Raw genomic sequence first — 115,343 nt, 5'->3', positions numbered from 1 at the left:
TTTTACACCAGGTGAACTAAATTTTGACTGCGCATGAATTATGGCAATTTTTTCTTCGGTTGTCATTCTTGAAAGCGCATCTTCTACACGCTCGCTAATTGGCTTTTTATCATCAAGATAAACCGGAACCTTATTTTGTGCATTCAATCCGAATGAACTCAACAAAACTAAAACAAGGATTGTTTTAACGTTTTTAAACATAACTAGTAATTTATTTAAGCATTCAATTTTTGGTATAGATACAAGTGGTCAATTGTACCTTTTAATAATATTGTAAAGCTAAAACGTTATAGTTCGTTTTGAATTTTTAAACGAAAAAAAGTAGTGAATTAAAAAATTAAAATATTGATTATCAGTTTTTTAACAAAAAATAAGGATCAAAAAAAGTAGTGATTTTAAAATAAATCTTTAGATTTTCAACGTAATTAAACCTATTTTCATGACCATTTCTTCAAAATCATTTCTCGAAACTGCCGCTTTATTTCGGGCTCTTGTTCGATAATTGTAAATTGTACTTAAAGAGTAACGAAGAAAGGCCGCAATTTTTACACTGTCGTTAATTCCTAAACGAATCAAAGCAAAAATTCTAAGCTCAGTATTTAGCAATTCTCCCTGTTTTAAAACGATTTGTTCTTCTTTAATTAAAAGGGCATTAAAGTCTTTTACGAAAGTGGGATATAAATTCAGGAAAATAATATCGAAGTTTTTATACAATTCTTCTAATTCTGTATCAACCAAAGTCGTTGACTTTAGCATTTTGTAGATTTCGTCAAATTGTTTTGCCGTTGCTTTTTTATTTAAAATAATGCGGTAATTCTCCAGTTTATTAATGTAAGTTGAACAAAGGCTGAAAAAATGTGCAATATATTCTTCCTTGATATGATTCGATTCAGATAATTGTGCGTTACGTTCCTGCAGCTGATTATTGGTTTCAGTAATATCCTGATTTAATTCGGCTAATTTTTGACTGGTTTCATAGAGTTCTCCCCGAATTCTAGAAACCTTTTTCATTTGTTTGTAAACGTAAATAATTGCAATAATTAAAAATACAGAAAGTAAACTGATGCAGATTAAATAAAGCTGTAATTCTGTTTTTCGTTTGGCTTCTTTTTCTAAATAAACGGTATTAATGATCGAATAAACTTCAGACATTAAAAGCGTTCGAAACTGTACATTACAATAAAGCGCATCTTCAATTGCCGATTGCGTTAGTTTATACGCCATATCGACATCTTCGATTTCGTAAAAAACCAAAGCCAGTTCCTGTAGCGAAGCATTGTCTTTATTAGCATTTTTAATATCAGCGGTTGCGGAAAGTGCATAATATTTTTTTCGCAATTCAAGCTGATGTGTATGCTCATAAATGTTTCCAAGCAAATAGGTAATCATGGCATATTGCGGATCATCTTCGCTGGTATTTTTAAGCAGGTTCATTAATTGCTTTTGGGCACTAACTATTTTTTTATGATATACATCGTGCTGAATTTTATTGATTTGGTAATTAATAGATTTTGGATCTAAAACCATCAATAACGAATCACGGTATTTTTGAATTTGCTGTAAATATTCTTTACTGTAACTATTTGCCGCGTAATGCTCAAAAAATTCACGATACGAAACAAAGTAGTTGGGAAGCAGGGATTTTGACAATTTGTTTTTGTCAATACTTTTTAAAATTGCTTCAGATTCCCTGTATTTTCCTGAAGAAGAATAAAGTGTAACCAATTGCAGATTGGCTAAATCGGCCAAATCTTTATCGTGAAGTTCATCGGCAATTTTTAAATTCTTTTTTACGTACAAAATAGCCGAATCTGAATTGAATTTTTGATATTCAGTATATAAGGTTTTATTGTAATTGTACTCTTGTTCTTTCGTTAAATCCTCTGATTTGATTTTCTTGAAGTTTAGAATCCTTTCTTCCTTTAACCGAACATAATGCTGTTTGTTTTTTAGCGCCAGATTTAACTTGTCTATAATATCATCTGTACTTTCCGAAGCGAAAGCCGAAAAGTTAGTCAAGACAATTAAAAGTAACAAAAATGGATTTTTCAAACTGAATAAAAATAAATGTAACGTACAAATATAATAAAGTGTAAATAGAAAAATGAATTATTTATATATCTCGCAAAATAACCTAAAACTAATGATGATTTTTATAATTTTGATTGAAGTGAATTTCTAACCTAAACTATTATCAAATGCCAAATTTTATCATCGAATGTTCTGAAAATGTATTAAGATTAAAATCTGCAGATGACATCATGCAGGAAGTTTTTAATTCAGCTTTATCAACAGATCTTTTTACTGCTCCAGAAATTAAAGTTCGCATAAACCCTTTCTCACATTATAATAATGGCAATACTTTGAGTGATTTCATCCATGTTTTTGGCTACATAATGGAAGGCCGAAATGAGGAACAAAAAAACAATTTATCAAAAGCAATTGTAACGAAACTTAATACTATTTTGCCCGAAGTTAAATCGATTTCTATGAATATTGATGATTTTCAAAAGGCAGGTTATTTTAATAGTAAAATGATTTGATTGGTTTTGTGATATAAATAATTTTATTACAAATAATAAATGTTATAATATTTTCCATGATATTGTCATTCCGAGGAACGAGGAATCGCACTAGAGAATCGACAAAGATTGGCGATCTGCTGTACGGAATTTCTAGTGCGATTCCTCGTTCCTCGGAATGACAAACTTTGCGTTAAACCTTATCGAAAGAAAAAAAAACTTTGTCAAAGTTTAAAACTTTGACAAAGTTCCTCTAAAAACTTATAAACCTTATATCACTTATATGGTTTAAAAAAAATATTTAAAAACTACACCGCAATAGGCGCAGCCAAACAACTCTCTGGAATATCAAAAGCATTTACTAACGCCACAGCATCCGGACGAATATCCCAGCAAAGCTGATTCACTATTTTACGAACCGCTTTGGTTTTCACCGCTTCCATATATCCATCTTCAAGATACCAGGCTTTGTTTTTTTCTATCTGCGAAAGCGCGTATAACTGATATAATTTTGTCAATATTTGTTTTGAATTTTGATCTTCAATAGCTTTGATTGCTTCCTGAAATTGTTCTAAAACAATACGTTCCAAATAAGCCTGAGCGACATCAATCATTTGATGCTGCACAACATTAAAAGCATCATAAGCTTCTAATCCGCCGTCGACCAATTTCTTGATACGTCTCGCTGCCGAAGCCAGAATTGTTTTTTCTCTGTGTACAAATGCCTGTAAATGAAATTCGCCGTCAAGTAAATGTTCATCATCTGATCTTCTGGTTGCGATTGGATTTTTCTCTGTAATGGCTATTTTGGCATTTTCATATACATAATTGATAATTCCCAAAGAGCCCATTTCTCCGAAAGATTTTCTGAATTCTGATAAACGGTTTTTAGCAACCAATTGCATTAAAACGGTATTATCACCTTCAAAAGTGGTGTAAATTTCAGTATCATTTTTTAATGCGTCAATTCGGTTTTCAGACAAATAACCTTTTCCGCCGCAAGCTTCACGACATTCTTGTAATATATCTCTTGTACTCCAGGTCGAGTAGGATTTCATTCCGGCTGCAAGCGCTTCGATTTCCTGCATTTCGGATTCTGTCCTGTTCAAAAATCTTTTAGTCAGATATTGAAGTGCAAAATGAACAGCATATGTTTTTGCTAAATGCGGTAACAATCTGCGTTGGTGCATTCTGTAATTTAAAATCGGAACTTCTGACCCGCCTTCTGGGCCAAATTGTCGACGCTGATCGCTGTAGCGAATGGCAATTGTCAATCCAGATTTGGCTGCAGCCAAAGCCGAACGCGGAATTCCGATTCTTCCTCCTACCAAAGTTCCTAACATGGTAAAAAATCTTCTGTTATCACTCGGAATCGGACTTTCAAATTCTCCTTTATCGTTTACAGAAGCAAAACGATCCAGCATATTTTCTTTCGAAATCACAACATTATCAAAACTAATTGTTCCGTTGTCTACGCCATTTAATCCCATTTTATGTCCGCAGTCACCAATTGTAACGCCTTTTAGAGTATTTCCGTTTTTATCTCTTAGCGGAACTACAAAAGCATTTACGCCATAATCGTGATTGTCGATAATTAATTTAGCGAAAACAGTTGCCATTTGCCCGTGGACTGCGGCGTTTCCGATATATTCTTTTTGAGCATTTTTATTTGGCGTATGAATCGTAAAAGTCTGATCGTTATGATTGTATGTTGCCGTAGTTTCTAAACCTTTTACGTTCGATCCGTGATGTGTTTCGGTCATGGCGAAACAACCCGGAAGTTTTAAGGAACCAATATCTTTTAGATATTTTGCATAATGTTTTTCGGTTCCGAGAGACTGGACGCTCATTCCCCAAAGTCCAAACTGAACACCAAATTTTATCACCAAACTTAAGTCGTGATAACTCAGCGTTTCCATAATGGCAAAATAATCTTCTACGTTTCCTCCTCCGCCATATTCCTTCGGATAAGCCATATTTCCTAAGTTTTCATCGGCTAGAATTTTACACCAATTGTAAACCGTTTGGCGAAAAACATTGATATCTGTCGAAGTTTCGTAAGCAAATTCAGGTCTTGAAATCACTGATTTTACTTTTTTTATGATGTGGGCTTCTTTTCCGTCCAGAAATTCGGTTATTTTTTGAATGTCAAAATTGCTTGTCGTTTGCGAATTTGCGGTAAAAGAATCGGCTTTTGTTTTGAAGTTTTGAAGTGCTTCTTCGCCTAAAATTCCAAGATCGTTTTCAAGTTTTGTAAAGTCTGATTCTAAGGATGAAATATCCAAATCTTTATCTGAAAGCGCTACGGCAATATCAAAAATAGATTTTATAGAAGATTTATCCTGAATGCTTTTTTCAATATCCAGTTTCCATTGTGCGAGTTCATTTCGCGAAGGCGGATTTGAAATATCAACTTTAGATAGAAGATATTCCTGTTCTTCGGCTGAAAGGGCTTTTTGAGATTTTATAAATTCTTTTAATGTGGCAAATTCCTTTTGAGTTAAAAGATCATCAGACCACACTAAATAAAACAATGGAGTAAAAGCTTGAAGTTTTGCTGGTTTCATATAATAGAGATTCGGTTTTTATTTTTTTTTGCCACAGATTGCACGGATTAAAAAGATTATTTTCTTTGTGTTGAAAATTTGCCACGAATTACACAAATTTTCACGAATTCAAATTAATTTAAAGAATTAGTATAAAAAATAAATTCGTGAAAATTCGTGTAATTCGTGGCGAAAAAAAATCCTTTTAATCTGTATAATCTGTGGCCGATATATTTCAATTTACTGCATAAAAAAACAGGAATGAAAAATACTCATTCCTGTTTTAAAACCCTGTTAAGATTCTCGTAATTTTACATTTTTTAACCAATAAAATATGAGAGATACATTACTGAGAATCTTTAGACGACAGGATATATTTCTGTTTTATGGCAAAAATATGATGTGAATTAAAAACTAACACTGCAATAAAAATAATGCCATATGCTATAATTTGTATAATGCCAAATGGTTCTTTATAAAAAAACATGGCCAGTAAAAAAGCAATCATTGGATTGATGTTTAAAAGCATCCCAACAGTTGATGAATTTATTCCTGAAAGTGCATACAGATTAAGAAACAACGGAAAAATGGTAAACAAAATGGCGATAGTTTCGATACAAAAATAAAACCTAAATTCTGTTGGAATTGGTCCGCTGTAGGCTGGAAAAAAAGGCACTAAAAATAAAGCGGCCAAAGTAATATGAAACGTTAGCACTATAAATTTATCAAAACCTTTGTTAACGCGCTGACTTACTAAATATGCGGCATAAGTAAAGCCAATTATGATGCTGAAAAACATATCCATTATATTGGCATAAGACAAAAGAATACAGCCTGAAATACTTAATCCAACTGCAATCCATTGTGTTTTACTTAGTTTTTCGTGCAAAATAAAATATGCCAGTAATGTGGTTAAAATTGGACAGACCAAATAGGCCAAAGAGGTTGCTTTTACGCTGACATGATTCATTACATAAATAAAGGTAAACCAATTAGCCATTAGAAAAACGCTTCCGCCAATATTTAATAAAGCCGATTTTCTCTTTTCAGCTTTTGGCATTGCTTTAAAAACTGCTATTGCTTCTTTAACCTTTTTTCGTCTAAATGTAAAAGAAATCAGGAGCATTAAAATGCTGCAGCTGAAAACACGATAGAATAATATATCCAATGAGGCATAATCATGTATTGGTTTTAAAACCAAACTAAAAAATCCCCAGATTACAAAACAAGTAATCGCCGCTATGTAGTATTTTGTTGTTTTCACGAAATTTTAGTTTGTTTAATTTTCTATGAAACAAATTTCTAAAAAATAAAACAGCAATACAGATACAGTTTTTGTAAATTGCAGCATAACAGTTTATTTTTATGAAGAGTTCAAATTACTTGTATCTGCAGTTTGCAGACGTTATTGAAAAGCAGATAAAATCAGGGCTTTTAAATGTTGGAGACAAACTGCCTTCGATCCGGGAAGTTTGTGCCGAAACGGGTTACAGCATGAGTACGGTAAGCAAAGCGTATTATGAAGTCGAAAGCAGGTCTTTAATCGAATCGCGCCCTCAGTCGGGTTATTATGTGAGTAATATCTCGGCCAGAACAATTCCGGAACCTTCTGCCAGCAGTCCCATATTAAAATGCGAAAACATAGATCGGGAAGATTTAATCGATCAGGTTTACGGTAATATGACCGATAAAAATATTACGATGCTGTCGCTGGGTTTTCCATCAAATGAGCTTCTTCCTATTGCAAAATTAAACAAAGGAATGGTTCAGGCGATGCGCCAGCTGCCAAACAGCGGAACAAGCTATGAAGAAGTACAAGGTAATTTGAATTTAAGAAAAGAAATTGCGCGCTGGTCTTTTAGCTGGGGCGGTTCTTTAACAGAGCGGGATATTATAACGATGCCGGGCTGTACAAGCGCCATATCGCATTGTTTAATGACGTTGACAAAACCAGGAGATACTATTATTACCGAAAGTCCTGCTTATTTTGGAATTCTGCAATTGGCTAAATCTTTGGGTTTATATATTATGGAACTGCCTACCAATATGACAACGGGCATAGAATTAGAAGCGCTGAAAAAAGCTCTTGCGACTAAAAAAGTTACACTTTGTTTATTGATGAGTAATTTTAGTAATCCTTCTGGAAGCATGATGCCTGCTGAACACAAAAAAGAAGTGGTAAAATTGATGGAGTTTTACAACATTCCATTAATTGAAGATGATATTCACGGCGATTTGTACTTTGGCGCAAGCCGCCCGACAAATTGCAAGACTTACGACGAAAGCGGTATTGTACTTTGCTGCAGTTCTGTTTCTAAAACACTGGCACCGGGTTATCGCGCCGGCTGGGTTTCACCTGGGAAATTTAAAAAAGAAATCCTTCGTAATAAAATTTACCACACGCTCTCCTCTCCTACAATTACACATGAAGTTGTGGGTGATTTCCTGAAAAACGGACGCTATGAAAATCATCTTAGAAAAATCCGCCAAATACTGAATCGCAATTGTAATAATTATATCAATACAGTTTTAGAATCTTTTCCCGCAGGAACAAAAGTGAGCCAGCCTCAGGGCGGCTTTTTCCTTTGGGTTGAATTAGATAAAAAAATTGATACTGCTGCGTTTTATCATCTGGCTATGAAACATAATATCAGTATCGCGCCCGGAAGGATTTTCTCTTTTCAAAATCAGTTTTCGAATTGTATGCGTTTGAGTTTTGGGCTTCCGTGGAGTAATGAATTGCGGGAATCTATTCGAACTTTGGGGAGATTGGCAGCGAAACAGTTGTAAAGTTTGTCTTTGCGATTAGTTTGTCATTTCGAGGAACGAGAAATCGCACTCGTAAATCGACAAAGATTGGCGAATATCTGTGCAGAGTTTCTAGTGCGATTTCTCCTTTCAGTCGCAATGACAAAACTGTGTGCTTTTGAAAATAAAAAAAACTTAGAATAGCATCTTCAATTAATATAGCCCGTGGTTTCAACCACGAGGACATGGAGTATGACATTGCATTGTGATTACATTGTGTTCCAGTGGTTGAAACCACTGGCTATGTTTAAAATGTTTGCGTTTATATTTTTGTCGATTTGTTAGTGCGGTTGCTTCGTTCTTCGCAATGACAAAAACTCAGAACCTTAGCAACTTAGCCTCTCAGCAACTTCAATAAAAAAAGCTGGACAGCGCTAACCAATACACTGTCCAGCCAACAATTAAAGAAGACCAAAATTAAAATCTTATAACACGAAATAAGCGTCTTTTTCGACTTTCTTAGGTTCGTCGTCTAGGTGGAATTCTTTTAGAATATCAAATTCGCTTTGATATTCGTTCAGCATTTGTTTGATATTTTTTTCAATTGTGTTTGCAATTGTTGTAACCGGCGTATCGGTTGGTCTGTTTTCAAACGGATCCTGCAAATGAATCGCCATTCTTTCAATCAAAAAGAAAGCAGCTGCAATTGCTGTAATCAACGGAATCGCAAACCAGCTCAATACACTTGTCAGCCCAAAAGGCAGTAACAAAATAAATAAACACAAGGTTAATCTAATGTACATGCTGTAGGTAGTTGGGAAAATCGTGTTCTTGATTCTCTCGCATTTACCCATTTCATCGCATAATCGCGATAATGTATTATCGATTTCAACTTGTTGGTACATGTTGATTTTTTTCTCATTTTTAGCATTTTTAAGATCGCGCGCATGAAGCATTAAAATAGCATTAGGAACGTTTTGATGATTCTTGATATACCTAATTTCGTCTTCGCTCATTAAACCTTTTAAAGGTTTTACAGCATCTTTATTTCGAAGCGCCTGACCTAAACTGTAACACCATGCAATTTGTCTTTTGGCAAAGTTCTCCTTGAATTCGCTTGCTTCAACAGAAAAATCGGGATCTTTATAAAATGTCAAAACCTGACGTATTAAGGTTCTGGAATCGTTTACAACTGCTCCCCAAACAATTCGTGCTTCCCACCAGCGATCGTAAGCCTGATTAGATTTAAAGGCTAATAATAAGGAAATAATGGTTCCAATCATCGTTGGAATTGCAATTGGAATATCTACAGGAAGGGTGACAAAATAGTGATGAAAAATTTCGAACAATACGGTATAGGCAATCACTAAAGCCATTTCTACTTTAATTTTCCCGAGAACGTACTTCATTGGTATTCTTTTCTTTAATAACATATTTTCGGTTTTAATTAAATTAATATTTGTTTAGAAGAATCGGGTTTTATACGGTTTCTTCATATAATGAAAGTACCGGAAGTCCCAGTTTTTCATTAATGTTTTGTTTTTTTACTTTTTTAAATTTGATTTTTTCGCCTTTACGGGTTTCTACCAAAAGGTCAATTTCGTATTTTGAAATGGCTTCGGTTAGATAAGGCGCTGCTGCGTCGTAATTATCATCAACTCTTGAAGTCTGACTTACGATTTCATAAGAGAAATTTTCATTTAAAAACTGCTGTACATCTTTTACATGAACATTTGCAGCGCTGTTTTCTATATAAAGCGCTTTTGTAAAATCTTCTTTAAAATCGTTTCCTAAATGCAGAATCGGGCATTTTTGATTGGCCGCTAATTGCACTAAATATTGATGAATACGTTTTGTTTCCTGTTTATAAGAGTGTGTTAAAACGACTAATTTTACAGCAAAATGCTCAATGATTCCTCTAAAAATTGGAGACGAAAGTCCGTATTGATTGTGAATTTTAATTTTGCAGTTTTTAGTATGATCAATCATATACCTGCAGGTTTCGAGAACTTCTTCCTGACTTTTGGTAAGTCCGGTTCTCATTTCACGTAAAAAATTAGAGGATGAAAAAGCATCTGGAGTCTCAGAAACCATCATTAGAACAATTTCGCAGTCTGATTCTTTTGCCTGACTAATAGCTGATTTTACAGCAGAAATTGTATCATCTTTTAAAGTAGTAGGTATTAGGAAATTTTTCATATGTATAATCTTTTAGTTTATACATACAAAATAACGGGCTGAAAATTAGAAGGGTCTTAATCTAAAATTAGAATTTTCTAAGATTCAACATTAGATTTTTTAATGTTGGTCTTTTTAGGATTTATCTTTTTAAAGATGATCGTTACGATTGTTCCTTTGTTTTGCTCTGACTGCACTTGTATTTCGCCATCGTGCATACGAATGATTTTGGAAGCCAGCGGCAATCCTAAACCGTAACCAATATATTTGGCCGCAATTTTTCCTCTAAAGAAAGGTTCGTACAAATGCGGAATATCTTCTGGCGGAATTCCAATTCCGATATCGTTAATCGAAATTTTAATTGCATCCTGATTAGCAGAAAGCGTTACAAATACTTCATTATTATCGGAATACTTTACACCATTGGTAATAATATTATTGATCGCCAGTTCTAAAAGCGGTTTATTACACGGAATTAAAAGCAGATTAGAATCTTTTGGCGCAAAATTCATTTTAATGCTGACACGATTATCAGGATAAATTTTATCTAAATCTGATTTTACGTCTAACAACAATTCATCAATTCTGGCAATATCTAAAACTTGTTTGTTTCCGTCGTAACCCGTTTGTGTCAACTTTAATAAACTCTCGGTCAGGTTTCCTAATCTTGATGCCTGACTGTAAATGTTTTGCAATGATTCGACATATTCTGAAACTTCACGCTCTTTTAGCAGCATAATTTCAGATTCGGCAATTATGGTTGTAATTGGCGTTTTTAATTCGTGTGAAGCATTATTGATGAAGTTGGCCTGAATTTCAAATGAAGTTTCAAGCCTGTCTAACATATCGTTAAAAGTTTCGGTCAAATCTGAAATTTCATCCGAGTTTTTTACTTCTGGAAGTCGGTTATGAAGATTTGAAGCACTAATTCGGTTTACTTCTTTGGTGATTCTTGCGACGGGATTTATGACTCTTTTTGCCAGAAAACGACCTAAAAAGAAAGCGAGAAGTATGAAACCTATGCCTCCAAAAAGTAATATTTTTATAATATATATAGACGTAGTTTTTCCGCGTCGGTCGCGCGCGCCTACAATTACAATGTATTTTTGATGACTTTCGGTAAAAACCTGTCCGAGATAATATTTGCTGTTAACTTCAAAATAGTCTTTTCCTGTTGACAGAATATTAGAATAAAACTTATTTGGAAGATTTAGATTTGTGTTGTAATCAAAACTATTGGCACTGTTGATTTTAAGAACATATTCTTCTTCTTCAATAAGTTCTTCCAGTCCGTTTTTCTTTAAATTACTATAATATTTACTTTTTTCAGGATCGTGCTGAAAGTGAATTGATGCTACAATTTTGGCACGGTCTTCTAACCTTTTCAAAAAATGGTAACGGTTATTTTCTCTAAATAAAACGAATACTATTATACTCAATAGCAATGTACTAAAGGTAGAAAGTGCTACATAAGTAAAAGTAATTTTTTTTCTGATATCCATTCTATGGCTTTATAACATAACCTAAACCTTTCATGGTATGAATAAGTTTGGTTTTAAAAGGTTTATCTACTTTTTTTCTTAAATACGTAATATACACATCGACAACATTGGTGTTCATATCAAAATTAATATCCCAAACGTTGTCTAAAATTTGATCGCGGGAAACGATTCTTCCGGCATTTTTTCCCAGATAATACAGTAATTTAAACTCTTTTGCGGTTAAAATTATCGATTCTCCTTCTCTTTTTACCGTTTTTGCACGTCCGTTTATTTCTAAATCGCCAATGGTAATTACATCGATTTTATCTGTTTCCTGATGTGCTCTTCGGTTTAAAGCATTTACTCTTGCATCGAGTTCTCCAAATTTAAAAGGTTTTACCAAATAATCATCGGCACCCGAATTAAGTCCGGTTACAATGTTTTCTGAAGTTCCCAAAGCGGTTAAAAGTAAAATAGGAACAAAATTTTTACTGGCACGAAGTCTGCGGCAAATCTCGATTCCGTTAATATCCGGTAACATAACGTCTAAAACGACAACATCAAAGTTATAATTGTGGATCATTTCGAGGGCAGTTTTGCCATCCATAGCCACACTTACTTCGTTGTTATTTTCGGCAAATCCTTTCCTTAAAATCGATAAAAGATTTGGTTCGTCTTCGACTATTAGTAACTTCATATTAATTTGTATATACAACAAAAATAAGGATTGACTTCAAAAATATTATTCATAATAGTTGTAAATTATGATTTAATTATGAACAACGGCTTTAAAAAGCATAAAAAAAGCAGCTTTATCTAGCTGCTAATTCTTACTTATAAATTTATACACGTTGAACTTAATTAATTAAACATATAGAAACATAGATTTTATTATTGATCAAAGGCGTTTCACTTGCATTAACAAACATAGCTATGTGTAAATGATATATCATTTATTTTAATCTTTATTCAATTAATACATAAATCTACGTTTCTATGTGTTAAATATTATTCTTTCTAATTTTTAAAATTAAAACTCAATACTGCTCCAAGTCCAAATTGAAAAGTCGAAATATAATCATCAACTGCAACCGGGCCATACCAATATGTCCAATAATAACTCTCACCAACTGCTGCCGACATCGATTGTAAATAAGCGTTAATATTTACAGAGACAGTCGAAGCTGTTTTAATTTTTACACCTCCCTTTACATCCCAGGCAAAATAAGTTCCGCTTCCTCCCTGAGGCGTTTCTAAAATACTAACTCCTGCTCCTGCACCCAAATAAGGCAATAAATTTGATCCTGTATCAAAATAATGGGTGAAATCTGCTAAAATAAAATTGAAGGCACCTTTATCGTTTCCGGCATTAACCTGATTTCCTAAAGGGCCATAAAAAGGTATTTTTACATCTGATCTTAAATACTTTAACTCAACTGAGTTATTTGTCGAAAAGAAATATTCAAATCCTGCTCCATATTGAAATCCATCTTCAATTGTTGCAGAATAACCGTCGTAATCCAGCTCATCTGAAAAATTATAACCGCCATACAAATTAAGCGAAAAAGACCTTGCATCCTGAGCCTGCATTCCTATCGCCGACAGGAATACAGCTAATAATAAACTGTACTGTTTCATAAATTATGTGTTTGAAAGTTAAATGGTTAGCCAAATTTAATATTTTTATTGTAATTTCTTACATTTTTAAATATAAATTTCACACAATCAAACACTTAACAAATAAAGCTATTAAAAAGTTTCTCCAGCATTTAAGTAAAATCCCTTCGAATTATTTCCCCACGCATTATCGACAATCAAATTGGTACGTGTTTTTTTGTCTATTAATATTCTAAGGCCAAGACCAACCGTTGGCTGGATTGCATGAAAAAGTGATACATCATTGTCTTTATTACTTGCGGTTACAAAATTGGTAAAAGCTACGCCGCTAAACATTTGATTACAGGTTATGGGAAACCGAAATTCTGTTGAAAGATAGACTAAACCATTTCCTCTAAATAATCCTTGTGTATAACCTTCTCCACTCCTGCTGCGTTGATCCCAGCCAATTGCGGGCAGATTTAAATACGGAACATCGCCTCTTGTAACAAATTGTCCGTAAGCCCAGATTCCGAGAATGTAACGCGGATTTTTCTGCGAAAGCGGAATAAAATTTCGATATTCGGCATACAAAACATTACTGTATTTTTGATTATCAAAAAACACCGGATTAAAACGATAATTGATATTCGCAAACCAGCCTCTGGAAGAATTCACCTGATTATCTCTAGAATCGTAAACCATATTAAAACTTACTCCGGTTAGAAAATATTCTAAATTATCAAAACCGTGTTCCTGATTGTAATTGTAATGATAGGTTAGATTTCCGTTTTCAACATCCAGTTCTTTGTCTTTTATATTGGTGTACCAATCGATATTGATTCCTGCACCAACGTAAAAATTCTTTCTTACTTCAAAAGAAGCGGTTTGGTGAAATTTGAAATAATTATAATCCATTTCCTGTGCTAAAGAATCAATACTAAAACCTGGTTCCTGATCGCGATGCGGTGGAATTATATCTGTTCCGAGTCCGTAGTTTGGCTGTGAAAATATGTAAAGCCTGTAATCGCCGCTTAAAAAGATTCGGTTATTTTTTAGCAGAATATTGTTTTTGACATTGATCAGCCATTGCTTTTTTACAGTATAGGTTATTCCCAAATTAGCGACTGAATATTTATCTGATTCTTGTTTTCCTTTGAAAGTATATTGCGCAACGGCGCCAAAAAAGAATCCTGTTGCGGGCTGTGAACCAATTGCGGGAATTACGAGGAAAAAATTGTTTTTTGTGGGTTTAACTACTAATGTGGAATCGGGTTTTTTAAAGATTTCTAAAATAGTTTTGGGTGGACATATTTCTTTTTTTTGAGAATCTGTTTCGGTTTGCGCCATTAGAAATAATGGAAATACAAAAAGCAGAACTGCGATTTTAATTTTATGCTGAAAACTTATTTTTCTTAAGAATTTCATTCGGCAAAAATTTTAATTTCTATTTAAAAAATCAAACCTCTTGTAAATATAACTCTTATTTTCAATATTTTACAGAACAAAACATCAAGAATACCTCTTTCAATAAAATCTTATTCTGCAATTTTTTAAACTTTTACAATCAAAACTACTTTACGGTTGAAATTAATTTTGCAAAATGTTTTAAGAAACTTAAACCTTTCTTTTAAAAACACTTACAAATAAAATAGATACCATAATGAAAAATACTTTTGAATTTAAACTTCCTCATTTCCCAACTGATATTTTTGAGTTTGAAAATAATATTTTCTCAGGAAAATCAACCTTAAAACAAAATGGAGTTATTGTTGAACAAAGTAAAGAAAGAGGAAAACCTTTTTTAATAAAAAGGGTGAATGACGAAATTGTAGAAGCTTTTCCTAAAATGAATATTCCGGATATCTCTGCGCAGGTTTTAAGCATAGACGGAAAAAGATGTGTTATGGCAGCGCAATTAAAATGGTATGAATATATAATTGGAGCGCTGTCTTTTCTTTCCTTTTTTAGTGTTGGAGGAATTGGCATTATTTTGGGGAGCACCGCAACTATTATTAATTATAATTTCTTCAGACAAAATACTTCACCAATCCATAAATATCTTAAAGTTTTTGGAGTAAACGTAATTTGTTTGGTTTTATATTTAATAGCAGTAAGCCTGAAAATGAATCAATAAATAGTGGAGAAATTTAAAGTTCTTTTAAAAAAAGCCGTCAATAAATTGACGGCTTGTTATTATAATTTTTATAGCAATTTTACTTTGTGATAAATTTTGGATGGATTAAATTTTGTAAAGAATAGATTTCATCCCACTTTTCCTGTGTAATCAGCTTTCTTTCTAAAACGGCAATTTGATGTACACTTTTGTTTGTTTTTAAAGCTTCGCCCGCAATACTTGCACTTTCTTCATAACCAATAATTGGGTTTAACTGCGTTACAATTCCTATGCTGTTCATTACCATATTATAGCAATGATCCACATTTGCCGTGATTCCGTTAATACATTTATCTATTAAGGTTTGAATGGCATTTGAAAGATAATCTAAAGAGGTAAACATCGCAAAAGCAATTACAGGTTCCATAACATTCAATTGTAATTGTCCAGCTTCTGCCGCCATAGTAACCGTTAAATCCTGACCAATTACATAAAAACAAGTCTGGTTAACGACTTCTGGAATTACCGGATTTACTTTGCCCGGCATAATGGACGAACCTGGCTGACGTGCCGGTAAATTGATTTCGTTTAATCCCGTTCTTGGTCCAGAACTCAACAATCGTAAATCGTTGCAGATTTTAGAAATTTTAACTGCCGAACGTTTTAAAGTTCCCATAATTTGGACATACGCTCCGGTATCAACTGTTGCTTCGATTAAATCTGGTGAAAGTGTCAACGGAATTCCAACTTCTTTGGCTAAATAAGCCACACAAATTTCAGGATAACCTTCCGGAGCGTTTACTTTTGTTCCAATGGCGGTTGCGCCCATATTGATTTCCAGCAATAATTCCTGAGCATTTTTTAAACGTTGAATATCTTCGCCAATTGTTGTTGCATAGGCTTTAAATTCTTGTCCTAAAGTCATTGGAACAGCGTCTTGTAATTGTGTTCTTCCCATTTTTAAAACTTCTTTGAACTCCTCTCCTTTTTTGGCAAAAGCAACTTCTAAGCCCGAAAGTGTTTTAATAAAGCTGTCATTTTTAAATACAACGCAATTCTAAATGCCGATGGATAAGCATCGTTTGTAGATTGTGAACAGTTTACATGATTATTTGGGTGCAGAAAGTTGTATTCGCCTTTTTTGTGTCCCAGATATTCAAGACCAATATTGGCGATTACTTCATTGGCATTCATGTTTACAGAAGTTCCCGCGCCACCCTGAATTAAATCACTTACAAATTCATCATTAAATTTTCCGGCAATAACCTGATCGCTTCCGTAGCAAATGGCTTCAGCAATTTTTGGATCGATTGCTTTGCAGTCTTTATTCGCAAGAGCTGCGGCTTTTTTCACATAACCTAAAGCTTTGATAAACAAAGGTTCTTTTGAAATGGGAATACCGGTAATATTGAAGTTTTCTACCGCTCTAAAAGTTTGGATTCCGTAGTACAGATGATTCGGAATTTTTAATTCTCCTAAAAAATCATGCTCCTTTCTTGTTGATTCCATATAATTAAAATTGATGTTTTTTAACTTAAAAAATAAGCGTAAAGCTACATCAAATTCTAAATTTTGTTCACAACTTTTACTTAATATTTTGGCTTAAATTAGTACCTTTTCAGCCTCAAAAATTTAAAAATAAACTTGAAAAAAGAAAGCGAATATTTTCTTGATAAAGAATATAATACAATTACTTATGCCAAAGACGATCTTAATTTTAAAGATTTCGAATGCTGCGTTTTTAATAATTGTAATTTTTCTGCCTGCACTTTTTTAGCGGTTACTTTTATCGATTGTGTTTTTAACAACTGCATTTTTACCGAAGCAAAAATTAATTATGTTGCTTTTAGAACGGTGGCTTTTAATGGATGTGAAATTAAAGAGGTAAATTTTGCCATGTGCGATAAACTGATTTTTGAAGTTCGTTTTAATGACTGCATTCTGGACTTTTCAAAGTTTTATACTTTAAAATTGAAAGCAACTCCGTTTACCAATTGCAGCTTAATTGCGGTTGATTTTATGGCCGCGGATCTAACGGGTGTTTTATTTGACAACTGTGATTTATACCGTTCCGAATTCGACAAAGCCATCGCCAACAAAACCGATTTTAAAACGAGTTATAATTATTCGATCGATCCGTCTAAAACTAAACTTAAGAAGGCTGTTTTTGCTTTGAAAGAATTGAAAGGGTTATTGTTTAAGCATGATATTGTTGTAACGTAGTTTCTAATAAACATAACGCGGATGACACCGATTTGCTTCGCAAAAGCGCAGATGAAACTGATTTTTTTATCATAATTTGAGAAAATAAATCCGTTTAAATCCGTGTCTTTGCGAAGCAAATCGGTGTCATCCGCGTTCTTTATATTATAGCTTTTTCTCAGAAGTTGTTTTGAGTTATTTTTAGTGCCATTTTTTATCAGTTCAACAAATATTTCATATGCTCTTTCTTTAAATATCCTTAAATTTTATCAGGAAACACTTTCTGAAGTTAATTCATCTGAATCTGGATGGCTTTCAAATCAAAAAAAACTGCAAACTTATTTAGATGAAAATCTAATTGATCCTGAAAGTACCACAGATAATTTTAGGGTTTTAACAACGCCAAAAGGTAAAAAGCTGGCAAAAAATCTTATTCCGTGGAATCAGATTTACGAGCGATATAATAATTTGATTAAATCTAGAGAAATTATTATTAAACAGATTGATGAAGAATATGATTTGAAATAAGATTGTAATAATTGAATAAAAAAATGCTAGTTAAAAAACTGGCATTTTTTATTTTCTTAATCAACAATAAAATGGCTCAACACACAGTTTGTCATTTCGACGAAGGAGAAATCTCCACAAGTAACTCCGCATAGAAAAGCTGTCCAATCTTTGTAGAGTTTCTTACGAAGATTTCTCCTTCGTCGAAATGACAAGACTACTTATAAATTTATTCTTGTATTTCCTTCCCCATCACATAATCCTCCATTAAATACCCATTTCCAATTTCTATATCAACTGTTTCCTTAACTTCGAAACCAAGCTTTTTATAGAAATTTAATGCGGTATTAAAACGGTTCACATTTAATAAAAGTGCTGCCGAATTGTTTTCTAAAGCTAATTTTTCAATTGATTCAAAGACTATTTTTCCGTAACCTTTCCCCTGTGTTTCCGGCAGAAGATAGATTTTATGGATTTTAGTCAGAGCTTCATTATTATAATTATGTTCAATTCCGATAAATCCAATTGTTGAATCTGAATCTGAAATTAGATAAAATAATTGTTCTTTATTCTCGATTTGCTTAGCTAAAGCTTCCTCAGAATAAAATAAATCTAACATATAATCTAACTGTTCTTTGGTCAAAATTTCACCGTAAGTAATTGGCCAGGTAATATTAGTGATTTCCTGAATTGTTTTGATATCATTTAAACCCGCTTCTGAAATGGTAATCATATTATATTCTAAAATATTTTAATTTGTAAAAACCTGATTTTCTTGTTCGCTTACGCGGATGAAAGTTGTTCGTTTTGTAAGCTCTTTCAATTTTGATGCACCAACATACGTACAAGTGCTTCGTAATCCGCCTAAAATGTCTAAAACTGTAGCGATAACATTTCCTTTAAACGGAACTTTTACTGTTTTTCCTTCGCTTGCTCTGTATTCTGCAACGCCTCCAACATGTTTTTCCATTGCCGTTGCCGAACTCATTCCGTAGAATTGTTTGAATTTTTCGCCGTTTATTTCGATTAGTTCTCCTCCGCTTTCGGTATGTCCGGCAAACATTCCGCCTAACATTACAAAATCAGAACCTGCACCGAAAGCTTTTGCAACGTCTCCCGGAGTTGAACAGCCGCCATCGCTTATAATATGACCGCCTAAACCGTGGGCTGCATCGGCACATTCGATAATGGCAGAAAGCTGCGGATAACCAACACCTGTTTTTACACGTGTGGTGCAGACAGAACCCGGTCCAATTCCAACTTTTACGATATCGGCGCCAGCTAAAAGTAATTCTTCGACCATTTCGCCTGTAACTACATTTCCGGCAATAATTACTTTATCAGGATATTGTTTTCGGGTTTGTTTTAAAAACTGAACAAAGTGTTCTGAATAACCATTGGCAACGTCAATACAAATAAATCTCAATAACGGATTTGCTATTATGACTTTTCCAATCTTATCAAAATCTTCTTTCCCGGTTCCGGTGCTTATGGCTATATAATTGTAAAAATCCGGCGTTACATTTTTCAAAAAACTATTCCATTCTTCTAAAGTGTAATGTTTATGAATGGCTGTAAAAAGTTTTTCTTTTGCCAAAACCTGAGCCATTTCAAAAGTACCAACTGTATCCATATTGGCGGCCATTATGGGAATTCCTGTCCAATCTGAAGTGCTGTGTAAAAACTTAAAATTTCGTTCTAATGAAACTTCAGATCTGCTTTTGAGCGTTGATCTTTTTGGGCGAATCATTACGTCTTTAAATCCTAATTTCAGATCGGTCTCTATTCTCATGGCTTTGAATTTTGGTTACTTTCAAAGATAAAGATTTTAGAGTTTAGATTGTTGATTTTAGATTGCTAAACTTTGCGTTTAATTGGCACACGGATGATACGGATTCGCTTTCGCGAAAGCGCGGATTTGACGCGGATTTTTAATTTGGTTTAATTTTAGTTTCAGGTTTCAGGTTTCAGGTTTCAGGTTTCTCATTGGAGCGCGTTTCGACTTCGCTCAACGTGACAAACTTGAAACTTGAAACTAAACTAAAACTATCCGTGTATCGTTTCGTTTTTCCCGTAATTTTTAATAATCGATTCTTCAAACTCCAGCCATTCTCTCCAGCGTTTTTCAACGTCGATTCCGGTTCCGTATTTTCTTGCGTAGGTGATGAATGTGGTGTAATGTCCCGCTTCGCTTTCCATTAATTCTCTGTAAAAAACAGCTAATTCTTCATCTTGAATATTTTCAGATAAAACTTTGAAACGTTCACAGCTTCTTGCTTCGATCATTGCTGAGAATAATAATCTTTCTACAAGACCAGAAACACGGCTTCCGTCGCCGCTTTTTTTCATGTATTGGTACAATTCGTTTACGTATTCGTCTTTACGTTCGCGTCCTAGTTTTAATCCTCTTTTGATAATGATATTATGAACCTGCTCAAAATGATCTATTTCTTCTTTGGCTAAAGCCAATAAATCTTTCACCAAATCCTGATGTTCGGAGTTATTGGTAATAATTGTAATTGCGTTTGTTGCTGCTTTTTGCTCGCACCAAGCGTGATCTGTTAAGATTTCTTCTATGTTTTTCTCAACGATATTTACCCATCTTGGGTCGGTTGGCAATTGTAATCTTAATACGCCCATGGTCTTTTTGTTTTTTTTGTTTGCTTCGCCAATTCGGCTAAAGCCTCGTGTCAGGTTTCAAGTTTCAGGTTCTTTTAGGAACGAAAAAAGTTTAAAGTCTTAAACTGTCTTTTGAACAGTGTAAAACTTTAAACTTGAAACTTTAAACTTGAAACTATTTTTTAATACGCAAAAATTGGTCTTTCGCTCATTAATTCGTTTACTTGTTCAGCAACTTCTTCGATAACATCTTCATTTGTATGATCAGTAAGAACTTTATCGATTAAAGCTACGATAGTTTCCATATCTTTTTCAACTAAACCACGAGTTGTGATTGCAGCTGTTCCAACACGAATTCCTGAAGTGATAAATGGTGATTTATCGTCAAATGGAACCATGTTTTTATTTACTGTAATTTCTGCTTTTACTAATGCGTTTTCAGCTTCTTTACCAGAAATGTTTTTATTTCTTAAATCGATAAGCATCATGTGGTTATCAGTTCCGCCAGAGATAATGTTGTAACCTCTTTTTACGAAAGCATCTGCCATTGCGTTTGCATTTTTTTGTAATTGCATTGCATAAGAGAAGAATTCATCTTTTAATGCTTCACCAAAAGCAACTGCTTTAGCAGCGATAATATGCATTAAAGGCCCACCTTGGTTTCCTGGAAAAACAGCTAAGTCTAATAATGAAGACATCATTCTGATTTCTCCTTTTGGAGTTTTTAATCCTTGTGGGTTTTCGAAATCTTTCCCCATTAAGATCAAACCTCCACGAGGTCCGCGTAATGTTTTGTGAGTCGTTGTAGAAACAATATGACAATGTGGAATTGGATCGTTTAATAATCCTTTTGCAATAAGACCTGCAGGATGAGAAATATCAGCAAATAAAATTGCTCCTACGCTGTCAGCGATTTGTCTGAAACGAGCAAAATCCATATCACGAGAATAAGCCGAAGCTCCTGCGATGATTAATTTTGGCTGTTCTTTTGTTGCAATTTCCTGAATTTTATCATAATCTAAACGACCAGTTTCAGCATCTACTCCGTAAAAAACCGGACGGTATAAACGTCCTGAAAAGTTTACAGGAGAACCGTGCGTTAAGTGACCACCGTGAGATAAATCGAAACCTAAAATAGTATCACCAGGATTTAAACATGCGTGATAAACTGCTGTATTTGCCTGAGAACCTGAGTGAGGCTGTACGTTTGCGTATTCAGCACCAAATAATTCTTTAGCTCTGTCAATAGCAATTTGCTCGATAACGTCAACTACTTCGCAACCGCCGTAGTATCTTTTGCCAGGATACCCCTCAGCATATTTATTAGTTAAAACAGACCCGGCTGCTTCCATTACCTGATCACTTACAAAATTTTCTGAAGCAATTAGTTCTAATCCGTGAATTTGTCTATCTTTTTCTTCTAGAATAAGATCAAAAATTTGTTCGTCGCGTTGCATTTCTTCGTTTTTCGTTAATTTCCTGCAAAAATACAAAAAAACGTTTGTGATACTGTTAGATTATGATATATTTGACATGTAATTTTTCAACAAATAATTAACATTCAACATGCCAATAACCGCCAACGATACCAAAAGAAAATCATGGTTAGAAGTACCTGAAAATAGCGACTTCCCTATTCAAAATATCCCTTTCGGTGTATTTCTTACCAAAGAAAATGTCGTTACAGTAGGAACTAGAATTGGCGATTACGCTATAGATTTAGGGGCTTTACAACAATTAAACTATTTTGAAGGAATAGATTTAACCGATGATATGTTTATGCAGGACACGCTTAATGATTTTATTTCTGATGGAAAAAAAACATGGCGTTTGGTGCGAAATCGTATCGCTGATATTTTCGACGAAACCAATCCACAGCTAAGAGATTCAACAAAAGACCGCGATATTGTTATTTTTAATATCGACGATGTCGAGATGCAACTGCCCGTTTTAATTGGTGATTATACTGATTTTTATTCAAGCAAAGAACACGCTACAAACGTAGGTAAAATGTTCCGCGATCCAGAGAATGCTCTTCTGCCAAACTGGTTGCATATTCCGGTTGGATATCACGGAAGAAGTTCGACAATTGTTCCATCTGGAATTCCGGTTCACAGACCAATGGGGCAAACAATGCCTGCAGGCGGAGATTATCCAGTTTTTGGCCCGTCTCGTTTAGTAGATTTTGAACTTGAAACTGCTTTTATTACTACTGATGTGAATATTATGGGAGAAAATATCCCAACATATGAAGCAGAAGATTATATTTTCGGAATGGTTTTATTGAATGACTGGAGCGCGCGCGATATCCAAAAATGGGAATATGTGCCTCTAGGACCATTCTTAGCAAAAAACTTTGCAACATCAATTTCTCCGTGGATTGTTACTATGGATGCCTTGGAGCCTTTTAGAACAAAAGGACCTAAACAAGATCCGTCGCCGCTTCCGTATTTGCAAACAAAAGGAAAAAAAGCTTTTGATATTCATTTAGAGGTTTCAATTAAGCCAGAAGAGGCTGAAGAAACTGTGGTTTCAAAATCAAACTTTAAATATTTATACTGGTCAATGAGTCAGCAGTTAGCGCATCATACTTCAAACGGATGTCGTGTAAATTCTGGTGATATGATGGGATCTGGAACTATTTCGGGACCAACTCCTGATAGTTTTGGTTCTATGTTAGAATTGACTTGGGGCGGGAAAAATCCGCTTACTTTAAAAGATGGAACTGAACGTAAATTCATTGAAGATAATGATACTGTAATTATTAGAGGTTTCTGTGAAAATGCAGAAGTTCGAATTGGTTTTGGAGAAGTTGCGAGTCAGCTTTTACCTCCATTTATCAGACAATGAAGAGCAGATAAATCATCTGAAGATATATAGAAAATAAAAAACCTTGGTTATCGCCAAGGTTTTTTTTTTATGTCTTTTTTTGCCACAGATTAAAAGAATTAAAATGATTTTTTTATCTGAATGTTTTTAATCTCTCAAAGTCGCGAAGGCGCAAAGTTTCCCCATTTTTGTCATTTCGACGAAGGAGAAATCTCCACGAGAAGCTCGACAAAGATTAATTGTTGCAGAGTTACTTGCGGAGATTTCTCCTTCGTCGAAATGACAAATATTACTTTTAACTTTTTCTACACTTTACGAGGCTTCGACTTCGCTCAGCCTGACAAAGCAGTTCAAAAAACTTTGTGTCTTTGTGCCTTCGTAGCAAAAATAAATTAAGCCGGAATCTGTTGGCTTAAGCAATGCAGTGTTCCGAATCCCCAGATAAAATCTATACAACTTATTCCGATTACTTCTCTGTCAGGGAAACATTCTGATAATATATTTAATGCAACACGATCGTTGCTGTCATTAAATGTCGGCACTAAAACGCAATTATTTAAAATTAAGAAATTAGCATAACTTGCCGGCAATCTTAAATCTTCAAAATCTACACGTTTTGGCATTGGTAATGCTACAATAACAGGAGATTTTCCGTTTTCTAGTTTTGCATTTTGCAAACGTTTCAAATTATCTTGTAAAGGTTTGTAGTTTGAATCGTTTTTATCCGTTTCAACAATCGTTACAATTGTATCTTCATTAACGAATCGGCATAAATCGTCGATGTGTCCGTGTGTATCATCACCTTCTATTCCATCTCCAAGCCAGATAACATTGGTAACTCCAAGATATTCTTTAAAAACAGCTTCGTAATCTTCTTTGGTAAAACCTTGATTTCTAACCTGAATTGTTGGATGCATTAAACATTCTTCAGAAGTCAATAAAGTTCCTTTTCCGTTTACATCAATTGCACCGCCTTCAACGATTACAAGTTTTCCTTTATATGTAACCTGAGTTAACGGCACATCAATAAAATCAGCAACTTTGCCTGGAACAAATTTATCCAATTGATAGTTTTTATATTTTGCCCAGCCATTGAAGTTGAAATTCAAAGCTTCTCTTTTTGAACCATTTTTTACAATAATCGGTCCGGAATCACGCATCCAGCTTCTGTTGGTTTTATGGATTATATAGGAAACATTTTTGATATTAACACGAGCTCTTTCAAGCATTTCGGCTACTTTTTCTTTTAGCTTTTCATCGGCTACCACCAAAAAAACAGTTTCAAAAGTGGCTACTTTTTTAATAAATTCTACAAAAGCCCATTGAACTGCTTCATATTTTCCCGGCCAGTCGTTACCGTTATGCGGAAAACATAATACAATTCCTTGTTGTTTTTCCCACTCTGCTGGAAATCTTCTATTATTTGCTGCCATAAAAAAGTTCTAATTTTTAAAAGTGTACAAAGATAAGCATTCGTTAGGATTTTAAAACATCTGAATACAAATCATGTGTTATTTCACAAAGAATATCTTCCAAAAATTAAGTTAAAGATTAAATAATGAAGGCTTAATATTCGACCGGGATTGGCTAATTACTTTTGGCAAAAACTAAAACACTAACAAATGAAAAAAGTAACCCTATCCTTATTAGCAGCTTTATTTTTAATGACTAGCTGTAATAACGATGAAAACGCTAACAACGAAGAACAAGAAGTTGTTGTAAATGAAAATCCTGCCACTTTTAAAGAAATTGGTTCAATTAAAATTGGAGATGCTGCTGCCGCTGAAATCTCTGCTTACTGCGAAAAAACAAAAAGACTTTTTACTGTAAATAACAGTGGAACGAATCAAATTGATGTTATTGATTTAGCTGATCCAACAAAACCGGTTAAAATTGGCAAAATTGATTTAGCTGCTTATGAAGGTGCTTCAAATAGTGTTTCTATTTATGATGGAAAACTGGCTGTTGCTTTAGAATCAACAGTAAACAAACAAGGAAACGGAAAAGTTGTTGTTTTTAATACAAGCGATTACAGTTTAATAAAACAAGTTACAGTTGGTGCATTGCCAGATATGATTACATTTTCTGCTGACGGAAAATATATTATGACTGCTAATGAAGGTGAGCCAAATACCGATTATTCTCAAGATCCAAACGGAACCATTTCTATTATCGAAACTAGTAATTATACTGTTACAACTCTTGATTTTGCTTCTTTCAGCAGTCAGGCTGCGGCATTAGCTAAAGACGGATTCAGAATTTCTAAGTTTGCTAAAAGCTTTGCTCAGGATATTGAACCAGAATACATTACAATTTCTGATGATTCAAAAACGGCTTGGGTAACTTTACAGGAAAACAATGGTGTTGCAAAAGTAGATTTGACTTCAAAAACTATTACTGCAATTTACCCTTTAGGATTAAAAGATTACAATACGGCAGAAAATGCTATTGATGTAAGTGATAGTGACGATAAAATTGCATTTAGCCCATGGAAAGTTAAAGGATTGTATATGCCGGATGCTATCAGTCATTTTTCATCTAATAATGTTCCTTATTTTGTTACTGCTAATGAAGGTGATGCAAGAGAATATGATGCTTATACGGATATTAAACGTATGAAAAGCTTAAAGCTTGATGCAACGGTTTTCCCTGATGCTGCTACTTTAAAGTTAGATGCTAATTTAGGAAGATTGAATCTTATTACTGATATGGGAGATACTGATGGTGATGGAGATTTAGATGAAATGGTGAGTTTTGGTGCAAGATCATTTTCTATCTGGAATGGAAACACTGGAAAAATTGTTTATGACAGTAAAAATGATGTTGACAAAAAAACGAATGAATTAGGAACTTACGATGACAAACGAAGCGATGATAAAGGTTCTGAACCAGAAGCTGTAGTTGTTGCCAAAATGGGAAATCAGAATATTTTGTTTGTTGGTCTTGAAAGATCTGATGCTTTTATGACTTATGATGTTACAAATCCTGCTTCACCTCAATATTTACAAACTGTAAAAACGGGTGATGCTCCAGAAGGTGTACTTTATATTCCTGCTTCAAAAAGTCCAACTAAAAGAAGTTTAGTTGTAGTGAGCAACGAAGGCGATGGAACTATAAAAATATATCAGCCAGATTTAAAATAACCAGTATTTTAAAATTCAAAAAAGGGTAAGATTTAGATTTTATCCTTTTTTTTTGCTAAAAACAAAAGTTTAATTAATGTATTTTCAGATTCTTAGACAAAACAATGGGAATTATGTAAGACGGGATACAACACATTCCAAAAATGCCAGCCCTACTTTTGCTAAGAGTTTAAATAAAAGCCGAATTAAATTTTTTGATATTATGAAAAAGAAATTAGCATCTGTATCTCTTTTACTATTAGCCTTCGCTGCAAATGCACAAATGACTACAACGTCTACAACACCAAGTATTGAAAAGCCAGAATATAACAAATGGTCTATCGAATTAAATGGTGGTGTTAATAAACCAACACGAGCCATGACTCCGGGATATGCCACTGAAAGCCTGAATTTGTTTCATGGTGATTTAGGTGTACGATATATGTTTAATCCAAAGTTTGGTGTAAAGTTAGATGTTGGATACGATCAATTTACAGAAAAAGACAATACTCCTGATTTTGAAAGCCGATATGTACGTGCAAGTTTACAAGGGGTTATTAATGTTGGACGCGCCTTAAATTTTGAAACATGGACAAATACTATTGGGATTTTGGCTCATGGAGGTTTTGGAGTTTCGCAAATTAGTACTGAAACCGGTTTTGGCGGTCAGGATTATATGGCGCACGGAATCGCGGGTTTGACAGGACAAATTAAATTAAGTAACCGAGTTGCTTTGACTGGTGATCTTACCGGAATTATTAACGGAAGACAAAACTGGAATTTTGACGGAATGGGAAATACTACAACCGATTCTTTTGATGGTATTTTACTAAATGCATCTGTTGGTTTGACTTTCTACTTAGGTAAAAATGAAAAACATGCTGACTGGTATTCTGAAGAAAATGAAAGGTTAAATAAATTAGAAGACAGAGTTACTACTATTGAAACTGGCCTTATTGACAGTGATAAAGATGGTGTCGCTGATCTATATGATTTAGAACCAAATACAATTGCCGGAGTGGCTGTAAATACAAAAGGGCAGTCTATTGACAATAATCAAAATGGTGTACCGGATGAACTGGAAAGCTATTTAGAGAAAACATATGGACAAAACGGTAAAGGTGCAACAAACAGCACTGTAGAAGAATTAATTAATGGAGGATATGTAAATGTTTATTTCGATTTTAATTCGTCTAAACCAACAAACGCTTCTTTATCTGGTGTTGATTTCTTAGTGAAATATCTAAAAAATAATCCTGGAAAATCTGCGGATATTGTGGGATATGCTGACGAAATTGGAAAAACAAGCTACAATACTGAGCTGTCAAGAAAAAGAGCTGAAGCTGTGAAGAAAGTTGCTGTTAATGCGGGAATTGATGCTTCAAGATTGAATGTAATTGCGAACGGAGAAGATACTTCGGTAAACAAAAATTCAAAAGAGGCACGTCAAATCGTGAGAAGAGTTACTTTTCAGGTAAAGTAAATTATATATTACATTAAAAAAGGCGGTTTCAAATTATTGAAACCGCCTTTTTATTTATATAAAGATAAATTATTTATCGATTGCTCTTTTTGTAATATCTCCAAACGCATCAATTCTTCTATCTCTGAAGAATGGCCAGTTTTGACGAACATTTTCCTGTAAATCTAAGTCAACCTCAGCAATTAATATTTCTTCTTTATCGTGAGATGCCTGAGCTAAAATTTCTCCCTGCGGGCCAGCGATAAATGATGCTCCCCAAAATTGGATTCCTTCTGTTCCTTCAAGATATTTTTCAAGACCAATTCGGTTTGCTGCCGCAACGAAAACACCATTTGCAACGGCGTGGCCTTTCATTACGTTCATCCATGCTCCGTATTGATTTTCTCCGTATTGTTCTTTTTCTTTTGGATGCCATCCAATTGCAGTTGGATAAAATAAAACCTCAGCACCTTTTAAAGCTGTAATACGAGCAGCTTCCGGATACCATTGATCCCAGCAGATTAATGTTCCAACTGTTCCTTTTTTAGTCTCTATTGCCTTGAAACCTAAATCCCCTGGCGTAAAATAGAATTTTTCATAAAAGTGCGGATCGTCTGGAATGTGCATTTTACGGTATAAACCAGCTTCTGTACCATCTGTATCGATGATATAAGCGCTATTATGGTAAATTCCTGCCATTCTTTTTTCGAAGAAAGGAACAATAATTACTACTCCTAATTCTTTTGCCAATTCGCTGAAAGCTATAAATGAAGTGCTATAAAGTGGTTCTGCTAATGCAAAATTATCTACATCTTCACTTTGGCAGAAATAATGGCTGCTATATAATTCAGGAAGTAAGATAACTTCTGCGCCTTGACTTGCCGCATCTCTTACCCAGCTGATACATTTTTTTAAATTGTTTTCGGCTACATCATTCAGGTTTAACTGAATTACCGATATTTTATATTTTCTTTTCGACATGACATAAAATTTAGAGTGCAAAAATAGTAAATTTTAAAGGAATGGCAAAAGCGCGGTATTTTATAATATAATTAAATGTGTAGATATCTTTAAATAAAAAACCATCTTACATCAACTTAAATTAAATTGCTGCAAGATGGTTTTTCAACCCAAAAATTCAGGTAAATTAATCGATAACTACTGACTTAGTTATGAATTCTGTTTCTGACTTTTTGAATTTGATAACATAAGTTCCTTTTGATGGTGCCAAAAAAGTATATGTTGTATGCAAAGCAGTAGGTGTTTGGTTTGGACAAGTTGTATTAGGATATTTTGCTTCTACCTGAAATCCTGTGTCCTTACCCAGTGATATATCAGCGATTCTATCAAATTGACCGCAAGCATTATCTACAATAAAAGATATTTCATAATTAATTTCGACATTTACTTTCCCTGTCGCAGGTCCGCTGATTGCCGTAACATTTGCTGCTCTAGAAGTAGTTTCGGTTGTTTCTTTACCATTATTATCGTCACTACTGCATGAAACCAAAGAAACAGATAAAAATAATACTGCTAAAACTGACTGTAATTTAAAAATCTTCATATAAAATTAATTAATTGTTTATTGTTATAAGATGAGGCTAAAGTACAAAGGTTGCTTGAAAAAATGCTAAATTTTTATAATTTCTTAAAAATAAAAACCATTTTACATCAGTTTAAAAATTAAACGTCTGCAAAATGGTTTTACCACCTAAAGTAATCAACTCAGAATTAGTCTATAACAACTGACTTAGTTATGAATTCTGTTTCTGATTTTTTGAATTTGATTTCAACAGTTCCTTTTGCAGTTGCTTTAAATTTATAAACTGTTTTTTTAGGATCTGGAACTTGCTGCGTGCAAACTCCTGTTGGATATTTCGCTATAACTTGTAATCCATTAACGGCTCCAATTTTTACTTCAGAAATTTTATCGAATTCTCCACAAGCATTATCAACAACGTAAGTTACTTCATAGCTTAATTCGTCATTCACTTTTCCTGTAGCTGGTCCACTAATTCCTGTAACTAATGCTGCTTTTGAGACTGAATCGTTTACTGGTTTCTCGTCGTCATCATTATTACATGAAACAAATGCAATTGACAAGAATAAAACTACTAAAACTGATTTTAATTTAAAACTTTTCATATAAAATAATAATTTAATGTTATAATAATGAAGATGTGGGATAAATAAAATGGTTGCTTTAGCCGAATGTTAATTTGGAGAATAAAAAGAGTAAACTTTTGTAATTGAGAAACTTATCCGATAAAAATATTTTTAAAAAGAAGCATAATTTCTTATGAAAAACAAAAAAATCTCGTTTAGCCCCGATAGAAACGACATCCTTTTATGGTCTCGTTTTTTTACGAGACCATAAAAGACATTGTAGATAGCGGGACAATAGGTATTTTGAAAATTGATAATTCTGCTTCAAAAAAAAACACCGGTCTTTCGACTGGTGTTTCATAAATTATATGATGTTATTTTTAGACTATTGTTTTTTCTTTTTAAAAATCTTTTTAAAGACATTCACAAATCCTAAAACTACAAGCCCTAAAGCCAATCCAATTACAAATTCTTTTATAATGGAAGGGATCTTAATTTCTTCGTCTAAATGATGGAAATATGGAATGTAATGCACAAAAATACCTCCGGCAACTAATATCAAAGCTATTGTACCAATTACGGTTAGGCTTTTAATAACCAATGGAAGTGCTTTAACCAAAATATTTCCTATGAATTTTGATATGCTTTTTTCTCTTTTACTAAATTTGATAAGCTTATACCCTGCTTCATCCATTCTAACAATTAGGGCTACAATACCATAAACTCCTATAGTTGCGATTACTGCAATGATTGATGTTACGATAATTTGTTGTGTAATAGGCTTGCCTATTACAGTTCCCAGTGCTATAATTACGATTTCGACAGATAAGATAAAATCGGTTACGATTGCTGATTTTATTTTGCCTTTTTCGGCTTCTAAAATTTGTTCTTCTGTTAGAACTTCTTCCGTAATTCCTTCTGATTCTTCGTGATCATGAGGAAAAATAAATTCGTAAATTTTTTCGGCTCCTTCATACGCCAGGAAAAGTCCTCCAAGAACCAAAATTACAATTATTGCAACAGGAAAAAATGCACTTAATAGAAAAGCGACAGGCAAAATAATAATTTTGTTAAGGAGGGAACCTTTACTAATTGCCCACAATACAGGAAGCTCCCTTGATGAAGCAAACCCAGAAGCTTTCTCAGCATTAACTGCCAAGTCATCGCCTAGAATACCTGCTGTTTTTTTTGCTGCAACTTTACTCATTACTGCAACGTCGTCCATAATTGCTGCGATATCGTCTAATAGTACGAAAAAACCTGATGCCATTATATTTTGTCTTTGTTTAAATTTAGTTGTGCGAATTTAAGACTTTTTATGCTGATGTTTTTAATGATTTGATGGATTTAAATTTTTAACTACACTGACCTAATAATAGCCAGATAATTACAAATACGAGTATAGTTCCAAAACATCCGCCGCCTAATTTTTTCGCTCCATATCCAGCGATTAATCCTCTAAATATATTGTTCATGATAATTAAATTTTATGTTATAGTAAATTTGAGAATTAAATCAGAATTTCTGTTTATATGACTTTTGAAAAAAGTTTCATTATTCACGGATATAAAAAAAACACCAGCCTTTCGACTGGTGTTTCCTCCTCAAAAAAATAATTAACGAAACAAATTATAGTACGGGTTGTGTTTGATTTCTAAAAACCAGCTTCCCGTCGAAAGCATCCAGTAAGATGATGCTGTCTGTTGTTATATTTCCTGCAAGGATTTCTTTTGACAACTGATTCAAAACTTCTCTCTGAACAATACGTTTTACAGGTCTTGCACCAAAATGCGGATCATAACCTTTGTCTGACAAGTAAGCTATTGCTTCTGGAGTTGCATCCATCGTAATACCTTGAAGTGCCAGCATTTTTGTAACGCTCTTTAATTGCAGACTTACAATTTTTGAAATATTATCTACTGTAAGCGGCGTAAACATTACGATTTCATCTATACGATTTATAAATTCAGGACGAACGGTTTGTTTTAATAATCCTAAAACTTCATTTTTAGCAGCTTCTGTGGCCGCTTCAACGCTTCCTTTTAGGTTTTCAAATTTTTCCTGAATAATATGACTTCCCATGTTAGATGTCATAATGATAATCGTGTTTTTGAAATCAGCAAGGCGGCCTTTATTATCAGTTAATCTACCTTCATCCAAAACCTGCAATAAAATATTGAAAGTATCCGGATGTGCTTTTTCGATCTCGTCTAACAAAATAACTGAATATGGTTTTCTACGAACAGCTTCGGTCAATTGACCACCTTCATCATAACCTACATATCCCGGAGGCGCACCAACTAAACGGCTCACACTATGGCGTTCCTGGTACTCGCTCATGTCAATACGAGTCATTGCATTTTCGTCATCAAAAAGATATTCTGCTAATGCTTTTGCCAGCTCTGTTTTACCAACTCCCGTTGTTCCTAGGAATAAGAATGTTCCAACTGGTTTTTTCATATCCTGCAAACCGGCACGGCTTCTGCGAACGGCATCACTCACGGCTTCAATTGCTTCTTCCTGACCAACAACTCGTTTGTGTAATTCATCTTCAAGATGCAATAGTTTTTCTCTTTCTGTCTGAAGCATTTTCATAACCGGAATTCCAGTCCATTTTGCTATAACTTCTGCAATATCTTCTCTGGTTACTTCTTCTTTAATTAAAGAATTACCAGATTGAAACTCCAATAATTGTTTTTGTAACGCTTCCTGACGTTCCTGTGCTTCTTTGATTTTTCCGTAGCGAATTTCAGCTACTTTACCATAATCACCGTCACGTTCTGCACGTTCTGCTTCGTATTTAAAATCTTCAATTTCTAATTTTACAGCCTGAATTCCGTCAACAATATCTTTTTCAGATTTCCATCTGGCGTAGATTTCGTTGCGTTCTTCTTTCAGGTTTGCCAAATCCATGTGCAGGATTTTCAGTTTGCTTTCTTCTTTTTCACGTTTAATGGCTTCTATCTCGATTTCCAACTGCATTATTCTACGATCCAAAACATCTAATTCCTCCGGTTTTGAATTGATTTCCATACGCAGTTTCGAAGCCGCTTCGTCCATTAAGTCAATCGCTTTATCCGGTAAAAAACGGTTTGTAATATAACGCTGCGAAAGTTCAACAGCGGCAATAATCGCCTCATCTTTAATTTGTACTTTATGGTGCGTTTCGTATTTCTCTTTAATTCCGCGTAAAATTGAAATCGCACTTTCCGTATCCGGTTCGTCGATTAGTACTTTTTGGAAACGTCTTTCAAGCGCTTTATCTTTTTCAAAATATTTTTGATATTCATCTAAAGTTGTAGCTCCAATTGCTCTCAACTCTCCACGGGCCAAAGCTGGTTTCAGGATATTAGCAGCATCCATTGCACCTTCACCTCCACCCGCGCCTACTAGCGTATGAATTTCATCAATAAACAAAACGATATCTCCTTCGGCAGCGGTAACTTCTTTTACAACTGATTTTAAACGTTCTTCAAATTCTCCTTTAAATTTTGCTCCGGCGATCAAAGCCCCCATATCTAATGAGAAAACGATTTTATCTTTTAAGTTTTCCGGAACATCTCCATCAACAATTCTGTGCGCTAAACCTTCTGCAATTGCGGTTTTACCAACTCCGGGCTCACCAATAAGCATTGGGTTATTTTTTGTTCTACGTGTCAAAATCTGCAATACACGACGAATTTCTTCATCACGGCCAATTACCGGATCCAGTTTTCCTGTACGCGCTAATTCATTTAAGTTTTTAGCGTACTTATTTAATGAATTATAGGTTTCTTCGGCAGAAGCAGAAGTTACTCTTTCGCCTTTACGTAATTCTTCGATTGCGGCTTTTAAACCTTTTCCGGTAACACCCTGATCTTTTAAAATTTGAGATACTTTGCTTTTTGAATCAAAAATTGCCAAAATTAAATGTTCGATCGAAACGTATTCGTCGTTCATTTTTTGTGCAATGATCTCTGCTTCATTCAAAGCTTTGTTTGCATCTCTGGAAAGTAAAATGTCACCTCCTGAAACTTTTGGAAAACTCTGAATTGTACTGTCTAAAATTTGTAAAAACAAAGGCACATTTACGTTTAATTTCTTTAAAATAAACGGCGCGACGTTTTCATCAACTTCAAAAATTGCTTTGAAAATGTGTTCATTTTCAATTTGCTGCTGGCCATTTCGCTGCGCTAATTGCTGCGACAATTGAATGGCTTCCTGCGATTTAATAGTAAATTTATTTATGTTCATATTTTTTAAGATTTGATTGATTTTTGTTTTTAAATATTCGATTACATTAAAGTTACAACTTATCGAGGTACATTTTTAACTCAAAAGATTTAACTTTGTTTTCTAATATTCAAATTATATTCCACAGTAAAAACAAAGACAAAATGACGTAAAAAATCTGATTTTAATCAGTTTTAGATGTCAAAAAGTCATAAAACAAGCCAAATATGAGTTTTTTAAATTCAATCTTCGGAAGTTCTGAGAATTCAGATGCTCCAAAAAGTAAAGTTAATTGGACTGAATTGACCGATATTCATCAATTAATGGAAATCGAAGCCATATCTAATGAAAAACCTGTTGTAATTTTTAAACACAGTACAAGATGCAGTATCAGCCGTATGGCATTGAAACAATTTGAGAGAGAGTTTGATCTTGAAGAAGTTGTTGATGCTTATTTTCTTGATCTAATTGCGCACAGAGATGTTTCTAATGAAATCGCAAGTAGATTTGGGGTTTACCATGAATCGCCTCAATTAATTTTAATCAAAAACGGAAAAGCAGTTTACAATGTTTCTCACAGTGATATCGATGCTGAAGCTTTGAAAAGTAAAGTATAGTTTTTTGCCACAGATTAAAAGGATTAAAATGATTCTTTTTTAGCCACGAATTACACAAATTTTCACGAATTGATTTGTGTAAATTTGTGTAATTCGTGACGACTTGACAAAGATTAGAAAATCATTTTAATCCTTTTAATCTGTCGCAAACCTAATTTAAAAGCTTTCTCCAGATCCGCCGCCGCTAAATCCTCCTCCTCCAAAATCCATTGGCGATTCTGTTTTAACTTCTGGTTTCATACCAAAAGTTGAAGCAACAATTAAAGTCTGAGCATTTAAAATTGCAGTTGAATGATTAATTCTGTCTGGTTTAAAAGTTAATCCGTATTCTTTATTTTTTAATTTTTGTATGGAGAAATAAGCAATTACAAACATTACTAATCCGCCAATCGTTAATGCCGCTTCAATTGGTAAAACCGAATAATAAAATCGGATGGTAAAAACAGTAAAAGCTATTGCTGCAAAACTTATCCAAAGCATGACTCTGTCTTTCGTTTTTAAAGCCTGAACCAGATATACAACTGGAACTACAAACGTAAATGCGTAAAAGAAATAAGCAAACGGAATATCGTGTCCGGCCTGAACATCAATTCCTAAAAGTTCTGCAGAAAGTTCTCTTACAACCAAATAATTACAGGAAAGATAAAACAGAATCAAACAGAAACTATTGGCTAACAATAATCCGTTGTAATAGTAAACTTCTTTTAAATTCTTGATCTTTTGTTTCGTGAAAAAATAAAATCCTGCCGAAGCTAACATTGCCACAAAAGGTAAAATTGTTTTACCAATATCTCCAATTTCAAACAGACCGAAAAATAAAACTGCTGAACCTGCCAAGCAAAAAACAAGCATAGAAAGTAGATGCAGATATCTTTTATAGGTTAAAAAAGAAGCAATGGCAACAAAAATAGCGGGAGTTAATCCAGTTTCAAAATCTTCTGTAAGTATAAAAACTGCTCCGCCTACATTTAAAAGTATTCCTAAAATAAAAGCATCGTCTAAGCCGTGCCTGTAATATTTGTTAGTCGCTAATAATTCAGCACCTGCAATACCAACACCTGCAAAAAGAAAACAGCAAATTTTGAAAAAAGATTCTGCGCCTGATAATGCTATTAAAGAAATAAAACTGCAAATCGATGAATATAAAAATGATCCCAGCAGAAAAAATCCTAAACGAACTAAAATGTTATTTTGAATTTTGAAAGATGGCAATTGATTTCTAATTATTTTCTTTTGCTCTTTACTTATGAACCCTCCGCTTTCAAGGGAATCTGCTTCTTCAGTTAAAAACAAATTGTTGAGTAAATTTTTATCGTGTACTATCATTCGGCTATTTCTTTATTGAAGTTTTTAATCAGTTTTATAAACAATACTATCGAGCCAATGAAATAAACTGGTAATATCATTATAAATAATACCCATATATCGCCAAAATCAATATGTTCGAAAATTCTAAATATGAAAATATTAATGCCAATGTAGGCGTAAACAATCATAAAAATGTATAGTGAAATGGCTTTGAGCTGATGACTTATTTTATAAAAATAAACAGATGAACCTGCTAAAATTAAAGAGAAAAGAAGCCATATAATATCTTCACTAACCATATTGCTTATTGATGCAATACTTATAATATGCAAAGCAAATGTGAGATAGACAAGCGCAAAATGTGTTTTTAAATTAATTCTAAAACTATAAACTGTCCATAGAATCAATAAAAATCCAAGCATAATGGCAGAATAACTCAAACTTTGATTGTCATAAAAGTTATTATTGCTGTTAAAAATATCCTGAGGCGTTACCGAAAGTCCAACGTAAGCTGCCAAACCTGTAACGGCAATCGTAAGAACACTTTTATTATCAAAATAATAAGCACAAAAGAAACTGACAATTGTGGGAACTAAAGTCGCTAAACCATAATGTGTTCCAAATACTTCATATTGAACCTGGAGATATCCTATAAAAATACAGGTGAGAACATTTGCTGTTAAAACTATATATTCCAGAAAATGACTTTCTGTTGTGGTTTCTGTTTTTTGAAAACCTTTGGAATTTTTAAAACAGTAATAAAAACAACCACAAATGAGAACAAACAAAATCGCCAGAAATGCAATATGTCCAATGCTGTCAATATTGTCATAAATAAGAATCCCAATTCCGGATGTGAACATTAAAACCGAAATCGAAAGTAACAGTTTTAATTCGACATTAAGCGAGAAAATATTGAGGCTTCGATATTCTTTTATTTCCTGAAACTGATTTTCGGTAATTAAGTTTTTCTCAAAAAGACCTTGAGATGCCGGTTCGTCAAATTGCGTCATGTTTTTATTTTAAAAATGATCAATTCTCAAATTTAGAGAATTAGGTCGAATTTTCTTAAGTTTCAAAAATATATTTGAAGAAATAAAAAAACCGATTTGTATTAGCTGCAAATCGGTTTCATATTATTCTGGAAATAAGCTTTTAAAAAGCGGCTTTCATTTTATCTTTAATTGCATCAAGGCATAAGTTATTGATACTTCCTTCGTGTGTGTGTTTTGTTTCTTTTGGAGATTTGTATGTTCCAGCTTCCAATTGTTCTGCAACAGCTTTGTATGCATCTCTAAAAGGCATTCCTTCTACAACCATTTCGTTTAATGTATCAACTGTAAACAAATAATCGTATTTTTTATCTTCTAAAATATGATCTTTAACAGTAATATCTTTAATCGAAAATATAGCAATATCCAGACAAGATTTTAAAGTTTGAATTGCTGGAAACAAACCTTCTTTTAAAAGCTGTAAATCTCTGTGATATCCGCTTGGAAGATTATTGGTGATTAAAGTGATTTCGTATGGAAGCGCCTGAATCTTATTACATTTCCCTCTGATTAATTCAAAAACATCAGGATTCTTTTTATGAGGCATAATGCTTGAACCTGTTGTAAGATGTGCCGGAAGACCAATAAAATCAAAATTCTGGCTCATGTACAAACAAACATCCATTGCGAATTTTGATAACGTTCCTGCAACGCTTGTCATCGCAAAAGCAACCGTTTTCTCTGCTTTTCCACGGCTCATTTGTGCTGCAACGGCATTGTATTTTAAGGTTTCAAAACCTAATTCTTGTGTTGTAAATGTTCTGTTGATTGGAAATGAACTTCCATAACCTGCCGCAGAACCTAACGGATTTTGATCTACAATTTTAGAAGCGGCGTTCAACATTGTAATATCATCAATCAGACTTTCAGCATAAGCAGAAAACCACATTCCAAATGATGATGGCATTGCGATTTGTAAATGCGTATAACCCGGCAATAATACATTTTGATGCTTTTCTGCTGATTCCATCAACAAGTCAAACAAAGTTTTTACCTGCTCTTTTATTGCTTTTAATTCATCTTTTAAATACAAATGAACATCAACTAAAACCTGATCGTTACGAGAACGTGCTGTGTGGATTTTTTTTCCTGCATCGCCAAGTTTTACTGTTAGAAGATATTCTATTTTAGAATGTACATCTTCAAAACTGTCTTCGATTTCAAAATTTCCAACTACGATATCAGCGATGATTTCATTTAAGGCATCAACCAAAGAAGTTGTTTCTTCTGCAGTCAATAAACCAATCTGACCCAACATTTTAGCATGTGCGATTGAACCTAAAGCATCGTATTTTGCCAAAACTAAATCCAGTTCACGGTCGTTTCCAACGGTAAATTGTTCGATTTGTTTATCTGTTGGTATTCCTTTTTCCCAAAGTTTCATAAGATGTATGTTTTTTGTTTCACAGAGATACTCAAAGTAAGCTCAGAGATTCACAAAGTTTTTTTTACGTAATGTTTCTCAATTCCTGAGAGTCCTAGCCCCGATAGTAGTGGAAATCCTTTTTCTGGCTTCTTTAGCCAGGAAAAGATTGGAACGGATAGCGGGATTAGCTCCTAAATCCTTCGACTACGCTCAGGATGACAATTATAATTTAAAAAAATCAGTTAGTATTTTGATATACAAATCGACTCCTTCTTCAATTTCATTTACAAAAATAAATTCGTCTGCTGAATGTGACCGCAAAGTTTCTCCAGGCCCTAGTTTTAAAGACTGACAACTCAAAACCGACTGATCGGAAAGTGTCGGCGAACCATAAGTTGTTCTTCCCAAAGCAATTCCCGCCTGAACCAAACCGTGTGAAACTGGAATTGACGATGCGTTTAAATGCATGGATCTTGGTGTTACTTCGGCATTTACATTTGCTTTTACAACTTCCAAAATTTCAGCATTTGTGTAACGGTCTGTTACACGAATGTCTACAACCAAATCACATTCTGACGGCACTACATTATGCTGTTTTCCTGCGCTGATTTGTGTTACGGTCATTTTTACAGGACCTAAAACATCTGAGATTTTATCGAATTTATAGTTTTTAAACCATTCCATTATCGGAATTGATTTATATATTGAATTATCATCATTTTGATGTGCGGCGTGGCTTGCAGTTCCTTTTACTTTTACGTCAAGAACTAATAATCCTTTTTCTGCAACTGCTAATTGCATTAAAGTTGGTTCTCCAACAATAGCGCAATCTAATTCCGGTAAATGTTTTAAAACACTATTTAAACCATTTTTCCCGCTGCTTTCTTCTTCGGCGGAAGCCACAATAACAATATTATGAGATAGATTTTGATTTTCGTAAAAATGAACAAATGTCGCTAATAATGAAACTAGACATCCGCCGGCATCATTACTTCCTAATCCGAATAATTTACCGTCTTTTTCAATCGCTTTAAACGGATCATTGGTGTAAGCTTGATTGGGTCTTACGGTATCGTGATGTGAGTTTAATAAAAGTGTTGGTTTGTTTTCGTCGAAATACTTGTTGAAAGCCCACACATTATTATTTTCTCTTTTGAAGGGAATCTCGTTTTGATTGAACCAATTTTCGATTAATAAAGCTGTTTGGTCTTCTTCACTTGAAAATGAAGGGGTTTCGATTAAGCTTTTTAATAAACTAATTGCTTCCTGGGTAAGCGTATTTATACTTTTCATAAGTTTGGTTTCTTTGCCACGAAGGCGCGAAGTCACAAAGTTTTTAATAAAAATCGTGACATTTTTGATTTGCGCAAATTTCTAAAATTAAATTTTAAAAGCACTGCGCAGTGCTGTTTTTTTTGCCACTAATTACACGAATTTTCACAAATTATTTTTTTGTAACAGATTTAAAATCAAAATAAACTTTTTAATGTAAGTCTAAAATTATTTTCTCTTTTAAAAGAAAAAATTAGAGTCAATTCATGGCAACATCTTTTATAATGTAATCGTTGTATGCAGAATATCTGGATTTTGGAGCATTTTATGATGCCCAATTTTGATTTTCTGTACACCTCTTGATAAACTGTTGAAGCAGTTATCCAGTTTCGGAATCATTCCGGAATGGATTACTTTTTCTTCTTTTAGTTTACTATATAATGCTTCGTTGATTTGGGTTATTACAGATGAATCGTCTTCTGAGTCTTGTAAAACGCCTTGTTTTTCAAAACAATATGTCAACGTAACATCAAAAACTTCAGATAATGCAATTGATAATTCGCTTGCAATTGTATCTGCATTTGTGTTTAATAATTGTCCGTTTTTATCGTGCGTAATTGCACAGAAAACAGGAACAACGCCTGCTTCTAATAAAGTGGCCAGTAATTTAGTGTTTACTTGTTTTACATCGCCTACAAATCCGTAATCGATTGTTGGGTGGTTTCGTTTTACTGACTGAATTAAATTCCCGTCAGCACCCGAAAAACCAATTGCATTATTGTCTTTGGCTTGTAATTGCGCTACAATATGTTTGTTGATTTGTCCGGCATAAATCATTACCACAACATCAAGCATTGGAGCATCTGTAATTCGGCGTCCGTCAATCATTTGCGGAACCAAACCAATACTCTGCGCCATTTTTGTAGCCGATTTTCCACCACCGTGAACTAAAACTTTATAGCCTTCAATTTTAGAAAAATCGGTTAAGAATTGTTCTAATTCTGCTGGATTGTCAATGATGTTTCCACCTATTTTTATTACTGATACGTTCATTTCTTTCAAGGTTCAAAGGGACAGAGGGACAAAGGTTCAAAGGTTTTTCTCAAGGCTATAAAACCTCTGATCCTTTGCAACTTTGAACCTTTGCACCTATAAATTATATTTTCTTCAAAATCTTTTGTAAAACTAATTGTGCCGAATATGTTCTGTTATTCGCTTGTTCGATTACGATTGAATTTTCTCCGTCTAAAACTTCGTCACTTACAATTACGTTACGACGAACTGGAAGACAGTGCATAAATTTTCCGTTGTTGGTTAAAGCCATTTTTTCGGCTGTAACTGTCCAGTTTGGATCGCTGTTGGTTACTTTTCCGTAATCGTTGAAATTACTCCAGTTTTTTACATAAACGAAATCAGCATTTTCAAAAGCCTTATCTTGGTTGTATTCGATTGTGCAGTCTTTTGTGATTTCTGGGCTAAGCTCATAACCTTCTGGATGTGTAATTACAAAATCCATATCTTTTTGCATCTGCATCATTTCTACGAAAGAATTAGCTACAGCCTGAGGCAAAGCTTTTGGATGTGGCGCCCAAGAAAGAACAACTTTTGGTTTGTGTTTTGTTTTGTGTTCTTCCATCGTAATTGCATCTGCTAAAGACTGTAATGGATGACGAACAGCACTTTCCATGTTTACAATTGGCACTGTTGCGTATTTCAAAAATCCTGAAATTACTGTTTCCTGATAATCTTTTTCTTTATCAACTAAACCTGCAAAAGCACGGATTGCGATGATATCACAATATTGCGAAACTACTTCTGCTGCTTCTTTGATATGTTCTGAAGCACCGGAATTCATAACGGCTCCGTCTTCGAACTCTAATGTCCAGCCTTCGTTGGTAAAATTCATTACCATAACGTTCATTCCTAAGTTTAAAGCCGCTTTTTGTGTACTCAAACGTGTTCTTAAACTCGGATTGAAGAATAACATTCCTAATGTTTTGTTTTTTCCTAATTTTTTATTTTTAAGCGGGTCTTTTTTAATCTTGATCGCACTTTTTACCCATTTTGATAATGAGTCGATATCTTTTATTGAAATATAATTCATCTTCTTGGTTTTGTTTTTCTTATTGGTTTCTAAAAAATTAGACGCGGATTGTACGGATTCGCTTCGCGAAGACGCAAATTGACGCGGATTTTTTATATTCTTATTTTTCTACTGTTTTCAAATACTTTTCGTTTAAATTCTGGTTTTGTTCCAAAATTTAAAAGTAAACCTACTTCACAGTCTGTGCTTTTTAAATAATTCAAAATTTGATTTTCAAACTCAATTACAATACAATTAGCAGCTTTTAGTTCTAAAATAATTAAATCTTCAACTACTAAATCTGCATAATATTCTCCAACTTCGATTCCTTTATAATAAACTTTAATTTTCTTCTGAGCTTCAACATATAAACCTTTATTTTTCAATTCCAAATACAAGGAATTTTGGTAAACTCTTTCTAAAAACCCATACCCTAATTCATTATAAACTTCATAAAAAGTTTTGATAATGACGTCGGTCAACTCTCGATGCAATAATTCCATAAAATATTTTTGAATGAAATATACTACATAAAAAATTAAAATGAAATATAAAATCCGTTTAAATCAGCGTCTTCGCGAAGCGAATCCCTTTCATCCGCGTTCATATCACACAATCTTGGTAAAAGGAATTTCATCTTTTAATGCCTTTAGAATAAAATTATCATTCAGTCCATTCACAATCCAAGTTTCAATATTAGCGGCTTTTGCAATTCCAGCTGCTTCTATTTTTGATTGCATTCCTCCTGTTCCGTGCGATGATTTTGATTCACCAATTTCTTTTTCAAGCGTTTTTAAATCATTAACTAATTTTATCGTTTCCGGAATCTCATCATGAATAGAATCTTTCGTATAAATTCCGTTTGTATTTGTGGCAATTATCAGAATATCAACATTTAAAAGAACCGCGGTTAAAGCCGCTAATTTGTCATTATCTCCAAACCGAATCTCATCTGTGGCAACGGTATCATTTTCATTAATAATCGGAATGTAATTGTTCTCGACTAAAACGTTTATTGTATTCACAATGTTTACTTTGGATTGTTCTTTTTCGAAATCGGAATAAGACAATAAACATTGCGAGGTCAATAAACCTAAATCACTGAAATTTTCATGGAAAATCCGCATTAAATGTGGCTGACCAATTGAAGCTAAAGCTTGTTTTAGTGCAATTTCTTTTCCTTTGCTTTCGAGTTTTACAAACTGTTTTGCTGCTGCGATTGCTCCAGAACTTACAATTACAAATTCGTAATCTTTGTTTAAAGCTGCAATCTGCATTCCGAGGTCTTCAATCTTTCCCCGCGAAATATGATTGGTTTCTTTGGTTAAAGTATTACTTCCTATTTTTAATAAAATCCTTTTTTTTGACATGCTATCTTTTTTAACGCAAAGGGCGCAAGGTTTTTTTTTATATTGTTTCTGTTTACCAAGGGTAAGTTCACAAAGCTTTGTCTATAGTTAAATTCCAAAAAATAAATTCCAAATTCCAATAATCCGAAATCAAAAATCGTTAATCATCAATCTAAAATCTGAAATCTAAAATTATCTTATTTGCCCTTCTCCATAAACGTACCATTTGTTTGTTACGAGATGTTGAAGGCCTATTGGTCCTCTTTGATGCAATTTATCTGTGCTTATCGCTAATTCTCCTCCTAAACCAAATTGTCCGCCGTCTGTGAATCTTGTTGATGCATTTTGGTAAACTGCGGCTGCGTCTATCGCTTCCATAAATTGCTGAGCAGCTTCGTTATCTCTTGAAATAATTGCTGCAGAATGTCCTCCGCAGTATTTATTGATCATTTCAATCGCATTTTCTTGAGAATCTATGGTTCCAATTACGATTTTATAGTCTAGAAATTCTTCGTACCAAATATCTTCGTTTTGAAGTGTTTTGGTATTTTCGAAATTTGCTAAAGATTTATCTACAATAACTTCCACTTTTGCTTCAATTAAAGCTTCAATCAACATGGCTGTGAAACCCTCAAAATTGGGAAGCTTTGAATCAATTAAAACTTTATCCAAAGCATTACAAGCTGATATTTTAGCTGTTTTAGCGTTTAAAATTACTTTTAAAGCTAAATCTGTATCTGCTTTTTCATGAACGTAAACAAAATTATTTCCGCGTCCGCTTACTATAACTGGGCAGGTCGCGTGCGCTTTTACAAACTCAATTAATTTTTCTCCGCCTCTTGGAACTATTAAATCGACTTTTTGAGTTGGTTTTTCTAAAAAAGCCTGCGTTTCTGTTCTGTTGTAATTCAGATATTCAACCCAGTCTTTTGAGACTCCGTTTTCTTCTAAAGCTTTGTGCCAAAGACTTACGATTTTCAAATTTGATTTTAGAGATTCTTTTCCCCCTTTTAATAAAATCTTATTTCCGGATTTAAAGGCAATTCCACCCGCTTCGATTGTAACATCTGGGCGAGATTCATAAATGATTAAAATCGTTCCGAAAGCAGCCGTTTTATTTACGACTTTTATTCCATTATCATGAGTAAAATGAAAACGCTCAACGCCAACGGGATCTTCTTGTGATGCCAATTGGTTTAATGATAAAATCATTTCGTCGACTTTTTTATCATCTACTTTTAAGCGTTCTTCCATCGCTAAATCGGAACCGTCGTAATCAGCAAGATCTTCCTGATTGGTCAAGATAATCTGACTCCGCTCCTGCTCGACCAGCTTTGCCATAGACCTCAAAACCAGATTGCGTTTTTCAATTGATAATGGATTCATAATTTCTTGTTGGTTGGTTGTTTTTTGGTTTAGTTTCTTTTTAGAAACTTATATTTTAAACCTGACGGGTTTTTAAAACCCGTCAGGTTTAACGTAACGAGAATTAGTTTTTTAATTCTTCTAAACTTTCTTTTAAAGCTACTATAAACGTATCAATATCAGTTTTTTTCACAGTTAATGGAGGTAAAATTCTAAGCAGATTTTTATTGTTTGCGCTTCCTGTAAAAATGTGTTTTTCGATGATTAATTTCTTTCTTAAAGCGGCAACATCAAAATCAAATTCTACTCCAAGCATTAAGCCTTTTCCTTTTACTTTTTTGATTCCTTCAACTTCTTTGATTTTTTCTAAGAAATATTCATAAACCTCGTTTACATTCTTTTGTAAATCAAGTTTTTCAATTACATCAAGAACTGCAATTCCTGCTGCACAAGATAAATGGCTTCCGCCGAAAGTTGTTCCTAATAATCCGAAACTAGCTTCGAATTTTGGAGAAATCAAAATAGCTCCAACCGGAAATCCGTTCCCCATTCCTTTTGCTACTGAAATAATATCGGCATTGATTCCGTGATGTTGGAAAGCAAAAAATTTCCCACTTCTTCCGTATCCAGATTGTACTTCATCTAAAATCAAAACAACATCGTGTTTTTTACATGCTTTTTCTAGCGCTTGAAAAAATTCGGTTGTTCCCTGGTCTAAACCTCCAACTCCTTGAATTCCTTCGATAATTACTGCTGTAACATCGCCTTTAGCCAATTCAGCTTCAACTAATTCGATTTGATTAAGTGGTAAAAAAGTTACTACTTGCTGTGCGTTTATTGGTGCTACAATTTTTTTGTTGTCTGTAACTGCAACTGCCGCAGAAGTTCTTCCGTGGAAAGAATTATCAAAAGCAACAACTCTTGATTTTCCGTTATGGAAAGACGCTAATTTTAAAGCATTTTCATTGGCTTCAGCTCCAGAACTGCATAAAAACAATTCATAATCTTCTAAGCCAGAAAGCTTTCCTAATTTTTGAGCCAATTCAACCTGTAAAGGATTCTGAATCGCATTCGAATAAAATCCTAAATGGTCTAATTGATTCTTCAATTTTGCTACATAATCCGGCTGTGTGTGTCCGATAGAAATCACACCATGTCCGCTGTATAAATCTAGATATTCTACTCCTTTGTCGTCAATAATGGTACAATCAATTGCTTTTACTGGAGTTATGTCGTATAATGGGTAAACGTTGAATAAGTTCATTTTTGTTTTTTGTTTATTTTGTTTCAGGTTTCAAGTTTCAGGTTACGTACAGAACGTGAAACCTGAAACTTAAAACTTGAAACTATTATTAAAATCCGCTTGGTCTCAAATTTAAACCTGTGGTTTCTTCTAATCCAAACATTAAATTCATGTTTTGAATTGCTTGTCCCGAAGCACCTTTGGTTAAATTATCTATAATTGATGTTATGAGAACCCGGTTTCCTTTTTTCAATAAACTAATGATACATTTATTCGTTTGCACCACTTGCTTTAGGTTGATGTTTGTTGTGGTAACGGTTACAAAAGGTTCGTTTTTATAGAAATCTTCGTATTTCTCTACTAATTGTTCCAAACTATCATCACATAATGTATATAAAGTTGCAAAAATTCCTCTTGGAAAATCTCCTCTATTCGGAATAAAAAGTAATTCGCTTTCGAAATCGTCCTGCAGCTGAACCAAACTTTCTGAAATTTCACCTAAATGCTGGTGTTCAAAAGCTTTATAATGCGACATATTGTTGTTTCTCCAACTGAAATGAGACGTTTCTGAAAGTCCAACTCCTGCACCAGTACTTCCGGTTGTAGCATTAATATGAACATCATTATTTAGCATATTATGTTCTGCTAATGGCAACAAAGCCAATTGTATAGCTGTTGCAAAACAACCAGGATTTGCAATATAATTTGCTTTTTTGATTTCTGCTTTGTTCAATTCAGGCAATCCGTAAATAAAATCTTTTCCTTGAAAATGAGCATCTTTATTTAACCTGAAATCATTTCCTAAATCGATAATTTTAGTGTGGTTTGCAAATGCGTTTTGCTGTAAAAATGAAATTGATTTTCCGTGACCTAAACATAAAAATACCACATTTACGTCAGGATTTATTATATCCGTAAAATTCATTTCGATATCACCCATCAAATCGTGGTGCGCCACAGAAAGTGGTTTTCCGGCATTTGTTGTACTGTAAACAAAATCGATGTTTACTTTTGGATGATACATTAAAATTCTGATGAGTTCTCCGGCTGTGTAACCCGAACCACCAATTATTCCGACATTAATCATAGTTTCTATTTTTTTAACTAAAATTATTTTTATCTAAATTCTTATTTTGAGTTGGTAAAAATGCTCTAATTACAAAAAAGAGAATTATTACTTCTATTAGTAATCCCAGAAAAAGCATAAATTCTCCTCCAAAAAAAGCTAACATAAAAGGCACTGTACTAAATATCGCGAATACTTGATTGATTAGTTCAATTGGACTTGGAAAAATCAAAATTGTATAACTTATAGCTATTATTGAAACAGAAAAAAAACCTGCTACAAAATTTCTATTAGTAAAAAATACTGTACTTAAATTATCTTTAAAAAAGAGTGCCAGTCCCAGCATTATTAGTATTATAATAAATACCAAAATCCCAATAACCATTATGCCTCTGCCAAATTAGTCATGATCTAATTGATTTACAGATGAAAATATGTTTTGTGCATTTCCAAGAATCTTAATAAATCCTTTTGCATCATCAGATGTCCATGCATTGTTCATTTCTCCATATTGACCAAAACCTGTGTTCATCAAATCATTTTTAGATTCGATTCCGTCAAGTGAGAAATGATATGGTTTTAATGAAACTGTTACCGTTCCGTTTACTGTTTTTTGTGTGTCTTGCAGGAAAGTTTCAATGTTTCTCATGACCGGATCTAAGAACTGACCTTCATGGAATAACATTCCGTACCAGTTTCCTAATTGTTCTTTCCAGTATTGCTGCCATTTTCCAAGCGTATGTTTCTCTAATAAATGGTGCGCTTTGATGATAATTAAAGGTGCTGCTGCTTCAAAACCAACTCTTCCTTTAATTCCAATAATAGTATCTCCAACGTGAATATCCCTGCCAATTGCGTAAGCATTTGCCAGTTTTTCTAACGCCACAATATTGTTTGATGGTTTATCTGTTTTTCCGTTTATTCCAACCAATTCTCCTTGTTCAAAATGAAGTGTTACTTTTTCTTCACCTTCTTTTTTTAGTTGAGATGGATAAGCTTCACTTGGTAACGGCTGACCAGAGGTTAAAGTTTCTTTTCCTCCTACACTTGTTCCCCAAAGTCCTTTATTGATAGAATATTGTGCTTTTTCCCAAGAATAGTGAACTCCGTTTTTAGATAAATAATCTACTTCTTCTTGTCTTGAAAGTTTTAAATCTCTAATTGGTGTAATGATTTCGATCTCTGGAGCAATGGTTTGGAAAATTAAATCAAAACGAATTTGGTCATTCCCTGCACCTGTACTTCCGTGTGCTATCGCGCTTGCTCCCACTTTTTTAGCATATTTTATAGCTTCAATTGCTTGAAAAACACGTTCTGCACTTACTGACAATGGATAAGTATTGTTTTTTAATACGTTTCCGAAAATCAAATATTTTATAGCTTTATCATAATATTTGTCTACGATTGTAAGGTTTGCGTGTTGTGCACTTCCTAATTCGTAAGCTCTTTTTTCAATGGCTGATAATTCTTCTGCGTCAAATCCTCCTGTATCTACAAGTACAGTGTGAACTTCGTATCCTTTTTCATTTTTTAAATATTTCAAACAATACGAGGTATCTAATCCTCCGCTATAAGCTAATACTACTTTTTTCATTTTTTATAATTTTGGCTAATACTTTCGTATTTAGCAGTTTGAGATTTCTTTTTGGTTAAATTTTAAATAAAAAAACAAATGACAATATTTTGTTTAAAAATAAAGCCTGTTTAATTTTTTTAAGTCTGCTTAAAACAGCCTCGTTAAAAGGATGTCTTGGCGGAGTTTTTTGTTTTTCTTTTGGGTCGTATAACATTCCGGTGCAAAGGCACATTTTGTTTTCTTTGCTTTGCAGGATTTGATAATTAGTACAAGTTTTACAACCTGACCAAAAACTTGGATCTGTAGTTAATTCTGAGAAAGGAACTGGTTTATAACCTAATTCAGAATTGATTTTCATAACTGCCAAACCAGTTGTGATTCCGAATATTTTAGCGTCTGGATATCTCTTCAAAGAATAATCAAAAACTTTAGATTTTATCTTTTTTGCCAAACCTAAACTTCTGTAGTCAGGATGAACGATTAATCCAGAATGTGCCACAAATTTTCCGTGCTGCCAGCTTTCGATATAACAAAAACCTGCAAATTTCCCGTCTGCCAGAGCAATCATTGCATCACCATTCGACATTTTTTTCTGAATATACTCAGGAGTTCTTTTAGCAATCCCCGTGCCTCTTAACAAGGCAGATGATTCTATCGTATCGCAAATTTCCTGTGCGAATTTGAAGTGTTCTTCCTGGGTAACAACAATAGAGATCTTCATTTCAATAATTGAAGTTAGAGTTAAAAATTAAAGCATATTGTTTAGTTTGAAATCCAGAATTGAATCCAATAAAATTAAGCAAAACAGAAGTAACATCTTCAAAATCAAAAAGTTGATTAAGAAAATTTACAAAATAATAAATACTTTTAGGATATGTTTGTCCAATGGACAAATTATGTGATTTCAAAATGAAAAATGGATATGAATAAATATACGGCTATAAAACTCAGTGAATACTATAGAGATAGTATCCGTACTTCGGGAGAAGTAATCGGTGAGTTTGTCCGTGACAAAGAAGTTGTATGTAAACTTATTTTATTCATCGGTGCAAAAGTACATTATTTTTTTATTCACAAAACAAAAAATCAAAATTCTAACATTTTTTTAATGAAAAGTTATTTTTTTTTGGAAGATGCTGAGATTCTAAGATTTTAAATTCGTGCACGCAAACCTGAAACCTGAAACTTGAAACCTGAAACTTGAAACAAAAACAAAACCCGATAGCTATAAATAACTATCGGGTTTTTAAATACTTCTATTTTTGAATTATTACTTTTTCGTAAATGGAATTACTTGTCCATTATCTATAAGTATCATATCGAAACCTGTTTTGGCTTCGTTGAATTTAAATTTCAATCCTGCTCTTTTTGACTCAAAAGTATCTTTTTCACCTGCAACCGGAGTTAAAGTAAATTTTGGATAGTTTGGAAGTTCCGCATTTAAAACGCTGTTTTTCTCTGTCAATTCAATTGTTAAAGGTGATTTTACAGTAACATAATTCCCTACATAACCATCTAAAATAATATCCTTTTCAACTTTTCCCTTTCCCGCTGTCCACACATTATTACTGTCGTTATAATCCGGGAAAGCATGATCTGGATCTAGTGTAATACTTTCAATTTCTTCTGTTGAATTGTGTTTGAAAGACCACTCGTTGTTACGCTGCCAAATTTCTACCGGAAGCTTAACTCTTGTTATTTTTCCGCTTTTTGTTTTAACGTCTAAAACAATTGGCATTGGCATTTTGTCGAAGTTCTCAACATTAATGATTACACCTTTTGCCGGATCATTTTTTACATATTTAATCCAATTGATTCCCTGATCAAATCTCCAGTTGTTTACAAACCAGCTTCTCCAGAACCAGCTTAAATCTTCACCAGCAACATTTTCAATAGTTCTAAAGAAATCGTCAGGAGTTGGATGTTTGTAAGCCCAGCGCTCTACATAAGTGCGTAATGCTTTATCAAAACGCTCTTGTCCTAAAACCTGCTCTCTTAAAATAACTAATCCTGCACTTGGTTTTGCATAACATAAAACGCCAATATTAGCTTCCTTCATATTATCAGGAGAACTCATAATGGTTTCTAATTTTGGGTCTGTAAAATATTCTGCTTCTTCATGTAAGTTAGATGCAGGCTGTTTGTATTCTCCATTATTAAAATCGTAAGAACTCACAGAATTAATAAAAGTATTGAAACCTTCATCCATCCATGCAAAATAACGCTCGTTTGAACCTACAATCATTGGGAACCAAATATGTCCGAATTCGTGATCTGTAACTCCCCATAAATCATCTCCTTTAGATTTCCATCCGCAGAAAACAATTCCCGGATATTCCATTCCACCCTCATTTCCTGCTACGTTTGTAGCTGCAGGATAAGGATATTCAAACCATCTTTTAGAATAATTTTCGATAGATGCTTTAGTATATTCTGTAGAACGTCCCCAAGCATCATTTCCTGAACTTTCTACAGGATATGCTGATAATGCTAAAGATTTTTTTCCGCTTGGTAAGTTTATTTTTGCTCCATCTAAAATAAAAGCCGGAGATGATGCCCAAGAAAAATCACGTGCATTTTTAATTTTATAATGCCATGTTTTTTGTGCCGAAGCATTGCTGTTTGCAGTCGCAGCAACTTCATCTGCAGAACGAATTATAACGGTTTTATCACTTTGAGAAGCATCTTTATATCTTTTTAATTGTTCTGCAGAAAAAACTTCTGCTCCATTTATTAATTCACCAGAACCTACAACGTAATGGTTTGCAGGAACAGTCAATTTTACATCAAAATCTCCATATTCTAAATAAAACTCAGAAGCTCCTAAATATGGTGCCGTATTCCAGCCTCTTACGTCATCATACACACACATACGCGGATACCATTGTGCGATTGTGAATATTTTTCCGTTTTTAGTTTCTAAAACTCCCATTCTGTCTGAACCTTCAAATGGTGCAATGAATGAGAATTCGATTTTAATTTTTACAGAAGCTCCTTTTGCTGCTAATTCCTGCGGAAGAAAAATCTGCATTCTGGTATCTGTAACGATATATTTTGCCTCAACTTCTGTTTTGGTTTTCCCACCAGAAATTACTTTTACAGATTTAATTTTATTTCCTCCATCAAAAACCTGACCTTGAGCTCCATTACGGCTTCCGGTTAAAGGCACAACAGCATTTCCTCTGGAATCTTCTTTGAACAAATTTTGATCTAAATTCAGCCAAAGAAATCCAAGTTTATCAGGACTATTATTTGTATATGTAATTTCATCTGTACCTACAATTTCATTTGTAGTTCCGTTTAGCTTTGCCGTTATTTGATAATCGGCTCTGTTCTGCCAGTATTCAACGCCCGGCTGTCCGCTTGCAGTTCTTGTAGAAGTACCATTTTTAGTATAAAAATGCGGTGCGAATGCATCATGATAATTGTAATTATTTACTGGATTTGCCGCTGTTGCTGAAGGCGTTTGTTGTGCCCAAACAGAAGAAAATCCAATAAACAAAGCCATGGTTAAAAAGGCCATTGAAGATTGTTTTTTCATATTTTTTAGCTGTTTATGTAGCAAATTAATGAAAAAAAAAGCTATTTACAGAGAAAACGAAAAGGATAAATTTAATTTTAGCAAAAATTTATTAAAAAAATAATTCTAAGCTTTTTCCTAAAAAATAAAATTTATAAAATATATTTACATCAAGATTTAAGACTAATTCTTTTCAATAAACAACATTTTGAGCACAACTATATCAAATTCAACACTTAAGGCTTCGATTAAAAATGCCGGAGCAGAATTGTTCTCTTTAAAAGACAATCAAAATAAAGAATATATCTGGGAAGGAAATCCTGATTTTTGGGGTAAACACTCTCCTATTCTTTTCCCTATTGTTGGTACATTAAAAAACAACACTTATACTATTGATAAAAAAGAATATCAATTGCCAAGACATGGCTTTGCAAGAGATATGGAATTTCAACTTGTTGAAAAAACAGGAAATAGCGCTGTTTTTTCGTTAGAATCAAATACCGAAACTTTAAAGAAATATCCTTTCGAATTTGAACTGCAGCTTATTTATACGTTAGAAAATACTACTTTAAATATAGAATATGTAGTCATCAATAAAAGTGAATCAAAAATGCCTTTCTCAATTGGAGCGCATCCGGCGATTGCACTTCCTGAAAAGTTTGAAAATTATGCTTTTAAGTTTGAAAAAGCTGAACCTTTGAAATATAACCTTCTTGAAAATGATTTGATTTCGAATAAAACCGAAACTTTAAAAACTACAGAAAATGTTGTTCCATTAAACTATAAACTTTTCGAAAATGATGCTTTGGTTTTTAAAACACTAGAATCTAATTCATTAACTATTCTCGAAAATTCAAAACCTTATGTGCAGGTTGAATTTGAAGATTTTCCGAGTTTGGGAATCTGGACAAAAGATCAGGCTCCTTTTGTTTGTATTGAACCTTGGTTTGGATATTCAGACACAGCAGACAATTCAGGCGATTTGTTTAAAAAAGAAGGTATTTTGATTTTAGATGTCGACCAGTCATTTCATTCAAAATTCAGTATTAAAATAGTATAATTTAAGATGTTAGAATTTAACTTTCACCCTTTTCCGGTAATCGAAACAGAGCGTTTACTTTTAAGAAGAATTACGAATGATGACGTAAATGAAGTTTTTGAATTGCGTTCGAATCCTGAAACTATGAAATATATTCCGAGGCCATTAGTTAAAAATAATCAAGATGCATTGGAACATATTGCTATGATTGAGGAAAAAATAGAAACCAATGTTGGAATTAATTGGGGAATTACCCTAAAAGATAATCCTAAACTTTTGGGAATTATTGGTTATTACAGAATGCAGCCCGAAAATCATCGTGCAGAAATTGGTTATATGTTATCGCCAGATTTTCATGGAAAAGGAATTATTCCCGAAGCTGTAAATAGATTAATTCAATACGGTTTTGAGGATTTAAAACTGCATTCGATCGAAGCGGTAATTGATCCTGAAAACTATGCATCTGAAAAGGTATTACAAAAATGCGGATTTGTGAAAGAAGCTCATCTAAAAGAAGCTGAACTTTATGAAGGCAAATTTCTGGATAAAGTAATTTATTCTTTGCTTCAGAACTAGGCATTTTACTATTCCGCACAAAAAACATTTCTTGTTAAAATCATCTATTCCTGCAATAGTAAATGTGCTATTGCGTTATATTTGTGGCCGAAAACAGATAACGTCCGCGATCACAAAAAAATACCATGAAAAAATTATTCGCCTTTATTGTTCTTTTTTTATCTATACAATTACAAAGTCAAACTTTTATAAAATTTAACGGAGCTACTGCTTTAGTTGGGATTCCAAACGTTGGTATCGAAACAAGTATTGGCGAAAAAACCACTTTTAGTTTTGATGTAATGGCTTCTTTCTGGAAATCGTTTAACGGAAATAATCCGATGGAATTTTACACTTTTACTCCAGAAGTTCGTTATCATTTTAAAGAAAAATACAACGGATTTTATGTTGGTGCTCACGCTGGTCCTGATTTCTATCAATTACAAAAATGGAATTACTGGGATACTAACAAATATGAACACGGATTTGGTTACCGTTTAGGAGTTACTGTAGGTTATAATATTAAATTAAACGATAAATTTTTGCTGGATATTTTTGCCGGAGGCGGATGGCATCAAGGGTTTTATCATGGATATTATAACGACGGAACTCCAGGCAGATATGAAAAAGCGCCTAACTGGAACAAAAGCGGAGAATGGCTTCCGTATCGCGGTGGTGTAATGCTTTCGTATAAACTGAACTAAAATCAGCTGAATTTAGGAAGCGTTTTTACATATAATTCTTCCACTTTTTTTCGCGCCCAATCGGTTTTTCTTAAAAAAGTAAGACTTGATTTTACACTCGGATTTGAAGTGAAACATTTTACAGGAATTAATTCTCCTAAAGTGTCAAAACCATAATGGTTGACTAAGGTTTCTACAATCTTTTGAAGTGTGATTCCGTGCAGCGGATCTTTAGATTTACTTTCCATTTTATATAATTTAAATAATACAAAAGACCGTTCCCAAAAAGAACGGTCTTTTTTGCAAAATTAACGAATTCACCTAATACAATTCGTTAAAAGCTAAAATTAGAATACGAATTTAAATCCAAAAGAAAGCGGCGAAGTTAAATTTGGATTACTTCCTGCCAAAGCCGTATTGTAAAACGGATCTACATTTGCAACATGCGCCAACCCAAAATTTGTAACCGTCGTTTTTTCTCCATTTTTAGGCTCAATAGTCGTAGAAGTAAAATTAGCCAAATCGTAAGAGAACTCAACTGAGAAGTTTTTCGTAACAAAATAGTCAAAACCTCCTGATACAGATAATCCTACCTGATTAACTTTCAACTCGCTTTCTTTTTCATTTTAAGTTTGTTTTATAATTACAAAACAAACTTATGAGTAAGCTTTTGTATCGAAGCTGATTAAAATCATAGATTAAAAGAAATCTTTAATTATATTTGACAGTATGAATGTCTTGCATTTTTCTTACTTTTGCCACCATGTTAAAATCAGTCAATATACTTAATAAGAGAGCTCGTTTTGATTACGAGATAATCGACACTTATACTGCCGGAATTGTTTTGGCGGGAACCGAAATCAAATCAATACGTTTAGGGAAAGCGAATATTACAGAAAGCTTTTGCGAATTTAGCGGTATGGAGCTTTTTGCTATCAATACTTACATCGAAGAATATTCGTTTGGAAACCAGTTTAATCATAAGTCACGAAGCGAACGTAAATTGCTTTTAAATAAAAAAGAATTAAAAACACTTCATAAAAGCGTTCAGGCAAAAGGTCTTACAATCGTTCCGCTTAAATTGTTTACCAACGAAAAAGGTCTTGCAAAACTGCAGATTGGTCTTTGTAAAGGAAAGAAAAACTACGACAAACGTGAATCTCTAAAAGAACAAGATACAAAACGTGACTTAGACAGAATTAAAAAAGCATACAACTAATCTTTCATTTATTCTGGCTAAATCTATGTTTATCAAAATTTTATAGTTATTTTTATAGAAACAATATAACTGTAAAATATGAAAAAGTACTTAATTCTACTCATTGCAATTCTGTCACTTTCAGGTTGTGGCAGTAATACCACTATTGTAAATAGCTGGAGAGATCCAAAAATAACCGTTGCCCAGGAACACTTTAAAAAAGTCCTGGTTGTTGCTTTAGTTAAAGATGAAGCTTCGAGGAGAATTACCGAAAATCGAATTGCATCAAGTAAACCGATTTTTAAAACTTCTTACCAATATTTAAACGAAACTACCAAAGATCTCACAAAGGAACAAAAACTAAAAATTCTTCAGGACGAAAATTTTGACGGCGTTGTAACCATGCGTTTGGTAAGCACCGAAAAAGAAACGACTTATGTTCCGGGATCTTATACCGGAATGTATTACGGCGGTTTTGACGGTTTATATTCTGGAGTTTACGGTTATGGTTTCGGAAACTGGTACGGAATGTATTCTCCTGCTTACTATGATCCCGGATATTATCAGGAAACAACTTATTATATGGTTGAAACCAATATTTTTTCTTTAAAAGAAAATAAACTAATCTGGACCGGAACTACAAAATCAGATTATGTTACAGACTTAGGTCAAACTGTAGATGCTATTATGCAAGCTGTGGTTAAAGAAATGAGAAAAGACGGTTCTTTACCTCCAAAATAAATTCAAAAGAAAGCAATATTATATTATTGCTTTTTTTATGGTTTGAATAATGACTAAATTTGTCAAGACTTAAATTTTCATCAAAAATGAAATCACTTTTAAAAAATGCAAGAGAACAAAAGGGTTTAAAAACGCGTGAACTAGCGCAGCTTGCCGGAATTGATCAGGCATTAATAAGCAAATTTGAATCGGGAACTCGAAAACCAACCAAAGATCAAATTACAAAACTCGCCCAGCTTTTAGAAATTGATTACGAAACTTTAATGATTGCCTGGCTTAAAGAAAAAATTCTTTATGAAATTGGTGATGAAGAATTTGCTTTGAAAGCTTTAAAAATGGCAGAAGATGAAATCAAATACAACAAAACTATCTCAAATCTTAAACTATCAACTTCTTTAGAAAAAATCTTAAAAGAAATTGATCATCTAAAAGAAAAATTAGACTCTTACAAACAATTTGACAGCTTTAAGATCAGGGAAGCTTTAGAACTTGAATATACCTTTGAAAGCAATAGAATTGAAGGAAATACAATGACACTTCGTGAAACTGATATGGTTATTAATGAAGGTTTGACCATTTCCGGAAAAAGCATGAGAGAACACCTTGAGGCAATAAATCATCAGGAAGCCATTGGTTTTATTAAAGATTTAATGAGCAAAAATAATTCATTAAACGAACGTGATCTCTTATCTATTCATAATTTAATTCTTAGAGGAATAATTCCAGAAGATGCTGGACGTTATCGAAAAGTTCAGATTATGATACAAGACAGCAGCCACATGCCGCCGCAGCCTTTGTTGGTTCAGCAAGAAATGGAAGAATATTTTATTTGGTATGAAATCAATAAAAACAAACTTCATCCGGTTATTTTAGCTGCTGAAATGCATGAAAGATTAGCAACAATTCATCCTTTTATTGATGGAAACGGAAGAACTTCAAGATTAATCATGAATTTAATTTTGATGCAAAAAGGATATTTAATAGCCAATATTAAAGGTGATTATGAAAACAGAATCCGTTATTATCAATCTCTGGAAACTGCTCAGACCAAAAAGGATAAAGAAGATTTTTTGCTTTTTATAGCTCAAACACAAAAAGAAAGTTTAGAAAGATATATCGCAATTCTTACTCAATAAAAAAAGGGTGTTTCAAAAGTCTAGACAACTTCTTTACTATAATTATTTAGTTTATAAAAACTGAGCTTTTCATTCTTTACATCATTCCGTAGGAATGTTTCATCGGTAGAAAAAATAGCAACCACCCAAATTTACACGTTCCGTAGGAATGTTTGATATACCTAATTATTTAAAATAATATCAAAATCAAACTTTCCTATGGAACGTATAAACATTAACAACAACATAATTTTCTACCAATGAATTGTTCCTACGAAACATATATGTTGTTGAATACTAAAAAGGGCTGTCTCGATTTCTGACACAGCCCTTAAATTTTTTAATTTTTATCTTCTAATAAAGGAACAAATCTAAACTCTCCAAACTCATGTTTTTCAAATTGAGTTTCGTTCTTTCTAATTAACAAAGTCATAATCTGAACGTCTTCTCCAAGCGGAATTACCAGCCTTCCTCCTACTTTTAACTGTGCCATTAATGGCTGCGGAATAAATGGTGCACCTGCCGTTACAATAATACTGTCAAACGGAGCATAATGTGGTAAACCTTTATAACCATCACCAAAAGAAACATGTTTAGGGCGAATGTTTAGTTTTGGAAATAAAATTGAAGTCTGCTTAAACAATTCATTTTGTCTTTCGATAGTATATACTTTTGCGCCCAAAGCAAATAAAACTGCAGTTTGGTAACCTGAACCGGTTCCAATTTCCAGAATTTTATGGTCTTTTTTTACTTCTAACAGCTGCGATTGAAACGCCACAGTGTACGGCTGCGAAATAGTCTGCCCCGCGCCAATAGGAAAAGCCTTATCCTGATAGGCAAAATCTTCAAAACTTGAATTCAAAAAAAGGTGTCTTGGGATTTTTTTTATCGCATCCAGAACCGCTCTGTCAGTAATTCCTTTTTGTTCTAAAGTGCTTACTAATTGATTACGAAGTCCTTGATGTTTGGCAGTGTCTTTCAAAATGGGTAGGTTTTATTTTCGCAAAAATAAGAAAACAAATCATCAATTATCAAGTACTTTTTAATCATTTAATTTCTATTTTTGGTCAAAACTTAATTTTTAGTAAATCTAATATTTTATGAAGAAAGCAATACTCCTTTTATCTTTATTTTTTTCGTTATCAGGAATCATACAATCAATTGTTTTCTTATTCATAAGATCTGAAAAATTTTTAGAATTTATAGTTTTTACAAATATTACACCTTATTATTTTTCAGGTTTAACTGTTATGATTGAAGTTGAAAGAATTAATCAGTACACATCAACCTCTGCATCATTAGGGTTATTAAATTTATTTTTTTACTTGTCTTTTTTATTTGGAACTATAATTTATTTTTTCTCAAAGTATAAAGAAACTAAATTGTTGCTATTCAATTTTAGTTTAATAATAATTAGCGAAATAAGAAGTTTAGTATTTTTTCTTTTTGCTTTTGAAGATTGGACAAACTCGTATATAACATATAGAATATCAGGAATAACAATTACAATAGTATATATACTTTTGTCTTATTTTATTATAAATAGATATTTGAATACTAGCGAAGAAATAGTATCAGATCAGGGCTATTTACAGAATTCATCAAAATACAGACGTTTTTGTAATTACATTATTGATGGAGGCTTTATAATAGTTATAGCTTTAGGTATTATTGAATTTGCAAAAAACAACAATACTTATATGTCCTTTTTTAATGGTTTAAAATCTATTTTTGGAGATAAATTGGGGCTTTTGATTTTTATATCTTTGGTTAAAATTATTTATTATTTAACGTATGAATCAATTTTCAGGTCGACGCCTGCTAAATTCTTAACCGGCTGTTATGTCACAGATGAGGAAGGAAATCCGCCTACTTTTTCAATAATTTTAAAACGAACTTTATTTAGATTAATTCCCTTTGAAAGTTTATCTTTTTTGATGGGCAAAAATTTGCATGATGACTATTCCGATACGTATGTTGTCAATAAAAAAACGAATAGCATAATTGAAAATCGCTATTCACAATTTTTAGCAATCGCATTTGGCATCTTATTAGTGATCTATTTTTGTCTGTCAAACAAAAACATATTTAATTAATTTATAAAAAATCAAAGATTTCTTTTTAATTACCAAATCACTAAATCTTTATTACATTCATTTTCACGTTCGACAAATAAATTATATTTTTGTTTAAAATACATTCTCATGTTAAAAGTAGGAGTTTTAGGTGCTGGTCATCTTGGTAAAATACATTTACGCTTATTACAACAATCTGACAAATACGAATTAGTTGGATTTTACGACGAAAATCAAGAAAATGCCGAAAGAATCTCAAAAGAATTTGGCTATAAAAATTTCAGTACAATTGCAAAACTTATACACGCTGTCGATGTAATCGACATTGTAACTCCAACACTTTCTCACTATAAATGTGCAAAAGTGGCAATTAAATCAGGAAAACATATCTTTATTGAAAAACCAATTGCCAATACTGTTGAAGAAGCTGAAGAAATTATCGCTTTAGCAAAAGAATACAACGTAAAAGGACAAGTTGGTCATGTTGAGCGTTTTAATCCCGCTTTTATCGCTACAAAAAACATGATCGAAAATCCGATGTTTATTGAAACACATCGTTTAGCTGAATTTAATCCGCGTGGTACAGACGTTCCTGTAGTTCTGGATTTAATGATTCATGACATTGATGCTATTTTAAGTGTTGTAAAATCAAAAGTAAAAAATATTAATGCAAGCGGCGTTTCGGTTATCAGCGAAACTCCTGATATTGCCAATGCCCGAATCGAATTTGAAAATGGCTGCGTTGCCAATTTAACTGCCAGTAGAATTTCTTTAAAGAATATGCGTAAATCACGTTTCTTTCAAAAAGACGCTTACATTTCAGTTGACTTTTTAGAGAAAAAATGTGAAGTCGTTCGTATGAAAGATGCACCGGAAGTTCCTGGAGATTTTGATATGATCCTGCAAAATGCCGAAGGTGTTAAAAAACAAATCTATTTTACAAATCCAGATGTAGAGCAAAACAACGCAATTCTTGACGAATTAGAATCTTTTGCAAATGCTATAAACACAGATACAACTCCGGTTGTAACGCTTGAACAGGCAACAGATGCATTGCGTGTTGCTTATCAAATTATTGATTGTTTCGATAAATAATATAAAAATATAACTCATTATTTTTAAGGTTTAAAGCTGGCAGAAAAGCCACTTTAAACCTTAACTTTTAAAATTTAAATACCAAAAACAAAATGAAAACTATAGCTGTAATTGGTGCAGGAACAATGGGTAACGGAATTGCTCATACATTTGCACAAAGCGGATTTACTGTAAAATTAATCGACGTTTCTGAAAAATCATTAGATAAAGGAATGGCAACTATTGCGGCTAATTTAGACCGTATGCTTGCAAAAGGAACAATTACGCAGGAAGATGTTGCTAAAACAATCACTAATATTATTACTTATACTGATATTAAAGACGGCGTTGTTGGTGCTGATTTAGTTGTAGAAGCTGCAACTGAAAATGTAGAATTAAAACTGAATATTTTCAAGCAATTAAACGAAGCTTGTTCTCACAATACCATTTTAGCAACCAATACTTCTTCAATTTCAATTACACAAATTGGTTCTGTTGTTGCACATCCAGAACGTGTTATCGGAATGCACTTTATGAATCCGGTGCCAATCATGAAATTAGTTGAAATCATTCGCGGTTACAACACAAGCGATGAAGTAACTAAAATCATCATGAATTTATCTGAGAAATTAGGTAAAGTTCCTGTTGAAGTAAACGATTATCCGGGCTTTGTAGCAAACAGAATTTTAATGCCAATGCTAAACGAAGCAATCGAAACGTTATATAATAAAGTTGCCGGAGTTTACGAAATTGATACCGTAATGAAATTAGGAATGGGACACCCAATGGGACCACTTCAATTAGCTGATTTTATTGGCCTTGATGTTTGTCTTGCTATTTTAAACGTAATGTACGAAGGTTTCAAAAATCCAAAATATGCTCCTTGCCCATTATTAGTTAATATGGTTAGAGCCGGAAAATTAGGAGTGAAATCTGGAGAAGGTTTTTATGATTACAGCGAAAGTAAAAAAGCAGAGAAAATCTCTAAGCAGTTTATCTAAAAAATAATTATGAGGAATCTGTTTTTAATTTTTGTTCATTTTACAACAGCAATTTGTATAGCTCAAAACACAAATCCGGATTCTGATAAACAGTTTACAATTAGTCAAATTGATAGTATTTGCACAAATGATATCGATAGTCGAATTTATATTTCAGATGGTAAAACCGGCGGAGAAATAAAAATAGAAAGTTCGAAAAAAACAGAAATAATAAAAGGATCAGGTGGTTTTTCGTATTTGATATATGCATTTCATTTTAATCAGGACTATTACAATACTCTAACAAGAAAAGAACAAAACAAATATAATTTTCGCCAAAATTCCACATTAATAAAAGGAATATACCATTGGGGTATAGGATATGAAAACTTTTATGGAGAAGAAATCACAGGAGAATTTTATTATTTTAAAGATGCATTATTTCACGTAAAAATTAAACTTGTAAAAACTGAAAACAAAAAAGACAACACTCAGATATTAGACTTAAACATTGCAGAGTTGAATGATTCGAAGACCATAAAAAATATCCTTTTGATGGATATGAAAAGCTGAATAAACGAACAAAGCAGTAAAATAATTGAGACTTACAATAAATAGATGAGCATAAAACAAAATTTAAATACAATTAAATCTACTTTACCTGAACACGTAACCTTAGTTGCCGTTTCAAAAACAAAACCTGTTTCGGACTTAATTCAAGCCTACGAAGCCGGGCAGCGTATTTTTGGAGAAAACAAAATTCAGGAAATGACGGAGAAATGGGAACAAATGCCAAAAGACATTCAATGGCATATGATTGGTCATGTTCAGTCGAATAAAGTCAAATTTATGGCACCATTTGTGAGTTTAATTCACGGTGTCGACAGTTTAAAATTATTGCAAGAGATTAATAAACAAGCTTTAAAAAACAATAGAACAATAGATTGTCTTCTTCAAATGTATATTGCCGAAGAAGAAACAAAATTTGGTTTAGACGAAAATGAATTAAATGAACTTTTAACTTCTGTTGAGTTCAAAGAGATGAAAAATATTCGTATCTTAGGTTTAATGGGAATGGCAACCTTTACAGAAGATCAAAATCAAATAAAAAAAGAATTTACCCATTTAAAATCGATTTTTGATTCATTAAAAAATATTGACGGATATGGTAAAGACGCACTGCAGTGCGTCTCTACAATTTCAATGGGAATGTCCGGAGATTATCAACTCGCAATAGAATGCGGCAGCACAATGGTTCGCATTGGAAGCAGTATTTTTGGAGGAAGATAATTTTTCAAATGCCACAATTGTAAGACGCACTACGGTGCACCTCTACAAAAAACTGAATACTAAAAACTGAGACTGAACACTTAATTTGTACGCAATACTAGACATAGAAACCACTGGAGGACAGTTTAATGAAGAAGGAATTACCGAAATCGCCATCTATAAATTTGATGGACATGAAGTAATTGACCAGTTCATAAGCCTTGTAAATCCTGAAATCCCGATTCAGCCTTTCGTAGTAAAACTGACCGGAATCAACAATGCTATGTTACGTTCTGCTCCAAAGTTTTACGAAGTTGCCAAACGCATTATCGAAATAACTACCGACTGCGTTATTGTAGCACACAACGCATCTTTTGACTACCGAATTTTACGAACAGAATTCAGACGTTTAGGCTACGATTTTGAAGCCCGAACACTTTGTACAGTAGAATTAGCAAAAAAACTAATTCCAGAACAACCATCGTACAGTTTAGGAAAACTAGTGCGTGCCCTCGGAATTCCAATGGCCGACAGACATCGCGCCAGCGGAGACGCCATGGCAACCACAAAGCTTTTCAAAATGCTTCTTGAAAAAGACGTCGAAAAAACAATCGTAAAAGACTTTATTAAACTTGAAATCGAAAAAGGAATTGCACCAAAATTCCTGGATCTTTTAAGCCAAATGCCAACTAAAACCGGCGTTTATTACATTTATAACGAAAGCGGAACTCTAATATACATTGGCAAAAGCCAAAATATCAAAAAGAGGATCAATCAGCATTTTACAGGAATCACAACCAAAAGTAAAAAAATACAAGCCGAAGTTTTTACCATAACGTATGATGAAACCGGAAGCGAATTAATCGCACTTTTAAAAGAAAGTCAGGAAGTAAAAATAAACCGTCCGAGATACAATCGTTCCCAGAAAAAATCATTTTTCCCATTTGCCCTTTATTCAGAAAAAGATGCGAATGGTTATTTGAATTTAAAACTTGAAAAAGCTGACGGACGTAAAAAAGAAATTACATCCTATGCTTCTTTACAGGAAGGTAAAAACGCACTTTTTAAATTCACTGCAAAATACCATTTGTGTCAAAAGTTAACCGGATTATACCAAAGTAAAAAAGAGTGTTTTCAATATAAAATAAAAGAATGCGACGGAGCATGTATTGGCGAAGTCACTCCGGAAATTTATAATTTGAGAGTACAGCAGTTTATCTCTGAAAACAGTTTCGAAAACAAAAGCATGATTTTAATTGACAGAGGCCGAAATGTAAACGAAAGAAGCGCTATTTTAATCGAAAACGGAACCTATCAAGGTTATGCTTATTACGATCTTAACTATCAGATTAACAATATTGAAATCCTAAAAAATATCCTAATTCCAATGCCGCATAATCGCGATGTAAAAAACATAATCCAAAATTACATCCGCAAGAGCAAATCTCTTAAAATTCTCCATTTTTAACAAAACAAAACTTTCATTATCTTCGTAGATATGAAAAATAGAAAATCAAAATACGAAACCTTTAGAGAAAAAATCAAAATTATCCTGTATGGTACCAATACCATTTTAGGACGAATGTTTGATTTAGTTCTTTTAGGTTTGATTTTATTGAGCGTTTTATTAATTATGCTCGATACAGTTGAAGGAATTAGTCAAAAGTATCATGAACAGCTGCTTATTTGCGAATGGGCTATTACTGTCTTTTTTACAATTGAGTATATTCTAAGAATTATCTCGATACAAAAACCAATTAAATACATTTTTAGTTTTTACGGAATCATCGATCTACTTGCCGTATTGCCAATGTATTTATCCATATTTTTTCCCGGTGCAAGCATTTTATCAATTGTCAGGGCATTACGTTTTTTCAGATTATTCAAAATATTACATATCCCGCAAATTTCACATCAATCTGCACAACTTAAGGACGCTATAGAAGCCAGTAAAGAGAAAATTCTAGTATTCATTTATTTCGTTCTTATCAGTACCGTAATTATCGGTTCGGTTATGTATTTAGTCGAAGGCAAAGAATCAGGGTTTACCAGTATTCCCATGGGGATTTACTGGACAATAGTAACCTTAACAACAGTAGGTTACGGCGACATTTCACCTCAATCACCTTTAGGACAGTTTATTGCAGCATTAGTAATGATTTTAGGTTATGGAATTATTGCTGTTCCAACCGGAATTGTAACAGCAGAATTTGCAAAAAATACTTTAAAAAACAACACAGTAAGCGGTAAAAAAACATGCAGAAAATGTCAATCGCAATTACATTTTGACAACGCTAAATACTGCTACGAATGCGGAACCCAATTGCCAAATAATTAATTTATGGAGCTAATCCAGCTGTACATTGCAACTCCTCCTTATCTTTGTTGTTTTTTTAAGGCATAAAAGGAGCTTCCGCCGGTCGCTCTTTTACACCAAAAAAAACGAACAAATATAAGTCCGGGGTTTCCATTTCCATCTGGGCTAAAAAATATGAAATACCTAATAACCATTGTCGGACCAACAGCTATAGGCAAAACAGCCTTAAGTATTGCTTTGGCACAACATTTTAAATGCGAAATCGTTTCTTGCGACAGTCGTCAGTTTTTTAAAGAAATGACCATTGGAACCGCAGTTCCCAATCAAAACGAACTTAATTCAGCCCAACATCATTTCATTCAAAATAAATCCATTTTCGAAAATTACACCGTTGGCGATTACGAAAAAGAAGCTTTAGCCAAAATTGAAGAACTATTTCAAACCAATGATTTTGCAATTCTTATTGGAGGTTCAGGATTATACGTCGATGCCATTTTAAAAGGCTTCGATGAATTTCCAGAAATTGATCCAGAAGTCCGTTCCCAAGTAAACTCAAATTACGAAAAACTCGGAATTGAATATCTTCAGGAACAATTAAAAAATCTAGATCCAGAATATTATCAAAAAATAACTTTAGAAAACCCACAAACACTGCAAAATCCACAGCGAATGATGCGTTTTGTAGAAGTTTGTATTGGAGCACAAAAACCTTATTCTTCCTTTTTAAATCAAAAGAAAAACAATAGAGACTTCACTCCTATTTTAATTGGTTTAGACGCTGATAGAGAAATCATTTACACCAGAATTAATCAGCGCGTTGACATTATGATGAACGAAGGTTTACTTGAAGAAGCAAAAGCATTGTATCCTAATAAAGCGTTAAATGCACTTCAAACCGTGGGTTATAGAGAATTATTTAGTTATTTTGATGAAGAATTTACTTTGCCATTTGCCATTGAAGAAATCAAGAAAAACACCCGAAGATTCTCCAAAAGACAATTAACGTGGTTCAAGAGAAATGAAAACACAAAATGGTTTGATTATGCAGCAGATAGAAAAAATATCATAGATTACATAGAAAATCTTCTAAAATAAAATCAAAAATCTTTTTTCTATACTCTATATTCTATCCTCTAAAAAATCTAAAATCAACTATCTAAAATCAAAAAATGCCAATATCTCCAAATTTTACATCCGTTTTAAGTAAAGACTGGGAAATCAATTTCACACAATGCACGCCAACAGGTTTCTTAAAATATACCGATTTGTGTAATATTTTACAATTAACCGCCGCAGCACATTCAGAAATTGGAGGAATTAGTTTTTATGATATGCAGGAATTTCACCAAGCCTGGGTTTTAAGCCGAATGCGCGTTGAAGTTCATGCCTTACCAAAATGGCAGGATGTTGTAACCGTAAAAACATGGATTAACAGTCTGGAAAATTCACGTTCTGTTCGTGCATTAGAAATGTACGTAAACGGGAAAAAAATCGTAGGCTGCGAAACCTATTGGGCAGTTTTCAATACACAAGCGCGTCGTCCTGAAGCTTTGGCATTACCATACGAGCATTTCGAATTATTCCCAGAAAAAAGAGCTACAGAAGAAGGTTTTTCTAAAATAAACATCAATCACGAAAAAGAAGCTGTTTTTGAAAAAACAGTTTATTTATCTGATTTAGACATTGTAAATCATGTAAATAATGTGAAATATCTGGAATGGTGTTTAGATCACGTTGACCCAAAAAGAATCATGAAACAAGAAGTTAAAAGCTTCGAAATGAATTTCATGAAAGAACTTTCGTTAAAAGATAATGTTGTAATTCACGAAAGCGAAGATGACGATCATACAACAGCAACATTCAGTATTACAAAAGGTGAAAAAACTTGCTTTGCTTTGGAGCTGCATTGGAAATAAAATTGCCCACAGATTTAGCTGATTAAACGGGTTAGCGCAGATTTTTAATTTAAAACGTGACTCTGGCAATAGTGAACGGGTGAAGCAATTCGCTGCTAAAACTTTTTGATCTATAAAATTTGAAATTTGTATAGTCCCTACGGGACAAAAAATCATTTCTTTTATAATGTTCTACCGAGATATAATCTCTACGAGATAATTTTATCTTCATTATTTCTAAGTAAAGAACTCCGTTAGGAGTTAAAGATCGGTAGAAAATTAATTTGCGTCACAACAATTAATGTCCCGTAGGGACATCTCTAATATTGTATTCATAAAAAACGATGCGATTCAATAACCGCATCGTTTTTTCTTTCAATCAAAATCATTTCGATTTCTTTTTAGAATCTTTTTTAGATTTCTTTTTCTTCTTTAGCAAATCAATTTTGCCTTCAATTCTTTTTTCTACATCGCTAATATTGCATTCATAAGCAAATTGTAAAGAATGAAGTTTAGCATTTTTAATCTCTTTTAATCCTTTCTTAAACTCATGCTGTGCTTCAAAAAGAATCGCTTTTTTAACGTAAATATCAGATTTATTGATTCCTTTTATCGTTAAAGCAAAATCAATTAATTTCTGTGCTTCTTCATAATCTTCGTTTAAAATTAAAGTCTGCAAATAATACGGATAAACTTCAAGCGCATGAATATTAATTGCTAAAGCTTCCTGAAAATAGGGTTTAGCTTCTTCATAATTCATTAATTGTTCAGCCTGAATTCTTCCGTATAAACACAAAACCATTGTATTTTTTGAATCATAAGAAAAAGCATAATCTAAAGATTCAATCGTTTCTTCAAGAGAATACGGATAATTATCCAAAGCCTGAAAAAGGTATTTATCAATTGTTTTCATTTCTTAAATCGTTTTTTAATTTCTGACGAGTTCCCTTGTAATTTTTCTCTACTTTATTCTTTTTAAAATCACTTCCGGTAAAAACTCTAACAGGATTTCCACGCTCGATATTCAGCTGGTTTTCCCATTGTTTCCCCACGTGATTTTTAAGCTGAACCAGTTTCTCGTCTTCTAGTTTTTTTAATAATCTTTCTGTTGCCAGTTTTTTGTTTTGGTGCTGCGAACGACTGTCCATAGAAACTACTGCGATTCCGGTTGGAATATGCGTTGCCCGAATTGCCGAACTTACTTTGTTTACATGCTGACCACCAGCTCCAGAACTTCTCATTGCCTGATATTGGATATCATTTTCTGAAACTGATGTATTTTTCTGCGGTTCGATTTCAAAAATGCCAATAAACCAGTTCTTGCGTTTGTGCATTTTCCTAAACTGACTCTGACCAATCCACTGAATTGTTCCAATCCAGGATTTTATAAATTGGTCAGTATTTTTTCCTTTTATAGAAATTGAAGCTGTTTCAACCGTTCCGTTTTCTTCTCCAACTTCCCGTTTCAGCAACACAACATCTAATTGTTGATCTTGCGCTTCTTCCAACACTTTTTTAAGCACTTGGGCAACAACCCAAGTGCATTCTGCAGGTCCGCGACCCGCTGTTATTTGAATTATTCTTTCCATTTCTTTAAAATTTTAAGCAGCTTTTCTCTGTTTTTTGCTGCTTTTACAAATTGTGGTAAATGCGCCACTAAACTCGACGTATAATTGACCTTTGAATTTCTTTCTCTTAAACCAGCTTGAATATATCTTTCCAGATAATCAATATGATCCTGATTATAAGCCCAGAAAATGTTACCATCGATTTCTTTTTGAAACCAAAGTGGTAAATTATACCACGTGTCCCTAACTAAACCATCATCAAGTTTTGACTCTATTTTAATTTCATTAATCTTAGGCTTAACTTCTTCCTGAAAATTGCAATGCGGGCATCTGGTTTTATAAATCAAAGGCTTTATTTTAAAGGCCCGAGATTCAAATTCAAATTTCTCAAAGCACTTACTACAATATATTTTTCCATAAGCAACATACTTGAAAATAGGTGGTTTAGATTTAGAAAAACACTGTTTGCATTCAAAATACATCGACTTACATCTACCGCATTTACAATCATCTTTTAACTTTTTTATAATAGCTGATTTAGATTCACATTTTGGGCACTTTACCGAAATTTCATCATCAAAATTTCTCAACCATTTATTTTCATCTTGAAATCTTTCCATAATTTTACTTTTTTAACGATCCATTCTAACAATCTTCGGCGTAAAAGTTCCTAAGACTTCGACCAAATCGGTTTGGTTTGCCATTACTTTTGTAATGTCTTTGTATGCCATTGGCGCTTCATCAATATTTCCACCAATCAAGGTTACATCATTGGCTTTCAAAACCTTTTTGATTTCGCTTTGCGTAAAAGTACTTTTGCATTTTGCTCTCGAAAACAAACGTCCGGCACCATGCGAAGCAGAATTTAAACTCTCTGCGTTTCCTTTCCCTTTTACAATGTAACCCGGAGCAGTCATTGAACCGGGAATAATTCCCAATTGACCTTCTCCTGCCGGAGTTGCTCCTTTTCGGTGCACAATACATTCCTGACCGTTTACCATTTCTTTCCATGCAAAATTGTGATGGTTTTCAATTGTAACCACTACTCTTTTTCCAATCGCTTTGGCAATTCGTCTGTGAATATCATCGTGACAGGCTTTTGCATATTCTCCGGCTAAATTCATTGCCAGCCAATATTCCTGACCATCATGTGTATTCAAATCCAGCCAGGCTAAATGCTGTACATTTTTTGGTAACGGACATTGTTTTGTTGCCAAATAGGTATAATGTTTTGCAATATTTGCACCCAAACCACGAGAACCACTATGTGAAAGGACTGCGAAATATTCGCCTTTTTCAAGCTTCCATTCATTCTCCGGATTATCAATTTTAGCAATTCCGAATTCTACAAAATGGTTTCCTCCGCCTGAACTTCCTAATTGTTTATAGGCTTTTGGTAAAAGATTCTTTAACAGCGGAATATCCTGAAATTCACTTTTATGAAAAACTTCATGATCTACTCTTGAAGCGTGTGTTTCATTCATTCCGAATTTTGTATTGTCTTTTAAAATTGCTTCTAACTGATGTTCTTTTCCTTTGAAATGCGACGCTGGCAAATCAAAAATTGAAAGGCTCATTCGACATCCAATATCAACTCCAACTCCGTATGGAATCACAGCATTATCTGTTGCTAAAACTCCGCCAATTGGCAATCCATATCCTGAATGTGCATCCGGCATTAAAGCTCCGGCTACTGAAATTGGCAGTTTCAACGAATCATACAATTGAAATTTTGCCTGCTGGTCAATTTCATTTTCACCAAAAATAGTAAAAGGAGCTCTTGTTGCTTTAAGCTGATGCATTCTTACCTGAACCGGTTTAATCAAACCTTCGGCAACTTTTCCCCAGGTTCCGTGGCCTTCAAATTTTTCAGGATTCAGCAGAACGTCTTTTGCCTCTGTTAGAATAGATTCCTTTTTTTCTCTTTTTCTATATCTGTTTATCTGCCCTAAGGCGATGTTTATTGAATTGTTCTTTGGAAAACCCAATTTAATCAGGTCTTTTCCAGTTAATTTATTTCCCATAAATTTTTTATAATTATGTTGATGCATAATCAAATCAGATTGAAGCCAATCAAGGATTCAAAATGAAATAAGCATGCGGATTTTTTATCCTTTCGGATAGTTTGTAAAATATTCTTCGGGAAAATTTTGAAGTGTCTAGAATAAAAAAAGCCCGAAACTAAATGTCTTCGGGCTTTTTTATATATCTAAAAATGTATTTCTAAGATTGAAATAAGCCACGAAGAAATGCTGCACCAAATCCGTTTGGTGTGAAGCTTTGTGATGTCAATGTAAGTACAAACATTTTTCTTCGTTTTTAAAGGGTTATTATTTTTTTCGTCTGCAAATATTCAGAATTGTTTTTTGATTTTCCAAATTTATTTTTCAGAAAAGTCGTGTGAAAAATATTTCCGGCATTAAATTCCTCAACAAATAAGAAGTTATTACCTTAAAAATGAGGATAATAACTTCTATAGAAATAAAATTAAAATTTTTAATATTTCATGTAATGTTTGTCATTTCGACTGAAAGGAGAAATCGCACATATATCGACAAAGATTGGCGATTCTCTTTGCGTAGACGCACTGCTGTGCGTCTCTACGATATACATTATTTATAAATCAATCAGAATTTTAAAATGTAGAGATGCACTGCAGTGCATCTAACAAAAGATTGTTGACATTTAATTCCTTTCTAAACATAAAAAAAGCCCTGATTTCTCAGAGCTTTTATATTGTTTTTAGGTGAATTCGTTATTCAGAAACTTTGCTTTTCACAACTAATCTGAAACCTTCTCCGTGAATGTTAAGAATCTCAACATCTTCATCAGATTTAAGGTATTTTCTAAGTTTAGCGATGTAAACATCCATACTTCTTGAAGTAAAGTAGTTGTCATCTCTCCAGATTTTAGTCAAAGCTAATTCTCTTGGCATTAAGTCATTTTCATGAAGAATTAACATTTTAAGCAATTCATTCTCTTTTGGAGACAATTTGATTGGCTCTTCATCCTGGAAAGTCAAGAATCTAAGTTTTGAGTTTAAGTGGAATTTACCAATATTAAATTCAAATTGTACTTGTTCTGCTTTTGTATCAGCTGATTTTCTTTGAATAATCGCTTTGATTTTCATCAATAAAACTTCTGAATCAAAAGGTTTATTTAAATAATCGTCAGCACCAGCTTTGTATCCTTTTAACACATCTTCTTTCATAGATTTTGCTGTCAAGAAGATAATTGGCACTTCGCTGTTCTTTTCTCTAATTTCTTTTGCTAAAGTATACCCATCTTTATAAGGCATCATTACATCAAGAATACATAAATCGTAAACGTCTTTCTTGAATTTCTCGAAACCTTCCATACCGTTTTTAGCTAAAGTAACTTCAAAGTCATTTAACATTAGATAATCTTTAAGAACCGCCCCAAAATTTAGGTCATCTTCTACTAAAAGTATTCTTTTGTTAGTATTTTCCATATTTTAATTTATTAATGGTATTTTTATAATAAAGGTGCTACCTTTTCCTTTTTCGCTTTCAACATATACTTGACCATTATGGTCCTCTACAATTCTTTTTACGTACGCAAGACCTAAGCCGTGCCCTTTTACATTATGAAGGTCTCCAGTATGTTCTCTATAGAACTTCTCAAACACTCGTTTTTGAGCTATCTTACTCATTCCCAAACCATGATCTCTTACTTTTATCAAAATCATGTCTTTTACATTTTCTGTAAAAATTTCAATTTCAGGAGTATCAGGTGAATATTTTATGGCATTCTCTAAAATATTAACCAGAACGTTTGTAAAATGAACTTCATTGATCAAACAAGTCGTTCTTGCTGCGTTATAATGTTTTACTACTGTACCTTTTCTATCTTCTAAAATCAAATTTACATGCTCAATTGCATCGTCAATTACATCAGTTACAACAGTTGGTTCTTTAGTGATATCAAGTTCACGTTTTTCTAGTTTAGAAATACGTAAAACGTTTTCAACCTGGGCATGCATTCTTTTATTTTCATCCCTAATCATTTGAAGATATCTATAGACTTTGTCTTTATCTTCAATAATTTTAGGGTTTCTAATCGCATCAAGTGCTAAATTTATTGTCGCAATTGGAGTTTTAAACTCGTGCGTCATATTATTTATAAAATCTGTTTTGATTTCAGAAATATGTTTCTGACGCAACAATTGATTTAAGGCACTTGTGTATGCAACTATTATAATTAATGTAAAAACTATTGATAAAATAGTAATACTTAATAATTCTGATAGTAAAAATTTCTTTTTATGAGGAAATGTAACTGACAATTCATATCTGCTATTTCCTTCGTTATCAGTATATATCGGAATATTATAAGTTGCTTCTTTATCGTAGTGAAATCCATCCGATTTAATTTTGGTTGGAACACCGCTGCTATAAATTCCAAATTCAAATTTGGTTTTAACTCCGTATTCTTGTAATTCTTTCTTTAAAAGCTTAGAAAGTTTATCTTTAGTAATTCTACCTTCAATTGGAGTTAAGGACGCAATATCTTTATACTGAATTTGCTGCTGAACTTTATTTAAAATATCTAAACTTCCTGATTTTTCAATTGTAAGGTCCGGTATTATACTTTGACCTAAATTGTTATTATCAATTCCGTTATTGTTATTATAAACTTCGGTTACTCTTTTAGAGCTGAAATTCTTAAATCGCTCACTGCTGAATTTTTTATTAAAAAACGATCCGCTTATATCGTAATCTTCAGAAGTCAGCGTATTAGAATAAACAATTGTTTTATTTGTTTTTGCATTTCTTTGTACATAAAACACCTGAAGTAAGTCCTCTTTTTTGGGAATTTTACCTGTGCTGTCTTTTATGCGGTTATATTTATCGTAAAAACTGTATTCTTCTTGCTGTTCAAGCTTGTCAGCTACATTTCCGATAACTTGGGTAACGTGGTATTTAAACTGCTCTTCGTTATTTTTAAATGAAGAGTTAAACCAAAATACCTGCACTAGAATTATCCCTATTAAGGACAAACTCATCAGTAAAACAAGTATTCTAAAAAATAATTTATTCATCGAAACAAAATTAATATTTTAACAATATACTAAATAATACATTAACCAAATATTAACATTTAAGACTGTTTTTGTTTTATTTTCAAAATTTTAAGAATTTCAACTACTTCTTCTTTAGCAATTTTAAGATTACTGTTATTAATTACAAAATTGCTTAAAGAAATTCGTTTTTTATCATCCCACTGCATTTTCATTCTGCTTAAAACGTGTTCGCGTGTGGTATTATCACGCTTCATCACTCTTTCAATTCTTAATTCTTCTGGCGCAGTAACGGTAACTATATAATCAAATTCTTTGTATTTTCCGCTTTCAAATAAAATGGCAGCTTCGTAAACTACAAATGCTTCATTTTTATTTTGAGACAGCCAATGTTGAAAATCCTTTTTTACTGCAGGATGTACAATCGAATTTAAAACTGTTAATTTATCTGCATCATTAAAAACAATATCACCTAATTTTGCCCGGTTTAAAACATTATTTTCAAAGAGCGATTCTCCAAAAGCATTTTTTATTGCAGTAATAATTTCTGCTGACTGCATTATCTTTTTAGCTTCATCATCTGCGATGTAAACAGGAATTCCCATTTCCTTAAAAAAAGCAGTGATTGTTGTTTTACCGCTTCCTATTCCGCCGGTCAAGCCGATAATTTTTGTCATATTATATCTTAAAAAACATACGAGGAAAAGCTTCTTGTGGTTTCTTCTTTAATAAAATAACTTTTACAAAAGATTCCAAAAATCCAGTTCCGTAACCGTAAAATTGTTTCCAAACAGCAATAACCGATAAATACCCAATTTTGATACTTTTATTTTGAATACTTGCTGTAAGAAAAATAATAACGAAATATACAAAATATAATTGTAATAAAATATCAATATTAAAAATTAATAGTAAAAAAGCTATCAATAAACCTACGATAAATACGGTTGGAAAGAAGAAAGTAAGCTTATTATGTTCTGGATACCAACTGTTTAATATTGGTCTTGCTATACCGAATTTTTTTACCTGAATGGAGAATTTTTCCCAGTCAATTCTACGTTTGTGATACACAAAAGCCTCAGAAAACAGTCTGGTTTCAAACCCTAAGTTCCATAAACGGATCGATAAGTCGGGATCTTCGCCGGGATGGATGTTTCCAAAGCCTTTTGAAGCTTCAAAAGCTTTCTTCGAAATCCCCATATTAAAACTTCTTGGCTGGAATTTATTAATTTTTTCAGAACCGCCGCGAATCCCTCCTGTTGTAAGAAAAGAGGTCATGGCAAAATTGATTGCTTTTTGAATGTTCGAAAAGCTTTTCAAGGCTTTATCCGGCCCGCCAAAACAGTCCACATATTTTTCATCTAAAGCTTTACGAACTTCCGTTAAATAATTAGGCGGAATGATACAATCTGAATCAAAAATGATAAAATAATCCCCTCTCGCCTTCTGCATTCCAAAATTTCTGGAATCGCCGGGACCAGAATTTGGTTTAAAATAATATGAGATATTCAATTTCCCATCATAGTTCATTACAACATCTTTACAAGGAATCGATGATCCGTCTTCAACCAGAACAATTTCAAAAGGTTCGTTGTAATCAGATTTTGTAAGACTTTCTAAAAGTTCATCAACTTCGTCCGGACGATTATACACGGGTATAATTAAAGAAAAAATCATAGCGGGAATGCGGTTTTAAGTGGAATATTTTAAAAATTTAAAATTTCAGCAAAGATAGGTTATATTCATAAAAAAACCACCAACTTTTGGTTGATGGTTTTTACTGTAAGATTTATGTTTTTATTTGATACTGTCAATATTAACTACTTCATTAGCTTCTGCTTTGTAGTCAACTCCGTCAAATTCAAATCCAAATAAGTTTAAGAAATCATTTCTATAACCTGCTAAATCTCCTATAGCCGGTAACGTTTCTGTTGTAGCTTCTTTCCAAAGTTCAGCTACTTTTGCCTGAACATCGTCACGCATTTCCCAGTCGTCAATTCTAATTCTTCCTTTTTCATCAACAGGAACTTCAGAACCATTGTATAATCTATCCTGGAATAAACGCTGAATCTGCTCGATACATCCTTCATGAATACCTTCTTCTTTCATGATTTTGTATAAAAGAGAAATATATAACGGAATAACCGGAATTGCAGAACTTGCTTGTGTAACTAATGCTTTGTTTACAGAAACATAAGCTTTTCCACCAATAGATTTTAAGTTATCTGTGATAGTGAAAGCAGTAGCTTCTAAATGATCTTTTGCACGACCAATTGTTCCTTTACGGTAAACTGCTTCTGTTAATGCTGGTCCAATATAAGAATAAGCAACTGTCGCAGCACCTTCTGCCAATAAATTTTCATTTTTTAAAGCATCGATCCACATTGCCCAGTCTTCACCTCCCATTACAGCAACTGTGTTTTCAATATCTTCCTCGTTTGCAGGAGCGATTGAAACCTCAGTTACGTTTCCTGTATGAAAATCAACTGTTTTGTTTGTAAATGTCTGTCCGATTGGTTTTAAAACTGAACGGTGTGTAACTCCTGTATTAGGATTTGTACGCACTGGAGAAGCTAAACTGTAAATTACAAGATCTACTTGTCCTAAATCAGCTTTTATTAAATCTAAAGTTTCTCTTTTTATTTCGTTTGAAAAAGCATCTCCATTGATACTTTTTGCATATAGACCTGCTTTATGAGCTTCTGCTTCAAAAGCTGCAGAATTGTACCATCCTGGTGAAGCTGTTTTTCCTTCAACCGGTGGTTTTTCGAAAAATACTCCAATTGTAGCAGCGTCAGATCCAAAAGCACTTGTGATTCTTGAAGCTAATCCGAAACCTGTTGAAGCACCAATAACTAATACTTTTTTTGCTCCGGCAATTGCACCTTTTGATTTGATATATTCAATTTGATTTTTAACGTTTTGCTCAGCTCCCTTTGGGTGGGCAGTCAAACAAATAAATCCTCTCATTCTAGGTTCTATAATCATACTCTTTTTATTTACTCATAAATTAATCATTATCAAGATAAATGACAACTTATGCCTGTTTTGTTTAATTATTTTTCGATGACAAATATAAAGTATTTCTTTAGTTCAACAAGGCTTTGGCGTGATTTAAAGCCGAATCTGAAACGACTGCTCCTGATAACATTTGAGCAATTTCTATAACTCTTTCGTCCTGAGACAGTAACTTTAATTCTGACTGTGTGTGATCGCCTACTGTTGCTTTAGAAACTTTGAAGTGCGAATCTCCTTTTGCTGCAATCTGCGGTAAATGCGTAATCGCAAAAATCTGCATTTTGGCACTCATTTCTTTCATAATCTCACCCATTCTAATGGCAATTTCTCCCGAAACTCCGGTATCAATTTCATCAAAAATTAAGGTTGGTAATTTTGAATATTGCGCTAAAATTGCTTTAACTGCCAGCATAATACGTGACATTTCCCCGCCTGAAGCCACTTTTTTCAATAAACCAAAATCAGTTCCTTTATTGGCTGAAAACAAGAACTGTAATTCATCTTTTCCGTTTTGGAAATAGGTTTCAGATGGTAAAAGTTCCATATTAAAACGAACATTTGGCATTCCTAATGTTTCTAAAATCGATATTAACTGATTTGATAAAACCGGAATTGCATTTATTCTGTTTTGATGAATTGTTGCTGCAAAAGCATCTAATTCTGCTGCTTTTTCTTCGATTGAATTCGATAAGGTTTCGATTTCTCCTTCAATATTATCTAATTCTAAAAGTGTATTTCCTAAATCTGCCTGAATTTGAAGTAATTCGTCTACAGAATTAACATGGTGTTTCTTTTGCAGATTAAAAATTAACTGCAATTTTTGACTTACTAATTCTAATTGCTCCGGATCGTTTAATAATTTTTCTGAAGCATTTTGTAATTCTTTTGAAACATCATCAAATTCAATTGAAATACTGGTGATTCGTTCAAATAAGTTTTGATATTCTGCTGAAAACGGCGCAATCTTTTGCAGTGCGTTTTTAATTTCATTAAGATTATGAAATACTCCAAACTGCTCTTCGTTTGCAATTACAAGCGATTTATCAATTGATTCTTTGATAATTTCGACATTATTCAGTTTTTCAAAATCAGCTTCTAATTCTGCCTGTTCTCCAGATTTTAATTTAGCCGAAACCAATTCATTCAATAAAAAAGTATTGTACTCCTGCTCTTTTCCAGAATCACTTTGTTTTTTTAGTAAAGCATTTAATTTTGATTTCTCTGATTTATAAACTTTTAATAGATTTTGATACGTTAGAATTGTATCAAAATTATCAGCAATAGCATCAATTATCTTGAATTGAACCGTTTCATCAGACAATTCCTGGGTTTGCTGCTGCGAATGTATGTCTATTAAAAAAAGACTCAAATCCTGTAATTCCTGAAGATTTACGGGACTGTCGTTTATAAAAGCTCTTGATTTTCCCGAAGGTAAAATTTCACGTCTAATTATGGTTTCATCCTCATAATCGAGATCATTTTCTGCAAAAAAATCTTTTAAGTTGTATTTAGAAATTTCAAAATGTGCTTCAATAACACATTTTTCTTCTTTGTTTTTTAATGAAGTTAAATCTGCTCTTTTTCCTAAAACGAGTCCAATCGCTCCTAATATAATCGATTTTCCTGCTCCTGTTTCACCAGTAATTATAGAAAAACCTTTTGAAAAATCAATAGAAAGCTTTTCAATCAGAGCATAATTTTTAATCGATAGTGAAGTTATCATAAAGGGGAATTATAAAAATAAAGTGCTACGAAGAAAGGAAAAAAAATTAAGTTTTTAAAACTTAATTTGCGACCATTTTGAATTATTTAAAGGTGAAACCCTATTCAAAATATCTGTTAAGTCCGTAACAGGAATACTTGGGCCTCCGGAAAAAATAGAAACTATCTCATCTGATTTTGCATCAAAAAATACGCGCGTCAAAAATGCATTTGGCCTAACTGAGTTTACTTTTCCTATAAGGAGTAAAGAAGATTTTACTTTTTCTTTTGCTGCTTTTAAATCATTGCTCATCGTATCTAAGCCTGTATGATACAAAAAGGTGGTCTGACGTAAATCAGTATACATTGGAGAAAGCATATCTGTTATTAAATAATAACGGTTTTGAAGTCCGTCTGTCTGGCTCCAACCTCTAAATCCACCTTGCTGTGCAACGCTTGCAATGTTTTGAGCTGTTTCAAAATACTGATTTCCGGCGCCGCTTTGAAACGTATCAGCATCCATACCTAAAATTATGTAACTGTAAAAAGATACTACAGATACTAAATTTGATTCAAAAACAGTTGGATTAAACAATAATGGCTCGTACTCTGTGTATCTAAAATTAAAGTCTTTGTCATTAAAATTCAGAACAGGCGAAGAATAAGTCGAATTGTAAATTAATCTTGAAGACTGTACCTGAATAGTTCCTGTAAACTGGTCAGAACTATAGGATGACAATGTAATATACATGGAACAATTAATTCTTTCATGCTGTTTTAAGGCAGATCCAGTTCCTGTCCAGTCTGTTTTGTTTACAAACTCAGATAAAGAAGTCTGCAGCGTTTTAAAAACCTGCTGATTTGGTGTAGGAAGCCTTTCAGTATTGATAGTTACTGTACAATTTAGCTGCTGCGCCTGAGTAAAGCCAAAAATAAAAAATACGAAAAGTGTAACTATTTTGTTCATACAAATAAAATTTTATTATCAGCAAAAATAGAACAACTATTCTTACTTTTTATAAAATATTTTAAATCTTTATGATTTTGAAAAATGTGAAATCACTTTGTTTAAAATATCAACTGCTACAAATTCTTTCGATTTTAATTCCATTGGCTCGATATTAAAGTTTTTATCAATAAATGTTACTTTATTGGTTTCTTTTTTAAAACCGGCACCTTCATCCTGCAAAGAATTTAGAACTATCAAATCTAAGTTTTTTTTCTGGATTTTCAGCTTAGCATTTTCAATTTCATTTTCGGTTTCAAGGGCAAAGCCTATTAAAAACTGATTCTTTTTAATAGCTCCTAAAGAGGATAAAATATCTTTTGTTTTCTCTAATTCAATCGAAAACTCACTTGCATTTTTCTTAATCTTTTGCAATGCAACCTCTTTTGGTTTGTAATCTGCTACCGCTGCTGCTGCAATTGCTGCATCAGAATCATCATAATGTTTGTGGCAGGCATCATACATTTCCTGCGCCGACATTATATTTATAACTTCAATCAAAGGATTTTTAGCTTTATAATGTGTTGGTCCCGAAACTAAAACAACCTGAGCACCAAGATTTGCGGCTGCATTTGCAATATCAAATCCCATTTTTCCAGAAGAATGATTTCCTATAAAACGTACGGGATCTATTGCTTCGTATGTGGGACCTGCAGTTATTAGTATTTTTTTTCCTTTAAGGGGTAATTTGCTTTCTAAATCTGCTTCAAGAAAAGCTATAATATTTTCAGGTTCAGCCATTCGGCCTTCTCCGGATAAACCGCTTGCTAATTCTCCTTTTTCAGCTGGAATAATAATATTTCCGAATTGCTTTAAAGCATTGAAACTAGAAATTGTAGAGGGGTGTTTGTACATATCCAAGTCCATTGCAGGAGCAAAATAAACTGGACATTTAGCCGATAAGTATGTTGCAATTAAAAGATTATCGCAATTTCCTGTTGCCATTTTAGACATTGTATTTGCTGTTGCAGGAGCGATCAGCATCAAATCTGCCCAAAGACCTAATTCAACGTGATTGTTCCATACAGCATCTTCATTGTCGTCGTTAAAGAAACTGGAATGTACAGGATTTTTTGATAAGGTAGATAATGTAAGCGGGGTTACAAAATCCTTAGAAGCAGGTGTCATTATCACTTGGACATGTGCACCTGCTTTTATAAAAAGTCGTACTAATGAGGCTGTTTTATACGCTGCAATTCCACCGGAAACTCCCAGTAAAATCTTTTTTCCGTTTAAAACTGACATTATACTATATTATTTGTTTGAACCTCTGTGGTAAGTTTTTCCGTCTAACCATTCCTGAACAGCTAAAGCGTGTGGTTTTGGTAATTTTTCGTAAAATTTAGAAACTTCGATTTGTTCTTTATTTTCAAAAACTTCTTCAAGACTGTCATTGTAAGTAGCAAACTCTTCTAATTTCTCAGTTAATTCTTTTTTGATTTCAGAATTAATCTGGTTTGCTCTTTTAGCCATAATGGTAATTGCTTCATACACATTTCCTGTTGGCTCTTCAATAACTGTTTTATTGTAAGTTATTGTGTTAACAGGAGCATTCGTCTTTTTTAAATCCATGACTTATTTTTATTTAGTATATTTTTGTAAATCCGTTTCAACTCTGGCATTCATTTCGTCTGCCTCTTTTTTATATTTTGTATCGCTTTTAAACTTAATTAAGTTTGCGTAAGCTGTTTTTGCAATATTTAAACGTTCTTCCATTTTTGAAGGAACACTGTTTATTGCTAACTTATATGCTGAATCATATTTGTAAAATAAAGCGTCTTCTTTGAAAGGAGTTCCAGGAAAATCAGCTATAAAATTATCAAAAGCTACAAGAGCTGATTTATAATCTGAAATTGTATTGTATCCTTTAGCATTTTCGTATGCTTTTTTCTCTAATTTTCCATTTAAAACCTGTACCGTTTTATTTGCCTCAGGAATATATTCTGAATTTGGATAATTATCAATAAATGCTTGTAATTTTTCTAAAGCTTTTACCGTGTCAGCCTGATCTAAACTGTAAACCGGAGATAATTTTGAATAACTGTACGCTCCTAAATAAGCACATTCCTGTACTTTTTCGCTTCGCGGATATCCTGAAACAAAACTTTCAAACTGGTATCCTGCCAGATAGTATTGTTTTGTTTTGTAATAAGACTGTGAAAACATATAAAAAAGTTTTTCAGCCTGAGGTTTACCTCTATATGTTGGCGCTAATTGTTCAAAAAGACGAATGGCTTTATTATACTTGCCAGCTTCGTACATTTTTGTCGCCACTTCGAACTTTGCTGCAACATCTTCATTTTTTAATGCCTTTTGGTAATCACTACAAGAACAAAAAAGGGCTACAACAATTAATAGAGATACTATTTTTTTCATTTATTTACTTTTATTATGATTTTCTTAGACATTATGCCAAAGTAAAAATCACACCGAAGCTTTCGGGTGCAAATTTAGTCATTAATTTAGCGACTGCAAAATAATTTTTTAGTATCTTATAATACTAACACTTTAACAATTATTTAATGCTATTTTTTACAAACTCATTTAATCTTGCTGCTAAAGCGTCATCTACAGAAACCAAAGGTAATCGCACCACATTTTCAGCAATACCAAGGGCTTGAAAGATTTGTTTTATTCCGGCAGGGTTTCCTTGTTCGAAAATCATATCAATACAATCTGCTAAAAAGTATTGTGTTTTAAACGCTTCAACTGCTTTCTTATTCAATCCTAAGCGAATCATTTCTGAAAATTCTTTTGGAAAACCTTGTCCGATTACTGAAATTACACCTGCCCCGCCCGCTAAAACGATAGGTAAAGCAATCATATCATCTCCGGAAATTACCAGAAAATCTTTTGGGGCATCTTTTATAAGTTTTAATGCCTGAGCCATGTCTCCTGCTGCTTCTTTTATAGCTACGATATTTTTAAAATCATTTGCTAAACGAACAACTGTTGCCGGAAGCATATTGCTTGATGTTCTTCCCGGAACGTTGTATAATATTACAGGAATTGGAGATGCTTCTGCAATTGCTTTAAAGTGCTGGTAAATTCCTTCCTGCGTTGGCTTATTATAATATGGTGAAACTGAAAGTATGGCTTCAAAAGCAGAAAAATCTCTTGTTTTTAATTCTTCAACAATCTGCATGGTGTTATTTCCTCCAACTCCAAGAACTAATGGCAGTCTTCCTTTATTAACATCAATTACGGTGCTGATAACTAACTCTTTTTCTTCTGGTGTTAAGGTAGCATTTTCTGCTGTTGTACCCATAACAACAAGATATTCAACTCCTCCGTCAATCGAAAAGTTAACGACACGCTGCAACGCTTCGATATCTACTGAAAAGTCTTTTTTAAATGGGGTTACAAGCGCAACACCAGTTCCTATTAATGATTGCATATTTTGATTTATAATTTTATTTTATACTTTTTAAATACTTAAACAATTCTGAAATGAAAAGTTTATACTCTGCTATTGTAGTGTTAATCATCCATCGGTTTAATTTATCATCGACGGAAGAAAATCCTACTTTAAATTTTGCTTTTGATTTACTTGTGATCATCATTAAAATGGGAGTTTCCTCTTCATAATAACTAATCAAAAGATCAAATTCTGTATCTGTAAATTCATTTAAAAAAACTTCTGTAACCTGTCCTTTCCAATCGATATGTTTTTTACCAAAAGTTGGTCTTGAGTACTCTTTTTTCTTGTCGAATTTACGTCTGTACGCAACAATTTTTATGTTTTTTGAAGCAATTCCATTTGCTTCAAGTTCTTTTATTAACTCTTTAGAATGGCGAAAATTACTCTCATCAACCAGCAAACCAATGGTTTGTATATTGCTTGTAAAAACTTCGTTTTTGATAGTTTTTAAGTTATTTTTTAATGATTTTTTTACAAAAAATTCTCTTGTATAATCTAAAAACATAGTACTTTTACGAATTACAAAATTAATTATTTAAGCCGCATTTAAAATGGTAAAACTAAAAAAGTATAACCGATTTTTAAAACTTTTTGTTATATTCTTAACACTAACTACAATATTTTCTTGCAGCCCCAAGAATTATAATTTAACGAAGATAGAAGGAAAACAGATTCCGGTTGCAGAAAATAGTACACAAACTCCAGAAATTGAGAATTTTATTAAACCTTATCGCGATCATATTAATAAGGATTTAGACAGCGTTTTGGCATATTGTCCTGAAACTCTTGATAAAAGTACTGGAAAATGGCAGACTTCTATTGGAAATTTATTGGCCGATGTCTGCTTAGAAAGAGGCAATAAAGTTTTTAAAACTCGTGAAAACAAAAGTATCGATATCTGCTTTTTAAATCATGGCGGTATCAGGGCAATTTTACCGAAAGGAAATGTTACAACAAGATCTGCTTTTGAAATAATGCCTTTTGAAAATAATATGGTTGTTCTGGCTTTAAAAGGGGAACAGATTTTAGAAATTACATCTTATATAATAAGAGAGAAAAAACCGCATCCTTTGTCTGGTATGACTTTTACTATTGCAAAAGATAATACGGCAAAAAACATCCTGATTCAGGGAAAACCGCTTGACGTTAATAAAACGTATTATGTGGCTACAAATGATTATTTGGCAAATGGAGGTGACAACATGAGTTTCTTTGCAAAAAATATTCAGAAATATGATTTGAATTATAAACTTAGAAATGTTTTAATTGATTATTTCAAGGAAGTTGATACAATTCCGGTTCCTAGAGATATTCGTATTACAGAAGAGTAAAAAAAGTTTGCCACGAATTTCACGAATTTACTCGAATTATTTTTTGTGAAAATTCATGGCAAAAAAATCACCAAAATATAAAGTTCCCCGCAAAAAATATACAAAATGAAAAGAAGAGAATTTATCGAAAAAACAGCTGCAAGTACTGCCTTATTAAGTTTAGGATTGTCATTGAGCAGTTTTGGCACTGACGATATAAAACACTTAACTATTCTGCATACAAACGATGTTCACAGTCATATAGATCCGTTTCCGGCTGATGATCCGCGTAACCCAAATAAAGGCGGCGTGTCTCGTCGTGCGGCTCTTATTGAAACGATTCGCAGGGAAAATCCAAATGTACTTTTGTTAGATGCGGGTGATATTTTTCAGGGAACTCCGTATTTTAATTATTATGGTGGTGAATTAGAATTTAAGTTAATGAGTATGATGAAATATGATGCTTCAACTATTGGAAATCATGATTTCGACAATGGTCTTGATGGTTTGTATGCTCAAATGCCTCATGCAACTTTTGAATTTATAAATTCTAATTACGATTTTAAAAACACTGTAATGAATGGTTTGGTGAAACCGTACAAAATCTTCAATAAAAACGGAATTAAGGTTGGTGTTTTTGGTGTAGGAATTGAACTTCAGGGTTTGGTTGATAAACAACTTTATAAAGAAACTGTTTATAATGATCCTGTTGAAGCTGCTCAGGATATGACACGTTTGTTAAAACAAGAAGAAAAATGTGATTTGGTAATTTGTCTTTCGCATCTTGGGTATAAATATAAAGATGAGCCTTCGAAAATTTCTGATTTAAAATTTGCGGAACTTACGCAGGATATTGATTTAATTATTGGCGGACATACACACACTTTTCTTGACAAACCTACTATTGTAAAAAACAAAACCGGAAAAGAAGTATTGGTTAATCAGGTTGGCTGTTACGGAATCAATTTAGGTCGTATCGATTTTTATTTTGATAAGGATAAAGCGCACAGCAATCAAGCGACATCAATTATTGTATAAGGCTCTTTTATGCATTTTTATTTTTTCGAGGAAATATTCGACCATAAAGTAGTAGGCTAAAATTTGTGTTATATCACGAATTAAAACTAAAACTACGGAGTGCGAAAAGTATTCGTTGAAGATGTAGAATATATCTGAAAATATATAGCTAACTGCCATTAATGACATTAAAAGGGTTATAAATGTGCCTTTTGTAATATAACTTACAAAAGAGAAATAACTTATATAGCTCAGAATTATTCCGTAGATGATATAGATATAATCGAACTTTTTAGTGTTGTCAAATTTCATACTGAGTACTGAAATGAGCAGGTAAACAATAAAAATTATGACTAAGGATATTGGTAAAATATCCTTTTTTTGTAGTTTGATTTTTTCATGTTCTACTATAAAAAGCTTCATGATTAGTGCGTAGACTACAAGAAAACTTATTACGGCTCCAATTTCTGAAACCTCAACATCCATAAGGTCAAAAACCTGGCCTATAAAACAAAATGCAAAAATAAAGCTTTCTGTTTTCTTAATTTTGAATTCACTGCTTATTAAAAAATAAATAAAAATTGCAGGCAAAACTATTGCCTTTGCATAAATTGCAAGGAAGTCTTGTTCTGTCCAATCAAAAATAATTGTAAACAGCAGCGCCAGGAAGAATAAAATTAACGATGGTTTATTAGCCTTCATTCAGTTTAGTTATAAAATCATCTTCAGATAGTATAGGAATATTCAATTTATTTGCTTTTTCTAATTTAGCCGGCCCCATGTTATCTCCCGCCACGACAAAGTCGGTTTTTGCAGAAATTGAACTTCCTACTTTTCCACCGTTATCTTCAATCGTCTTTTTTAAATCGTCTCTCGAAAATTGGGTGAAAACTCCTGAAACAACAAAAGTTTTTCCAATAAATTTCTCGGTAGCATTTGGGTTTATTCTTTCTACGGTTTCAAATTGAACTCCATAACTTTTAAGACGTTCAATTATGATTTTATTTTCTTCGTTTTCAAAAAATTCTATTACGCTTTTGGCAATTCTTTCTCCAATTTCATCTACCAGAATTAAATCCATTAAAGAGGCCTGACTTAAAGCGTCGATATTTTTATAATGTTTAGCCAGTTTTTTGGCTACGGTTTCTCCAACAAAACGAATTCCGAGTGCAAACAGTACACTTTCAAATGGAATTTCTTTTGATTTTTCTACTCCTTTTACCAAATTTTCGGCTGATTTTTGCGCCATTCTTTCCAGATGCAAAATATCTTCCACTTTCAATTCGTATAAATCGGCGTAATTGTGAACTAGATTATTCTTGAAGAGCAGCGCTACTGTTTCTCCACCAAGTCCTTCGATATCCATTGCTTTTCTCGAAATGTAATGCTGCACTCTTCCGATAATCTGCGGTGGACAACCGTAAAAATTCGGGCAGTAATGATTTGCTTCTCCGGCATTTCTAACCAATTCGGTTTGACATTCCGGACAATGTGTTATGTAGTGTGTTATTTCTGAATTTTCCGGACGTTTCTCTAAATCTACAGCGATAATTTTAGGGATAATCTCTCCTCCTTTTTCAACAAAAACGGTATCATTTATTCTAATATCCAGTTTTTCAATTTGGTCTGCATTGTGAAGAGAGGCTCTTTTTACAATAGTTCCCGCCAATTGAACTGGTTCCAAATTGGCCACCGGAGTAATGGCTCCTGTACGCCCAACCTGATACGATATTGATTTTAATTTGGTTGAAACCTGCTCTGATTTGAATTTGTATGCGATTGCCCAGCGTGGTGATTTTGCTGTATATCCTAATTCTTCCTGAGAGTGTATGCTGTTTACTTTGATTACAACACCATCTGTTTCATAAGGTAATTGATGACGATGTACGTCCCAATAGTCAATAAAGTCGAAAACTTCCTGCATGTTATTGACTAACTTGGCTTCGTTTGGTACTTTGAATCCCCATTTTCTGGCTGATTCTAATCCTTCGTATTGGGTTTTAAACGGAAGGTTATTTCCTGTTACAAAATAAAGTAAACATTCGAGCGGACGTTTTGCAACCTCAGCGCTGTCTTGTAATTTTAAACTTCCAGAAGCTGTATTTCTTGGGTTTGAGTATGGAGTTTCGCCAATTTCGATCAATTCCTGATTCATTTTTTCGAATCCTGCATGCGGCAGAATAATTTCTCCTCGAATGTCAAATTTTTCAGGATAATCTCCTTTTAATTTGATTGGAATTGATTTGATTGTTTTGATGTTATTGGTTACCTCATCTCCCTGAAAACCGTCACCGCGCGTTAACGCCTGAACTAGTTTTCCGTTTTCATAAGATATACTGATTGAAGCTCCGTCGTATTTTAATTCGCAGGTATATTGCAGGTTTACATTTCCCAGTACGCGCTGAATTCTGTTTTCCCAATCGATTAAATCTTCTTTCGAATAGGAATTATCAAGGGAATACATTCTGTATTGGTGCGCAATAGTTTTGAAGTTTTTTGTTACGGCTCCGCCTACTCTTTGCGTTGGCGAATCTTCATCAAAAAATTCCGGATTTTTATTTTCTAAATCCTGAAGCTGCTTTAGTTTTATATCAAAATCGTAATCAGAAATTGTGGCGTTATCCAACACATAGTAGTTGTAATTGTGTTGATTAAGTTCGTCTCTTAAGGTTTGAATGGTTTCCTGAATACTCATAAAATGCTAAAATAATGCTGATTTTGATTTGAAATAAATGAATATCAAAATTAGGATTATTTTTGTTCAAATAACATTAAACACAAAAGTTTTATAAAATCAAAAATCAGGCTGCAAAAATTTGCGGCCTGATTTTCTCCTTGTCCATTATTCTTAAAAAAGAATTTTAAAAAACCAACTTCCAAATGGTTTCTACGTTCTATATCTTAAAATCTGATTATCAATAAATTAGATCGCAAATATAGTACTATTTTTGAATAATGATGAAATCGGAGCGTCTGTTTAACAAATGTTCTTCTTCAGTACATTTCACTCCATTTTTGCATTTATTGATTAATCGGGTTTCACCGTAACCAATGGCACTTTCGATTCTTGAAGCGTCAATTCCCTGCGAGATAATATAATCTCTTGTTGATTTCGCTCTGTTATCTGAAAGTTTTAAATTATAAGCATCTTTCCCTCTTGAATCTGTATGTGATTCAATTTTGATTCTGATGTTTGGAAATTTCTGCATGATGAAAACTACTTTTGTCAATTCTTCGACTGCTAAAGGTGTAATGTCGTATTTGTCGTAGTCAAAGTAAATTGGGTTCACATCTACTTTTTCAACACCTTTCTTTTTCACCACTAAATCGTCATAATTGCTAAGCTCAAAATTGATATTTGGAATTTCGCCTTCATTTTCTTTTGTAGTTTCTACGGTTTTTTCGTCGCTGCTGTAATTTGGTTTGGCAGCAATCATGTTAACCAATTTATTACATGGAACCACAATGGCATATTTTCCTTCGTAGTTTGTTTTGGTTTCCCCTAAAACTTCTTTAAAAGAATTGTAAGCCATAACGGTAACATCTGATAATGGAAGTTTCGATTTTCTGTCAACGGCGATTCCCGAAATACTTTGGTTACAAACCGGTTTTCGTTTTACGAAAGAATAAATATCATCGTCACCTTTTCCTCCAGCTCTGTTTGAGGAAACATATCCGTAACTGTCTGACTTATCTACGATATAAGCAAAATCGTCTTTGTTACTGTTTATTGGAGCGCCAAGGTTTCTTGGTGTTGTAAAAGTTCCGTCTGATAAAAATTTGCTTTCATAAACATCTAAATCTCCTAAGCCATAATGTCCATCTGAAGAAAAATAAAGCATTCCGTTTCTGTAATAAGGAAAAAGATCATTACCAATTGTATTGATTTTTGGTCCCAAATTGAGCGGTGTACTCATTGTTCCGTCATCGGAAATTTTTACCACATACAAATCGGTTTCACCAAATCCGCCCGGCATATCTGATGCGAAGAAAAGCCATTTTCCGTCATCGCTTAAAGAAGGATGCCCAACAGAATAATCATCGCTGCTAAAGAATACGTTTTGCGGATTTTCTAATTTATTATCTACAACATCTCCTTTAACAATTTGAAAATTATTGACTTTGTCACCATCAACAACTAATTTGTTTTTCTTTAAAATGTTAGTGGTATAATAAATTGTTTTTCCTGCTGCATCAAATGTGGCCGTTGCTTCGTGATATTTGCTCATTACGTTTGGAATGAATAAACTTTCGTTGAAGAGGCTTCCATCTGCAGGATTTCTTTCGGAAACATATAAATTCAGAAATGGCTGATTGTTCCAGGTGTATAGTTTTTCGCTAAACTTGGTTGTGTCTCTTGCCGAAGTAAATACAATTTTTTCCTGAAAAAATGTGGTTCCAAAGTCAGATTTACCGGTATTGATATCCAGATTTTTAATTTGATACAGTGGTTTTGCTTTCGCTAAACTATCAAGCTGCTTTTTCTGAGCAACATAACGGTCTATTTCCTTTTGATCTCCTTTTTTATCCAGATATTCTTTTGTTACCCTATCTGCTTCATCATAATCCATGACTGCTTTCATGGTTTGAATGTATCTTAGATAGTAAATATCCGTTAGGTTATTACCCTGTGCTTCGTATAGTTTTCTATACCATTTTAGGGCATTTCGTGCATCAGAAATAAAATAATACGAGTCTCCGGCATTTTTTAATGTTTGTGTCGACGGACTTTTAATATTCTGTAATATTTCTTCGTAAGCCTTTGATGCATCTGTATAGGAATAATTTCTAAACAAAGCATCTGCTTTCTTTAAATTAGTCTTTTGAGCAAAACTAAACGTAATGCTCAAGACTAAACTTAGGATATATAATTTTTTCATATGTTTTGTTTTTAGAAGAATCGAGGAGATTTAATTTTGCTTTGTCCTTTGTTGAATGAATAACGCAAGATGAATTCGTGTGTTCCATCGTTGTATTTATTCAATTGACTTGTGGTGTAATCAAAAGCATAACCTAGATAAAAACTAGGTGATATTTGAAAACCTGCCAGAATACTTACAGAATCATCTGTTCTGTATGATCCTCCAATAACAAATTTCTCAGCAATCATAAAATTCGCCGATACATCAGCAGTTATCGGTGCTCCGCTTACTGCTTTTACTAAAAATGCTGGTTTGAACTTTAAATTTGGGTTCAAATCAAAAACATATCCTCCCATTAAATAATAATGTAAACGATCGTAATCTATCGATTCCTGTACATCATCATAATAATTGTTTTCAATAAAACTTGGAATAGAGAATCCTAAATACCATTTTTCTGTGTAATAGTAAATTCCGGCTCCTACTGCTAGTTTCATTTGATTGTCTATATTTTGGTTTAGGAGAACATCATTATCATTGTAATATCTTCCTTTTGACCAATCTATATTTAGCATTCTCATACCTGCTTTTATACCAAATGCTAATCTTTTTTCGTACCCTAGAGGTAATGAATAAGAGAAGTTTCCGTCAAGATATAATTCATTTGAAGGACCAATTTTGTCGTTAACTACACTCAATCCTAGACCGATTTTTTCATTTGAAAGCGGTCCGTGAATGGAAAACGATTGTGTTTCTGGTGCTCCTGAAATTCCTACCCATTGTGAACGGTGTAAAAGTGTGGCTTCGAGAGTGCCGGTAGATCCGGCATAAGCCGGATTTACCGCCATTGTATTATACATATACTGCGTATATTGAGGATCTTGTTGTGCACTGACGCAAACTGTAATAAAAGAACATATTAAAATGAAATACGTTTCTAATGGTTTTATATATAGTTTCATAACGATACTTATTTAGTTTAATTAATTAGATGATTAATAGAATGTTATCTCATTATTGACAGCCATCCTTTTTTAACCGTTCCATCTCCAATGGTAATCACATAAAAATAAGTACCTGTTGGCAGCATATCTCCTCTATTAACTACTCCGGATACATTTGCAGTTCCGTCCCAATCGTTCTCATAGTGTGCTTTGCTGTACACTAATGCACCATATCTGTTAAAAACTTTTAACTCGTTGTTAGGGAATGTTTCGATACAATCAATTCTAAACAAGTCATTAGCTCCGTCATTATTAGGTGTAAACTCATTGTAAACTGTTAAACAAATTGGCTCAACCGAAGCTGAAGCTGAATTGTTTGTTGCATCGACATCTAAAGGAGTTGAGTTTTCGATAGTAGCAACATTTAAGTAGTTTCCGCTTGAAAGTACTTCTGCAACTATTGTTAACGTTACACTTTGTCCTGCAGGAAGTGTTGGAATTGTCCAAAGTCCTGTTGCCGGATTAAATGTTCCTGTTGATGTATTAGAGCTAACTAAATTATATCCTGTTGGTAATAAGTCACTAACAAGTGTATTGATGAAACTTCCTTCGCCAACATTGTTTACTGTTATCGTAAATGTTACGTTGTCCCCAAAATTTGGCGTTGGATTATCAACCACATTCGTAATTGTTAAATCAGAACATGTTGCTACTGTTACGTTTAGGAATTTTGTTGTGGTTTCGTCACAAGTATTTGTGTAAGTAACCTCAACTCTTCCCGGTCCAATATCTGACCATGAGATTGTTGCAGATCCGTCTGCAGTTCCTCCGCCAGAAGTGATTGTTCCGTTTGTAACTGACCAAACATAATTTGATTTTCCATTTGCAATTGAATAGGTTACCCCTTGGAAAACACATGGTGTGTCGTCTGTAGTTGTAAGCTGTACTAAAGCATCATTTTCAAAGGCAATTGTAATACCCAATCTTGTCGCGCTTTCACATCCGTTTGTTGTGTTACTAAGTGCGGCAGCGTAATACGTACCTGCTGTTAGTAATGTTCCTGCCGGAAGTGGTGTTCCGCCTGTAGCAGTAGCGTAGAATACAACGTTTGGTTCATTAACTAAAATATTGGCTAATGTTGGCAATTTAGATAAACAGAACGTTTGTGTTGTATTTGGCGTTGTAATAATACCCGGAGTATTTACATTTACTGCAACTGCTAATCTTGCTGGATTTTCACAATTTATAGCACTTGCTACAGCTCCATAATATGTTCCTGTTGCTAAAGCTGTTGTGGCTGGAATTGCTGTTCCGCCTGTAGCAGAAGTATACCAAATCACATTTGCTTCATTTACCTGAATATTAGCAACTGTTGGTGCATTTATTGAACAGAAATCTTGTGTAGCATCTGTTGTAGTTGGCGTTGGGCTCGGATCTGTTACTGTTACTGTAACTTGTAAACGAGTTGAGCTTTCACAACCTGTTGCCGGATCTACAATATTTCCATAGTAAATACCTGATGTTAAGGCTGTAGTTGCTGGGATTGCTGTTCCGCCAGTTGCAGAGCTAAACCAAGTTACATTGCTTTCGTTTACCTGAATGTTTGCAATTGTTGGTGAAGCTGTTGAACAGAAGCTTTGCGCAGCGTTGTTCGTTGTTGGATTAACTGTATTTCCAACTGTAACTGCAACTAATAATCTCACGCTGCTTTCACATCCTGTTACCGGATCCTGAATTGCTCCGTAATAATTACCTGTTGCCAAAGCTGTTGTTGCAGGAATTGCTGTTCCGCCTGTGGCAGTTGTATACCAAACTACATTTGTTTCATTTACCTGAATATTAGCAACTGTTGGTGCATTTCCAGAACAGAAAGTCTGTGTAGCATCTGTAGTTGTTGGTGTAGCAGGATCTGTTACAGTCACTGCAATTGCTAATCTTACTGCACTTTGACAATTTGTTGCAGGATCTAAAATGGCTGCATAATAGGTTCCATTTGTCAAAGCAGTTGTAGCAGGAATTGCTGTTCCACCTGTTGCTGTACTGTACCAAACAATGTTTGATTCATTTACCTGAATATTAGCAAAAGTTGGTGCATTAACTAAACAGAAGTCTTGTGTTGCATCTGTAGTAGTTGGTGTTCCCGGATCAGTTACAATTACTGCAACTGCTAATCTAACATTGCTTTCGCAGTTTGTTGTTGGATTTAGAATTGAAGCGTAATATGTTCCTGTTACTAAAGCTGTTGTTGCTGGAACTGCTGTTCCGCCTGTGGCAGCTGTGTACCAAACTATTGTGCCTACCGCTGGTGTATTTACCTGAATATTTGCAACTGTTGGGGCATCAATTAAACAGAAGTCTTGTGATGCATCTGTAGTAGTTGGTGTTCCAGGATCTGTTACACTTACGGCAATTGCTAATCTAACATTGCTTTCGCAATTAGTTGTTGGATCTAGTATTGAAGCATAGTAGTTTCCTGTTACTAATGCTGTTGTTGCTGGAATCGCTGTTCCGCCTGTAGCAGCTGTGTACCAAACTATTGTGCCTACCGCTGGTGTGTTTACCTGAATATTAGCAACTGTCGGAGCGTCAACTAAACAGAAATCTTGTGTAGCATCTGTAGCGATTGGTGTTCCCGGATCGGTCACGCTTACTGCAATGGCAAATCTAACATTGCTTTCACAGTTTGTTGTTGGATTTAGAATTGAAGCGTAATAAGTTCCTGTTACTAATGCTGTTGTTGCCGGAACTGCTGTTCCGCCTGTCGCAGCTGTGTACCAAACTATTGTGCCAACGGCTGGTGTGTTTACTTGGATATCAGCAACAGTTGGTGCATTAACTAGACAGAAATCTTGTGTAGCATCTATTGTCGTTGGTGTTCCCGGATCAGTCACGCTTACTGCAACAGCTAATCTTACCGCACTTTCACAATTTGTTGTTCCGTTAAAAATTGATGCATAATAAGTACCTGTAGTCAAAGCTGTCGTAGAAGCGATTGCTGTTCCACCTGTGGCATCTGTATACCAAACTATTGTGCCTACCGCTGGTGTGTTTACCTGAATATTAGCAACTGTTGGTGCATCAACTAAACAGAAGTCTTGTGTTGCATCTGTAGTAGTTGGTGTTCCCGGATCAGTTACAATTACTGCAACTGCTAATCTAACATTGCTTTCGCAGTTTGTTGTTGGATTTAGAATTGAAGCGTAATATGTTCCTGTCACTAAAGCTGTTGTTGATGGAACCGCTGTTCCGCCTGTTGCAGCTGTGTACCAAACTATTGTTCCAACGGCTGGTGTGTTTACCTGAATATTAGCAACTGTTGGTGCATCAACTAAACAGAAATCTTGTGTAGCATCTGTAGTTGTTGGTGTTCCAGGATCTGTTACACTTACAGCAACTGCTAATCTAACACTGCTTTCGCAATTAGTTGCTGGATCTAGTATTGAAGCATAGTAGTTTCCTGTTACTAATGCTGTTGTTGCTGGAACTGCTGTTCCACCTGTTGCAGCTGTGTACCAAACTATATTAGTTTCATTAACTTGAATATTGGCAACTGTCGGAGCGTCAACTAAACAGAAATCCTGTGTTGCATCTGTAGTTGTTGGTGTTCCAGGATCGGTTACGCTTACTACAATGGCTAATCTAACATTGCTTTCACAATTTGTTGTTGGATTTAAAATTGAAGCGTAGTAGTTTCCTGTTGCTAAAGCTGTTGTAGTTGGAATCGCTGTTCCGCCTGTCGCAGCTGTATACCAAACTATTGTTCCAACGGCTGGTGTATTTACCTGAATATTAGCAACGGTTGGTGCATCAATTAAACAGAAATCCTGAGTGGCATCTGTTGTCGTTGGTGTTCCCGGATCAGTCACGCTTACTGCAACTGCTAATCTAACATTGCTCTCGCAGTTTGTTGTAGCATTTAAAATTGAAGCGTAGTAGTTTCCTGTTACTAATGCTGTTGTAGTAGGAATCGCTGTTCCACCTGTTGCAGCTGTATACCAAACTATGGTTCCTGCCGCTGGGGTGTTTACCTGAATATTTGCAACTGTTGGGGCATCAATTAAACAGAAATCCTGAGTTGCATCTGTTGTTGTTGGAGTTCCCGGGTCAGTTACACTTACTGCAACTGCTAATCTAACATTGCTTTCACAATTTGTTGCTGGATTTAAAATCGAAGCGTAGTAGTTTCCTGTTACCAATGCTGTTGTAGTAGGAATCGCTGTTCCGCCTGTCGCAGCTGTGTACCAAACTATTGTTCCTACTGCCGGTGTATTTATCTGAATATCGGCAACGGTTGGTGCATCAACTAAACAGAAATCTTGTGTCGCATCTGTTGTAGTTGGTGTTCCCGGATCAGTTACGCTTACTGCAATCGCTAATCTAACATTACTTTCGCAGTTTGTTGCTGGATTTAGAATCGAAGCGTAATAGTTTCCTGTTGCTAAAGCTGTTGTAGTTGGAATCGCTGTTCCGCCTGTGGCGGTCGTGTACCAAACTATAGTTCCTGTTGCTGGTGTATTTACCTGAATGTTGGCAACGGTTGGCGCATCAATTAAACAGAAGTCTTGTGTCGCATCTGTTGTAGTTGGTGTTCCCGGATCAGTTACGCTTACTGCAATCGCTAATCTAACATTACTTTCGCAGTTTGTTGCTGGATTTAGAATCGAAGCATAATAGTTTCCTGTCACTAATGCTGTGGTAGCTGGAATCGCTGTTCCGCCTGTTGCAGCTGTGTACCAAACTATTGTTCCTACTGCTGGTGTGTTAACCTGAATATCGGCAACGGTTGGCGCATCAATTAAACAGAAGTCTTGTGTCGCATCTGTTGTAGTTGGTGTTCCCGGATCAGTTACGCTTACTGCAATCGCTAATCTAACATTACTTTCGCAGTTTGTTGCTGGATTTAGAATCGAAGCATAATAGTTTCCTGTCACTAATGCTGTGGTAGCTGGAATCGCTGTTCCGCCTGTTGCAGCTGTGTACCAAACTATTGTTCCTACTGCTGGTGTGTTAACCTGAATATCGGCAACTGTCGGAGTATCAATTAAACAGAAATCTTGTGTTGCATCTGTTGTGGTTGGTGTTCCCGGATCAGTTACGCTTACTGCAATCGCTAATCTAACATTGCTTTCGCAGTTTGTTGTTGGATTTAGAATTGAAGCGTAATAATTTCCTGTTACTAATGCTGTTGTAGTTGGAATTGCTGTTCCGCCTGTCGCAGCTGTGTACCAAACTATTGTTCCTACTGCCGGTGTATTTATCTGAATATCGGCAACGGTTGGAGCATCAATTAAACAGAAATCTTGTGTTGCATCTGTTGTTGTTGGAGTTCCAGGATCAGTTACGCTTACTGCAACTGCTAATCTAACATTGCTTTCACAATTTGTTGTTGGATTTAGAATTGAAGCGTAATATGTTCCTGTCACTAAAGCTGTTGTTGATGGAACCGCTGTTCCGCCTGTTGCAGCTGTGTACCAAACTATTGTTCCAACGGCTGGTGTGTTAACCTGAATGTCGGCAACAGTTGGTGCATCAACTAAACAGAAGTCTTGTGTTGCATCTGTAGTAGTTGGTGTTCCCGGATCAGTTACACTTACTGCAACTGCTAATCTAACATTGCTCTCGCAGTTTGTTGTCGGATTTAGAATTGAAGCGTAGTAGTTTCCTGTTGCTAAAGCTGTTGTAATAGGAACTGCTGTTCCGCCTGTGGCAGCTGTGTACCAAACTATTGTTCCTACGGCTGGCGTATTCACCTGAATGTTAGCAACGGTTGGCGCATCAATTAAACAGAAATCTTGTGTTGCATCTGTTGTCGTTGGTGTTCCCGGATCAGTCACACTTACTGCAACTGCCAATCTAACATTGCTTTCGCAGTTTGTTGTTGAATTTAGAATTGAAGCGTAATAAGTTCCTGTCACTAAAGCTGTTGTATTTGGAATCGCTGTTCCGCCTATAGCAGCTGTGTACCAAACTATTGTTCCCACTGCTGGTGTATTCACCTGAATGTCGGCAACGGTTGGCGCATCAATTAAACAGAAATCTTGTGTTGCATCTGTCGTTGTCGGTGTTCCCGGATCGGTTACACTTACGGCAATTGCTAATCTTACATTGCTTTCGCAGTTTGTTGTTGCATTTAAGATTGAAGCGTAATATGTTCCTGTTACTAATGCTGTTGTAGTTGGAATCGCTGTTCCGCCTGTAGCAGCTGTGTACCAAACTATTGTGCCTACTGCCGGTGTATTTATCTGAATATCGGCAACGGTTGGCGCATCAATTAAACAGAAATCTTGTGTTGCATCTGTTGTGGTTGGAGTTCCCGGATCAGTTACGCTTACTGCAATTGCTAATCTAACATTGCTTTCACAGTTTGTTGTTGCATTTAAGATTGAAGCGTAATATGTTCCTGTTACTAATGCTGTTGTAGCTGGAACTGCTGTTCCGCCTGTAGCAGCTGTGTACCAAACTATTGTGCCTACAGCTGGTGTATTAACCTGAATATTTGCAACGGTTGGCGCATCAACTAAACAGAAGTCTTGTGTTGCATCTGTTGTGGTTGGTGTTCCCGGATCGGTTACACTTACTGCAATTGCTAATCTAACATTGCTTTCACAGTTTGTTGTCGGATTTAGAATTGAAGCGTAATAATTTCCTGTTGTTAAAGCTGTTGTAGCTGGAACTGCTGTTCCGCCGGTCGCAGCTGTATACCAAACTATTGTTCCCACTGCTGGTGTATTCACCTGAATGTCGGCAACGGTTGACGCATCAATTAAACAGAAATCTTGTGTTGCATCTGTAGTTGTTGGTGTTCCAGGATCAGTTACGCTTACTGCAATTGCTAATCTAACATTGCTTTCGCAGTTTGTTGTTGGATTTAAAATTGAAGCATAATAGTTTCCTGTTACTAAAGCTGTTGTAGTTGGAACCGCTGTTCCGCCGGTCGCAGCTGTATACCAAACTATTGTTCCTACCGCTGGTGTGTTAACCTGAATGTCGGCAACGGTTGGCGCATCAATTAAACAGAAATCTTGTGTTGCATCTGTAGTTGTTGGTGTTCCAGGATCAGTTACGCTTACTGCAATTGCTAATCTAACATTGCTTTCGCAGTTTGTTGTTGGATTTAAAATTGAAGCATAATAGTTTCCTGTTACTAAAGCTGTTGTAGTTGGAACCGCTGTTCCGCCGGTCGCAGCTGTATACCAAACTATTGTTCCTACCGCTGGTGTGTTAACCTGAATGTCGGCAACGGTTGGCGCATCAACTAAACAGAAGTCTTGTGTTGCATCTGTTGTGGTTGGTGTTCCCGGATCTGTTACACTTACTGCAATTGCTAATCTTACATTGCTTTCGCAGTTTGTTGTTGCATTTAAGATTGAAGCGTAATATGTTCCTGTTACTAATGCTGTTGTAGTTGGAATCGCTGTTCCGCCTGTTGCAGCTGTGTACCAAACTATTGTGCCTACAGCTGGTGTATTAACCTGAATATTTGCAACGGTTGGCGCATCAACTAAACATAAATCTTGTGTCGCATCTGTAGTAGTTGGTGTTCCTGGATCAGTTACACTTACTGCAACTGCTAATCTAACACTGCTTTCGCAACCTGTAATAGCGTCTGTTGCCGCCGCATAATAAGTTCCTGTTGTTATTGCTGTTGTAGATGGAATCGCTGTTCCTCCTGTTGAAACATTATACCAAACTACATTTGATTCATTTACCTGAATACTTGCAATTGTTGGTGCATCAACTAAACAGAAATCTTGTGTTGCATCTGTAGTTGTCGGTGTATTTGGATCACTTATAATAATTACGGCATCTTGTAATGTTCCTGCAAGATTTTCACAAGTATTATCGCTGGCAACTGCCACGTGATAAGTAATTGGACTCATTGCTTTTGTTAATCCTACAGCTGTTAAAACACCTGCTGCATTGATTGTATAAGTAACTCCTGCTATAACTGAACCATTTGTTATAGGCTGTGTTCTGGCTGCATCTAAATACCAGGTAAATACCGGATTTGTTAATGTTGGTGCAGTTGGAGTTAATGATGCCGGCACACTGTGACAAACTGTTAAATCATCAACTAAAATATCATTTACAGTTGAAGGAGGCAGAATTGTGAATGTAATTTGTTTTCTGTCTGCAACTGCAGTTTCACAAAATTGATCTCCGCTAACTCCTACATAATAGGTATAAGTTCCCGGAGCTAATCCGTTAACGATTAACTGTGCAGTTGTTTCTCCAGGAATCAACTGAGCGGTAGTTCCGTTAAAGCTATACCAGTAATAAACAGGATTTGTTACAACTGGTGTTCCGCTTAAACTTGTTGCTAAAGTTACCGTTCCTGAAGGAGAACAAATTGAAGTTGTTGTTCCTCCATTTAAAGTAATATTTGTTAATGCATTTACCGGAGCAGAAGCTTTGATTTCAACTGTTACTTCGCCTCTTGCAAAAGTTTCACAGCCATAACGTACTGGCTGAACGTAGTATTTGTAGATTCCTGCTGTTAAACTTGCCGGTACTGTATAAGTAATTCCTGTAGCAAGTGCAGTTCCTCCTGTTGGTGCATCATACCAAATATAAGTTGAACAGGCTTCTTCGGGTATTTGAAGCGTTATATCTGTTCCCGGGCAGACCGTTATTTTATTATCCGGATCGGCACCTATTACGGTTGTGTTTGCAACTCTTTCTACTGTATGAACTCTTAAGAAATCTAATACTCCTGCAACTCCTCCCAAACGAATTCTTACTCTATCGTAAACTTCTGTTGGTGAAGTAACCAGTGCTACTGCCATTGAATTTCCTGGCAATAATCTTAAGCTCAATAATGTACTTGTATTTTGAATTGGTGCCCCAACGGCAACACTTCCTAAATAACGCTGAATAGTAAATCCTGTCAATAAATTAACATCTAAAAGTGCTCCCGGTTTTGAGATCACAATTCTTAGTGTATCACTTACAACAGATGGTGTTTTGAATTCAACCGTTAAATCGGCAGCAGCCAAAACTCCTAATCCGCTATACATTGTTGCAAAAGTTGTAATGTCATTGTCTGCAATATTCCATGCATCGTTTACTCCTACTGCAGTTGTGACAGCTCCAATTCCTAAATCAGCTGCGCCGTAAAAAATATCGCGGATATCTCCAGGCGTACAAGCTACACTTGAAACTGATCTGTTATAATGTGCGTCGAATACTTTTGTATTTTGGGCTGCACTTAATAGTGAAGCTGACTGAATACGTATTCCGTCATAATCCTGCGGACCCGAAGCATCTGAAGGAACAAAAGTAAATTCATAAGTGTTATCTCCAGAAATTAAATTCAATAAAGAACCTGATACAGACTGCATTGTTCCAATATCAACTCCTCCAATTGTTCCAATTACTGATAAATTTTGACCTACTGCTAATAAACTTAATTCAGAACCCAATTTAATAGTTACTGGTGTTCCTTTTGCAATTGGCGCCGGCCAAGTTAAATTTTGCCAGGTTGTACCCACTCCTAAAAGTCCTAAACCTGTAGTAATTGTAGAGAATGTCTGCGGATTACCGTCGACTGCATTTGCTCCGTCAGTAACCGTTCCCGTAACTATTGATCCCATTGTTTGTGCAGTTGCATAAACTCTTTCTGTTAAAGATTGACAGTTACTAAGATCAATTACGTTAATTACTTTGGTTGCAGTTCTGGAACAAATTCCATCGCTGACAACAACTGTATAAGTATAAACTCCCGGTGTATTTAAAACTCCGGTAGTAAATGTTGGTCCTGTTAAAGCATTTCCTTGCGGATCAAACCATGAAATTGTTCCGGTTGATGTCGCTGTTAAGGTAACATTTGAACCTATATTTACTGATTCTGATGGGTTTGTTACAACCAAACTCGGTAATGCATTTATTGTCACAGTTACAGATTGCTGTACCGAAGGACAAGTAACGCCATTACCCTGAGCTAAAATTGAATAAACACCACTTAATGTAATATTAGCCGCAGCATCTGCAGTTATTACATTATTTGATGGATCATAAAAAGTATAAGTTGTATTTCCTGTGGAATCAAAATTAGTTATCGCATCTCCTAAATTGGCACTTCCACAACCTGCTAACGTTGCATTTACAGTTAAAACAGTAGTTGAAGGGAAGTTAACGGTTACTTGTTTTAATGTTCCGTTTACATTTTCACAAGTTCCGCCATTTAAAATGGATACGAAATAATTATAAGGTGTTCCTGCAGCATTTAAACCTGCTATAGTAAGTTCTCCTGTTATAGCATCTTTAGTAAATGTTACTCCCGGTTGAGCTGCTACAGTAGTTCCTGTTATAATTTCCTGAGTTTTATTTTGATCTGTATAATATTTAAACTCTGCTCCTGCAATTGTTGATGATGTTGGAGTTAAAACGGCACCTCCGGCACAAGTCGCCTCAACTGGAGTTGTAATGATAACATCAGCATCTGTAGGAATTGGCAGTACAGTAACTGTAACAGCCTGACGTAAACTATTAATACAAGTTCCTCCACGAGTTCCTTCTAAATAATATGTTGTAGTAGAAGTTAATGGAAGAGTTGGATTAACCGCTACAATATTTCCGCCTGTTGGAGCATCATACCAGGTAAAGGTTTCTGTACCTGTTGAAGATGCTGTTAAAGAAGCAGTCTGTCCTGAACAAATTGGTGCTGAAGCCCCTGTAATTGTTGCATTTGGAAATCTGTAAGAAGCATCATAAATATCTAAAGATACAAGTGCACTTAGTATTCCTGTTAATCGAACTTGTACACTTGTAAATGGACCGGCAGCAACAAAGCTTGCTCTAAAACGGTTACCACCTAAAAGCTGAACATTAACAAGATTATTAATATTAGACTGATCGGCATTAGGAGTTACTCCATTAAAACTTTGTAAACTAATATTAGAAAGAGCACTAATATCCAGTAAACCAACTGGAATTCCTAACTCAACATCAATTATATCCCCTGCTTGACCCGGAGATGTAAAAGTTAATGTTTGCTGTATATAATCCAATAATCCTAATGGAATTGTAAGTGTAGTTGCTGTTGCATTGTTGCCGTCAACAGAAGCTGCGTCATTAGCTGATGTACATGTAATACAGCCTAAAACTACTCCTCCTCTTGCAATAGCCTGAGAGTTGGCTTGCAAACAAGTACTAATAGTATTTATTACAATTACATTAATAACTCCTCTTACTGGGTTTGCACAATTTGTTGCTACATCTGCTGCCTCAACATAATAGCTTTTATTTGCTGTTAAAACTGGACTTGGTGTATACGTTTGCGTATTAGTAGCTATAGGTAAACCACCTGTTGCAACATCATACCAATTGTAGAAAACGCCCGCAACCGGATTTGAAACGGATAACGTAACTGTTTGTCCAGATTGTATAATAACATCCTGAGAAGCAAAAGTTGGCACCGCTGGTAAAGGAGTTACAGTTAAATTTACAGCCGTACGTGTTGGTGTTGAACAACTTCCAATAACTGCTTCAACATAATAATTTGTATTTGCTGTTAAAGCCGGTGTCGTAAATGAAGTTCCTGTAAATACCAAATTTCCTCCTGATGCAGCATCATACCAATTATAAGTAGTACCTGCCACCGGAGTCTGAACCGTTAAAGTAGTTGTCCCTCCGCTGCATATTGTTGATGGAGAAACATCAATTACCGGCAATACAGGATTATTTACTAAAACCTGAACCGGATTTCTTTCACTATTAACACAGCCATTTCTTGTTATTTCAACATAATAAGTTGTTGCTGTTGTTAAAGCCGGAGTTGTAAATGCAGCTGTAGAAGCTAATGAAGCTCCGCCAGTCGCTGCGCTATACCAATTAACAGTTTCACCAACTGCAAGAGTCGCGGTTAACGTTGTTGTCTGTCCGCTGCAAATAGTTGTATTTCCTGTTATAACCGGAGCTTTATATCTGTAAGTTGCCTGATAAATATCTAAATTTGTCAATACTGTTGCCAAACCTCCTAATCGAATTTCTACACGATCAAAATTGGCTCCGGCAACTACGCTTGCTCTAAAACGATCTCCGCTTAATAATTGTAAAGTAATTAACGGATTGTTAATTGAAACTCTGTCATTATTATAAGTTGCTCCATTATACGTTGCCAGACTAACTGCCCCTAATAATGAAAGATCGGCTAATCCGCCTGGTAATTCTAATTCAACATCAACGATGTCACCCGTTTTACCCGGATTAGTAAATTGTAATGTCTGCTGCACCCATCCATTAATTAAGCCAATTGGAACGGTAAGTCTCGCTGCTGTTGCAGGATTTCCATCTACTGAATTATTTGGATTTGTAGAACTACACAATAAACATAAACCATTTTGAGTAGTCTGCTGGCTGCTTGCTTCAAGACATCCGCCTAAAGCTGCAGGCTGAACCGTAACGGTTATTGGAACTCTTACTGCACTAACACAACTTCCGTTTGGACTTTGAGCTTCAACATAATATGTTTTTGTTGCAGTTAAAATAGGTGTAGTAAAAGTTGGTGTATTTGTTGCAACTGGTGTCCCCCCTGTAGGTACATCATACCAATTTAATTGCGCTCCTACTTCAGAAGTTGTTGCGTTTAAGGTTGCATTTTGACCTGACTGAATCGTAACACTTTGTGTTAAAACAGTTGGCGTCGCCGGAACTGCTGTAGAAACTACATTGACTGCAGTTCGTGTAGGACTTATACAACTTCCTATCGCACCTTCTACATAAAAAGTTGTAGTACCCAAAGGTACTGTAGGTGAATATGTTGTTCCGGTTGCTAATGCTACTCCTCCACTTGAAACAGAATACCAGGAGTATGTTGTTCCGGGAATAGGATTTAAAAGTGTTAAAGTTGTCTGCTGTGTTGCTCCTGTAGAACAAATAGCAGTTCCAGTGTTGTTAACCGCTGGTGCAACTGGATTAGAAACATTAAGAACAACCGGTACCCGAACATTACCTTCGCATCCGGCAGCTCGGGAAATACCAATATAATAAGTAGTATTAGCATTTAATGCAGGAGTTGTAAAACTATTTCCTGTAATTAATGGTGTTGTCGACGCTGCTGAGCTATACCATGCAAGTGTAGTTCCTGCAGCAGGAGTTGCTGTAAGGGTTGGTGTAGCTCCGGCGCAAACCGTTTGCGTTAAACCGCCGGCAACTGTTGGCTGTGCAAATTCTAATCGGACATCATAAATTCGTAAGCTGACTAAAAGACTTAAAAGTCCGCCAACCTGAATTTGAACCTGATTTGCATCACCTGTTAAAGTGTACTTTGCAACTGCTACAGTATTTCCTGAAAGCAAATTTAAGTTCAGGAGCGGACTATTTAAAGCCACACTTGAACCTACATTTACGCCAGACAATTTAGTTTGAAGAGATGCATTAGATAGCAATCCAACATCCAGCAAACCATTTCCTGTACCAAAATAAATTGCAATTTGATCTCCTGCTCTTGCTGTCTGGTTCAAAGTCAGTGTTTCTTCGACGAAACAGCCTACTCCAACAGCATTTGTCAGGGTTGCAAAAGTCGTTAAGCCCGCGCTGTCATAAGCGTTGGCCGGACTATCAACATTTAATCCTACACACAATAATCCGCCCTGACTATTTGTTTGAGACGTAGGTCTGCAAATAGTCTGCGCAAATGAATTCGTGCATAATAGGAATAAAAATAATAGTCCGAATAATCTCTTCTGAAAGTTGAGACTACAAAAAGTAAATTTTTTTTTCATAATTTGGAAGATTAGAAAATGGACAATAAAATACCTGCTGCCATAAGCACGTATGCTTAGGCAATTAAAAAAAACATTAAAAATCAATTAGTTAAACTCTAAAACAAATCCTTAGCACATAAAGACTATAGTTTAAATTTTCAATAAAAAAATTACGTTGTGTCTAGTATACCGAAGTATACAATTGAGGTCTTTTTATTTTCTTCAAATAAAAAAAATCTCGAAACTTTTGGGAAATATTGATATACACCAATCTTCCAAATGAAGTGATTTGTTTAAAATTAATTTTCATAAAAGAAAATTTAAAGTGTAGGGGGGGGGAGAATTTTAATTCAATAATATTTAATCGATTTCAAATAGAAAGTTGATTACTCTTTCTATGATTTTGACTTCTCTAAAATCAAAATCTAAATTGAATTAATTAGACATTAAAGATTTGTCCATTAAAACAAAATTTAACAGACAACATGATCGTCTACGCAATGCAGACAACACTTTAAATATTTAGAATTGAATATTAAAAACTTTTGAAAAAAGTTTGTAACCAAAGAAGGATAATCAAAAGAGTGAAGAAGTTTGTTTTTCTTCAGAATAATAAAATATAAAGCTAAAATAATATGAAGACCTAATGCAAACTCAATAATAAAGAAAGTAAATGTCAGTTCCATAAGCAGGGCGATTAAAGTTATTATTATAAAGCCGATTCGATTATAATTATTACATAGTATATTTTGATCTTAAAAGTTCAACAGATAAATTTTTCTTGATTTTTATTGAAGAAAACCTAAAAAACATTTTGTTTAACTTTTGTATTCTAAAATTAAAAAAAACAAAAGAATAAAACAAGTATAAAATTCTTATTTTTTTGACGAGAAGTGAAAATTAAAAATTAGCTAATCTTTGTTAATATAAGAAAATACGGAGTTTTTAATAGATAAACATCCCATTTTTCAAGGCTTAAAAATATTAACGTTTTTGTGTTAAAATTAATATTTGTAAGTTTAAAATTACAATAAAAATTACGCAATCGATTGATATTTAACAATTTTAAGTATGTAATGGTCTAAAATTTACCTAAATTAAATAAAATCTTAAAATTTTAATTATTATTACAAAACCGCGTAAAAATACGGGTATCAGAAAACACAAAAGTCTAAACAATAGTTAAAAAATTAAAAAAAGGATAAACAATTAACACAATTGCTTATCCTTTTATAATATTTTGAAAATGAACTTATTACGGCCTAAGATTCTAAAATTGTATTAATTTGAGTAAATAATTGTCCGTCACTTAAAAAAGCGCCCTGTTTGATCAATTCAAAAATAGAAGAATTTCTATCCTCAGTAAAGACCTTTTTCCCCACTTTCATTTCGATATTATCCGTAAACATATTATCACTAAGCCATTGCAAACCTTCTTTACTCAAAAAATCAGTTTCCGGAATTAATGACTTCAAAACTATTGATTGCACATAAGTATCAAAACAATGAAACAAAAAGATATGATTTTTTGAAAAATGCTCTAAAAATTCTGCCCTGCCCAAAACACCTTCCCAAATTAAATCTGAAAAAACATCCAGTTCCTGCTCTGCTACTTCCGGTTTATTTATTTTAAGAGAATCCCACTCTGCTTTATCTATTGCCTGAGTTGCTAAAAAACTTGCAAATTCTGCATGCAATTCATCAAACTGCTCTTTTGTTAATCTTGCGTACTTCATCTATTATTTATTGTTTAAACGCTTTAAAAAGAACTTTTAGTCATAAAAAAAAGCCCTCACAAATGCGAGGGCAAATTTATAACTTTTTTTGTCATTACTAAAAAATGTATCTAACACCAAATTGAGCCTGCCATCTTGAGGTTAAACTAGCATCATAACTAAATGTTTTGGTCTGCGTATTATTAAAGGTATAAGTTGGTGTATTTCCAACAACAGTCACCCCAATAGGCTGAACACTAGTTGGTACCTGAACAACGCCCCAATCAGAATTTAATAAATTTCCAAAATTCAAAATATCAATACTAAACTGAATCGTGTTTGTTTTTTCAGATGCTGATGAATATTTAAAATTATAATCCTGTAATAACTTAATATCACAACGTCCTCTCCAAGGCGATATAGCGCCATAACGCTCTGCATACTGTCCTCTTCTATCTTTCATATACTTATCCTGCGAAATAAATTTATCAAAAGCCTCACCCTGACCAGGCCCGCTAAAAGTCATTTGACCAATTTCTGCCGTTGTTGGAATATAAATCAAATCATTTACAGTAGAACCGTCTCCGTTAATATCCCCTCCATACGTATAATTAAAACGTCCGCCCTGAGCATATTCAAAAAATGCAGAAACTGTAGTCGCCCATTTATCCTTTCCGTATTTCCATTTTTTTGAAGCTACGCCAATAAAACGATGGTTATCGCCATATTTAGAATTCGAAAGCACATCATTATTTACATTTCCTAAAGCCGGATTAAAAGAAAAAGCATCTCCGGTAATTTCTGCTTCAATAGAGTTAACATCTTTTGATTTCATATAATTATAAGCAACACTAGCATATAATCCGTTTACAAATGTTTTCTGCACTTTAACAGAAGCATTAAAAGCACTTCCTTTATCAGAATTTGTCATTACATATGCGTTATTCGCGCCATGATCTGCAGCCACATAAATCGGCCTGTTATCTACACCAGCCAATACTCCCGTTGGAGGTTTTAATCCCCAGTTCTGCACATGCACCGCATTAATATCTTTATTAAGCGATAAATCCAACGTTACAATATAATTGCTTTCAAATCTATGATCGTAACCTAAACTTGTTCTCCAAACTTGCGGCCATTTATAATCCGGATCCATAATTTGAAAAAAGCTGTCATCCGCACCACTTACCTGATTTCCTAACCAAACAAACGGGATTCTTCCTGTAAAAATTCCAGATCCTCCTCTAAGCTGCGAAGTTGCATTTCCTTTTACATCCCAGTTAAAACCAATACGAGGCGACCATAAAATCCTGTCGCTAGGCAAATCAGTCGAAATCAATTTAACCGCTTGGCCTGTCTGCGGATTATAATAATCTATACTATTATCTCTTCCTGCTCCTCCGTTATCAGTATCTATATATTTTTGAATCAAATCTGCAGTATTAAAGTATAATGGTTTATCAATTCTTAAACCTAAAGACAATTTAAAATCATCGCTTACACTAATATCATCCTGAGCATAAAGCGCCCACTGCCCTACGTTTAACTCTGCCAGTTTCCAACCGCCGTCGCTGCCTACATCAAAGTTACTTTTTGAATTATAGATATCTTGCGCATACTGAAGATTTTGCGCAATAATACTTGTAGCATATGGTTTTGCCGCATCGGTCAAGAAATCCTGAACTGTGAAATAAGGTGTAAAGAATGTTCCTGCATAACCATTTGGATTTCCGAAATTATCATAACCCGCTAAATTGAAAGAATTTTTAAAAGCGAATTTTTCAAAAGAAGTTCCAAAAGTAAAAGCGTGTTTACCAACTGTATAAGTTAGATTATCAGTAATTTGAATTACTTTTTGATCTAAAGTATTATTGATAGAAAATGGTTCATGACCTGCAATAATATAATTCGATCCTGCCCCATCCTGAATATTTATAACAGGCGCCGGAACAGAAAAAGGATCTCTGTAATCATTAAAATGAGTATAACCTGCCTGCAGTTTGTTCGATACCGATTCGCTGAATTTAGAATTCAGCTCTACTAAAAAAGAACTCAGTTTATTATTGATTTGATATCCTGAATTTCGAAATTGTAATATAGAAGCATTTGGCCCTCTAAAACCTAAAGCTGTTGGGTGAGCTGGTTTATCTTTTGAAGCATCAAGAAAATTATAAATAACCGCTAATTTATGATTATCATTAATATTCCAATCTAGTTTTATAATCCCTTTGCTTGAATTTGATTCATGTTTAAATCCCTGATAAGCACCTGTATTATAACCTAATTTTGCCAAAGCATCAGAAACTGCAATTAAATCAGATTCTAAAACTCTTGATTCATTAATTCCCGTAACGCCGTCATTATTATTGGCTACAAAATTAGAACCCAAATCACTTCGTTTATCAATTTCAAAATTCCCAAAAATGAATAATTTATCTTTAATAATTGGGGCACCTAAACTAAATCCTGCCTGAGTCTGCTCTAATGAAGGTACAAATATTTTTTCTCCTTTAATTTTACTCCCCGTTAAATCCTGATTTCTGTAAAAAGCATAAGCAGTTCCGTGAATTTCATTCGTTCCCGATTTAGTAACCGCATTTACAGAAGCCCCGGTAAAACCAGACAATGTTACATCATAAGGAGCTGTAGCAACCTGAATCTGTTCAATTGCATCTAAGGAAATTGGCTGAGCACCTGTTTGTCCTCCGGGAGTAGCAGCGTCAAGTCCGAAAGGGTTATTAAAAACTGCTCCGTTTAAAGAGTAATTATTATATTGATCATTTCTACCACCAAAAGATCCGCCGCTTGCTGTTGGCTCCAAACGGGTAAAATCTTCCGCCGATCTTGAAATTGTTGGCAGAGCTGTTAGCTCTCTCCTTCCAATTGTCGTTTCTGCATCGGTTTTTCCGCTTTTAAAAACTTTATCTTTTGAGGTAACTTTAACTTCTTCAAGAGTCTGACTTTCGTCAGCCAGAAGTACATCTATATTAAATGGCTTTCCTAAATCCAGATATATGTCATTATATTCCTGACTTTGATATCCAACAAAAGTTACCAAAATCTTGTAAGGTCCGCCAATTCTCATATTCAAAATATTAAACCTTCCATCTTCATTGGAAACGGCAGAATATTTAGTTCCAGTTGGAGTATGAACTGCTAAGATACCAGCTCCCGGTAATAGTTCATTACCTGAACTCTTTACAATACCTTTTATACTCGACGTTGTAGTCTGTCCTGTAGCTGCTGTGAACGCCAAAACACATAACATTAATGCAAATAGTTTTTTCATTTTCCTGGTTTTGAGTGAGTTAATTCCCTCAAAATTAGGCAAAAAAAAACCACTCCTAAGAGTGGTTTTTATATTTTATTAACAAGAAGTTAACAAAATGTTATTTTTCAGCAATAATCTCGTATGGTAATTCAACGATAACATCTCTGTGTAAACGGATGCTAGCTGTATATTTTCCTGTACGTTTTACGATACCACTAGTGATGAATTTTCTATCAATAGCATTACCTGATTTCTCTAAAGCTTCAGCAATGTCGATGTTTGTGATAGAACCAAAAAGTTTCTCTCCACCAGCTTTTGCAGTAAGTTTAATTTCAAGAGCTTTTAAAGTTTCAGCTAATGCTTTAGCATCAGCAACAACTTTAGCTTCTTTATGTGCTCTTTGTTTTAGGTTTTCAGCTAAAACTTTTTTAGCAGAAGGAGTTGCTAATGCAGCAAAACCTTGAGGAATTAAATAGTTACGACCGTAACCAGGTTTTACAGATACTACATCATCTTTAAATCCTAAGTTTTGTACGTCTTGTTTTAAAATAAGTTCCATGTTGTTGTCCTTATATTTTAGAAGTTAGGTTCTGCTGAACAGAAACCAGCGACTAGAGTTTTTAATTATTTTAATAAATCGGCCACGTATGGCATTAAAGCTAAGTGACGAGCTCTTTTTACAGCTACAGAAACTTTTCTTTGGTATTTTAATGAAGTTCCAGTTAAACGACGAGGAAGAATTTTTCCTTGCTCATTTACGAATTTCAATAAGAAATCAGCATCTTTATAATCGATGTATTTGATTCCTGATTTTTTGAAACGGCAATACTTTTTAGTTTTGTTAGTTTCAATGTTTAAAGGCGTTAAATATCTGATATCTCCGTCTTTTTTTCCTTTTGCAGATTGCTCTATTGTAGACATAATGATTAAGCTTTAGTAGATTTTAATTTTGCTCTTCTTCTCTCCGCCCATGAAATAGCATGCTTATCTAAACTTACAGTTAAGAAACGCATAACTCTTTCGTCACGTCTAAATTCAGTTTCAAAAGCAATTAGAACTTCTCCTGATACTTTGAACTCAAATAAGTGATAAAAACCACTTTTTTTGTTTTGGATTTCGTAAGCCATTTTTTTAAGACCCCAATCCTCTTTTGATACCATTTCAGCTCCTCTGCTAGTAAGAAATTCTTCAAATTTCGTTACTGTTTCCTTCACCTGAACCTCAGATAAAACGGGATTTAAAATGAAAACAGTTTCATAATGATTCATAAATAAAAAATTTATTTGTTAAAATTGGGTGCAAAAGTAACCATTATTTTTAAATATACAACACATTTTTTCTATTATTCGTCATAATGCAAAAATTATACGTCTATTTTAGTTTTTTTTCCAAAAAAACTATACATTTACTACTGCTATCCTGAATTTATTCTAAATTTAAATGTTATGAAACTAAACTGTGTTGTTGTGGATGATAGTTCTATACAAAGGACAATTATTGCAAAATTAGTTAATAATCACCCAGGTTTGCACTTAATCGGGGATTTTTCTAATGCAATAGAAGCAAAAAGTTGTATCTCATTAAATAATATCGACTTAATTTTTCTTGATATAGAAATGCCAGTCATTAATGGCTTTGATTTTCTTGATGGTTTAAAATCTAAACCGCAAATTATATTTATCACTTCTAAGGCTGAATACGCACTGAAAGCTTTTGATTATGATGCCACTGATTATCTGCAAAAACCAATCGCTGTAGACCGTTTTAATGCTTCTGTAAAAAGAGCAATTGATATGCATTTGCTTAAAAAAGAAGTCAAAGAAGAAGAAGGCGAACATATTTTTATAAAAAGCAACCTTAAAAAGCTTAAAATATTTACTGCTAAAATCAAATGGATTGAAGCTTTTGGAGATTATGTAAGAGTTGTTACTGAGGATGATAGCAATTTGGTGCTTTCCACAATGAAATCTTTTGAAAACGATTTATCAAAAGACAAATTCATTCGTGTACACAAATCGTATATCATTAATATTGATAAGGTTGAACGCTTTAATAGTAAATTTGCAGAAATCGGAATTACTAAAATTCCGCTTAGTCGAAACAAAAAGGAAGATTTAGTAAAAGCATTGTCGACATCTAATTAATAGAAATCGACATTGACAACAACTTTTATAGCTCTGTACTGAGCAACCGCTTCAAAACTATTCAACATTTTCTGAATAGTTTTTTTTGTGTTTCCTAAATGCAGGTTTTGTGGAATCTTAATTAAGATAGTCCTTATATATTCATTTCGAATTCTGCTGATAGCCGGTTCCTCCGGGCCCAAAACCGGCATATTCAGGTTTTGGCTTAAAACCTGATACAGCCACATAGATCCTTCTTTCAATTTCTCAAATTCACGATGTTTTATCGTTAGTTTAATAATCCTGAAATACGGCGGATATTTATAAATCTGTCTGTCATACAATTGCTCCTTATACATACCTATATAATTATGGTTTGTAACCTGCTGAATTGTATTATGATCTGGGTTATAAGTCTGAATTACAACTTTACCCTGTTTTTCAGATCTTCCTGCTCTTCCCGCAACTTGCGTCATCATTTGAAAACTTCGCTCAAAAGCCCTGAAATCAGGATGATGCAGCATATTATCCGCATTCATGATTCCGACTAAACTCACATTATCAAAATCTAAACCTTTGGCCAGCATTTGCGTTCCTACCAAAATATCAATTTCCCTATTTTTAAAAGTATCGATAATCTTTTCAAAACCAAATTTACCACGGGTTGTATCCTGATCCATTCTCGCCGTTTTAGCTTTCGGGAAAAGCGATAACAACTCCTGCTCTATTTGTTCTGTTCCAAAACCTTTAGTCGTTAAATCAATGCTTGAACAGCTGTGACAATGCGTTGGTTTTGCAATCGAATATCCACAATAATGGCAGCGCAATTGATTTTTAAATTTATGAAAAGTCAAACTCACATCGCATTGCTGACAATGTGGTACGTGTCCGCAGGTGATACATTCTATTACAGGAGAATATCCTCTTCTATTTTGAAACAAAATCACTTGTTCACCTAAAGATAAAGCTTCTGCAATTTCTTCTATTAAAACATCACTAAAATGCCCCGTCATTCTTTTTCTGAAATGTTTGTCTTTCAAATCGACCAAAACAACTTCGGGCATTCGAACATTTTTATAACGCTCTGTAAGCGTAACTAGACCATATTTCTCGCTCTGTGTATTAAAATAGGTTTCAATACTTGGTGTTGCAGAACCTAAAAGTACTTTTGCATTATGAAAATTTGCCAGAACAATGGCCGCATCTCTGGCGTGATATCTCGGCGCAGGATCTGTCTGTTTAAAAGTCTGCTCGTGTTCTTCATCAACAATTAACAAACCTAAATCATTGAAAGGTAAAAACAATGCCGACCTCGCTCCTATTACTATTTGTGCTTTTTCTGAATTTTCGAGTGTTTGTTTCCAAACCTCAACTCTTTCATTATTACTGTATTTGGAATGAAAAACAGCTACTTTATCTCCAAAATGAAGTCGTAAACGTGAAACCAATTGTGTTGTAAGCGCAATTTCCGGAAGCAGATACAAAACCTGTCTTCCCGTTTGCAGATATTCTTCGATTAATTTAATGTAGATTTCTGTTTTTCCACTTGAAGTTACACCGTGAAGCAAGCACACTTCTTTTTCAGAAAAACTCTCTTTTATTGCGGTAAAAGCATTTTGCTGTGCTTCGCTTAACTGTAATTCCTTATCTGTTTTTTCTCCGTTAAATAAAATACGATCTTGCTGTAAATAATATTCTTCGAAGATTTCATTCTTAATCAAAGTTTTTACAACAGCCGAAGTTGAGCCTGAAACCTCAACCAGTTTATTAACTGTTATTGGCTTTTTTTCTGAAGCGCTTATTTGAAAATAAGCCAAAACAATTTCTTTTTGCTTATCACTTCTCAAAATATCCAGCAAATTCATCAAACCTTGATCTGTTTCGTATTGTGAATGTAATTTTACATACCGAACTAGTTTTGGTTTGTAGCTTTCTTTTATTTCTTCTTCTAAAACAATAATATCTTTTGCTATTAATTTTTGAAGAATAGGCAGGATATTTTTTCTATTTAAGATGGAAGCAATTTCCTGAACTTTAAGCGAACTTTGATGTTGCAGCGCTTCGTAAACCAAGAATTCATCATCAGAAAGTTCAGAATCATTGACAACAACTTCTGGTTTCTGCGAAACAATTGTTTCACTTTCTAATAATAATCCGGTTGGGAACGCTCCGCGATACACATCGCCAATACCGCACATATAATAATTGGCAACCCAAAGCCAATGTTTAATCTGCGTTTCGGTTGCAATTGGTTTTTCATCTAAAATTTCATGAATCTCTTTGGCTTCATATAAATTCGGAGCATTTTCATGAATATCTAAAACAAGTCCTGTATAGATTTTATTTTTAATAGGCACCGCCACCCGCATTCCTTTTTTTATAAAATGGAATTCGGCCTCAGAAACACGATAAGTAAGAGGTTTAACCGACGAAAGCGGTAAAATAACTTCGATAAAAAACATGTACTATATATATGAGTGCAAAGTTACTTTTTTCCTGAAGATTTTTGAGCTAAATACTCATCAACCAATTTCAAAGTATGGTTTAAAGATTCTGTATTAGTCCAGTCTTCATGACCCGGAATAATATATTTTGGATTCTTAAATTTCGCCTTTACTTTCCCAATCGATTTTTTCCATTCTTTTACGTCAGAATCCGCTAAATAACCAAGATCTTTGGCATCGGCACTTTTTATAAAACAAGCTCCGTAAAGCACTTTTTCTTTATCAAACCAAGCTACAATATTATCAGATGCATGACCTTTTCCGGGATAATAAACCTCAAAAGTATGCTGCCCGACTGTAAAAAACTTATCATTTGGAATTATAAATTCTGCTCTCGGTTTGTTTTCTTTTTTAAGAATATCATCTGTTAACTTAATCGAATACGTTTTGATTCCTTTTTTTCTGTAAAAATCAAATCCTCCTGCACGATCATCGTGAGAATGGGTCGCAAAAAGCATTATGACTTCTTTATTATGTTTTGCTTTTATACTATCTAATAAAGGCTGAAACTGAGTTTCGTCCCAAGGCGCATCAAACATCACAACACCTTTATCTGTAACCAGATACATAGCATTGGCAGAAATCAACGTTCCATTATAATCATGAAATGTTTTATAAACATAAAAGTCACCTGTAAGATGACTTATTGGTAATGGAGAATTTTTCTTTTGTCCAAAACTATTTAAGGTTATGACTAAGAATAAAACTATTGAAGCTAATTTTCGCATTTGATTTTTGAATTAGTTTTTTACGCGTGTCCAGTATTGTGTTCTTCCCATAATAGAAATTCCAACATACCCGCGAAGTTTTAATTTATCTGCAGATTCTAATGAGATATAACATTTGTATTTTTTACCGCTTGTTGGGTCTAAAATTGTTCCGCCGTTATATTCAGCACCGTCTTTTTTAAGACCGTTTATAATGGTCATTCCTAAAATTGGTTTGTTTTTTTCTGCACCTTCACACTTTACACAAACGTCTTTTTTATGATTCTCGCGAAGTATTTCTGTTACCTTCCCGTAAATTTTTCCTGATTTTTCGTAAATCTCAACTACAGATTTAGCTTCTCCCGTTTCATCATCTATGGTCTTCCATTTTCCTACAACACTTTGAGCCTGAATACTCATTGCAA

Annotated in this window: 95 protein-coding genes and 1 pseudogene (2 of these 96 cut by a window edge); 28 read left to right on the top strand and 68 right to left on the bottom strand. The window is 34.0% G+C overall.

Annotated features, from left to right (window positions below):
* Positions 1-201, bottom strand: partial view of a glycoside hydrolase family 3 C-terminal domain-containing protein gene (locus NLJ00_RS16000; protein ID WP_256634528.1) — the beginning only. Its footprint begins 2,016 nt before the window's first position; the window shows 201 of its 2,217 coding nt (coding positions 1-201); its start codon is at positions 199-201; the stop codon falls past the left edge of the window.
* A gap of 207 nt (positions 202-408) precedes the next feature.
* Positions 409-2,037 carry a DUF6377 domain-containing protein gene (locus NLJ00_RS15995; RefSeq protein ID WP_256634527.1) on the bottom strand — a complete coding sequence of 543 codons (1,629 nt, stop codon included), beginning with the start codon at positions 2,035-2,037 and terminating at the stop codon, positions 409-411.
* A 161-nt stretch (positions 2,038-2,198) separates the two neighbouring features.
* Between NLJ00_RS15995 and NLJ00_RS15990 the strand changes: the two genes are divergently transcribed.
* Positions 2,199-2,543 (top strand): 5-carboxymethyl-2-hydroxymuconate Delta-isomerase, encoded by a 345-nt coding sequence (locus tag NLJ00_RS15990; RefSeq protein ID WP_256634526.1) that lies wholly within the window; start codon positions 2,199-2,201, stop codon positions 2,541-2,543.
* A 287-nt stretch (positions 2,544-2,830) separates the two neighbouring features.
* Here the strand turns inward: NLJ00_RS15990 and NLJ00_RS15985 are convergent, their stop codons facing one another.
* Positions 2,831-5,089, bottom strand: a complete 2,259-nt coding sequence (locus NLJ00_RS15985; RefSeq protein WP_256634525.1) for an acyl-CoA dehydrogenase family protein — start codon at positions 5,087-5,089, stop codon at positions 2,831-2,833.
* A 325-nt stretch (positions 5,090-5,414) separates the two neighbouring features.
* Positions 5,415-6,332: an EamA family transporter gene (locus tag NLJ00_RS15980; protein WP_180859809.1), complete on the bottom strand. Its 918-nt coding sequence runs from the start codon at positions 6,330-6,332 to the stop codon at positions 5,415-5,417.
* A gap of 101 nt (positions 6,333-6,433) precedes the next feature.
* On the opposite strand from NLJ00_RS15980, the gene NLJ00_RS15975 reads away from it, so the two are divergent.
* On the top strand, positions 6,434-7,858 hold the full coding sequence (locus NLJ00_RS15975) for an aminotransferase-like domain-containing protein (protein WP_053472207.1): 1,425 nt from the start codon (positions 6,434-6,436) through the stop codon (positions 7,856-7,858).
* Between the two features lie 443 nt (positions 7,859-8,301).
* Here the strand turns inward: NLJ00_RS15975 and NLJ00_RS15970 are convergent, their stop codons facing one another.
* From NLJ00_RS15970 to NLJ00_RS15945, 6 genes are all read right to left on the bottom strand, one after another.
* The gene (locus NLJ00_RS15970; protein WP_073482020.1) at positions 8,302-9,249 is read right to left on the bottom strand and encodes a bestrophin family protein; all 948 of its coding nucleotides are present in this window, start codon (positions 9,247-9,249) and stop codon (positions 8,302-8,304) included.
* Positions 9,250-9,295: 46 nt separating this feature from the next.
* Positions 9,296-10,015, bottom strand: coding sequence for an adenine nucleotide alpha hydrolase family protein (locus tag NLJ00_RS15965; RefSeq protein ID WP_256634524.1), 720 nt, complete (start codon positions 10,013-10,015; stop codon positions 9,296-9,298).
* Between the two features lie 77 nt (positions 10,016-10,092).
* Entirely contained in the window at positions 10,093-11,496 is a 1,404-nt protein-coding gene (locus NLJ00_RS15960; RefSeq protein ID WP_053472204.1) for a sensor histidine kinase, read from the bottom strand.
* Position 11,497: 1 nt separating this feature from the next.
* A complete protein-coding gene (locus tag NLJ00_RS15955) occupies positions 11,498-12,172 on the bottom strand; it encodes a response regulator transcription factor (protein WP_180858478.1) in 675 nt (224 codons plus the stop codon).
* 320 nt (positions 12,173-12,492) lie between these two features.
* Positions 12,493-13,113, bottom strand: a complete 621-nt coding sequence (locus NLJ00_RS15950) for an outer membrane beta-barrel protein (RefSeq protein WP_053472202.1) — start codon at positions 13,111-13,113, stop codon at positions 12,493-12,495.
* Between the two features lie 111 nt (positions 13,114-13,224).
* Complete coding sequence (locus NLJ00_RS15945) at positions 13,225-14,499, bottom strand: BamA/TamA family outer membrane protein (protein WP_256634523.1); 1,275 nt, start codon at positions 14,497-14,499, stop codon at positions 13,225-13,227.
* A 235-nt stretch (positions 14,500-14,734) separates the two neighbouring features.
* On the opposite strand from NLJ00_RS15945, the gene NLJ00_RS15940 reads away from it, so the two are divergent.
* A complete protein-coding gene (locus tag NLJ00_RS15940; protein ID WP_256634522.1) occupies positions 14,735-15,208 on the top strand; it encodes a hypothetical protein in 474 nt (157 codons plus the stop codon).
* Positions 15,209-15,287: 79 nt separating this feature from the next.
* Here NLJ00_RS15940 and aspA read toward each other — a convergent pair.
* Positions 15,288-16,696 (bottom strand): annotated as a pseudogene (gene aspA, locus NLJ00_RS15935) (aspartate ammonia-lyase).
* 135 nt (positions 16,697-16,831) lie between these two features.
* Here aspA and NLJ00_RS15930 point away from each other — a divergent pair.
* Both NLJ00_RS15930 and NLJ00_RS15925 read left to right on the top strand, forming a co-directional pair.
* Positions 16,832-17,410 (top strand): pentapeptide repeat-containing protein, encoded by a 579-nt coding sequence (locus tag NLJ00_RS15930; RefSeq protein ID WP_256634521.1) that lies wholly within the window; start codon positions 16,832-16,834, stop codon positions 17,408-17,410.
* A gap of 183 nt (positions 17,411-17,593) precedes the next feature.
* The gene (locus NLJ00_RS15925; RefSeq protein ID WP_256634520.1) at positions 17,594-17,917 is read left to right on the top strand and encodes a hypothetical protein; all 324 of its coding nucleotides are present in this window, start codon (positions 17,594-17,596) and stop codon (positions 17,915-17,917) included.
* A 208-nt stretch (positions 17,918-18,125) separates the two neighbouring features.
* Here NLJ00_RS15925 and NLJ00_RS15920 read toward each other — a convergent pair whose 3' ends face one another.
* From NLJ00_RS15920 to glyA, 4 genes are all read right to left on the bottom strand, one after another.
* Entirely contained in the window at positions 18,126-18,629 is a 504-nt protein-coding gene (locus NLJ00_RS15920; RefSeq protein WP_256634519.1) for a GNAT family N-acetyltransferase, read from the bottom strand.
* Between the two features lie 18 nt (positions 18,630-18,647).
* On the bottom strand, positions 18,648-19,688 hold the full coding sequence (locus tag NLJ00_RS15915; protein WP_256634518.1) for a GMP reductase: 1,041 nt from the start codon (positions 19,686-19,688) through the stop codon (positions 18,648-18,650).
* Between the two features lie 254 nt (positions 19,689-19,942).
* Entirely contained in the window at positions 19,943-20,536 is a 594-nt protein-coding gene (gene miaE / locus NLJ00_RS15910) for a tRNA-(ms[2]io[6]A)-hydroxylase (RefSeq protein ID WP_053472194.1), read from the bottom strand.
* Between the two features lie 161 nt (positions 20,537-20,697).
* Entirely contained in the window at positions 20,698-21,972 is a 1,275-nt protein-coding gene (gene glyA, locus NLJ00_RS15905) for a serine hydroxymethyltransferase (RefSeq protein ID WP_053472193.1), read from the bottom strand.
* A gap of 109 nt (positions 21,973-22,081) precedes the next feature.
* Between glyA and fahA the strand changes: the two genes are divergently transcribed.
* Complete coding sequence (gene fahA / locus NLJ00_RS15900) at positions 22,082-23,365, top strand: fumarylacetoacetase (RefSeq protein WP_180858460.1); 1,284 nt, start codon at positions 22,082-22,084, stop codon at positions 23,363-23,365.
* Positions 23,366-23,736: 371 nt separating this feature from the next.
* Here the strand turns inward: fahA and NLJ00_RS15895 are convergent, their stop codons facing one another.
* Positions 23,737-24,777, bottom strand: coding sequence for an agmatine deiminase family protein (locus tag NLJ00_RS15895; RefSeq protein WP_256634517.1), 1,041 nt, complete (start codon positions 24,775-24,777; stop codon positions 23,737-23,739).
* A 189-nt stretch (positions 24,778-24,966) separates the two neighbouring features.
* On the opposite strand from NLJ00_RS15895, the gene NLJ00_RS15890 reads away from it, so the two are divergent.
* Together NLJ00_RS15890 and NLJ00_RS15885 are read left to right on the top strand one after the other, a co-directional pair.
* Positions 24,967-26,487: a choice-of-anchor I family protein gene (locus NLJ00_RS15890; RefSeq protein ID WP_256634516.1), complete on the top strand. Its 1,521-nt coding sequence runs from the start codon at positions 24,967-24,969 to the stop codon at positions 26,485-26,487.
* A 202-nt stretch (positions 26,488-26,689) separates the two neighbouring features.
* Entirely contained in the window at positions 26,690-27,949 is a 1,260-nt protein-coding gene (locus NLJ00_RS15885; RefSeq protein ID WP_180856942.1) for an OmpA family protein, read from the top strand.
* A 69-nt stretch (positions 27,950-28,018) separates the two neighbouring features.
* Here the strand turns inward: NLJ00_RS15885 and NLJ00_RS15880 are convergent, their stop codons facing one another.
* The 5 genes from NLJ00_RS15880 to clpB all read right to left on the bottom strand — a co-directional run bounded on the left by NLJ00_RS15880 (position 28,019) and on the right by clpB (position 34,267).
* A complete protein-coding gene (locus NLJ00_RS15880) occupies positions 28,019-28,909 on the bottom strand; it encodes a carbon-nitrogen hydrolase (RefSeq protein ID WP_180856943.1) in 891 nt (296 codons plus the stop codon).
* Positions 28,910-29,075: 166 nt separating this feature from the next.
* Entirely contained in the window at positions 29,076-29,492 is a 417-nt protein-coding gene (locus tag NLJ00_RS15875) for a hypothetical protein (RefSeq protein WP_180856944.1), read from the bottom strand.
* A gap of 167 nt (positions 29,493-29,659) precedes the next feature.
* On the bottom strand, positions 29,660-30,073 hold the full coding sequence (locus NLJ00_RS15870) for a hypothetical protein (protein WP_256634515.1): 414 nt from the start codon (positions 30,071-30,073) through the stop codon (positions 29,660-29,662).
* Between the two features lie 346 nt (positions 30,074-30,419).
* Positions 30,420-31,304: a DUF808 domain-containing protein gene (locus tag NLJ00_RS15865; protein ID WP_256634514.1), complete on the bottom strand. Its 885-nt coding sequence runs from the start codon at positions 31,302-31,304 to the stop codon at positions 30,420-30,422.
* A 359-nt stretch (positions 31,305-31,663) separates the two neighbouring features.
* On the bottom strand, positions 31,664-34,267 hold the full coding sequence (gene clpB / locus NLJ00_RS15860) for an ATP-dependent chaperone ClpB (RefSeq protein ID WP_180856947.1): 2,604 nt from the start codon (positions 34,265-34,267) through the stop codon (positions 31,664-31,666).
* A gap of 206 nt (positions 34,268-34,473) precedes the next feature.
* Here clpB and ytxJ point away from each other — a divergent pair, with 206 nt between their 5' ends.
* Positions 34,474-34,863 carry a bacillithiol system redox-active protein YtxJ gene (gene ytxJ, locus NLJ00_RS15855; RefSeq protein WP_256634513.1) on the top strand — a complete coding sequence of 130 codons (390 nt, stop codon included), beginning with the start codon at positions 34,474-34,476 and terminating at the stop codon, positions 34,861-34,863.
* A gap of 156 nt (positions 34,864-35,019) precedes the next feature.
* Here ytxJ and NLJ00_RS15850 read toward each other — a convergent pair whose 3' ends face one another.
* The 14 genes from NLJ00_RS15850 to NLJ00_RS15785 all read right to left on the bottom strand — a co-directional run bounded on the left by NLJ00_RS15850 (position 35,020) and on the right by NLJ00_RS15785 (position 49,264).
* Positions 35,020-36,189 (bottom strand): hypothetical protein, encoded by a 1,170-nt coding sequence (locus NLJ00_RS15850; protein WP_256634512.1) that lies wholly within the window; start codon positions 36,187-36,189, stop codon positions 35,020-35,022.
* Positions 36,186-37,184, bottom strand: a complete 999-nt coding sequence (locus tag NLJ00_RS15845; protein WP_256634511.1) for a DUF2157 domain-containing protein — start codon at positions 37,182-37,184, stop codon at positions 36,186-36,188. Before NLJ00_RS15845 ends, NLJ00_RS15850 begins: the two co-directional genes overlap by 4 nt.
* Positions 37,185-37,326: 142 nt before the next feature.
* Positions 37,327-38,607: an argininosuccinate lyase gene (gene argH / locus NLJ00_RS15840; protein ID WP_256634510.1), complete on the bottom strand. Its 1,281-nt coding sequence runs from the start codon at positions 38,605-38,607 to the stop codon at positions 37,327-37,329.
* A 204-nt stretch (positions 38,608-38,811) separates the two neighbouring features.
* Complete coding sequence (locus tag NLJ00_RS15835) at positions 38,812-39,882, bottom strand: M20 family metallo-hydrolase (protein ID WP_256634509.1); 1,071 nt, start codon at positions 39,880-39,882, stop codon at positions 38,812-38,814.
* A gap of 258 nt (positions 39,883-40,140) precedes the next feature.
* A complete protein-coding gene (gene argB, locus NLJ00_RS15830; RefSeq protein ID WP_256634508.1) occupies positions 40,141-40,914 on the bottom strand; it encodes an acetylglutamate kinase in 774 nt (257 codons plus the stop codon).
* Positions 40,915-41,017: 103 nt separating this feature from the next.
* A complete protein-coding gene (locus NLJ00_RS15825) occupies positions 41,018-41,965 on the bottom strand; it encodes an N-acetylornithine carbamoyltransferase (RefSeq protein ID WP_256634507.1) in 948 nt (315 codons plus the stop codon).
* A 92-nt stretch (positions 41,966-42,057) separates the two neighbouring features.
* Positions 42,058-42,447 carry a GxxExxY protein gene (locus NLJ00_RS15820; RefSeq protein WP_256634506.1) on the bottom strand — a complete coding sequence of 130 codons (390 nt, stop codon included), beginning with the start codon at positions 42,445-42,447 and terminating at the stop codon, positions 42,058-42,060.
* Positions 42,448-42,552: 105 nt separating this feature from the next.
* Positions 42,553-43,314: a glutamate 5-kinase gene (gene proB, locus NLJ00_RS15815; protein ID WP_256634505.1), complete on the bottom strand. Its 762-nt coding sequence runs from the start codon at positions 43,312-43,314 to the stop codon at positions 42,553-42,555.
* A 171-nt stretch (positions 43,315-43,485) separates the two neighbouring features.
* Positions 43,486-44,679, bottom strand: coding sequence for a glutamate-5-semialdehyde dehydrogenase (locus NLJ00_RS15810; protein WP_256634504.1), 1,194 nt, complete (start codon positions 44,677-44,679; stop codon positions 43,486-43,488).
* A 103-nt stretch (positions 44,680-44,782) separates the two neighbouring features.
* Positions 44,783-45,922: an aspartate aminotransferase family protein gene (locus NLJ00_RS15805; RefSeq protein ID WP_256634503.1), complete on the bottom strand. Its 1,140-nt coding sequence runs from the start codon at positions 45,920-45,922 to the stop codon at positions 44,783-44,785.
* Positions 45,923-46,010: 88 nt separating this feature from the next.
* Complete coding sequence (gene argC, locus NLJ00_RS15800; RefSeq protein WP_053472173.1) at positions 46,011-46,988, bottom strand: N-acetyl-gamma-glutamyl-phosphate reductase; 978 nt, start codon at positions 46,986-46,988, stop codon at positions 46,011-46,013.
* A 13-nt stretch (positions 46,989-47,001) separates the two neighbouring features.
* Positions 47,002-47,313, bottom strand: coding sequence for a hypothetical protein (locus NLJ00_RS15795; RefSeq protein WP_256634502.1), 312 nt, complete (start codon positions 47,311-47,313; stop codon positions 47,002-47,004).
* 54 nt (positions 47,314-47,367) lie between these two features.
* Positions 47,368-48,561, bottom strand: coding sequence for an argininosuccinate synthase (locus tag NLJ00_RS15790; protein ID WP_053472171.1), 1,194 nt, complete (start codon positions 48,559-48,561; stop codon positions 47,368-47,370).
* A gap of 55 nt (positions 48,562-48,616) precedes the next feature.
* Positions 48,617-49,264 carry a GNAT family N-acetyltransferase gene (locus tag NLJ00_RS15785; protein ID WP_180856961.1) on the bottom strand — a complete coding sequence of 216 codons (648 nt, stop codon included), beginning with the start codon at positions 49,262-49,264 and terminating at the stop codon, positions 48,617-48,619.
* A gap of 201 nt (positions 49,265-49,465) precedes the next feature.
* Between NLJ00_RS15785 and NLJ00_RS15780 the strand changes: the two genes are divergently transcribed.
* Positions 49,466-49,699 (top strand): hypothetical protein, encoded by a 234-nt coding sequence (locus tag NLJ00_RS15780; RefSeq protein ID WP_256634501.1) that lies wholly within the window; start codon positions 49,466-49,468, stop codon positions 49,697-49,699.
* A gap of 114 nt (positions 49,700-49,813) precedes the next feature.
* On the opposite strand, the gene NLJ00_RS15775 is transcribed toward NLJ00_RS15780, so the two are convergent.
* A complete protein-coding gene (locus NLJ00_RS15775) occupies positions 49,814-52,084 on the bottom strand; it encodes a M1 family metallopeptidase (protein WP_256634500.1) in 2,271 nt (756 codons plus the stop codon).
* Positions 52,085-52,271: 187 nt separating this feature from the next.
* On the opposite strand from NLJ00_RS15775, the gene NLJ00_RS15770 reads away from it, so the two are divergent.
* The 3 genes from NLJ00_RS15770 to NLJ00_RS15760 all read left to right on the top strand — a co-directional run bounded on the left by NLJ00_RS15770 (position 52,272) and on the right by NLJ00_RS15760 (position 54,361).
* The gene (locus tag NLJ00_RS15770) at positions 52,272-53,123 is read left to right on the top strand and encodes an aldose 1-epimerase family protein (protein ID WP_256634499.1); all 852 of its coding nucleotides are present in this window, start codon (positions 52,272-52,274) and stop codon (positions 53,121-53,123) included.
* 6 nt (positions 53,124-53,129) lie between these two features.
* Positions 53,130-53,678, top strand: a complete 549-nt coding sequence (locus NLJ00_RS15765; RefSeq protein ID WP_256634498.1) for a GNAT family N-acetyltransferase — start codon at positions 53,130-53,132, stop codon at positions 53,676-53,678.
* Positions 53,679-53,803: 125 nt separating this feature from the next.
* The gene (locus NLJ00_RS15760; protein WP_180856966.1) at positions 53,804-54,361 is read left to right on the top strand and encodes a DUF3575 domain-containing protein; all 558 of its coding nucleotides are present in this window, start codon (positions 53,804-53,806) and stop codon (positions 54,359-54,361) included.
* A 2-nt stretch (positions 54,362-54,363) separates the two neighbouring features.
* Here the strand turns inward: NLJ00_RS15760 and NLJ00_RS15755 are convergent, their stop codons facing one another.
* A complete protein-coding gene (locus tag NLJ00_RS15755; protein WP_256634497.1) occupies positions 54,364-54,588 on the bottom strand; it encodes a VF530 family protein in 225 nt (74 codons plus the stop codon).
* A gap of 99 nt (positions 54,589-54,687) precedes the next feature.
* Complete coding sequence (locus NLJ00_RS15750; protein WP_256634496.1) at positions 54,688-54,948, bottom strand: hypothetical protein; 261 nt, start codon at positions 54,946-54,948, stop codon at positions 54,688-54,690.
* 155 nt (positions 54,949-55,103) lie between these two features.
* On the opposite strand from NLJ00_RS15750, the gene smpB reads away from it, so the two are divergent.
* The 3 genes from smpB (at position 55,104) to NLJ00_RS15735 (ending at position 57,415) form a co-directional block, all read left to right on the top strand.
* Positions 55,104-55,559 (top strand): SsrA-binding protein SmpB, encoded by a 456-nt coding sequence (gene smpB, locus NLJ00_RS15745; protein ID WP_053472163.1) that lies wholly within the window; start codon positions 55,104-55,106, stop codon positions 55,557-55,559.
* 78 nt (positions 55,560-55,637) lie between these two features.
* Positions 55,638-56,279, top strand: a complete 642-nt coding sequence (locus NLJ00_RS15740) for a DUF4136 domain-containing protein (protein WP_256634495.1) — start codon at positions 55,638-55,640, stop codon at positions 56,277-56,279.
* Between the two features lie 86 nt (positions 56,280-56,365).
* Positions 56,366-57,415 carry a Fic family protein gene (locus NLJ00_RS15735; RefSeq protein WP_256634494.1) on the top strand — a complete coding sequence of 350 codons (1,050 nt, stop codon included), beginning with the start codon at positions 56,366-56,368 and terminating at the stop codon, positions 57,413-57,415.
* A 319-nt stretch (positions 57,416-57,734) separates the two neighbouring features.
* Here the strand turns inward: NLJ00_RS15735 and NLJ00_RS15730 are convergent, their stop codons facing one another.
* Positions 57,735-58,376, bottom strand: a complete 642-nt coding sequence (locus NLJ00_RS15730; RefSeq protein ID WP_256634493.1) for a protein-L-isoaspartate(D-aspartate) O-methyltransferase — start codon at positions 58,374-58,376, stop codon at positions 57,735-57,737.
* A gap of 118 nt (positions 58,377-58,494) precedes the next feature.
* On the opposite strand from NLJ00_RS15730, the gene NLJ00_RS15725 reads away from it, so the two are divergent.
* The 9 genes from NLJ00_RS15725 (at position 58,495) to NLJ00_RS15685 (ending at position 67,025) form a co-directional block, all read left to right on the top strand.
* A complete protein-coding gene (locus tag NLJ00_RS15725; protein ID WP_256634492.1) occupies positions 58,495-59,490 on the top strand; it encodes an RDD family protein in 996 nt (331 codons plus the stop codon).
* A 108-nt stretch (positions 59,491-59,598) separates the two neighbouring features.
* Positions 59,599-60,564, top strand: a complete 966-nt coding sequence (locus NLJ00_RS15720) for a Gfo/Idh/MocA family protein (RefSeq protein WP_256634491.1) — start codon at positions 59,599-59,601, stop codon at positions 60,562-60,564.
* Between the two features lie 92 nt (positions 60,565-60,656).
* The gene (locus NLJ00_RS15715) at positions 60,657-61,544 is read left to right on the top strand and encodes a 3-hydroxyacyl-CoA dehydrogenase family protein (protein WP_256634490.1); all 888 of its coding nucleotides are present in this window, start codon (positions 60,657-60,659) and stop codon (positions 61,542-61,544) included.
* A gap of 9 nt (positions 61,545-61,553) precedes the next feature.
* Positions 61,554-62,096 (top strand): hypothetical protein, encoded by a 543-nt coding sequence (locus NLJ00_RS15710; protein WP_256634489.1) that lies wholly within the window; start codon positions 61,554-61,556, stop codon positions 62,094-62,096.
* Positions 62,097-62,141: 45 nt separating this feature from the next.
* Entirely contained in the window at positions 62,142-62,813 is a 672-nt protein-coding gene (locus NLJ00_RS15705; RefSeq protein ID WP_256634488.1) for a YggS family pyridoxal phosphate-dependent enzyme, read from the top strand.
* Between the two features lie 85 nt (positions 62,814-62,898).
* Positions 62,899-64,260: an exonuclease domain-containing protein gene (locus NLJ00_RS15700; RefSeq protein WP_256634487.1), complete on the top strand. Its 1,362-nt coding sequence runs from the start codon at positions 62,899-62,901 to the stop codon at positions 64,258-64,260.
* 30 nt (positions 64,261-64,290) lie between these two features.
* Positions 64,291-65,130, top strand: a complete 840-nt coding sequence (locus tag NLJ00_RS15695; protein ID WP_053472153.1) for an ion transporter — start codon at positions 64,291-64,293, stop codon at positions 65,128-65,130.
* Positions 65,131-65,283: 153 nt separating this feature from the next.
* Positions 65,284-66,204, top strand: coding sequence for a tRNA (adenosine(37)-N6)-dimethylallyltransferase MiaA (miaA, locus tag NLJ00_RS15690; protein WP_256634486.1), 921 nt, complete (start codon positions 65,284-65,286; stop codon positions 66,202-66,204).
* A 74-nt stretch (positions 66,205-66,278) separates the two neighbouring features.
* Positions 66,279-67,025, top strand: coding sequence for an acyl-[acyl-carrier-protein] thioesterase (locus NLJ00_RS15685; protein WP_256634485.1), 747 nt, complete (start codon positions 66,279-66,281; stop codon positions 67,023-67,025).
* Between the two features lie 364 nt (positions 67,026-67,389).
* On the opposite strand, the gene NLJ00_RS15680 is transcribed toward NLJ00_RS15685, so the two are convergent.
* From NLJ00_RS15680 to NLJ00_RS15605, 16 genes are all read right to left on the bottom strand, one after another.
* Positions 67,390-67,917 carry a tetratricopeptide repeat protein gene (locus NLJ00_RS15680; protein ID WP_256634484.1) on the bottom strand — a complete coding sequence of 176 codons (528 nt, stop codon included), beginning with the start codon at positions 67,915-67,917 and terminating at the stop codon, positions 67,390-67,392.
* Positions 67,904-68,593: a peptide chain release factor H gene (prfH, locus tag NLJ00_RS15675; protein ID WP_256634483.1), complete on the bottom strand. Its 690-nt coding sequence runs from the start codon at positions 68,591-68,593 to the stop codon at positions 67,904-67,906. The genes NLJ00_RS15680 and prfH overlap by 14 nt, the downstream gene beginning before the upstream one ends.
* Positions 68,581-69,192: a hypothetical protein gene (locus tag NLJ00_RS15670; RefSeq protein ID WP_256634482.1), complete on the bottom strand. Its 612-nt coding sequence runs from the start codon at positions 69,190-69,192 to the stop codon at positions 68,581-68,583. Before NLJ00_RS15670 ends, prfH begins: the two co-directional genes overlap by 13 nt.
* Before the next feature lie 12 nt (positions 69,193-69,204).
* Positions 69,205-70,596 carry an RtcB family protein gene (locus tag NLJ00_RS15665; RefSeq protein WP_256634481.1) on the bottom strand — a complete coding sequence of 464 codons (1,392 nt, stop codon included), beginning with the start codon at positions 70,594-70,596 and terminating at the stop codon, positions 69,205-69,207.
* Positions 70,597-71,327: 731 nt separating this feature from the next.
* Entirely contained in the window at positions 71,328-72,044 is a 717-nt protein-coding gene (locus NLJ00_RS15660) for a response regulator transcription factor (protein ID WP_012025443.1), read from the bottom strand.
* 3 nt (positions 72,045-72,047) lie between these two features.
* Positions 72,048-73,634, bottom strand: a complete 1,587-nt coding sequence (locus NLJ00_RS15655; protein WP_053472145.1) for a sensor histidine kinase — start codon at positions 73,632-73,634, stop codon at positions 72,048-72,050.
* 59 nt (positions 73,635-73,693) lie between these two features.
* The gene (gene coaE / locus NLJ00_RS15650; RefSeq protein WP_256634480.1) at positions 73,694-74,290 is read right to left on the bottom strand and encodes a dephospho-CoA kinase; all 597 of its coding nucleotides are present in this window, start codon (positions 74,288-74,290) and stop codon (positions 73,694-73,696) included.
* Between the two features lies 1 nt (position 74,291).
* Positions 74,292-75,290 carry a glycosyltransferase gene (locus NLJ00_RS15645; protein ID WP_053472143.1) on the bottom strand — a complete coding sequence of 333 codons (999 nt, stop codon included), beginning with the start codon at positions 75,288-75,290 and terminating at the stop codon, positions 74,292-74,294.
* A 120-nt stretch (positions 75,291-75,410) separates the two neighbouring features.
* Positions 75,411-76,601 carry an enoyl-ACP reductase FabV gene (fabV, locus tag NLJ00_RS15640; RefSeq protein WP_053472142.1) on the bottom strand — a complete coding sequence of 397 codons (1,191 nt, stop codon included), beginning with the start codon at positions 76,599-76,601 and terminating at the stop codon, positions 75,411-75,413.
* Positions 76,602-76,701: 100 nt separating this feature from the next.
* Positions 76,702-78,354, bottom strand: a complete 1,653-nt coding sequence (recN, locus tag NLJ00_RS15635; protein ID WP_256634479.1) for a DNA repair protein RecN — start codon at positions 78,352-78,354, stop codon at positions 76,702-76,704.
* Positions 78,355-78,408: 54 nt separating this feature from the next.
* Positions 78,409-79,299, bottom strand: a complete 891-nt coding sequence (porD, locus tag NLJ00_RS15630; RefSeq protein ID WP_256634478.1) for a type IX secretion system protein PorD — start codon at positions 79,297-79,299, stop codon at positions 78,409-78,411.
* 69 nt (positions 79,300-79,368) lie between these two features.
* A complete protein-coding gene (gene coaBC / locus NLJ00_RS15625) occupies positions 79,369-80,583 on the bottom strand; it encodes a bifunctional phosphopantothenoylcysteine decarboxylase/phosphopantothenate--cysteine ligase CoaBC (RefSeq protein WP_256634477.1) in 1,215 nt (404 codons plus the stop codon).
* 9 nt (positions 80,584-80,592) lie between these two features.
* Entirely contained in the window at positions 80,593-80,910 is a 318-nt protein-coding gene (locus tag NLJ00_RS15620; protein WP_007807938.1) for a DNA-directed RNA polymerase subunit omega, read from the bottom strand.
* Between the two features lie 9 nt (positions 80,911-80,919).
* Complete coding sequence (locus NLJ00_RS15615; RefSeq protein WP_053472138.1) at positions 80,920-81,714, bottom strand: outer membrane protein assembly factor BamD; 795 nt, start codon at positions 81,712-81,714, stop codon at positions 80,920-80,922.
* Positions 81,715-81,853: 139 nt separating this feature from the next.
* Complete coding sequence (gene dapA, locus NLJ00_RS15610) at positions 81,854-82,735, bottom strand: 4-hydroxy-tetrahydrodipicolinate synthase (protein WP_256634476.1); 882 nt, start codon at positions 82,733-82,735, stop codon at positions 81,854-81,856.
* A gap of 16 nt (positions 82,736-82,751) precedes the next feature.
* Complete coding sequence (locus NLJ00_RS15605; protein ID WP_256634475.1) at positions 82,752-83,264, bottom strand: DUF6913 domain-containing protein; 513 nt, start codon at positions 83,262-83,264, stop codon at positions 82,752-82,754.
* A gap of 46 nt (positions 83,265-83,310) precedes the next feature.
* On the opposite strand from NLJ00_RS15605, the gene NLJ00_RS15600 reads away from it, so the two are divergent.
* Positions 83,311-84,090, top strand: a complete 780-nt coding sequence (locus NLJ00_RS15600) for a 5'-nucleotidase C-terminal domain-containing protein (RefSeq protein ID WP_256634474.1) — start codon at positions 83,311-83,313, stop codon at positions 84,088-84,090.
* A 105-nt stretch (positions 84,091-84,195) separates the two neighbouring features.
* Positions 84,196-85,107 (top strand): bifunctional metallophosphatase/5'-nucleotidase, encoded by a 912-nt coding sequence (locus NLJ00_RS15595; protein WP_256634473.1) that lies wholly within the window; start codon positions 84,196-84,198, stop codon positions 85,105-85,107.
* Here NLJ00_RS15595 and NLJ00_RS15590 read toward each other — a convergent pair.
* The 10 genes from NLJ00_RS15590 to rpsF form a co-directional block, all read right to left on the bottom strand.
* Positions 85,093-85,788: a hypothetical protein gene (locus NLJ00_RS15590; RefSeq protein WP_180856992.1), complete on the bottom strand. Its 696-nt coding sequence runs from the start codon at positions 85,786-85,788 to the stop codon at positions 85,093-85,095. The genes NLJ00_RS15595 and NLJ00_RS15590 overlap by 15 nt on opposite strands.
* Positions 85,778-87,781, bottom strand: a complete 2,004-nt coding sequence (gene ligA, locus NLJ00_RS15585) for an NAD-dependent DNA ligase LigA (RefSeq protein ID WP_256634472.1) — start codon at positions 87,779-87,781, stop codon at positions 85,778-85,780. The genes NLJ00_RS15590 and ligA overlap by 11 nt, the downstream gene beginning before the upstream one ends.
* 247 nt (positions 87,782-88,028) lie before the next feature.
* On the bottom strand, positions 88,029-89,966 hold the full coding sequence (locus tag NLJ00_RS15580; RefSeq protein ID WP_256634471.1) for an OmpA family protein: 1,938 nt from the start codon (positions 89,964-89,966) through the stop codon (positions 88,029-88,031).
* A gap of 11 nt (positions 89,967-89,977) precedes the next feature.
* Positions 89,978-90,910 (bottom strand): PorP/SprF family type IX secretion system membrane protein, encoded by a 933-nt coding sequence (locus NLJ00_RS15575; RefSeq protein WP_053472130.1) that lies wholly within the window; start codon positions 90,908-90,910, stop codon positions 89,978-89,980.
* A 44-nt stretch (positions 90,911-90,954) separates the two neighbouring features.
* Positions 90,955-104,616 carry an Ig-like domain-containing protein gene (locus tag NLJ00_RS15570; RefSeq protein ID WP_256634470.1) on the bottom strand — a complete coding sequence of 4,554 codons (13,662 nt, stop codon included), beginning with the start codon at positions 104,614-104,616 and terminating at the stop codon, positions 90,955-90,957.
* A 1,244-nt stretch (positions 104,617-105,860) separates the two neighbouring features.
* Positions 105,861-106,334 (bottom strand): DUF6495 family protein, encoded by a 474-nt coding sequence (locus tag NLJ00_RS15565; RefSeq protein WP_256634469.1) that lies wholly within the window; start codon positions 106,332-106,334, stop codon positions 105,861-105,863.
* A gap of 97 nt (positions 106,335-106,431) precedes the next feature.
* Positions 106,432-109,602: a TonB-dependent receptor gene (locus tag NLJ00_RS15560; protein ID WP_256634468.1), complete on the bottom strand. Its 3,171-nt coding sequence runs from the start codon at positions 109,600-109,602 to the stop codon at positions 106,432-106,434.
* Positions 109,603-109,702: 100 nt separating this feature from the next.
* Positions 109,703-110,143 (bottom strand): 50S ribosomal protein L9, encoded by a 441-nt coding sequence (gene rplI, locus NLJ00_RS15555; protein ID WP_180857685.1) that lies wholly within the window; start codon positions 110,141-110,143, stop codon positions 109,703-109,705.
* Positions 110,144-110,208: 65 nt separating this feature from the next.
* Positions 110,209-110,505, bottom strand: coding sequence for a 30S ribosomal protein S18 (gene rpsR, locus NLJ00_RS15550; RefSeq protein ID WP_002987043.1), 297 nt, complete (start codon positions 110,503-110,505; stop codon positions 110,209-110,211).
* A 5-nt stretch (positions 110,506-110,510) separates the two neighbouring features.
* Positions 110,511-110,852, bottom strand: a complete 342-nt coding sequence (gene rpsF, locus NLJ00_RS15545; protein ID WP_041518692.1) for a 30S ribosomal protein S6 — start codon at positions 110,850-110,852, stop codon at positions 110,511-110,513.
* A 177-nt stretch (positions 110,853-111,029) separates the two neighbouring features.
* Here rpsF and NLJ00_RS15540 point away from each other — a divergent pair, with 177 nt between their 5' ends.
* Positions 111,030-111,728, top strand: coding sequence for a LytR/AlgR family response regulator transcription factor (locus NLJ00_RS15540; protein WP_053473460.1), 699 nt, complete (start codon positions 111,030-111,032; stop codon positions 111,726-111,728).
* Here the strand turns inward: NLJ00_RS15540 and priA are convergent.
* The 3 genes in view from priA to NLJ00_RS15525 are tightly spaced (at most 23 nt apart) and all read right to left on the bottom strand, a layout consistent with a single transcriptional unit that may run on beyond the window.
* A complete protein-coding gene (priA, locus tag NLJ00_RS15535; RefSeq protein ID WP_256634467.1) occupies positions 111,725-114,169 on the bottom strand; it encodes a replication restart helicase PriA in 2,445 nt (814 codons plus the stop codon). The two genes, NLJ00_RS15540 and priA, sit on opposite strands and share 4 nt — an antisense overlap.
* Positions 114,170-114,192: 23 nt before the next feature.
* Positions 114,193-114,939, bottom strand: a complete 747-nt coding sequence (gene bla-B1-FLAV / locus NLJ00_RS15530; protein WP_256634466.1) for a subclass B1 metallo-beta-lactamase — start codon at positions 114,937-114,939, stop codon at positions 114,193-114,195.
* Positions 114,940-114,951: 12 nt separating this feature from the next.
* Positions 114,952-115,343, bottom strand: partial view of a DUF2147 domain-containing protein gene (locus tag NLJ00_RS15525; protein ID WP_256634465.1) — the 3' portion only. The gene runs 37 nt beyond the window's last position; the window shows 392 of its 429 coding nt (coding positions 38-429); its start codon lies beyond the right edge, outside the window; it ends in the stop codon at positions 114,952-114,954.

Origin of the sequence: Flavobacterium panici, assembly GCF_024499525.1 — a bacterium.
GTDB classification, from domain to species: Bacteria; Bacteroidota; Bacteroidia; order Flavobacteriales; family Flavobacteriaceae; genus Flavobacterium; species Flavobacterium panici.
This window is presented reverse-complemented; position numbering and strand designations above follow the sequence as displayed.

What these genes read in the sequence shown, in the direction of transcription:
- NLJ00_RS15990 (WP_256634526.1), top strand. Translation starts at nt 2,199, where the DNA reads ATGCCAAATTTTATCATCGAATGTTCTGAAAATGTATTAAGATTAAAA.
- NLJ00_RS15985 (WP_256634525.1), bottom strand. Translation starts at nt 5,089, where the DNA reads ATGAAACCAGCAAAACTTCAAGCTTTTACTCCATTGTTTTATTTAGTG.
- NLJ00_RS15975 (WP_053472207.1), top strand. Translation starts at nt 6,434, where the DNA reads ATGAAGAGTTCAAATTACTTGTATCTGCAGTTTGCAGACGTTATTGAA.
- NLJ00_RS15970 (WP_073482020.1), bottom strand. Translation starts at nt 9,249, where the DNA reads ATGTTATTAAAGAAAAGAATACCAATGAAGTACGTTCTCGGGAAAATT.
- NLJ00_RS15965 (WP_256634524.1), bottom strand. Translation starts at nt 10,015, where the DNA reads ATGAAAAATTTCCTAATACCTACTACTTTAAAAGATGATACAATTTCT.
- NLJ00_RS15960 (WP_053472204.1), bottom strand. Translation starts at nt 11,496, where the DNA reads ATGGATATCAGAAAAAAAATTACTTTTACTTATGTAGCACTTTCTACC.
- NLJ00_RS15955 (WP_180858478.1), bottom strand. Translation starts at nt 12,172, where the DNA reads ATGAAGTTACTAATAGTCGAAGACGAACCAAATCTTTTATCGATTTTA.
- NLJ00_RS15950 (WP_053472202.1), bottom strand. Translation starts at nt 13,113, where the DNA reads ATGAAACAGTACAGTTTATTATTAGCTGTATTCCTGTCGGCGATAGGA.
- NLJ00_RS15945 (WP_256634523.1), bottom strand. Translation starts at nt 14,499, where the DNA reads ATGAAATTCTTAAGAAAAATAAGTTTTCAGCATAAAATTAAAATCGCA.
- NLJ00_RS15940 (WP_256634522.1), top strand. Translation starts at nt 14,735, where the DNA reads ATGAAAAATACTTTTGAATTTAAACTTCCTCATTTCCCAACTGATATT.
- NLJ00_RS15920 (WP_256634519.1), bottom strand. Translation starts at nt 18,629, where the DNA reads ATGATTACCATTTCAGAAGCGGGTTTAAATGATATCAAAACAATTCAG.
- NLJ00_RS15915 (WP_256634518.1), bottom strand. Translation starts at nt 19,688, where the DNA reads ATGAGAATAGAGACCGATCTGAAATTAGGATTTAAAGACGTAATGATT.
- miaE (WP_053472194.1), bottom strand. Translation starts at nt 20,536, where the DNA reads ATGGGCGTATTAAGATTACAATTGCCAACCGACCCAAGATGGGTAAAT.
- glyA (WP_053472193.1), bottom strand. Translation starts at nt 21,972, where the DNA reads ATGCAACGCGACGAACAAATTTTTGATCTTATTCTAGAAGAAAAAGAT.
- fahA (WP_180858460.1), top strand. Translation starts at nt 22,082, where the DNA reads ATGCCAATAACCGCCAACGATACCAAAAGAAAATCATGGTTAGAAGTA.
- NLJ00_RS15895 (WP_256634517.1), bottom strand. Translation starts at nt 24,777, where the DNA reads ATGGCAGCAAATAATAGAAGATTTCCAGCAGAGTGGGAAAAACAACAA.
- NLJ00_RS15890 (WP_256634516.1), top strand. Translation starts at nt 24,967, where the DNA reads ATGAAAAAAGTAACCCTATCCTTATTAGCAGCTTTATTTTTAATGACT.
- NLJ00_RS15885 (WP_180856942.1), top strand. Translation starts at nt 26,690, where the DNA reads ATGAAAAAGAAATTAGCATCTGTATCTCTTTTACTATTAGCCTTCGCT.
- NLJ00_RS15880 (WP_180856943.1), bottom strand. Translation starts at nt 28,909, where the DNA reads ATGTCGAAAAGAAAATATAAAATATCGGTAATTCAGTTAAACCTGAAT.
- NLJ00_RS15875 (WP_180856944.1), bottom strand. Translation starts at nt 29,492, where the DNA reads ATGAAGATTTTTAAATTACAGTCAGTTTTAGCAGTATTATTTTTATCT.
- NLJ00_RS15870 (WP_256634515.1), bottom strand. Translation starts at nt 30,073, where the DNA reads ATGAAAAGTTTTAAATTAAAATCAGTTTTAGTAGTTTTATTCTTGTCA.
- NLJ00_RS15865 (WP_256634514.1), bottom strand. Translation starts at nt 31,304, where the DNA reads ATGGCATCAGGTTTTTTCGTACTATTAGACGATATCGCAGCAATTATG.
- clpB (WP_180856947.1), bottom strand. Translation starts at nt 34,267, where the DNA reads ATGAACATAAATAAATTTACTATTAAATCGCAGGAAGCCATTCAATTG.
- ytxJ (WP_256634513.1), top strand. Translation starts at nt 34,474, where the DNA reads ATGAGTTTTTTAAATTCAATCTTCGGAAGTTCTGAGAATTCAGATGCT.
- NLJ00_RS15850 (WP_256634512.1), bottom strand. Translation starts at nt 36,189, where the DNA reads ATGATAGTACACGATAAAAATTTACTCAACAATTTGTTTTTAACTGAA.
- NLJ00_RS15845 (WP_256634511.1), bottom strand. Translation starts at nt 37,184, where the DNA reads ATGACGCAATTTGACGAACCGGCATCTCAAGGTCTTTTTGAGAAAAAC.
- argH (WP_256634510.1), bottom strand. Translation starts at nt 38,607, where the DNA reads ATGAAACTTTGGGAAAAAGGAATACCAACAGATAAACAAATCGAACAA.
- NLJ00_RS15835 (WP_256634509.1), bottom strand. Translation starts at nt 39,882, where the DNA reads ATGAAAAGTATAAATACGCTTACCCAGGAAGCAATTAGTTTATTAAAA.
- argB (WP_256634508.1), bottom strand. Translation starts at nt 40,914, where the DNA reads ATGAACGTATCAGTAATAAAAATAGGTGGAAACATCATTGACAATCCA.
- NLJ00_RS15825 (WP_256634507.1), bottom strand. Translation starts at nt 41,965, where the DNA reads ATGAATTATATTTCAATAAAAGATATCGACTCATTATCAAAATGGGTA.
- NLJ00_RS15820 (WP_256634506.1), bottom strand. Translation starts at nt 42,447, where the DNA reads ATGGAATTATTGCATCGAGAGTTGACCGACGTCATTATCAAAACTTTT.
- proB (WP_256634505.1), bottom strand. Translation starts at nt 43,314, where the DNA reads ATGTCAAAAAAAAGGATTTTATTAAAAATAGGAAGTAATACTTTAACC.
- NLJ00_RS15810 (WP_256634504.1), bottom strand. Translation starts at nt 44,679, where the DNA reads ATGAATCCATTATCAATTGAAAAACGCAATCTGGTTTTGAGGTCTATG.
- NLJ00_RS15805 (WP_256634503.1), bottom strand. Translation starts at nt 45,922, where the DNA reads ATGAACTTATTCAACGTTTACCCATTATACGACATAACTCCAGTAAAA.
- argC (WP_053472173.1), bottom strand. Translation starts at nt 46,988, where the DNA reads ATGATTAATGTCGGAATAATTGGTGGTTCGGGTTACACAGCCGGAGAA.
- NLJ00_RS15795 (WP_256634502.1), bottom strand. Translation starts at nt 47,313, where the DNA reads ATGCTGGGACTGGCACTCTTTTTTAAAGATAATTTAAGTACAGTATTT.
- NLJ00_RS15790 (WP_053472171.1), bottom strand. Translation starts at nt 48,561, where the DNA reads ATGAAAAAAGTAGTATTAGCTTATAGCGGAGGATTAGATACCTCGTAT.
- NLJ00_RS15785 (WP_180856961.1), bottom strand. Translation starts at nt 49,264, where the DNA reads ATGAAGATCTCTATTGTTGTTACCCAGGAAGAACACTTCAAATTCGCA.
- NLJ00_RS15780 (WP_256634501.1), top strand. Translation starts at nt 49,466, where the DNA reads ATGAATAAATATACGGCTATAAAACTCAGTGAATACTATAGAGATAGT.
- NLJ00_RS15775 (WP_256634500.1), bottom strand. Translation starts at nt 52,084, where the DNA reads ATGAAAAAACAATCTTCAATGGCCTTTTTAACCATGGCTTTGTTTATT.
- NLJ00_RS15765 (WP_256634498.1), top strand. Translation starts at nt 53,130, where the DNA reads ATGTTAGAATTTAACTTTCACCCTTTTCCGGTAATCGAAACAGAGCGT.
- NLJ00_RS15760 (WP_180856966.1), top strand. Translation starts at nt 53,804, where the DNA reads ATGAAAAAATTATTCGCCTTTATTGTTCTTTTTTTATCTATACAATTA.
- NLJ00_RS15755 (WP_256634497.1), bottom strand. Translation starts at nt 54,588, where the DNA reads ATGGAAAGTAAATCTAAAGATCCGCTGCACGGAATCACACTTCAAAAG.
- smpB (WP_053472163.1), top strand. Translation starts at nt 55,104, where the DNA reads ATGTTAAAATCAGTCAATATACTTAATAAGAGAGCTCGTTTTGATTAC.
- NLJ00_RS15740 (WP_256634495.1), top strand. Translation starts at nt 55,638, where the DNA reads ATGAAAAAGTACTTAATTCTACTCATTGCAATTCTGTCACTTTCAGGT.
- NLJ00_RS15735 (WP_256634494.1), top strand. Translation starts at nt 56,366, where the DNA reads ATGAAATCACTTTTAAAAAATGCAAGAGAACAAAAGGGTTTAAAAACG.
- NLJ00_RS15725 (WP_256634492.1), top strand. Translation starts at nt 58,495, where the DNA reads ATGAAGAAAGCAATACTCCTTTTATCTTTATTTTTTTCGTTATCAGGA.
- NLJ00_RS15720 (WP_256634491.1), top strand. Translation starts at nt 59,599, where the DNA reads ATGTTAAAAGTAGGAGTTTTAGGTGCTGGTCATCTTGGTAAAATACAT.
- NLJ00_RS15715 (WP_256634490.1), top strand. Translation starts at nt 60,657, where the DNA reads ATGAAAACTATAGCTGTAATTGGTGCAGGAACAATGGGTAACGGAATT.
- NLJ00_RS15710 (WP_256634489.1), top strand. Translation starts at nt 61,554, where the DNA reads ATGAGGAATCTGTTTTTAATTTTTGTTCATTTTACAACAGCAATTTGT.
- NLJ00_RS15705 (WP_256634488.1), top strand. Translation starts at nt 62,142, where the DNA reads ATGAGCATAAAACAAAATTTAAATACAATTAAATCTACTTTACCTGAA.
- NLJ00_RS15695 (WP_053472153.1), top strand. Translation starts at nt 64,291, where the DNA reads ATGAAAAATAGAAAATCAAAATACGAAACCTTTAGAGAAAAAATCAAA.
- miaA (WP_256634486.1), top strand. Translation starts at nt 65,284, where the DNA reads ATGAAATACCTAATAACCATTGTCGGACCAACAGCTATAGGCAAAACA.
- NLJ00_RS15685 (WP_256634485.1), top strand. Translation starts at nt 66,279, where the DNA reads ATGCCAATATCTCCAAATTTTACATCCGTTTTAAGTAAAGACTGGGAA.
- NLJ00_RS15680 (WP_256634484.1), bottom strand. Translation starts at nt 67,917, where the DNA reads ATGAAAACAATTGATAAATACCTTTTTCAGGCTTTGGATAATTATCCG.
- prfH (WP_256634483.1), bottom strand. Translation starts at nt 68,593, where the DNA reads ATGGAAAGAATAATTCAAATAACAGCGGGTCGCGGACCTGCAGAATGC.
- NLJ00_RS15670 (WP_256634482.1), bottom strand. Translation starts at nt 69,192, where the DNA reads ATGGAAAGATTTCAAGATGAAAATAAATGGTTGAGAAATTTTGATGAT.
- NLJ00_RS15665 (WP_256634481.1), bottom strand. Translation starts at nt 70,596, where the DNA reads ATGGGAAATAAATTAACTGGAAAAGACCTGATTAAATTGGGTTTTCCA.
- NLJ00_RS15660 (WP_012025443.1), bottom strand. Translation starts at nt 72,044, where the DNA reads ATGGAAAATACTAACAAAAGAATACTTTTAGTAGAAGATGACCTAAAT.
- NLJ00_RS15655 (WP_053472145.1), bottom strand. Translation starts at nt 73,634, where the DNA reads ATGAATAAATTATTTTTTAGAATACTTGTTTTACTGATGAGTTTGTCC.
- coaE (WP_256634480.1), bottom strand. Translation starts at nt 74,290, where the DNA reads ATGACAAAAATTATCGGCTTGACCGGCGGAATAGGAAGCGGTAAAACA.
- NLJ00_RS15645 (WP_053472143.1), bottom strand. Translation starts at nt 75,290, where the DNA reads ATGATTTTTTCTTTAATTATACCCGTGTATAATCGTCCGGACGAAGTT.
- fabV (WP_053472142.1), bottom strand. Translation starts at nt 76,601, where the DNA reads ATGATTATAGAACCTAGAATGAGAGGATTTATTTGTTTGACTGCCCAC.
- recN (WP_256634479.1), bottom strand. Translation starts at nt 78,354, where the DNA reads ATGATAACTTCACTATCGATTAAAAATTATGCTCTGATTGAAAAGCTT.
- porD (WP_256634478.1), bottom strand. Translation starts at nt 79,299, where the DNA reads ATGAACAAAATAGTTACACTTTTCGTATTTTTTATTTTTGGCTTTACT.
- coaBC (WP_256634477.1), bottom strand. Translation starts at nt 80,583, where the DNA reads ATGTCAGTTTTAAACGGAAAAAAGATTTTACTGGGAGTTTCCGGTGGA.
- NLJ00_RS15620 (WP_007807938.1), bottom strand. Translation starts at nt 80,910, where the DNA reads ATGGATTTAAAAAAGACGAATGCTCCTGTTAACACAATAACTTACAAT.
- NLJ00_RS15615 (WP_053472138.1), bottom strand. Translation starts at nt 81,714, where the DNA reads ATGAAAAAAATAGTATCTCTATTAATTGTTGTAGCCCTTTTTTGTTCT.
- dapA (WP_256634476.1), bottom strand. Translation starts at nt 82,735, where the DNA reads ATGCAATCATTAATAGGAACTGGTGTTGCGCTTGTAACCCCATTTAAA.
- NLJ00_RS15605 (WP_256634475.1), bottom strand. Translation starts at nt 83,264, where the DNA reads ATGTTTTTAGATTATACAAGAGAATTTTTTGTAAAAAAATCATTAAAA.
- NLJ00_RS15600 (WP_256634474.1), top strand. Translation starts at nt 83,311, where the DNA reads ATGGTAAAACTAAAAAAGTATAACCGATTTTTAAAACTTTTTGTTATA.
- NLJ00_RS15595 (WP_256634473.1), top strand. Translation starts at nt 84,196, where the DNA reads ATGAAAAGAAGAGAATTTATCGAAAAAACAGCTGCAAGTACTGCCTTA.
- NLJ00_RS15590 (WP_180856992.1), bottom strand. Translation starts at nt 85,788, where the DNA reads ATGAAGGCTAATAAACCATCGTTAATTTTATTCTTCCTGGCGCTGCTG.
- ligA (WP_256634472.1), bottom strand. Translation starts at nt 87,781, where the DNA reads ATGAGTATTCAGGAAACCATTCAAACCTTAAGAGACGAACTTAATCAA.
- NLJ00_RS15580 (WP_256634471.1), bottom strand. Translation starts at nt 89,966, where the DNA reads ATGAAAAAATTATATATCCTAAGTTTAGTCTTGAGCATTACGTTTAGT.
- NLJ00_RS15575 (WP_053472130.1), bottom strand. Translation starts at nt 90,910, where the DNA reads ATGAAACTATATATAAAACCATTAGAAACGTATTTCATTTTAATATGT.
- NLJ00_RS15570 (WP_256634470.1), bottom strand. Translation starts at nt 104,616, where the DNA reads ATGAAAAAAAAATTTACTTTTTGTAGTCTCAACTTTCAGAAGAGATTA.
- NLJ00_RS15565 (WP_256634469.1), bottom strand. Translation starts at nt 106,334, where the DNA reads ATGAAGTACGCAAGATTAACAAAAGAGCAGTTTGATGAATTGCATGCA.
- NLJ00_RS15560 (WP_256634468.1), bottom strand. Translation starts at nt 109,602, where the DNA reads ATGAAAAAACTATTTGCATTAATGTTATGTGTTTTGGCGTTCACAGCA.
- rplI (WP_180857685.1), bottom strand. Translation starts at nt 110,143, where the DNA reads ATGGAACTTATTTTAAAACAAGACGTACAAAACTTAGGATTTAAAGAT.
- rpsR (WP_002987043.1), bottom strand. Translation starts at nt 110,505, where the DNA reads ATGTCTACAATAGAGCAATCTGCAAAAGGAAAAAAAGACGGAGATATC.
- rpsF (WP_041518692.1), bottom strand. Translation starts at nt 110,852, where the DNA reads ATGAATCATTATGAAACTGTTTTCATTTTAAATCCCGTTTTATCTGAG.
- NLJ00_RS15540 (WP_053473460.1), top strand. Translation starts at nt 111,030, where the DNA reads ATGAAACTAAACTGTGTTGTTGTGGATGATAGTTCTATACAAAGGACA.
- priA (WP_256634467.1), bottom strand. Translation starts at nt 114,169, where the DNA reads ATGTTTTTTATCGAAGTTATTTTACCGCTTTCGTCGGTTAAACCTCTT.
- bla-B1-FLAV (WP_256634466.1), bottom strand. Translation starts at nt 114,939, where the DNA reads ATGCGAAAATTAGCTTCAATAGTTTTATTCTTAGTCATAACCTTAAAT.